General features: G+C 60.8%; 88 protein-coding genes and 2 tRNA genes (1 of these 90 cut by a window edge). 35 read left to right on the forward strand and 55 right to left on the reverse strand.

All coding sequences use genetic code 11. The features are described 5' to 3' along the window. The 4 genes from AC09SL_RS20150 to AC09SL_RS20165 all read right to left on the reverse strand — a co-directional run. Positions 1–543: the 5' portion of a hypothetical protein gene (locus AC09SL_RS20150; protein ID WP_058542241.1), read on the reverse strand. It extends 216 nt beyond the left edge of the window; only the first 543 of its 759 coding nucleotides appear in the window; the start codon lies at positions 541–543; its stop codon lies off the left edge, out of view. After that, entirely contained in the window at positions 536–808 is a 273-nt protein-coding gene (locus AC09SL_RS20155; RefSeq protein WP_058542240.1) for a DUF1145 domain-containing protein, read from the reverse strand. The genes AC09SL_RS20150 and AC09SL_RS20155 overlap by 8 nt, the downstream gene beginning before the upstream one ends. A gap of 144 nt (positions 809–952) precedes the next feature. Then, entirely contained in the window at positions 953–1678 is a 726-nt protein-coding gene (locus AC09SL_RS20160) for a PA1041 family peptidoglycan-binding anchor lipoprotein (protein WP_058542239.1), read from the reverse strand. A gap of 90 nt (positions 1679–1768) precedes the next feature. Then, a complete protein-coding gene (locus AC09SL_RS20165) occupies positions 1769–2464 on the reverse strand; it encodes a PA1041 family peptidoglycan-binding anchor lipoprotein (protein WP_058542238.1) in 696 nt (231 codons plus the stop codon). Positions 2465–2655: 191 nt separating this feature from the next. Between AC09SL_RS20165 and AC09SL_RS20170 the strand changes: the two genes are divergently transcribed. The 4 genes from AC09SL_RS20170 (at position 2656) to AC09SL_RS20185 (ending at position 4409) form a co-directional block, all read left to right on the forward strand. Then, positions 2656–3153, forward strand: a complete 498-nt coding sequence (locus tag AC09SL_RS20170) for a DUF6231 family protein (RefSeq protein ID WP_058542237.1) — start codon at positions 2656–2658, stop codon at positions 3151–3153. Between the two features lie 2 nt (positions 3154–3155). After that, positions 3156–3644, forward strand: coding sequence for a YchJ family protein (locus tag AC09SL_RS20175; RefSeq protein WP_058542244.1), 489 nt, complete (start codon positions 3156–3158; stop codon positions 3642–3644). 70 nt (positions 3645–3714) lie between these two features. Then, the gene (locus AC09SL_RS20180; RefSeq protein ID WP_058542236.1) at positions 3715–4200 is read left to right on the forward strand and encodes an LEA/WHy family protein; all 486 of its coding nucleotides are present in this window, start codon (positions 3715–3717) and stop codon (positions 4198–4200) included. Positions 4201–4205: 5 nt separating this feature from the next. Then, complete coding sequence (locus AC09SL_RS20185; protein WP_034154967.1) at positions 4206–4409, forward strand: SEC-C metal-binding domain-containing protein; 204 nt, start codon at positions 4206–4208, stop codon at positions 4407–4409. A 275-nt stretch (positions 4410–4684) separates the two neighbouring features. Here the strand turns inward: AC09SL_RS20185 and AC09SL_RS20190 are convergent, their stop codons facing one another. Continuing rightward, on the reverse strand, positions 4685–5242 hold the full coding sequence (locus AC09SL_RS20190) for a cysteine hydrolase family protein (RefSeq protein WP_058542243.1): 558 nt from the start codon (positions 5240–5242) through the stop codon (positions 4685–4687). A 205-nt stretch (positions 5243–5447) separates the two neighbouring features. On the opposite strand from AC09SL_RS20190, the gene AC09SL_RS20195 reads away from it, so the two are divergent. The 10 genes from AC09SL_RS20195 to pdeM all read left to right on the forward strand — a co-directional run bounded on the left by AC09SL_RS20195 (position 5448) and on the right by pdeM (position 18939). Then, the gene (locus AC09SL_RS20195) at positions 5448–7898 is read left to right on the forward strand and encodes a penicillin acylase family protein (RefSeq protein ID WP_064107046.1); all 2451 of its coding nucleotides are present in this window, start codon (positions 5448–5450) and stop codon (positions 7896–7898) included. A 345-nt stretch (positions 7899–8243) separates the two neighbouring features. Continuing rightward, positions 8244–9275, forward strand: a complete 1032-nt coding sequence (locus tag AC09SL_RS20200; protein ID WP_058546179.1) for a ligase-associated DNA damage response exonuclease — start codon at positions 8244–8246, stop codon at positions 9273–9275. Further along, positions 9272–10960, forward strand: coding sequence for an ATP-dependent DNA ligase (locus AC09SL_RS20205; protein ID WP_058546178.1), 1689 nt, complete (start codon positions 9272–9274; stop codon positions 10958–10960). The genes AC09SL_RS20200 and AC09SL_RS20205 overlap by 4 nt, the downstream gene beginning before the upstream one ends. Positions 10961–11324: 364 nt before the next feature. Beyond that, positions 11325–12107 (forward strand): transporter substrate-binding domain-containing protein, encoded by a 783-nt coding sequence (locus tag AC09SL_RS20210; protein ID WP_058546716.1) that lies wholly within the window; start codon positions 11325–11327, stop codon positions 12105–12107. Between the two features lie 57 nt (positions 12108–12164). Then, on the forward strand, positions 12165–12893 hold the full coding sequence (locus tag AC09SL_RS20215) for an ABC transporter permease (protein ID WP_058546717.1): 729 nt from the start codon (positions 12165–12167) through the stop codon (positions 12891–12893). After that, a complete protein-coding gene (locus tag AC09SL_RS20220; protein ID WP_058546715.1) occupies positions 12890–13600 on the forward strand; it encodes an ABC transporter permease in 711 nt (236 codons plus the stop codon). The genes AC09SL_RS20215 and AC09SL_RS20220 overlap by 4 nt, the downstream gene beginning before the upstream one ends. A 27-nt stretch (positions 13601–13627) precedes the next feature. Then, the gene (locus AC09SL_RS20225) at positions 13628–14746 is read left to right on the forward strand and encodes a succinylglutamate desuccinylase/aspartoacylase family protein (RefSeq protein ID WP_058546714.1); all 1119 of its coding nucleotides are present in this window, start codon (positions 13628–13630) and stop codon (positions 14744–14746) included. A gap of 13 nt (positions 14747–14759) precedes the next feature. Continuing rightward, positions 14760–15524 (forward strand): ABC transporter ATP-binding protein, encoded by a 765-nt coding sequence (locus AC09SL_RS20230; RefSeq protein ID WP_058546713.1) that lies wholly within the window; start codon positions 14760–14762, stop codon positions 15522–15524. A gap of 272 nt (positions 15525–15796) precedes the next feature. Then, a complete protein-coding gene (locus AC09SL_RS20235) occupies positions 15797–18283 on the forward strand; it encodes a ligase-associated DNA damage response DEXH box helicase (protein WP_058546712.1) in 2487 nt (828 codons plus the stop codon). Continuing rightward, positions 18283–18939, forward strand: coding sequence for a ligase-associated DNA damage response endonuclease PdeM (gene pdeM, locus AC09SL_RS20240; protein WP_058546711.1), 657 nt, complete (start codon positions 18283–18285; stop codon positions 18937–18939). Before AC09SL_RS20235 ends, pdeM begins: the two co-directional genes overlap by 1 nt. Positions 18940–18975: 36 nt before the next feature. Here pdeM and AC09SL_RS20245 read toward each other — a convergent pair whose 3' ends face one another. Both AC09SL_RS20245 and dcd read right to left on the reverse strand, forming a co-directional pair. Further along, positions 18976–19182 carry a hypothetical protein gene (locus tag AC09SL_RS20245; protein ID WP_003184748.1) on the reverse strand — a complete coding sequence of 69 codons (207 nt, stop codon included), beginning with the start codon at positions 19180–19182 and terminating at the stop codon, positions 18976–18978. A 98-nt stretch (positions 19183–19280) separates the two neighbouring features. Then, on the reverse strand, positions 19281–19847 hold the full coding sequence (gene dcd / locus AC09SL_RS20250; RefSeq protein ID WP_003184751.1) for a dCTP deaminase: 567 nt from the start codon (positions 19845–19847) through the stop codon (positions 19281–19283). A gap of 354 nt (positions 19848–20201) precedes the next feature. Between dcd and AC09SL_RS20255 the strand changes: the two genes are divergently transcribed. Then, positions 20202–20411: a cold-shock protein gene (locus AC09SL_RS20255; RefSeq protein ID WP_002554837.1), complete on the forward strand. Its 210-nt coding sequence runs from the start codon at positions 20202–20204 to the stop codon at positions 20409–20411. Positions 20412–20543: 132 nt separating this feature from the next. Further along, positions 20544–21992: a toxin-antitoxin system YwqK family antitoxin gene (locus tag AC09SL_RS20260; protein WP_058546710.1), complete on the forward strand. Its 1449-nt coding sequence runs from the start codon at positions 20544–20546 to the stop codon at positions 21990–21992. A 185-nt stretch (positions 21993–22177) separates the two neighbouring features. Here the strand turns inward: AC09SL_RS20260 and AC09SL_RS20265 are convergent, their stop codons facing one another. Then, on the reverse strand, positions 22178–23185 hold the full coding sequence (locus AC09SL_RS20265; RefSeq protein WP_058546709.1) for a DUF481 domain-containing protein: 1008 nt from the start codon (positions 23183–23185) through the stop codon (positions 22178–22180). A 167-nt stretch (positions 23186–23352) separates the two neighbouring features. On the opposite strand from AC09SL_RS20265, the gene AC09SL_RS20270 reads away from it, so the two are divergent. The 4 genes from AC09SL_RS20270 (at position 23353) to AC09SL_RS20285 (ending at position 28126) form a co-directional block, all read left to right on the forward strand. Continuing rightward, positions 23353–23706 carry an MGMT family protein gene (locus AC09SL_RS20270; protein WP_058546708.1) on the forward strand — a complete coding sequence of 118 codons (354 nt, stop codon included), beginning with the start codon at positions 23353–23355 and terminating at the stop codon, positions 23704–23706. A gap of 44 nt (positions 23707–23750) precedes the next feature. Beyond that, complete coding sequence (locus AC09SL_RS20275) at positions 23751–25310, forward strand: AmpG family muropeptide MFS transporter (RefSeq protein ID WP_058546707.1); 1560 nt, start codon at positions 23751–23753, stop codon at positions 25308–25310. A 129-nt stretch (positions 25311–25439) separates the two neighbouring features. Beyond that, positions 25440–27155, forward strand: coding sequence for a proline--tRNA ligase (locus tag AC09SL_RS20280; RefSeq protein WP_058546706.1), 1716 nt, complete (start codon positions 25440–25442; stop codon positions 27153–27155). 17 nt (positions 27156–27172) lie between these two features. Further along, positions 27173–28126, forward strand: a complete 954-nt coding sequence (locus AC09SL_RS20285) for a hypothetical protein (protein WP_058546705.1) — start codon at positions 27173–27175, stop codon at positions 28124–28126. A 189-nt stretch (positions 28127–28315) separates the two neighbouring features. On the opposite strand, the gene dinB is transcribed toward AC09SL_RS20285, so the two are convergent. Continuing rightward, entirely contained in the window at positions 28316–29377 is a 1062-nt protein-coding gene (gene dinB / locus AC09SL_RS20290) for a DNA polymerase IV (RefSeq protein WP_058546704.1), read from the reverse strand. Between the two features lie 286 nt (positions 29378–29663). On the opposite strand from dinB, the gene AC09SL_RS20295 reads away from it, so the two are divergent. From AC09SL_RS20295 to AC09SL_RS20310, 4 genes are all read left to right on the forward strand, one after another. Further along, positions 29664–29740 (forward strand) — tRNA-Met (locus AC09SL_RS20295). 231 nt (positions 29741–29971) lie between these two features. Continuing rightward, positions 29972–30048: transfer RNA gene (locus AC09SL_RS20300), tRNA-Met, on the forward strand. 152 nt (positions 30049–30200) lie between these two features. Continuing rightward, positions 30201–32843 carry a bifunctional lysylphosphatidylglycerol flippase/synthetase MprF gene (mprF, locus tag AC09SL_RS20305; protein ID WP_058546703.1) on the forward strand — a complete coding sequence of 881 codons (2643 nt, stop codon included), beginning with the start codon at positions 30201–30203 and terminating at the stop codon, positions 32841–32843. After that, positions 32843–34132, forward strand: coding sequence for a virulence factor family protein (locus AC09SL_RS20310; RefSeq protein WP_058546702.1), 1290 nt, complete (start codon positions 32843–32845; stop codon positions 34130–34132). Before mprF ends, AC09SL_RS20310 begins: the two co-directional genes overlap by 1 nt. 62 nt (positions 34133–34194) lie before the next feature. Here AC09SL_RS20310 and AC09SL_RS20315 read toward each other — a convergent pair whose 3' ends face one another. Beyond that, entirely contained in the window at positions 34195–36036 is a 1842-nt protein-coding gene (locus AC09SL_RS20315; RefSeq protein ID WP_413468851.1) for a potassium transporter Kup, read from the reverse strand. Between the two features lie 332 nt (positions 36037–36368). Here AC09SL_RS20315 and rimO point away from each other — a divergent pair, with 332 nt between their 5' ends. From rimO to tsaA, 5 genes are all read left to right on the forward strand, one after another. Next, on the forward strand, positions 36369–37709 hold the full coding sequence (gene rimO, locus AC09SL_RS20320) for a 30S ribosomal protein S12 methylthiotransferase RimO (protein ID WP_014336847.1): 1341 nt from the start codon (positions 36369–36371) through the stop codon (positions 37707–37709). Between the two features lie 228 nt (positions 37710–37937). Further along, positions 37938–38411, forward strand: a complete 474-nt coding sequence (locus AC09SL_RS20325) for a GNAT family N-acetyltransferase (protein WP_058546700.1) — start codon at positions 37938–37940, stop codon at positions 38409–38411. An 83-nt stretch (positions 38412–38494) separates the two neighbouring features. Further along, positions 38495–39205, forward strand: coding sequence for an rRNA pseudouridine synthase (locus AC09SL_RS20330; protein WP_024617635.1), 711 nt, complete (start codon positions 38495–38497; stop codon positions 39203–39205). Between the two features lie 57 nt (positions 39206–39262). Beyond that, complete coding sequence (locus AC09SL_RS20335) at positions 39263–39724, forward strand: YehS family protein (protein ID WP_058546699.1); 462 nt, start codon at positions 39263–39265, stop codon at positions 39722–39724. Between the two features lie 33 nt (positions 39725–39757). Continuing rightward, positions 39758–40456: a tRNA (N6-threonylcarbamoyladenosine(37)-N6)-methyltransferase TrmO gene (gene tsaA / locus AC09SL_RS20340; protein WP_058546698.1), complete on the forward strand. Its 699-nt coding sequence runs from the start codon at positions 39758–39760 to the stop codon at positions 40454–40456. Positions 40457–40555: 99 nt separating this feature from the next. Here the strand turns inward: tsaA and fpr are convergent, their stop codons facing one another. Further along, positions 40556–41335, reverse strand: a complete 780-nt coding sequence (gene fpr, locus AC09SL_RS20345; RefSeq protein WP_003198368.1) for a ferredoxin-NADP reductase — start codon at positions 41333–41335, stop codon at positions 40556–40558. A gap of 121 nt (positions 41336–41456) precedes the next feature. Here fpr and AC09SL_RS20350 point away from each other — a divergent pair, with 121 nt between their 5' ends. Beyond that, entirely contained in the window at positions 41457–42383 is a 927-nt protein-coding gene (locus tag AC09SL_RS20350; RefSeq protein WP_058546697.1) for a LysR family transcriptional regulator, read from the forward strand. A 4-nt stretch (positions 42384–42387) separates the two neighbouring features. Here the strand turns inward: AC09SL_RS20350 and AC09SL_RS20355 are convergent, their stop codons facing one another. The 3 genes from AC09SL_RS20355 to AC09SL_RS20365 all read right to left on the reverse strand — a co-directional run bounded on the left by AC09SL_RS20355 (position 42388) and on the right by AC09SL_RS20365 (position 44436). Further along, complete coding sequence (locus tag AC09SL_RS20355) at positions 42388–42750, reverse strand: diacylglycerol kinase (protein WP_058546696.1); 363 nt, start codon at positions 42748–42750, stop codon at positions 42388–42390. 72 nt (positions 42751–42822) lie between these two features. Continuing rightward, positions 42823–43476 carry a response regulator transcription factor ErdR gene (gene erdR / locus AC09SL_RS20360; RefSeq protein ID WP_058546695.1) on the reverse strand — a complete coding sequence of 218 codons (654 nt, stop codon included), beginning with the start codon at positions 43474–43476 and terminating at the stop codon, positions 42823–42825. Positions 43477–43689: 213 nt separating this feature from the next. Continuing rightward, positions 43690–44436 carry a tRNA-uridine aminocarboxypropyltransferase gene (locus tag AC09SL_RS20365; RefSeq protein WP_058546694.1) on the reverse strand — a complete coding sequence of 249 codons (747 nt, stop codon included), beginning with the start codon at positions 44434–44436 and terminating at the stop codon, positions 43690–43692. Positions 44437–44620: 184 nt separating this feature from the next. Here AC09SL_RS20365 and AC09SL_RS20370 point away from each other — a divergent pair, with 184 nt between their 5' ends. Then, the gene (locus AC09SL_RS20370) at positions 44621–45043 is read left to right on the forward strand and encodes a quorum-sensing-regulated virulence factor family protein (protein WP_058546693.1); all 423 of its coding nucleotides are present in this window, start codon (positions 44621–44623) and stop codon (positions 45041–45043) included. Here AC09SL_RS20370 and AC09SL_RS20375 read toward each other — a convergent pair whose 3' ends face one another. Continuing rightward, positions 45044–45238: a hypothetical protein gene (locus tag AC09SL_RS20375; RefSeq protein WP_058546692.1), complete on the reverse strand. Its 195-nt coding sequence runs from the start codon at positions 45236–45238 to the stop codon at positions 45044–45046. Positions 45239–45704: 466 nt separating this feature from the next. On the opposite strand from AC09SL_RS20375, the gene AC09SL_RS20380 reads away from it, so the two are divergent. After that, a complete protein-coding gene (locus AC09SL_RS20380; protein ID WP_058546691.1) occupies positions 45705–46823 on the forward strand; it encodes an LOG family protein in 1119 nt (372 codons plus the stop codon). A 46-nt stretch (positions 46824–46869) separates the two neighbouring features. Here the strand turns inward: AC09SL_RS20380 and recX are convergent, their stop codons facing one another. The 40 genes from recX to AC09SL_RS20580 form a co-directional block, all read right to left on the reverse strand. Continuing rightward, complete coding sequence (gene recX, locus AC09SL_RS20385; protein WP_058546690.1) at positions 46870–47337, reverse strand: recombination regulator RecX; 468 nt, start codon at positions 47335–47337, stop codon at positions 46870–46872. Between the two features lie 8 nt (positions 47338–47345). Then, positions 47346–48398 carry a recombinase RecA gene (gene recA, locus AC09SL_RS20390; protein WP_003198351.1) on the reverse strand — a complete coding sequence of 351 codons (1053 nt, stop codon included), beginning with the start codon at positions 48396–48398 and terminating at the stop codon, positions 47346–47348. Between the two features lie 83 nt (positions 48399–48481). Then, positions 48482–48982 (reverse strand): CinA family protein, encoded by a 501-nt coding sequence (locus AC09SL_RS20395; protein ID WP_064107047.1) that lies wholly within the window; start codon positions 48980–48982, stop codon positions 48482–48484. 70 nt (positions 48983–49052) lie between these two features. Continuing rightward, on the reverse strand, positions 49053–49589 hold the full coding sequence (locus tag AC09SL_RS20400; RefSeq protein ID WP_058543743.1) for a lysis system i-spanin subunit Rz: 537 nt from the start codon (positions 49587–49589) through the stop codon (positions 49053–49055). Continuing rightward, complete coding sequence (locus AC09SL_RS20405) at positions 49571–50134, reverse strand: glycoside hydrolase family 19 protein (protein WP_058543742.1); 564 nt, start codon at positions 50132–50134, stop codon at positions 49571–49573. Before AC09SL_RS20405 ends, AC09SL_RS20400 begins: the two co-directional genes overlap by 19 nt. A 24-nt stretch (positions 50135–50158) precedes the next feature. Further along, positions 50159–50590: a phage tail assembly chaperone gene (locus AC09SL_RS20410; RefSeq protein WP_058543741.1), complete on the reverse strand. Its 432-nt coding sequence runs from the start codon at positions 50588–50590 to the stop codon at positions 50159–50161. Between the two features lie 13 nt (positions 50591–50603). After that, positions 50604–51515: a gp53-like domain-containing protein gene (locus AC09SL_RS20415; protein WP_058543740.1), complete on the reverse strand. Its 912-nt coding sequence runs from the start codon at positions 51513–51515 to the stop codon at positions 50604–50606. Positions 51516–51626: 111 nt separating this feature from the next. Next, on the reverse strand, positions 51627–52187 hold the full coding sequence (locus AC09SL_RS20420; protein ID WP_058543739.1) for a tail fiber assembly protein: 561 nt from the start codon (positions 52185–52187) through the stop codon (positions 51627–51629). Between the two features lie 7 nt (positions 52188–52194). After that, on the reverse strand, positions 52195–53295 hold the full coding sequence (locus tag AC09SL_RS20425; RefSeq protein WP_058543738.1) for a phage tail protein: 1101 nt from the start codon (positions 53293–53295) through the stop codon (positions 52195–52197). Positions 53296–53322: 27 nt separating this feature from the next. Beyond that, positions 53323–53832 carry a hypothetical protein gene (locus AC09SL_RS20430; RefSeq protein WP_058543737.1) on the reverse strand — a complete coding sequence of 170 codons (510 nt, stop codon included), beginning with the start codon at positions 53830–53832 and terminating at the stop codon, positions 53323–53325. Then, positions 53829–54983 carry a hypothetical protein gene (locus AC09SL_RS20435; RefSeq protein WP_058543736.1) on the reverse strand — a complete coding sequence of 385 codons (1155 nt, stop codon included), beginning with the start codon at positions 54981–54983 and terminating at the stop codon, positions 53829–53831. Before AC09SL_RS20435 ends, AC09SL_RS20430 begins: the two co-directional genes overlap by 4 nt. A gap of 11 nt (positions 54984–54994) precedes the next feature. After that, entirely contained in the window at positions 54995–55594 is a 600-nt protein-coding gene (locus tag AC09SL_RS20440) for a YmfQ family protein (RefSeq protein WP_024617650.1), read from the reverse strand. Then, on the reverse strand, positions 55582–56622 hold the full coding sequence (locus AC09SL_RS20445) for a baseplate J/gp47 family protein (RefSeq protein WP_058543735.1): 1041 nt from the start codon (positions 56620–56622) through the stop codon (positions 55582–55584). Before AC09SL_RS20445 ends, AC09SL_RS20440 begins: the two co-directional genes overlap by 13 nt. Next, complete coding sequence (locus AC09SL_RS20450; protein WP_058543734.1) at positions 56612–57010, reverse strand: phage GP46 family protein; 399 nt, start codon at positions 57008–57010, stop codon at positions 56612–56614. The genes AC09SL_RS20445 and AC09SL_RS20450 overlap by 11 nt, the downstream gene beginning before the upstream one ends. After that, complete coding sequence (locus AC09SL_RS20455; protein ID WP_058543733.1) at positions 57010–57519, reverse strand: phage baseplate assembly protein V; 510 nt, start codon at positions 57517–57519, stop codon at positions 57010–57012. The genes AC09SL_RS20450 and AC09SL_RS20455 overlap by 1 nt, the downstream gene beginning before the upstream one ends. Before the next feature lie 130 nt (positions 57520–57649). After that, positions 57650–58690 (reverse strand): phage baseplate assembly protein, encoded by a 1041-nt coding sequence (locus AC09SL_RS20460; protein ID WP_058543732.1) that lies wholly within the window; start codon positions 58688–58690, stop codon positions 57650–57652. A 3-nt stretch (positions 58691–58693) separates the two neighbouring features. After that, entirely contained in the window at positions 58694–59932 is a 1239-nt protein-coding gene (locus AC09SL_RS20465) for a DNA circularization protein (protein ID WP_058543731.1), read from the reverse strand. Further along, entirely contained in the window at positions 59919–61493 is a 1575-nt protein-coding gene (locus tag AC09SL_RS20470; protein WP_058543730.1) for a phage tail tape measure protein, read from the reverse strand. The genes AC09SL_RS20465 and AC09SL_RS20470 overlap by 14 nt, the downstream gene beginning before the upstream one ends. A 130-nt stretch (positions 61494–61623) precedes the next feature. Continuing rightward, complete coding sequence (locus tag AC09SL_RS20475; RefSeq protein WP_003198316.1) at positions 61624–61920, reverse strand: phage tail assembly protein; 297 nt, start codon at positions 61918–61920, stop codon at positions 61624–61626. Beyond that, a complete protein-coding gene (locus tag AC09SL_RS20480; RefSeq protein ID WP_003198314.1) occupies positions 61917–62264 on the reverse strand; it encodes a phage tail tube protein in 348 nt (115 codons plus the stop codon). Before AC09SL_RS20480 ends, AC09SL_RS20475 begins: the two co-directional genes overlap by 4 nt. Positions 62265–62330: 66 nt before the next feature. Further along, on the reverse strand, positions 62331–63827 hold the full coding sequence (locus AC09SL_RS20485) for a phage tail sheath subtilisin-like domain-containing protein (RefSeq protein WP_058542801.1): 1497 nt from the start codon (positions 63825–63827) through the stop codon (positions 62331–62333). Continuing rightward, positions 63827–64009: a DUF2635 domain-containing protein gene (locus AC09SL_RS20490; RefSeq protein WP_003198311.1), complete on the reverse strand. Its 183-nt coding sequence runs from the start codon at positions 64007–64009 to the stop codon at positions 63827–63829. The genes AC09SL_RS20485 and AC09SL_RS20490 overlap by 1 nt, the downstream gene beginning before the upstream one ends. Next, positions 64006–64590, reverse strand: a complete 585-nt coding sequence (locus AC09SL_RS20495) for a phage tail terminator protein (RefSeq protein ID WP_058542800.1) — start codon at positions 64588–64590, stop codon at positions 64006–64008. Before AC09SL_RS20495 ends, AC09SL_RS20490 begins: the two co-directional genes overlap by 4 nt. A gap of 137 nt (positions 64591–64727) precedes the next feature. Continuing rightward, positions 64728–65744, reverse strand: coding sequence for a contractile injection system protein, VgrG/Pvc8 family (locus AC09SL_RS20500; protein ID WP_058542799.1), 1017 nt, complete (start codon positions 65742–65744; stop codon positions 64728–64730). Positions 65745–65753: 9 nt separating this feature from the next. Then, positions 65754–65966 carry a tail protein X gene (locus AC09SL_RS20505; protein ID WP_058542798.1) on the reverse strand — a complete coding sequence of 71 codons (213 nt, stop codon included), beginning with the start codon at positions 65964–65966 and terminating at the stop codon, positions 65754–65756. After that, positions 65959–66342 carry a phage tail protein gene (locus AC09SL_RS20510; RefSeq protein ID WP_027912183.1) on the reverse strand — a complete coding sequence of 128 codons (384 nt, stop codon included), beginning with the start codon at positions 66340–66342 and terminating at the stop codon, positions 65959–65961. Before AC09SL_RS20510 ends, AC09SL_RS20505 begins: the two co-directional genes overlap by 8 nt. Further along, entirely contained in the window at positions 66342–68510 is a 2169-nt protein-coding gene (locus tag AC09SL_RS20515) for a phage tail tape measure protein (RefSeq protein WP_058542797.1), read from the reverse strand. Before AC09SL_RS20515 ends, AC09SL_RS20510 begins: the two co-directional genes overlap by 1 nt. A gap of 128 nt (positions 68511–68638) precedes the next feature. Beyond that, positions 68639–69205: a phage tail assembly protein gene (locus AC09SL_RS20520; protein ID WP_058542796.1), complete on the reverse strand. Its 567-nt coding sequence runs from the start codon at positions 69203–69205 to the stop codon at positions 68639–68641. 139 nt (positions 69206–69344) lie between these two features. Then, positions 69345–69851: a phage major tail tube protein gene (locus tag AC09SL_RS20525; RefSeq protein WP_058542795.1), complete on the reverse strand. Its 507-nt coding sequence runs from the start codon at positions 69849–69851 to the stop codon at positions 69345–69347. Further along, positions 69851–71017: a phage tail sheath protein gene (locus AC09SL_RS20530; RefSeq protein WP_058542794.1), complete on the reverse strand. Its 1167-nt coding sequence runs from the start codon at positions 71015–71017 to the stop codon at positions 69851–69853. Before AC09SL_RS20530 ends, AC09SL_RS20525 begins: the two co-directional genes overlap by 1 nt. A 2-nt stretch (positions 71018–71019) precedes the next feature. Beyond that, positions 71020–71229, reverse strand: coding sequence for a hypothetical protein (locus AC09SL_RS20535; RefSeq protein ID WP_058542793.1), 210 nt, complete (start codon positions 71227–71229; stop codon positions 71020–71022). A 101-nt stretch (positions 71230–71330) separates the two neighbouring features. Next, positions 71331–71729, reverse strand: a complete 399-nt coding sequence (locus AC09SL_RS20540) for a tail fiber assembly protein (RefSeq protein WP_064107049.1) — start codon at positions 71727–71729, stop codon at positions 71331–71333. A gap of 9 nt (positions 71730–71738) precedes the next feature. Beyond that, positions 71739–73889: a phage tail protein gene (locus tag AC09SL_RS20545; RefSeq protein ID WP_231139258.1), complete on the reverse strand. Its 2151-nt coding sequence runs from the start codon at positions 73887–73889 to the stop codon at positions 71739–71741. Then, positions 73890–74525, reverse strand: coding sequence for a phage tail protein I (locus AC09SL_RS20550; RefSeq protein WP_058542515.1), 636 nt, complete (start codon positions 74523–74525; stop codon positions 73890–73892). Beyond that, positions 74522–75517 carry a baseplate J/gp47 family protein gene (locus AC09SL_RS20555; RefSeq protein WP_058542516.1) on the reverse strand — a complete coding sequence of 332 codons (996 nt, stop codon included), beginning with the start codon at positions 75515–75517 and terminating at the stop codon, positions 74522–74524. Before AC09SL_RS20555 ends, AC09SL_RS20550 begins: the two co-directional genes overlap by 4 nt. Next, positions 75514–75846 (reverse strand): hypothetical protein, encoded by a 333-nt coding sequence (locus tag AC09SL_RS20560; RefSeq protein ID WP_058542517.1) that lies wholly within the window; start codon positions 75844–75846, stop codon positions 75514–75516. The genes AC09SL_RS20555 and AC09SL_RS20560 overlap by 4 nt, the downstream gene beginning before the upstream one ends. Positions 75847–75857: 11 nt before the next feature. Then, complete coding sequence (locus AC09SL_RS20565; protein ID WP_058542518.1) at positions 75858–76469, reverse strand: phage baseplate assembly protein V; 612 nt, start codon at positions 76467–76469, stop codon at positions 75858–75860. A 3-nt stretch (positions 76470–76472) separates the two neighbouring features. Then, on the reverse strand, positions 76473–76985 hold the full coding sequence (locus AC09SL_RS20570) for a hypothetical protein (RefSeq protein ID WP_058542519.1): 513 nt from the start codon (positions 76983–76985) through the stop codon (positions 76473–76475). Between the two features lie 36 nt (positions 76986–77021). Then, positions 77022–77372, reverse strand: coding sequence for a phage holin family protein (locus AC09SL_RS20575; RefSeq protein ID WP_058542520.1), 351 nt, complete (start codon positions 77370–77372; stop codon positions 77022–77024). 554 nt (positions 77373–77926) lie between these two features. Further along, a complete protein-coding gene (locus AC09SL_RS20580) occupies positions 77927–78661 on the reverse strand; it encodes a LexA family transcriptional regulator (protein WP_058542523.1) in 735 nt (244 codons plus the stop codon). 548 nt (positions 78662–79209) lie between these two features. Here AC09SL_RS20580 and AC09SL_RS20585 point away from each other — a divergent pair. From AC09SL_RS20585 to fdxA, 3 genes are all read left to right on the forward strand, one after another. Next, positions 79210–79563 carry a DUF6124 family protein gene (locus AC09SL_RS20585; RefSeq protein WP_058542521.1) on the forward strand — a complete coding sequence of 118 codons (354 nt, stop codon included), beginning with the start codon at positions 79210–79212 and terminating at the stop codon, positions 79561–79563. A 593-nt stretch (positions 79564–80156) separates the two neighbouring features. Beyond that, complete coding sequence (gene mutS, locus AC09SL_RS20590; protein WP_165826047.1) at positions 80157–82724, forward strand: DNA mismatch repair protein MutS; 2568 nt, start codon at positions 80157–80159, stop codon at positions 82722–82724. A 142-nt stretch (positions 82725–82866) separates the two neighbouring features. Beyond that, the gene (gene fdxA / locus AC09SL_RS20595; RefSeq protein WP_003198291.1) at positions 82867–83190 is read left to right on the forward strand and encodes a ferredoxin FdxA; all 324 of its coding nucleotides are present in this window, start codon (positions 82867–82869) and stop codon (positions 83188–83190) included. The last annotated feature ends 624 nt before the right edge of the window (positions 83191–83814 follow it).

Genomic DNA, 83814 nt, shown 5'->3' on the forward strand with positions numbered 1-83814 from the left:
AAGGCGTACCCGCGCACCGGCCGCACCCGGCTGGCCATCACTGCCATTGCTGCCGTCGGCCCCGCGACCGGCCGAACCCCAGGTGCAACCCGGCGCCCGGCCATTGGCACCGTCAAGACCGACGTAACCTGGGGCACCCGTGCCGCCACGGGCGTCCACCGACAACAACGGTGCGTTCAAGACCTTGAACTGCAGGTTGAGATCGCGCCCCGGCCGCGCCACCCTGGCGTAAGTACCCCGCGCGCCGCGTGAAGTGATCTGGCTGCCCTCGGCCAGCTCGGCCTGGGCCACTTTCATTTCCAATACCTGCTGCGCCGGCACGATGGCGATCCGCGCCTCACGTCCCAGGTGCAATTGGTCGATGGTCAGTTCAGTGACATTGGACGGCACCAGCAGTGTGCCGTAGTCGGCCACGTCCAGCCGTTCCAGGGTCAGGGTGCTGGTGGTGTTGGGCAGGCGCATCAACGAATGGCTTTCGACCTGGACCACCTGGGCCGAGGCCCATGGACATACGAGTGCGGCGAGCAGACACAATTTACGCATGGGAAGCCTCTGGCGCGGTCGGGAGGGTTTGCAAGTGGAAGATACCGAACAGCAGCACTCTGAGGCGATCGCGACCAGGCGCGGGGCGGCCACGGAAACTGGCCCTGAACAGCAGCAGTTCCAGCAGATGGAGCGCCAGCAAAAAAACGCCGGCGAAATTGACCAGTAGATGCAGCGGATGGACGAACGGTACGACCAGATTGACCAGCACCACCAGCCAGAACAGCAGGGTCAGCAAGCGCCCCAGCCCCCAAAACACCTTCATACGGCCCCCTGATCGAGCATTATTCTTTGCGCGCACAGTAACGGCTTGCGCGCAGGATAAGCCAGAGGGCCAGGCAAATTTAATCTAACCGAGCCCCGGCCCCCGGATCGCCCTCCCGACGACCCGGTAGCCCTGGCCCGGGCCTCAACGCTGGATATGCAGCTCAACCCGACGGTTCTGCGCCCGCCCTTCGTCGGTCTCGTTGTCGGCCACCGGTTCGCTTTCGCCCTTGCCTTCGCTGGTGAGTTTGTCGGGGGCCAGCCCCTGGGTCAGCAAATACTCCACGACGCTGCTGGCCCGACGTTCGGACAGTCCCTGGTTATAGGCGTCACTGCCGACACTGTCGGTGTGGCCCACTACCCGGATGCTGGCGACATTGGCATGGCTGAGCTTGCCCATCAGCCCGTCGAGCTGGCTTCGAGCTTCGGCGGTGAGGTCGGATTTGTCGAAATCGAACAGTACCTTGCCGGCGTCGTTGAGGGTGATGACCTCGCTCGCCGGTGCTTCAGGCTCCACGGGTGGGGCGCTGGCCGGGTATTGCGGCACCGGGCAGCCGTGATGCTCGACAGGGGTATTGGCCGGCGTATCGGGACAACGGTCGCGGCGGTCGAACACACCGTCGTCGTCTTCATCGCCATCCTGGGCGTAACAGATCAAACCACCGCCCAGTAGCCCCAGCGCGGCGCCACCGGCGGCCCAGCCACTGCTTTCAATGGCCCCCAACCCGCCGCCGACCAGACCGCCGATCAGGCTACAGATTGGCCAGGTGCGTTGATTGAGAGGTGCGCTACCGTCGCTGTGAGTGGCGCAACCGGACAACAGACTGCTGGCCAGCAGTACCGGTAAGGCAACCCTGATTAGAACGTTCATGGTGAAGGCTCCTGTGTCACCGGCCCATACCGGTCACACAGGAGTAAAGACCCGCATCCGCAACTCTACAAGCCGCGGATGGCAAGGGTTTCAGCGGTTGATCTTGATTTCCGTGCGACGGTTCATCGCGCGGCCGTCGGCGGTCTTGTTATCAGCCACCGGCTGGCTCTCTCCGGCGCCGGACACCGAGACAAAACTGGCACGCGGAACGCCGTTTTCGACCAGGTATTGCACCACCGAATTGGCCCGTTTCTCCGACAACCGCTGGTTATAGGCATCGCTGCCAACACTGTCGGTATGGCCGGTGACCCGCAGTTGTGCGGTGGATGTTTCCTGTTTCAGCCGGGTGGCGATCGTGCTCAGCACATCCTTGTCGCCCGGGGTCAGCGTGGCTTTGTTGAACTCAAAGTGCACATCGCGGATCACGATGGTTTCTTCCTGGACCACCACGGCCTCTTCAACCATTGGCGCTGGGACAGGCGGCGGGCAGCCATCAGCATCGACCTGCACGCCCTTCGGTGTGCCCGGGCACTTGTCGCGGCTGTCCGGCACGCCATCGCCGTCTTCATCGCCGTCGCCGTGCACCCAGCAATAAGCCGCCGCCATGGTGCCGACGAACAGCGCTCCGCCGCCGGCCCAGGAAGTACTTTCAGTGGCGCCCAAGCCTGCACCGATCACACCGCCGACGGCGGCACAGGTCGGCCAGTCGGTTTTCTGCAAACCTGCGCAACCAGTCAACACACTGGTTAGCAGAACCAGGGGTAACGCTGTCCGAACTATGCTCATCGGGTTTCTCCTAGGGGGATCGGCCTAGCGCCGATTCAGGTGAGTAAAGACCCGTCTTCGAATCTGCGCCAGCCTGAGCAATCGCGGGTTTTCGCCCCGTGTTTGCGACGTTTGCGCACATTCAGGGACAAACCGCTCTAGGCCATGCTGTCCAGGCAGGCTATCGTGATGGTTCTGACTGAGGAACTTCGATGACCGTTGCCATTTCTTCGCGCACACCCCAGCAAGCCCTGGCCGCCGTGCTTGATCGCTATACCCCGCAAAAACTGCTATTGATCGGTGCCAGCGGCTTTCCCGCGCTCGAAGCATTCCAGCAGGCCCATCCCGACACCGAAGTGGTCCATGCCGGCCCCGGCGCGCTGCCGGCGGACGTGGCGGCGCGGCGTTTTGACCTGGCCCTGGCACTCGATTGCCTGGAGCATTTGCCCAAGCGCGAGGGTCTGAACCTGTTGGGTGGCATCCGCAATCTCAATGCCAGCCGCATCGCCGTGCTGGCAGACCTCAACGCCTGCGGCTGGCAAGAGACGGACTTTTTTTCCCTGGCCCTGCAAGCCAGCGAGCGATTCCAGCGCGAAGATCAGGTGCTGACCCTGTTCACCTACGATCTGCTTGAATACAAACAAGTCCCCGACTGGCTCAACTCGCGCTTTTGGGCCAACCCGGAAAATTTTGGAAAATATTGGTGGTAACCGTGAACACAAGCTCGCACACACCCATTTGCCCCTGTGGCAGTGGCAACTCACTGGACGCCTGCTGCGGCCACTACCACGATGGTCATCCGGCGCCCTGCGCCGAAGCCTTGATGCGCTCGCGCTACAGCGCCTATGTGCTGGGCCTGGTGGATTATCTGGTCGCCACCACCCTGCCCGCCCAGCAGCCAGGCCTCGATCGCCAGTCGATCAGCGAGTGGAGCGCCAACAGCATCTGGTTGGGGCTGGAAGTGGAAAGCAGCGAAGTGCTCGGTGGTCAACCGGAGCACGCCTTTGTCACGTTCACGGCACGCTGGCACGACGGCCAGGGCGAGCATAGCCACCGTGAACAGTCCTCGTTCGTGCAGAACGACGGGCGCTGGTATTTCATCGACCCGACCGTCCCGGTCAAGGCGGGCCGCAACGACAGCTGTCCGTGCGGCAGCGGGCATAAATTCAAGAAGTGCTGTGCCGGCTACTTCAGTCACTGATTTTCGTAAACGTCCGACGCTCTTCCATCGACCCAGAGGGCTAGACTGGGGGTAAACCAGAGGCTCGGACATGACCCCTACATCACTTTTGCTACGCATCACCTGCCTGCTGCTGTTCGTCGGGCTCGGCGGTTGCGCGTCCTGGCGAAGTGACGATGCGCCTGAACCGCAGGTGCATCTGGTCAAGGTCGAGGTGGTGCGGGCCCGGCTACTGGAACAGAAGTTCATGCTGCACTTTCGCGTCGATAACCCCGGCGACAGCGACCTGACCGTTCGCGGCCTGACCTACCGCATCCATCTGGGCGACCTGTTGCTGACCGAAGGTGAGCATGAACACTGGTTCACCGTTCGCCCCCGGCACAGCGCCTACTTCAAGGTGCCGATCCGCACCAACCTGTGGCCGCAGGTGCGGCACGTGGTGAAGTTGCTGGAGAAACCCCGGGAACAGATCCCCTATCGTCTGGAAGGTGAGCTGGAAACCGGATTATTCATCGCTCACTACGTGCACCTGGAACGCAATGGCGTGATAATCGCCGCCGATTTTATTGCGGAGTAACCCCGATGACCCAACAACCCCACGTCCACGGCCCTGATTGCAACCACGATCACGACCATCATCACGAGCATGACCACGGCCACGTCCACGGCCCGAACTGCGGCCACGCACACCAGGAACCCGTGCGCAACGCCCTGAAGGATGTCGGCCGCAACGACCCTTGCCCGTGCGGCAATGGCAAGAAATTCAAGAAGTGCCACGGGGCTTGAGGGTCCGGGCGAAGATTATCTTCGCCTGTTGAGTCGTCATCGTCGGATCGCCGCACGGAGCAAGCTCGCTCCCACAGTGATGCCATTGACCAATCGATGGTGTGAGACCTGGAAGCTTTTTGTGGCGAGGGGATGACGGTGCTCGGTTGCGCTGTAGGAGCTGTCGAGTGCAACGAGGCTGCGATCTTGTCCCCAGACAATTGAGTCGCAAGCGAAAGATCAAGATCAAGATCAAGAGATCGCAGCCTTCGGCAGCTCCTACAGCTGCTTATGTATCAGCCCGCCTCCAGAATCTGCTTCACAGCGACCACCGTCGCATACTCGCCATGCAAGTTGCCCAGGGACATGGCATGTACGTCGGCCGCCGAACGGGCGTTACCGAAGTAATCGCTCTTGTCGAAGGTGAAGCAGGCATCCTCGACCACCCACGTGTCGAATCCCAGGTTGCCGGCCGTACGGGCCGTAGACTCTACCGAGTTGTGCGTCGCCACGCCGACGATCACCAGTTGCCCGATGCCCGCCCTGCGCAGGTATTCCTCCAGGTGCGTGCCACTGAACGCATCCGGCACCTGTTTTTGCACCAGCCATTCCCCCGCCAGCGGCTCGAACCGTGGCTGGACCTCCACACCCGACTGCCCTGGCCAGAACACTGAGTCCGGCGAGCGGGACAAGTGATGGACGTGAATCACCGGTCGCGCCGTGTGTCGCCATAACGCCAGTAGCTCCAGCATGCACAGCTCTGCCTCAGGGTTGTTACGAGGGCCGAGCCTGGGGTGAAGGATGCCTTTTTGTTGATCGATGAGGATCAGCGCTGCCTGGTTCTGTAGCTCCATGCCGGTTTTCTCTTCTCGGTCATTGAATTTTCCACACTTGAGCATCACCTCTTCCTACAGGCAAGCCTTCGAGCAAAAGCGATGACCCCGGCCCCGGGTTTCATCGCCAAACCAACAAATAACCCTCGCCCCCGCTTGCGCGGCCCCCTCCTGCTCACTAACGTAGCGCCTTTATTGGTGCCCCCCCTCCCGCAGGAGCTTTGCCATGGCCTCGCCAGCCTCTATTTCCCTTATCCCCCGACTCGGCGTTGCCGCCGCAGTGGCCAGTGTGCTCGGTTTGAGCGGATGCCAGACCTGGAATGCCCAGGACACCGTGCCACCGACTTCCGGCGTGCAACCGCTCAAGGGGCTGGCGCAGAACGTCTCGGTCCGGCGCAATGCCACGGGCATGCCGCTGATCGAAAGCAACAGCTTCCATGACGCCCTGTTCACCCTCGGCTACGTCCACGCCAGCGATCGCATCACCCAGATGGTCACCCTGCGCCTGCTGGCCCAGGGGCGGCTGGCAGAGATGTCTGGTGCCGAACGTCTGGACATCGACCGCTACATGCGCGCCGTCAACCTGAGGAAAAACGCCGACGAGCTGTACAAGGCGTCTTCGCCACGGCTCAAGCGCTTCTTCGAAGTCTATGCCCGCGGCGTCAACGCCTACCTGTTCCGCTACCGCGACAAGTTGCCGTCGGACCTGGCCGCCACCGGCTACAAACCCGAATACTGGAAACCGGAAGACTCGGCGCTGATGTTCTGCCTGCTGAATTTCAGCCAGTCGGCCAACCTGCCGGAAGAAATCGCCAGCCTGGTACTGGCCCAGACCGTCACCAACGACAAGCTCGCCTGGCTGAGCCCCTCCTACCCGGACGAACCTCTGCCCGTGGCCGAGGCCGACAAACTCCAGGGCTTGCGGCTCAACGGCCAGATTCCGGGCTTGAACGAGATCGGCAAGGCCACCCGCCAGTTGGCCGAGCTGAACCTTTTGAGCGCTGCGTCTTCGAGCAACTGGGCCATCGCGCCGCAACGCAGCCGCAGCGGCAAAAGCCTGCTGGCCAGCGACAGCCATGGGCCGCTGGGCATGCCGGGGCTGTGGAGCCCCGTACAGATCCGCGCACCCAAGTACCAGGCGGCCGGGGTTTCCGTGGCGGGGATCCCGATGATCCTGGCCGGGTTCAACGGCAAAGTGGCCTGGAGCATGACCAGCGTAATGGGGGACAACCAGGACCTGTTCCTGGAAAAAATCCGACGCCAGGGCAACGGCCTGTCCTACGAGGTCAACGGCAGATGGCAGCCAGCGATCGTGCGCAACGAAACCTATTTCATCAAAGGCCAGCGGCCGATTCGTGAAGCGGTGTTCGAGACCCGTCACGGCCCGTTGCTCAACAGCGCCCAGGGCCCGGCCATGGCCAACGGCTTTGGGCTGGCCTTGCAGACGCCGAGCTTGAGCGACGACAAGACCCTGGATGCCTTCTTCGACCTGTCTCGGGCGCAGAACGTCGAGAAAGCCTCTGACGCCAGCCGGGAAATCCGCGCCATTGCCGTGAACCTGGTATTTGCCGATGCCAGCCATATCGGCTGGCAAGTCACCGGTCGCTATCCAAACCGCCGTGAAGGCGAAGGCTTGTTGCCGTCGCCGGGCTGGGACGGTCGCTACGATTGGGACGGTTACGCCGACCCCATGCTGCACCCCTACGATCAGGACCCAGCCCAGGGCTGGCTCGGCACATCCAACCAACGGGTCATTCCCCACGGCTACGGCATGCAGCTGTCCAATTCCTGGGCTTCGCCAGAGCGTGGCGAACGCATGGCCGAACTGGCCGGCGCGGGCAAGCACGACACCCGCAGCCTGATCGCCATGCAGTACGACCAGGGCACGACGTTCGCGGCCAAGCTCAAGAAAGTTTTCGAAGCCCCGGGCATGGCCCAGCCGCTCAAACAGGCGATCGAAGGCCTGCCGGTGGCTGACCGGGCCAAGGCTCGCGAAGCCTACACCCGCCTGATGGCATTCGATGGTCGGCTCAGCCCGACCTCCACCGACGCCGCGATCTATGAGCTGTTCCTGCAGGAAAGCATGAAGCAGATTTTCCTCGACGAGCTAGGCCCGGACAGCAGCCCGGCGTGGAAGGCGCTGGTCGCCAATGGCCAATTGTCCTACTCGGCCCAGGCCGATCATCTGTTGGGGCGTGAAGACAGCCCGTTCTGGGACGATGTGCGCACGCCCCAGAAAGAAGACAAGGCCGTCATCCTCGCCCGCAGCCTGGCCGCCGCCATCAGCGTCGGCGACAGCCAGTTGGGCGGTGACCACAAGGCTTGGCAGTGGGGTCAGTTGCATCGCTACGCGTGGAAGAACAGCAACGGCCAGATCGTACGCGGCCCGCTGCCGGCCGGGGGCGACACCACCACGCTCAACACCGCAGCATTCGCTGGCGGGCTGGATTTCAACACCACCCTGGCGCCCGCCATGCGCTTTATCGTCGACTTCGGCCAGCCTGAACCGTTGATGATCCAGGACGGTGCCGGACAGTCCGGCAACCCGGTCAGCCCGAACTATGCCAATGGCATCGATCCGTGGATCAAGGGGCAGTACCAGAGCCTGCCGTTGCAACCGCCGAATTTCGATCGGGCGTATGGCAAGAGGCGGTTGACGCTGGTGCCTGGCAAATAACTGCAAGCTGCTCATTGCCCTGTAGGAGCTGCCGAAGGCTGCGATCTTTTGATCTTTTGATCTTTTGATCTTTTGATCTTTTGATCTTTTGATCTTTTGATCTTTCGCTTGAGATTCAAGCGTCAGGGGAAAGATCGCAGCCTCGTTGCACTCGTCAGCTCCTACGGCTCCTACGGCTCCTACAGTTCCTACAGCGCCTACAGGCCAGCGGGGCGGGGCGACGTTTTGCTAGATTCCTTGCCACATCTGTCCATCCCGTCACCCGATCCTGCCCCCCGAAAATCCGATAGAACTTCTCCCCTCACCCTCGCCTCTACCTGACAAGCCCATCGCTCCGGTGACTGCATGGATCTTGTCATTGCCCGCCCCGAAGGCTTGTACTGCCCGCCCGGGGATTTCTACATCGACCCGTGGCGTGCAGTAGAACGTTCGGTCATCACCCACGCCCACGGCGACCATGCCCGCAGCGGCAACCAACACTACCTGGCAGCGGCCCCCGGCGAAGGCATTCTGCGTTCACGCCTGGGCCAGGACATCAACCTGCAAACCCTGCCCTACGGCGAACGCCTGTCGCACCATGGCGTAACCTTGAGCTTTCACCCCGCCGGCCATGTGCTGGGCTCGGCCCAGGTGCGGCTGGAATACCAGGGTGAGGTCTGGGTGGCGTCGGGGGATTACAAAGTCGAGCCTGACGGCACCTGCACCCCGTTCGAGCCGGTGAAATGCCATACCTTCATCACCGAATCGACCTTCGGCCTGCCCATCTACCGCTGGCAGCCCCAGGCGCAGGTCTTCGACGAGATCAACCAGTGGTGGCGCGCAAACATCGCCGCCGGCCGAGCCAGCGTGTTGTTCTGCTATTCCTTCGGCAAGGCCCAGCGGATTCTTCACGGCATCGATGAAAGCCTCGGCCCGATCCTGGCCCACGGTGCGGTGGAGCCGCTGAACCGGGTCTATCGTGAGGCCGGCGTTCACCTGCCGCCGACAATTTATGCCAGCGACATCAACAAGAACGACCCGATCATGGGCCAGGCGCTGGTGATCGCCCCGCCCTCTGCCGGGGGCAGCAGTTGGATGCGTCGCTTCGGCGACTACAGCGACGCCTTCGCCAGCGGCTGGATGCGCCTGCGCGGTACGCGGCGGCGGCGCGGCGTGGACCGGGGCTTTGTGCTGTCCGACCACGCCGATTGGCCAGGCCTGCTCTGGGCCATCGAACAGACCGGCGCCGAGCGGGTGATGGTCACCCACGGTTCGGTAAGCGTGCTGGTGCGCCACCTCTGCGAGCAAGGCCTCGATGCCCAAGGGTTCAGCACCGAATACGGCGACAACGAAGAAGACCTCGCCACGGCCACCGACAGCGGTGAGGAGGCGCCATGAAAGCCTTCGCCGAGCTGTACGCCGAACTGGACGCCACCACCTCCAGCAATGCCAAGCTTGCCGCCATGCAGGCTTATTTCACCAAGGCCCCGCCCCAGGACGCGGCATGGGCCGTGTATTTCCTGTCCGGCGGGCGTCCACGGCAACTGGTGCCGGTAAAAATCCTGCGGGAGTTGGCCGTGCAGGTGTCCGGGCTGTCTGCGTGGCTGTTCGAAGAGAGCTACCAGGCCGTGGGCGATTTGGCCGAAACCATCTCGTTGGTGCTGCCGGAGTCGCCCCACCGCTCCGACGAGGGCCTGGCGCTGTGGATCGAGGAAAAATTGCTGCCATTGCGTGGCGAATCGCCCGAGGTGCTGGCGCTGCGATTACCAACGCTGTGGGCACAACTGGACCGGCCGAGCCTGATGCTGTGCATCAAGCTCATCACCGGCAGCTTTCGCGTCGGCGTGTCCAAACTGCTGGTAACCCGGGCCCTGGCCGGCATGGCCAACCTGGACAGCAAGCGGGTGGCCCAGCGCCTGGTGGGCTACACCGACCTGTCCCATCGTCCGACGGCTGCCAGTTACCTCAAGCTGATCGCGGCCGAAACCGACGATGAACATGCCCAGCGCGGCGGCCAGCCTTATCCGTTTTTCCTGGCCCATGCCTTGTCTGCCCCGGTGGAGCAATTCGACGCCCTGCTGGGGCCGGCCAGCGACTGGCAGGTGGAATGGAAATGGGACGGCATCCGTTCCCAGGTGATCAAGCGCGATGGCCATTTATGGGTCTGGTCCCGAGGCGAAGAACTGGTCACTGAGCGCTTCCCCGAACTGCACGCCCTGGCGCAGGTATTGCCTGACGGTACCGTGATCGATGGCGAAATCGTAGTGTGGAAAACCGCCCGGCCGGTGACCGATGATGCCTTCGACCCGGACACGCCGCTGCAACCAGCGGTGCAACCCTTCGCGCTGTTGCAGCAGCGCATCGGTCGCAAGACCCTGGGCAAGAAAATCCTCGATGATGCCCCGGTGGTGGTGATGGCCTATGACCTGTTGGAATGGCAAGGCGAGGACTGGCGCAGCCGCCCTCAGGCCGAACGCCGCGAACGGCTGGAGGCGCTGATAGCCCGAGTTCACAGCCCGGTGCTGTTGCCGTCGCCGACAATTACCGGTCAGGACTGGTTCGACCTCGCCCGGCAACGCGAAGACTCTCGTCGCCTCGGTGTCGAAGGCATGATGCTCAAGGCCCGCAATGCGCTGTACGGCGTCGGTCGCACCAAGGACATGGGCGTGTGGTGGAAATGGAAGATCGACCCCTTCAGCGTCGACGCGGTGCTGATCTATGCCCAGCGCGGCCACGGCCGGCGCGCCAGCCTGTACAGCGACTACACCTTCGCTGTGTGGGACAACCCGCCGGACAGTCGCGAGCGCACACTGGTGCCGTTTGCCAAGGCTTATTCAGGGTTGACCGATGCTGAGATGCGCCAGGTCGACAGCATCGTGCGCAAGACCACCGTGGAGAAGTTCGGCCCGGTGAGCAGCGTCACGCCCACCCTGGTGTTCGAACTGGGGTTCGAAGGCATCGCCCTGTCCAATCGCCACAAGAGCGGGATCGCCGTACGCTTTCCACGGATGTTGCGCTGGCGCCAGGACAAGCACGTCGACGAGGCCGACACACTGGCGACGCTGCAGGATCTGCTGAAATAACTTGCTCCCGCCGGGCGCGTTGCAGGAGCAGTGTAGGAGCTGTGTAGGAGCTGTCGAGTGCAACGAGGCTGCGATCTTGTCCCAGACAATTGAATCTTGAGCAAAAGATCAAGATCAAAGGATCGCAACCTTCGGCAGCTCCTACAGAGCCCAACAGGAGTTCGCTCCATCCTGGTGCAACTTTTGATGTACGCTCATCCCCGCGCACCATCGCATTCCGTTACCTGCCGCCGAAGCTTTTAAAACACTTGTTCGGCACTCTGGTTCGGAAATTGCTACCTTTATGCCGTCAGACCGTTCTCACCTTCACCGGTAACAATACTTACGCGCCATACGCGCTCATATTGGTTTTAGGGATTGAATAATGAAAAAAGCACTGCTGACCCTTTCTGCACTGGCGTTGTGCATGGCTGCTGGCGTCGCCACGGCCAAGGAATACAAGGAACTGCGTTTTGGTGTCGACCCGTCCTACGCCCCGTTTGAATCCAAGGCCGCCGATGGCAGCCTGGTCGGTTTCGACATCGACCTGGGCAATGCGATCTGCGCGGAACTGAAAGTTAAATGCAGGTGGGTCGAAAGCGATTTCGACGGCATGATCCCGGGCCTCAAGGCTAATAAGTTCGACGGCGTGATCTCCTCCATGACCGTGACCCCGGCCCGCGAAAAAGCCATCGACTTCTCCAGCGAGCTGTTCTCCGGCCCAACGGCCTATGTCTTCAAGAAGGGCTCGGGCCTGAGCGAAGACGTTGCTTCGCTCAAAGGCAAGACCGTCGGCTACGAGCAAGGCACCATCCAGGAAGCCTACGCCAAGGCCGTGCTGGACAAGGCCGGCGTCAAGACCCAGGCCTACCAGAACCAGGACCAGGTTTATGCCGACCTGACCTCCGGCCGCCTCGATGCCGCGATCCAGGACATGCTCCAGGCAGAGCTGGGCTTCCTGAAGTCGCCAAAAGGCGAAGGCTACGAAGTCAGCAAACCGGTGGACAGCGAACTGCTGCCATCCAAGACTGCGATCGGTATCAAGAAAGGTAACAAAGAGCTGAAGGCACTTTTGGATAAAGGTATCAAAGCGTTACACGACGACGGCAAGTACGCCGAAATCCAGAAAAAACACTTTGGCGATCTGAATCTGTACAGCGGCAAATAATGCGCGGCGCCCATCCGGTCTCGGATGGGCGCTTTTTTTCTGCCAAAGGCCTCTTTCATGTTCGAACAACTCCTACAAAATCTGGGGCTCTCCGCCTTCAGCCTGCAGGGCTTTGGCCCGCTGCTGATGCAAGGCACCTGGATGACCATCAAGCTGTCGGCCCTGTCCCTGTTGTTGAGCGTCTTGCTCGGCCTGTTGGGCGCCAGCGCCAAGCTGTCCAGCGTCAAGCTGCTACGAATCCCTGCCCAGCTCTACACCACGCTGATCCGCGGCGTGCCCGACCTGGTGCTGATGCTGCTGATCTTCTACAGCCTGCAAACCTGGCTGACCTCGTTTACCGACTTCATGGAATGGGAATACATCGAGATCAACCCATTCGGCGCCGGGGTGATCACCCTGGGCTTCATCTATGGCGCGTACTTCACCGAAACCTTTCGCGGCGCGATCCTCGCGGTTCCCCGGGGCCAGGTCGAAGCCGCCACGGCCTATGGCCTCAAGCGTGGCCAGCGCTTCCGCTTCGTGGTGTTTCCACAAATGATGCGCTTTGCCCTGCCGGGTATCGGCAACAACTGGATGGTGATGCTCAAGGCCACCGCGCTGGTGTCGATCATCGGCCTGGCCGACCTGGTCAAGGCAGCCCAGGATGCGGGCAAGAGCACCTACCAGCTGTTTTACTTCCTGGTGCTGGCGGCATTGATCTATCTGCTGATCACCAGCGCCTCCAATATCATCCTGCGCTGGCTTGAACGCCGGTACGCCGCCGGAGCACGGGAGGCGGTGCGATGATCGAACTTCTGCAAGAATACTGGCGACCGTTCCTCTACAGCGATGGCGTCAACGTCACGGGCCTGGCCATGACCCTGTGGCTGCTCAGCGCCTCGCTGCTGATCGGCTTTGTGGTATCCATTCCGCTGTCCATCGCCCGGGTGTCGCCCAAGGTCTACGTCCGCTGGCCGGTGCAGTTCTACACCTACCTGTTCCGTGGCACGCCGCTCTATATCCAGTTGCTGATCTGCTACACCGGCATCTACAGCATCGAGGCGGTGCGCGCCCAACCCATACTCGACAGTTTCTTTCGCGACGCGATGAACTGCACGATCCTGGCCTTCGCCTTGAACACCTGCGCCTACACCACGGAAATTTTCGCCGGGGCGATTCGCAGCATGAACCATGGCGAAGTCGAAGCGGCCAAGGCCTACGGCTTGACCGGTTGGAAGCTGTACACCTACGTGATCATGCCCTCGGCGCTGCGACGCTCGCTGCCGTATTACAGCAACGAAGTCATCTTGATGCTGCACTCGACGACCGTGGCGTTCACCGCTACCGTTCCAGACGTGCTGAAAGTCGCCCGGGACGCCAACTCGGCGACGTTCCTGACGTTCCAGTCGTTCGGGATCGCCGCACTGATCTACCTGACCGTCACCTTTGCACTGGTGGGCCTCTTCCGCCTCGCCGAACGCCGCTGGCTGGCCTTTCTCGGGCCGACCCACTAGGGCTTTTGTTCCAGGACACACACGCAAATGCGCCACCAGATCCATGACCTGCGGTCCCCGGTACCGGGGACCGCACGCAAGATTCACAGCTTCCACTTCGGCCCGGAAAAAGCCGTTGGCAAAATCTATATCCAGTCGTCCCTGCACGCCGATGAACTGCCCGGCATGCTGGTCGCCTGGCACCTCAAGCAGCGCCTGGCCGAACTCGAAGCGTCGGGCCGCCTGCGGCACGAGATCGTACTGGTGCCCGTCGCCAATCCTATCGGCCTCGAACAAGTGCTGATGGACGTGCCCCTGGGTCGCTACGAAACCGAGAGCGGGCAGAACTTCAACCGCCGCTTCCTCGACCTGAGCGAAGAGATCGGCAACGAAATCCAGGACCTGCTCACCGACGATCCGCAGCACAACCTGATGCTGATCCGCACCAGCCTGCGCGACGCCCTTGCCCGGCAGACCCCAGGCACGCAATTGCAATCCCTGCGCCTGGCCCTGCAACGGCTGGCCTGCGACGCCGACATGGTGCTGGACCTGCATTGCGACTTCGAAGCCGTCGCCCACCTCTACACCACACCCGAAGCCTGGCCGCAGGTCGAGCCGCTGGCACGCTACATCGGTGCCGGAGCCAGCCTGCTGGCGACCGATTCGGGCGGCCAGTCGTTCGACGAATGCTTCACCCTGCTCTGGTGGCAACTCAAGGAACGCTTCGGCGACCGCTTCGAGATTCCCCTGGGCAGCTTTTCGGTCACCGTGGAATTGCGTGGCCAGGGTGACGTCAACCACGGGCTGGCCAGCCTCGACTGCCAAGCCTTGATCAACTACCTGATCCGCTTCGGCGCCATCGACGGCGAACCGATGCCAATGCCCAAGCTGCCCTACCCGGCCACGCCACTGGCCGCTGTCGAGCCGGTGACCACGCCCGTGGGTGGGCTGCTGGTCTTCAGCGCCCTGCCCGGCGAATACCTGGAGGCGGGGCAACTGATCGCAGAAGTCATCGACCCGGTCAACGACACCGTCACCCCTGTTCATTGCCGTAACGCCGGGCTGCTATACGCCCGTTCGCTGCGCCGCATGGCCACGGCCGGCATGGTGATCGCCCATGTCGCCGGCACCGAAGCCTATCGCAGCGGCTACCTACTTTCGCCTTGAGGATGCAAGCTCCATGTACAAACTGACCATCAAAGGCCTGCACAAAAGCTATGGCGAACATAAAGTACTCAGGGGCGTTTCGCTCAAGGCCAAGACCGGCGACGTCATCAGCCTCATCGGCGCCAGCGGCTCAGGCAAAAGTACCTTTTTGCGCTGCATCAACTTCCTGGAACAACCCAACGACGGCGCCATGAGCCTGGACGGCCAGCCGATCCAGATGATCAAGGACCACCACGGCATGCACGTGGCCGATGCCGACGAACTGCAACGCATCCGCACGCGCCTGGCCATGGTGTTCCAGCATTTCAACCTGTGGAGCCACATGACCGTGCTGGAAAACATCACCATGGCGCCGCGCCGGGTGCTGGGGGTCAGCAAGCAGGAAGCCGACGACCGCGCCCGTCGCTATCTCGACAAGGTCGGCCTGCCGGCACGGGTCGCCGAGCAATACCCGGCGTTTCTCTCCGGCGGCCAGCAACAACGCGTGGCCATTGCCCGCGCCCTGGCGATGGAGCCGGAGGTGATGCTGTTCGACGAACCCACCTCGGCCCTGGACCCGGAGCTGGTGGGCGAAGTGCTGAAGGTGATACAGGGGCTGGCCGAGGAAGGCCGGACCATGATCATGGTGACCCACGAAATGAGCTTCGCTCGCAAAGTCTCGAACCAGGTATTGTTCCTGCACCAGGGCTTGGTGGAAGAAGAAGGCAGGCCGGAAGACGTGCTGGGCAATCCTACGAGTGAACGGCTCAAGCAGTTTCTCAGCGGCAACCTGAAATAAGCCCCGGCATACCTGACAGCCTGCTTTTTGTAGCGAGGGAACAAGTTCGCGCAGGGGTACGTTGTAGGAGCTGTCGAGTGCAACGAGGCTGCGATCTTTCCCCAGACACTTGAATCTCAAGCGAAAGATCAAGATCAAGATCAAGAGATCGCAGCCTTCGGCAGCTCCTACGACCCGCGAGAGCATGCGCCCTCGCCGCGATGTTGTTCATTAAACCTTTCATCTCTCGCCGTGGTCACTGAAAGAAGACGTTCAGGGCGCACGCGACAGGCATGGCGACATCCAACAATTTCGCGAAACAGTGGTTCGATGCCCGCGGCTGGAAGCCGTTCGCCTTTCAGAAGCAAGTATGGGCCGCGGTCAAGCGAGGGGAGTCCGGGCTGTTGCATGCCAGTACCGGTGCCGGCAAGACCTACGCCGTCTGGTTTGCCGCCCTCAACCGTTTCGCCCGGCCAGCACCGGCGCCGGATAAACCGCGCAAACGCAAGCCGTCGGCCGAACCGCTGACCGTCCTGTGGATCACGCCGATGCGCGCACTGGCTGCAGACACCGGCAAAGCCATCGAAGCGCCCCTGACAGACCTGCACCTGCCGTGGAGCGTCGGCCTGCGCACCGGCGATACCAGCGCCAGCGAACGCGCGCGCCAGGGCCGACGCCTCCCTACTGCGCTGATCACCACCCCCGAAAGCCTGACCCTGATCCTCGCCCGGGCCGATGCGCACACCGCCGTCTCGAGCCTGCGCATGGTCGTGGTGGATGAATGGCACGAGTTGCTCGGCAATAAACGTGGCGTGCAATTGCAACTGGCCCTGGCGCGCTTGCGGCACTGGCATCCCGACCTCATCGTCTGGGGCGTGTCCGCGACCCTGGGCAACCAGGCCCACGCCGAGCAGGTATTGATCCCGCAAGGCGACGGGATCAGCGTGCAGGGGGCCGATGGCAAGGCACTGCGGGTCGACACGCTATTACCCCCGGCCCTTGAACGTTTCCCATGGGCCGGACACATCGGCCTGAAGATGTTGCCCCAGGTCGTTGCCGAAATCGACGCCAGCAGCAGTTGCCTGGTGTTCACCAATACCCGGGCACAATCGGAAATCTGGTATCAGGTGCTTCTTGAGGCAAGGCCCGATTGGGCCGGGCTGATCGCCCTGCACCATAGCTCGCTCTCGCGTGACACCCGGGATTGGGTGGAACAGGCATTGAAGAACGGCCAGCTCAAAGCGGTGGTCTGCACCTCCAGCCTGGACCTGGGGGTGGATTTCCTGCCGGTGGAACGGGTGCTGCAGATCGGCTCGGCCAAGGGCGTAGCGCGGCTGATGCAACGCGCCGGGCGCTCCGGCCACGCACCGGGCCGGGCCTCGCGGGTGACGCTGGTGCCGACCCATAGCCTGGAGTTGGTCGAGGCTGCCGCCGCGCAGGACGCCGTGGCCCAACGGCGCATCGAACCGCGCGAATCGCCCCACAAGCCGTTGGATGTCCTGGTGCAGCACCTGGTGAGTATGGCCCTGGGCGGCGGCTTCGTTCCCGAAGAACTGTTCGAGGAAGTGCGCGGTGCCTGGGCCTACCGCGACCTCAACCCGGCCGAATGGGCCTGGGCCCTGGCTTTTGTGCGCCATGGCGGCCTGTCATTGACCGCCTACCCCGATTACCGACGCGTCGAACCGGACGAACACGGGGTCTGGCGAGTGCCTGACGCACGCCTGGCCCGGCGTCACCGCATGAGCATCGGCACCATCGTCAGCGATGCCAGCCTGCAATTGAAGTTCTGGAGCAAGGGCGGCGGCGGCAAGACCCTGGGCAGCGTAGAGGAAGGCTTCATCGCCCGCCTGCGTCCCGGTGACGGTTTCCTGTTCGCCGGGCGGTTGCTGGAATTGGTCCGGGTCGAAGACATGACCGCCTACGTGCGACGCAGCCAGGCCAAGAAGGCCGCTGTGCCGCGCTGGAACGGCGGACGCATGCCGCTCTCCAGCGAACTGGCCGCCGCCGTCGTGGCCCGTTTGAGCGAAGCCGCCGCAGGCCACTTCGAGGGCCCGGAGATGCACGCTGTCCACCCCCTGCTGTCTACCCAACAACGCTGGTCCGGTTTGCCCACGCAAAACACATTGCTGGCCGAAGCCCTCAAGTCCCGGGAAGGTTGGCACCTATTCCTCTACCCGTTTGCCGGACGCCAGGTTCATCTGGGCCTGGCCAGCCTGCTGGCTTGGCGTGTCAGCCGGCAACAGCCGCTGACGTTTTCCATTGCGGTCAACGACTACGGCCTGGAACTGCTCAGTGCCACGGCAGTGGACTGGTCGCAATACCTGACCCCGGGCCTGCTGAGCGTCGATCACCTGCTGACCGACGTGCTCGCGAGCCTGAACGCCGGGGAATTGGCCCTCAGGCGCTTTCGCGAAATCGCCCGGATCGCCGGGCTGGTCTTCGCCGGCTATCCCGGTGCGCCGAAAAGCACCCGGCAAGTACAGGCGTCCAGCGGGTTGTTCTTCCAGGTGTTCAAGCAATACGACGCCGACAATCTCTTGCTGGCCCAGGCCGGGGAGGAAGTCTTGCGTGAAGAATTGGATATCCGTCGACTGGAGCAGACCTTGCAACGTCTCAATACCCTGAAACTGGACCTGCACATGATCAAGCGCCCCACCCCGCTCGGGTTTCCGCTGCTGGTGGAGCGGTTCCGGGAAAGCATGAGCTCGGAAAAGCTCGCCGACCGCATCCGACGGATGGTCAGCGAACTGGAAAAAACTGCCGATCGCGGTGACGCCTGATGCCAGCGCCTTATCCCGTCAGCCTGGCCGGCGAAGAACTCTGGTTGCTCCCGGAAAAAGCCTTGTACTGGCCCGCCCAGGAAACCCTGATGGTGGCCGATGTTCATTTCGGCAAGGCCGCCGCCTATCGCAGCCTCGGGCAACCGGTGCCCCACGGCACCACCGCCAGCAACATCGCCGTACTGGATGCATTATTGGAAAGCCTGCCGTGCCGACAGTTGATTTTTCTCGGGGATTTTCTCCACGGCCCCGGTTCTCATGCGCCCGGCACCTTGCGGGCACTTTCCGATTGGCGTGAGCGACATTCGCTCCTGGCCATGACGCTGATTCGTGGCAACCACGACAAACGCGCCGGTGACCCACCGCCAGCGCTGAACATTCGCGTCGTACCGGAGCCGTTGCTTCTGGGCCCTTTCGCCGTGCAACACGAGCCTGCCCCACATCCCAGCCGCCATGTGTTGGCCGGTCACGTGCACCCGGTCTATCACCTGAGCGGCAAGGGCCGGCAACACCTGCGCCTGGCTTGCTTCCGGCTGGGCAGTGACATCAGCCTGCTACCGGCCTTCGGTGCGTTCACGGGCGGCTACCGGGTCGGGCAGGACAACGATTGCAAAATTTTTGTCATCGGCGATAACGAAGTATGGCCCGTCAGTTGAAGCACGCTGTGCTATCGCAGGCGGGCCATCGTCTCGTCAGGCAACAGGCGCAGGAGGCGGCTCGTCCGGCAGGGTGGGTTCGCCGGGTTCGGTGGGTTGTTCGTTGGGGGTATCGGGATCGGGCTGGCCAGGGATGCCGCCCGCCGCTTCGACAGGATGGGCCAGCAATGACCAGGCCATGACGCCGATCTGATTGGGCTCAAGCCTTGCCAGTTCGGCACTGATTCGCGGATCGATCTTCATAGAGCACTCCTGGGCGAAGCCCGTTGCGCTGACACAAAAACGGGCAGTACACGCAATAGAGTGTCTGCCCGCCCAGGAATTCCAACTGTTCGTCAGAATCAGGTGCGCGGTAGCGTTACACCGCGCTGGCCCTGGTACTTGCCGCCACGATCCTTGTAGGAGACTTCGCACTCTTCATCGGATTCCAGGAACAGCATCTGCGCCACACCCTCGTTGGCGTAGATTTTCGCCGGCAGGGTCGTGGTGTTGGAGAATTCCAGGGTCACGTGGCCTTCCCACTCGGGTTCCAGCGGCGTGACGTTGACGATGATGCCGCAACGGGCGTAGGTGCTCTTGCCCAGGCAGATGGTCAGTACATTGCGCGGAATGCGGAAGTACTCGACAGTGCGGGCCAGGGCGAAGGAGTTCGGCGGGATGATGCAAACGTCGCTCTTGACGTCGACGAAGCTCTTCTCGTCGAAGTTCTTCGGGTCGACGGTGGCCGAATTGATATTGGTGAACACCTTGAATTCGTCGGCGCAGCGCACGTCGTAGCCGTAGCTGGAGACACCGAAGGAGATCAGCCGGTCGGCGCCTTCGCCACGCATCTGGCGTTCGACGAAGGGCTCGATCATGCCGTGCTCTTGCGCCATGCGGCGAATCCACTTGTCCGATTTGATGCTCATGGCGGTTTCCTGAAATAGCGAGGTGGAAAAAATACGTCCGGCATCTTACCGGGGCGCGGGGCCGGGTTCAAAGCGCGGTACGCAAATCTCGCCGATCCGCCTTGATTTCCGGGTCCTGCCGGCCATCGCCCGCGCCGTCAGTCACCAAATAAGAGAAACCTTCGCAAAGACCATTGGCACATTCTGGAAAAAGGGTTAAGGTGGCGCCACTGTGTTGCTTGTGTCACTGAGAATCTCTACACGATATGTTGAATTTCGATCCAACCATCTACAAGAATTTTTCCTGCTCTTTGCACTCAGTCTCGGCCAGGGTTCTTCCTGAGTCGCAGTTATCTTTGTTCAAGGAGTTACACCATGTCTAATCGCCAAACCGGTACCGTTAAGTGGTTCAACGATGAAAAAGGCTTCGGCTTCATCACCCCACAATCCGGTGACGACCTGTTCGTTCACTTCAAAGCTATCCAATCCGACGGCTTCAAAAGCCTGAAAGAAGGCCAACAGGTTTCTTTCATCGCTACCCGCGGTCAGAAAGGCATGCAAGCTGAAGAAGTTCAAGTTATCTAACTTGTCCTTGCTTTAGTAAAAAGCCCCGCCCTCAAAAGCGGGGCTTTTTTTGTGTCCGTGTGTTTTACCAGCCCTCAGCCCCGCTTCCGCTCTATATGATTCGCACCCTGAAAATCACATGGAAGAAGCAGGATGCAGTTCATTTCCTGGAAGGCGCTCCACGCAGCACTACTCGTTTTTGCCCCTCCCCTCAATGCAGAATCACGACCTGATCACCCTTCGGTCATAACAGCGATGAATCCTCGCGCCACGTACCTGGCGAAAGGTCCAGAGGTTAACGGCCACTCCGCAATACAGTTAAGAGCCGCAGCACGCCTGACCCTCTCTACACCTCACTCCTGCGGGAGCAACGAGGTTTACCTCACCCCTGAATCCATAGGGGTGCCAGATGAATCGTTTCGGCGAGCACTTGGCGAAGTTCAGGATCTGATAGACCAGAAAATCCCTCTTCTCTTGACACTTTCAAACTGCGAACGCAAACGCGCTTTTCTTGAAAAAGTCCGCCCCTGTACCCCCGAAGAATGCGGCGAGTTGACCGCTACGCTGGTCGACGGAAAACTTTTTCTGGACGAGGACTATAAACCAACGGGAAAAAGTCTCGCGGCTTATTACCTGGAAATGCCTATGCCTTACGACAGCAAACGCCAGGCATGGCGGGCGAAAGTTTTTTACGTCAACTCCCGAGCTCTGCGCTACGACTACTTCGTAAATGCGGAAGATTTCGCTTCAAGCCGCCCCGTATTCGAAGCCAAAGCCTATTATCCAAACGGGCAGCTACACCATCTCTACCAAAATGATGGGGATGGCCTACGCCAGGGAGAGTCGCTGACCTACTCCCAAGATGGCGTGATCATCCAGCGACAAAATCACCTGAACAATGAGCTGGACGGTTGGCAAACCACCTATCACGACAACGGCAACATCGCTGAATCCTTCAAGTGGCATCAAGGCACGCTGGAGGACGGTGAGTATCTTGAATATGACGAAAACCAAAGGGTGATTGGCCGAACCAGCTATAAGGCTGGCGTGTGGGACGGGCCTGCCCTGGCTTACTACCCGAACGGTAAGCTAAGAAGCCGCACATTCTTCGTTCGTGGCAAAGCTCAAGGCTTCAGCCCCATCTATTTTGAAAATGGCGCGCTCCAGCTATCTCGGAACTTGCTCAACGGTAAGCCTGATGGCTGGGTGGTCGAATACTTTCCCAATGGCAAGACCAAAAGAAAGGAGTCCCATCAGCGCGGGACTCAGCGCAGCTACGCTCTCTGGAACGAGCAGGGTACCCAAACAATCGAATGGCAGTGGGACGAATATAAGCGCGAGCAGGGAGATTTCAAGCAATGGCATGAAAATGGCCAACTCAAGGAGCACAAAATTTACAAAGATGGGCAGCTTCAGAGTCACGTCAAAAACTGGGCGAAAAACGGTCAGCTGCGCTCATCCATTCACTATCGGGATAACAAACGCCACGGCACCAGCCAATACTGGACTGACGATGGAAAGCTAGTGGAAGACTGCAAATACACCGATGGTGTACGCGAGCAGGAATGTCAACGCGGACAAAGACCCAGCCCGACTAACTGAACCGCCCATCATCATTGCTTACCAAAAAGCTCTGTAACCGAATCAGCCGACAGGGCATTTTTGATAACGAGTCCCAGTTTTACCCGCGCACAAAAAACTGTGGGAGTCTTGCTGTCCCTGGAAAGGATGGCTAAATAAACCATCCAAGACAGTTGCCCCCACATTGGTTTTTTGGTTAGCCGGGATTACCAGGTCACGCCAAACCCAGCCGTGTAGCGCGTCTTGCTCAAGTCGCTGTCTTCGGTGCCCTCGATGACATCCTTCTCGGCCTTGAGGTTGAGCGAGGCCCAGTCGGTGACCTTGTAGCGCAGCCCCATTTCGGCGTCATAGGCGTACTCCGCCACGCCGGACAGCGGCTTGCCCACTTCGCCGTTGGTGAAGAACTCGACGCGCTTGCCAATCAGGTAGCGGTTGTAGTCCCACTTCATGGCGACGGAGTAGAAGTTGTCCTTGCCGCCGTCGCGGTATTCATAATCGGTGCGGTTCAACAGCGAACCCAGCGAGAACGCGCCCAGCTCATCATCCCAGAACTGATAACCCGGACCGGTACCGACCACACGCTGGCGCGCCAGATCTTCGACTTTGTCACGCTTGTAATTCAGGCGGCCTTGCCAGAACCATTTGTCCGTCAAGAACCGGTCGAGGGAATATTCCAGGCGCCAGTTATCGGTGGAAACCACGTCATCCTGGAATTCACGGTTGTATTCGCCTTCGGCAGTGTGCCGCCATCTGCCATGACGTGCCGAGGTCTTGAAGTCGACGTCGTAATCGTCGGTGTCTTTTTCCGCACGCTGGTAATCCAGCGCGGCATCGATGTTGCCCTTCCACACCAAGTCCTCGACCACCGGCTTGGGCTTGAGGATCTGCTGGATACTGGCCAGCTCAACGGTCTTGGGCGCATCACCGTTGGCCAAGGTGACCTTGCCATCCTCGGCCGCCTGCAGCGCCTTGGCTTTCTCACCGGTATAGGCGTCCTGCTTGACCAAGAGCTGCTGGTCACTCTCCAGGGTCTTGACCTGCTTCCAGTCGATGGGAATCGCACCGGCGTAGTCGGTCTGGATCAGTAACTTGCCGCCATCGAAAACGGTAATCTTGCCACTGAGTTTGTCCCCATTCTTCAACCAGACTGTGTCGGCAAGCAAGGGCATGGAGGCACTGGCAACAGCCAGGCAAAGCAGGGTTCTAGACAACATAAGCGTATAAAGAGCTCAAGTTCGCGGTGAAAAGGCGGCATTATCCCCCGGGACGACACCTCAGCAAGGACTGACCAACGTATTTGTAATGAGTTCATTTCTCAACCAGCTTTACAGGACTTAACCTACAAACGGCCATACACCCTCTTTATTTCGGACGCCTGAACGTGACTGATGCATCCCTGAATACCGAGAATGCCGCCCAAATCCGCCGTACCACCCTTTACCTGACCCTGGCACAGGTGCCAGCGGGCAAGGTGGTCACCTATGGCCAACTCGCTGAAATGGCCGGCCTGGGCCGTGCCGCACGCTGGGTCGGGCGGACCCTCAGCCAGTTGCCGAACGACACGAAACTGCCCTGGCATCGGGTATTGGGTGCCGGCGGTCGGATCAGCCTGCCGGCGGGCAGCGCCTCAGGGGATGAACAGCGCGCACGCCTACGCATGGAAGGGATCAGTGTCCTGAACAATCGTGTTGATATTCAGCGCCATGGCTGGCGCCCGGTAGAGCACAGCGGTTAGAGTGCGCGCTTTGTTTTCGCAATTTTTGAGGCAGACTCCAGCCCATGCCCCGTAAAACCTGGCGCGCCGCCCTCGCCGCCTATGCCAGTCCCTCGACGCTCGTGCTGTTGCTGCTTGGCTTCGCCGCCGGCTTGCCGTACATGCTGGTGTTCTCCACGCTTTCGGTCTGGTTGCGCGAAGCCGGTGTGGCCCGCGAAACCATCGGCTACGCGAGCCTGATCGGCCTGGCGTATGCCTTCAAATGGGTCTGGTCGCCGCTGCTCGACCAATGGCGCCTGCCACTGCTGGGTAAGCTCGGGCGTCGACGTTCATGGCTGGTGCTCTCCCAGGGCCTGGTGATCCTCGGCCTGATCGGCATGGGTTTCTGCGACCCACAGAAACACCTGTCATGGTTGATCGCCATCGCCGTCATCGTAGCCTTCGCCTCTGCGACGCAGGACATCGCCGTCGACGCCTATCGCCTGGAAATCGCCGACGACACCCGCCAGGCCGCCCTCGCCGCCAGCTACATGTCCGGCTACCGCATCGCCGCACTGCTGGCTACCGCTGGCGCCCTGTTCTTCGCCGAAGGGTTTGGCTCCACCGGCTTCAGCTACAAACACTCGGCCTGGGCCGGCACTTACCTGCTGTTCGGCGTATTGATGGTCCCGGCGCTACTCACCTCACTGTTCATGCGCGAACCACCGGTGCCGCTGCGCACCCAATTGCAGGCCGGGCGCTACTCGTTCGCCCATCAACTGGCGTCAGTGTTCGTACTGATCGTGCTGCTGGTGTCTGTCCCGGCGATGTTCACCCAGCTCTACAACACCGACTTCGCCAGCGTGTTGTTCGAGGGCGTCAGCCTGCTCGACCTGCTGCTCGAAGACCGCGCGTTCCTGCGGGCCATCCTCTATATCATCCTGACCGCCCTGTGCCTCTCGGCCGTGGGTCGCCGCGGGTTGGCGCCGGTGCTGACGCCGGTCAACGATTTCATCCTGCGTTACCGCTGGCAGGCCCTCCTGCTGCTCGGGCTGATCGCGACCTATCGGATGTCCGACACGGTCATGGGGGTCATGGCCAACGTGTTCTACATCGACCAGGGCTTCACCAAGGACCAGATCGCCAGCGTCAGCAAGATTTTCGGGTTGATCATGACCCTCGTCGGGGCCGGCATGGGCGGCCTGCTGATCGTACGTTTCGGCATCCTGCCCATCCTGTTCATCGGCGGTGTCGCCTCGGCCGGCACCAATATCCTCTTCCTGATGCTCGCCGACATGGGCGCCAATCTGCAGATGTTGATTGTCACCATTTCCCTGGACAACTTCAGCTCCGGCCTGGCCACTTCGGCCTTCGTCGCCTATCTATCGAGCCTGACCAACCTGAAGTTCTCCGCCACCCAATACGCCCTGCTCAGCTCGATCATGCTGTTGCTGCCGCGCCTGATCGGTGGCTATTCGGGCGTGATGGTGGAGAAATTCGGCTATCACGACTTTTTCCTGATCACCGCGCTGCTGGGCGTTCCAACCCTGCTGCTGATCGCCTTGCACTGGTTCCAGGAGAACCGTCGCCAGGGCTCGATGCCCACTGAGGAACCGACGGCCACCCGGCCCGCGGAAGAATCGTAGGAAACTTCAGAAAACGCCGGGGAAACCGGCGTTCGCACCGGGCGACCGGCCACGCGCCTGTACGCCAGGGCATCTCGCCCGTACAATGCTCCGTCACTTCTCGTCATCAGCAACCGACAACGGCCAACCATGCGCACCAGTCAATATTTGCTCGCCACACAGAAAGAAACGCCTTCCGACGCCGTCGTGATCAGCCATCAGTTGATGCTGCGTGCCGGCATGATCCGCAAACTCGCCTCGGGCCTGTACACCTGGCTGCCGATGGGCCTGCGGGTCATGCGCAAGGTGGAAGCCATCGTTCGCGAAGAGATGGACGCTGCCGGTTCCCTGGAAGTGTTGATGCCGAGCACCCAACCGGCCGAGCTGTGGCAGGAATCGGGGCGCTGGGAAGAATACGGCCCTGAGCTGCTGCGCATCAAAGACCGTCACGGTCGCGACTTCTGTGCGGGCCCGACTCACGAAGAAGTGATCACCGACCTCATGCGCAACGAGTTGAGCAGCTACAAGCAGCTGCCGATCAACCTGTATCAGATCCAGACCAAATTCCGTGACGAAATCCGTCCACGCTTCGGCCTGATGCGCGGTCGCGAATTCATCATGAAGGACGCCTACTCGTTCCACACCGACCTGGCCTCGCTGCAAGTCACCTACGACCGCATGCACCAGGCGTATTGCAACGTGTTCACCCGCCTGGGCCTGAAATTCCGTCCGGTTGAAGCCGACAACGGCTCTATCGGCGGCGCCGGCTCCCACGAATTCCACGTCCTGGCCGAGTCCGGCGAAGACGACATCGTCTTCAGCAATGGCTCCGACTACGCCGCCAACATCGAGAAAGCCGAAGCCGTGCCACGGGAAACCTCCCGCGCCGCGCCGACTGAAGAGTTGCGCCTGGTGGACACGCCAAACGCCAAGACCATTGCCCAGTTGGTGGAAGGCTACAACCTGCCGATCGAGCGCACCATCAAGACCCTGATCGTGCATGCAGAAGAAGCCGGCAAGCTGATCGCCCTGATCGTCCGTGGCGACCACGAACTCAATGAAATCAAGGCCGCCAACCAGCCAGGCGTCGCCAGCCCGCTGGTCATGGCTACCGAAGCCGAACTGCGCGACGCCATCGGCGCCGGTGCCGGCTCCCTCGGCCCGTTGAACCTGCCACTGCCGATCATTATCGACCGCTCGGTGGAGTTGATGAGCGATTTCGCCATCGGCGCCAACCTCGACGACAAGCACTATTTCGGCGTGAACTGGGAACGCGACCTGCCGGTTCCAACCGTCGCGGACCTGCGCAACGTCGTGGCCGGCGATCCGAGCCCGGACGGCAAGGGCACCCTGGAAATCAAGCGGGGCATCGAAGTCGGGCACATTTTCCAGCTGGGCAACAAGTACAGCAAGGCGATGAAGTGCGAAGTGCTGGGTGAGAACGGCAAGCCGGTTACCCTGGAAATGGGTTGCTACGGCATCGGCGTTTCCCGCGTGGTGGCTGCCGCCATCGAGCAGAATAACGACGAGAAGGGGATCATCTGGAGCGACACACTGGCGCCTTTCCAGATCGCCCTGGTGCCGCTGCGCTATGAAACCGACCTGGTGCGCGAAGCCACCGACAAGCTCTACGCCGAATTGACGGCCGCCGGCTTCGAAGTGCTGCTGGACGACCGCGACAAGAAAACCAGCCCCGGCATCAAGTTCGCGGACATGGAACTGATCGGCATCCCGCATCGGATCGTCGTCAGTGACCGTGGCCTGGCCGAAGGCAACCTGGAATACAAGAGCCGCACCGAGGCCGAGCCGCAAGCGCTGCCGGTCGCCGACGTGCTGTCGTTCCTCCAGGCCCGTATCCGCCGCTGACACCAGATAGAGACGTCATGTTCAAGCGAAACACCTTAGGCCTCGGTGGCGCCGCCCTGTGCGGCGCCCTGCTGGTCAGCGGCTGTGCCAACCAAATGTCGCAGCGCAGCGAGCACGAAGAGCGGGTCGAGCGAAAATTGCTCGACCACAGCCTGCAGATCGACGTAGGCGAACCCAAGGTGCTCGACCTGCCGCAGCGTCGGGTGCGGATCAATGAGCAGAAGACCTTCGAAGTCACTGAGTTCGAGGTCACTCGCCATTACGATCGCTACACGCCATACCAACCCTGGCGGGAGATTTACGAGATCCCCTTGGGCGCGGTGGCCGTGGTGGCCGGTGTCGGCGCGAACGTGGTCAATGTGTTCGCCCTCGGCAACCTGCCGGACACCGTGACCCGTGACTGGATCAGCTACGGTTTCGCCGGGCTCAACCCGTTCATGAACGTCCCTTCCCATGGCCGTGCCCAGCAGAACCTGGCGGGCATTGACGAAGTCCAGCGCGACAAGCGCACGGAACACTCGAGCCTGCCCTGGAGCGAACGCCCGGTGGAAGTCAAGGCCGCCCGGCAGACCTTCGAGCTGAGCACCGACCGTAACGGCGTGCTGCGCTTGAACCTGCTGGAAAGCCCGTTCGCCGAGCAGGACCTGAGCCAATTCGGCAAATTGCAGATCAGCGTGACGGATGCCCTGGACGAAGTGCACACCGACTCATCCCTGAGCATCAGCAGCACCTTGCGCAGCAAGCTGCTGGAAGCCCACGCGTTGATTTACGACGACTTGGAAGACGACGAGGTGAGCCAGTGGGTGCATCGAGTCAAGCGCCTGTCGGAGCTGGGACTAGAAGAAGAGGCCAGCGAACTGGAACAGAGCCTGATCGAACTGACGCGCAATGATCCGGAGTTGCAGAGCGAGTTCATGAAAGCGCTGACCAAGGATGGCGGACGCTTGGTGGCGGATCCTGGCGCGAACTGAAACGCCCCCTGTGGCGAGAGAAATTGCGTGAGGGCAAGACCTATGGGAGCAAGACCTGTAGGAGCAAGGCCTGTGGGAGCAAGGCTTGCCCGCGATGGCGGCCTCAAGGATGTCATCGCGAGCAAGCTTTGCTCCCACAAGATTTCCTTGCCACAAGGACCGCGCCAAGCAGGGCACTCATTGTCAGTCTCACCGCTCAAACAACTCCAACTGCTCGAACCCACCGCGCAAATCCTCCAGCCGCACCCCTATCCCTAATAACCGCACCGGCTTGCCGCCCCGATTGAACGCCTGGGTCAACAGCAACTGGTAGCTGCCCAAGTCCCGCCCTGCCCCGGCCTGCTCCAGCGTGGTCTGGGTGAAATCATGGAACTTCACTTTGACGAACGGCTTGCCCGGTCGATAACTGCTGTCGATCCGTGCCATGCGCCCGTTGAGGGTTTCCATCAGTTCCGGCAGTTTGTCGAGGCAGCTCACCAGGTCGGGCAGGTCGACATCGTAGGTGTTCTCCACACTGATGGACTGCCGTCGGCTGTCGTTGTGCACCAGCCGCTCATCAATCCCACGGGCCAGGCTCCAGAGCCGCTCACCAAAACTGCCGAATTCGCGCACCAGTGCCAACTTGTCCCATTGACGCAACTGCAGGCAATCGACGATGCCGAGCCGGCTCAGCTTATCGGCGGTGACCTTTCCAACACCGTGGAGCTTGCTGACCGGCAGGGCCGAGACAAAATCATCGACCTGGTCGGGGGTGATGACGAACAGCCCGTTGGGCTTTTTCCAGTCACTGGCGATCTTGGCCAGGAACTTGTTCGGCGCGACGCCGGCGGACACGGTGATGTGCAACTGGTTGGAAACCCGTCGGCGAATGTCCTGGGCGATGCGGGTGGCGCTGCCACCGAAATGGGCGCTGGCGGAGACATCCAGGTAGGCCTCGTCCAGGGACAGCGGCTCGATCAGGTCCGTGTAATCGCTGAAAATCGTATGAATTTCCTTCGACGCTTCCCGGTAGGCATCCATCCGTGGTTTGACGATGGTGAGGTCCGGGCAAAGCTTCAAGGCGTGGCCGGAGGACATGGCCGAGCGCACCCCGTAGGCACGCGCTTCGTAGTTACAGGTGGCAATCACGCCCCGCCGATCCGCCGAGCCTCCCACCGCCAAGGGCTTGCCGGCTAGCCGCGGGTCATCGCGCATCTCGATGGCGGCATAGAAACAGTCACAGTCGACGTGGATGATCTTACGTTGCGTCATAAATAAAGAAGCAGAGTGTGCGACGAATCGGGCCACCAGTATCGCACCGGCACCTGTATATAGCACCAGTAGTTTGAAAGATCCTTCGTTGAGGCCCGAAAGAGCCTACACAAATTTACTTCTTCAATCGCAACACCCCCTCCAATAGAGCTTCAGCCCTTGCCAGGCCTGCGTCACAGCGCTGTCACAATGCCTTTCCCCAAGGCTAAGCACTTGAAGCGGAACAGATTTTTATGAAGCCAGGGTTGACAACAGCGCGATCCTCTGTAGAATGCCGCCACACAGACGCGGGATGGAGCAGTCTGGTAGCTCGTCGGGCTCATAACCCGAAGGTCGTCGGTTCAAATCCGGCTCCCGCAACCAAACATCAAAAAAGGCTACTCGAAAGAGTGGCCTTTTTTGTGCGTGCCGTTTTTTGACCGTCTGATCAGAGCGTCACCGCCTGCGACACCCTACAGGCAACCACTTGTAGGACAATTTCCTTTAAATTCCGAGCGTTTAGGAAGGCAAGGGGCGGATCGACCGTTTATTTGAGCCCATTGCCTTTTAACGGTTGACACTCAGGCATTCGCCTGTAGAATGCCGCCACACAGACGCGGGATGGAGCAGTCTGGTAGCTCGTCGGGCTCATAACCCGAAGGTCGTCGGTTCAAATCCGGCTCCCGCAACCAAATATCAAGAAAGGCTACTCGAAAGAGTGGCCTTTTTTGTGTCTGGTGAAAAAAGGTCTCATTACAAATATTTTGTAATTATTTTTTACCGCGGGGATTGGTAACTTGGCTGCATACCCCCATCCTGTCGCGCATAGCTCAAGAGGTGATTGATGCGCGCCCACTCGTCTGACCCGCAAGACTCCGTTACTGCGACACAACCGATCAAGGCCCAGCGACTGCGTTGGCTGGATCGGATCAGCCAGTACCGCCAGCCTATTGGCCTTGCTGTCACGCTGCTGCTGTTTGCGATTGCATTGATTGCCTGCCGCCACCTGCTGAGCGAACTCGATCTGTACGCCCTGCACGACTCGATTCTGGAGGTGCCCCAGCCAGCCCTGCTTGGCGCGATCGCTGCCACGGTAGCCGGCTTCATCATTCTTTTGGGCTACGAATGGTCCGCCAGCCGTTATGCCGGAGTGACGCTGGCGCCACAAACCATGGTCCTGGGCGGGTTCACCGCGTTCGCCATCGGCAATGCCATTGGCCTGTCACTGCTGTCGGGCGGCTCGGTTCGCTACCGCCTGTATGCACGTCATGGCCTGGGGGCACCGGATGTCGCCCGCATGACGTTGTTCGCCAGCCTGTCCCTGGGCTGCGCATTGCCGCCGTTGGCGGCCCTGGCGACGCTCAGCGACCTGCCCGCCGCATCCGCCGCGCTGCACCTGCCTGCGACTTTGCTAGGGGCAATTTCCGTGGTGGTGCTGCTGCTCGCCAGCGTGTTGGCCATCGGTATTTACCGCCGACGCTTGCCGGAACAGCCTCATCGGGACAGCCTCCTGGTAAAAGTCGGGCGCCGCACGCTGCGCCTGCCAGGCCGACGCCTGACGCTCCTGCAACTGGTGATCACCGCGCTGGATGTCGCCGCCGCCGCGACCGTGTTGTATCTATTGCTGCCTGAGGCACCGCCATTCGGTGCTTTCCTGCTGGTGTACCTGCTGGCGCTGGCCGCTGGGGTGCTCAGCCATGTACCGGGCGGCGTCGGGGTATTCGAGGCGATCCTGCTGGCCGCGTTTGCCGACAAGCTCGGCGCCGCACCGCTGGCCGCCGCACTGTTGCTGTATCGCTTGATCTACGTCCTGCTGCCGATGCTGATGGCCTGCGTACTGCTGCTGATCAATGAGGCACAACGACTGTTCCAGACGCGCCAGACCCTGCGGGCGGCATCGGGTTTCGCCGCGCCGATCCTGGCGGTGCTGGTGTTCCTCTCGGGTGTGGTGCTGTTGTTTTCCGGCGTGACACCGGAAATCGACACCCGCCTGGAGCACATCGGCTTCCTGATCCCTCATCGGCTGGTCGACGCTTCGCACTTGGGCGCCAGCCTGGTGGGCGTGCTGTGCCTGTTGCTCGCCCAAGGCTTGCGCCGTCGCCTGTCAGCCGCCTGGATGCTGACCACGGTTCTGCTCCTGGTGGGCGCCCTGCTCTCGCTGCTCAAGGGTTTCGACTGGGAAGAAGCCACGCTGCTGACCCTGACGGCCGCCCTGCTGGCGATATTCCGACGCTCCTTTTATCGTCCAAGCCGCCTGACGGAACTGCCCTTTTCCCCGTTGTTCCTGATCGCCAGCCTCTGCGTGCTCGGTGCGTCGACCTGGCTGCTGCTATTTGCCTACCAGGACGTGCCCTACAGCCATCAACTGTGGTGGCAGTTCACCCTCGATGCCGACGCTCCTCGCGGCCTGCGCTCCCTGCTGGGGGCCGCGGTGCTGCTGATGGTGGTGTCCCTGACCTGGTTGCTGCGCACCGCACGGCCGGTGATCCATCTGCCGACGGCCGAAGAACTGGAGCGAGCCAAGACGATCCTCATGACCTCGTCGCAACCCGACGGTGGCCTGGCCTTGACCGGTGACAAGGCATTGCTGTTTCACCCCAACGACGAGGCGTTCCTGATGTACGCCCGCCGCGGCCGCAGCCTGGTGGCGTTGTACGACCCGATCGGGCCGCCCCTGCAGCGGGCTGAAATGATCTGGCAGTTCCGCGACCTGTGTGACACCCACCATGCCCGCCCCGTGTTCTATCAGGTACGTGCCGAGAACCTGCCGTACTACATGGACATCGGCCTGACAGCCATCAAGCTGGGCGAGGAAGCACGGGTCGACCTCAAGCGTTTCGATCTCGAAGCCAAGGGCAAAGAGATGAAGGACTTGCGCTACACCTGGAACCGCGGCACCCGTGACGGCCTGTCGCTGGAGATCCACGAACCGGGCCAGGCACCGATGGATGAGCTCAAGGTCATTTCCGACGCCTGGCTGACCGGCAAGAGCGTGCGTGAGAAAGGTTTCTCCCTGGGCCGTTTCAGCGATGACTACCTCAAGCATTTCCGCATCGCGGTGATTCGTTTCGAGGGCCGGCCGGTGGCGTTCGCCAACCTGCTGGAAACCCACAGCCACGAACTGGCCAGCCTCGACCTGATGCGCGCCCACCCCGAGGCCCCGAAACTGACCATGGAATTCATGATGGTCGGCCTCATCCAGCATTATAAAAACCATGACTACGCCCGCTTCAGCCTCGGCATGGTCCCGCTGTCGGGCCTGCAACCGCGTCGCGGCGCACCCTTGACCCAACGCCTGGGCTCGATGGTGTTTCGCCGTGGCGAGCAGCTCTACAATTTCCAGGGGCTGCGCCGCTTCAAAGATAAATTCCAGCCTGACTGGGAACCTCGTTACATGGCCGTGCCCGCCGGACTCGATCCGCTGGTGGCACTGGCTGATACCGCCGCCCTGATAGCAGGCGGCCTGACTGGATTGGTGAAACGCTGATGATGCAACGCTCCTGGCGATACGTAGTGGCCGCCCTGCTGGTGCTGGCGGTGATTCTCGGTGGCGGTTATTGGTACTGGAACCGCCCGGCCCCACAACCCACCCTGGAACAGCTCGCGCCCGCCGATGGCGTAGCGATGACCCGGGTCATCCCCGGCACCAAGCCGCGCGCCCAGGTGCTGGTGGCGGTCAATGAAGAGCAGAAGCTCAGCGACACACAGCTGACGACCCTCAGCGGCAGCGGCTCGGCGCAGATCGTCCAAGTGATCCTGCCCAAGGACTGCATGTTGCAAGGTCGCGCCCTGCAGGCTGGCCTGCGCCAGCTCCAGGGGCCTGCCACACTGGTCAGCGGCATCGGTCCGGGCGCCGTGCTGGCCTGGCGCTGGCTGGCTGAGCAGAAGGATGACAAGGCCAAGGCCGTTTCGGTGGACCTGGCCCTGGAAAAACCGGGCTGCACGCACTTGCTGCCCAAAAGCGCAGCCCATGGCCACTGGCTGGTGGCCTGGAACGATAACCCCGACGACACCAGTGCCGGTTTCGTACGCGATCAGCCGAATGCCGAAACCAGCATCAGCGACTACGACATCAACCTGCCGCAGGTACTGAACAACGAGCTGCGCAAGATCCTGGTGGGCACCGACAAGGCCAAGGGCGGACTGAGCATCCCGGTGGTGGAAGTCCCAGCCAGCCAGGCGCGGGATACCGTGACCCTGTTTCTCTCCGGGGACGGCGGCTGGCGTGACCTGGACCGCGACGTGGCCGATGAAATGGCCAAGATTGGCTACCCCGTGGTCGGCATCGACACCCTGCGCTACTACTGGCAGCACAAGAGCCCGGAGCAAAGCGCGGCGGATCTGAGTGAACTGATGCAGCACTACCGCCAGATCTGGGGCACCAAGCGCTTCATCCTGACCGGCTACTCCTTCGGTGCCGACGTGTTGCCAGCCATCTACAATCGCCTGCCGGCCACCGAACAGCAGCGGGTCGATGCGATCATACTGCTGGCTTTTGCCCGCACCGGCAGCTTCGAGATCGAAGTCGAAGGCTGGCTCGGCAACGCCGGCACCGAAGCCGCCACCGGCCCGGAAATGGCCAAGCTGCCAGCCGACAAGGTGGTGTGCATCTACGGCGCTGAAGAAGCCGATGAAAGCGGCTGCACCGACAAAACCGTCGTGGGCGAAGTCATCAAGCTGCCTGGCGGCCACCACTTCGACGAAAATTACCCGGCCCTGGCCAAGCGCTTGATCGATGAGATCAACAAGCGGCAGAACAAGACAGTCGAGCAGTGATCTGAAACACGCATGACACCCAGCCCCTGCTGCGTTACGGCTGCAGGGGCTTTTTTGTGGGCTTACATCTCGACCTGCGTCCCCAGTTCAATCACCCGGTTCAACGGCAGATTGAAGAAGCGCAGATTGCCATTGGCGTTCTTCAACATGAAGGCGAACAACGCCTCGCGCCAGCGAGCCATGCCCTCGAGCTTGGAAGCAATGACGGTCTCGCGGCTGAGGAAGTAGGTGGTGCGCATCGGACTGAAGTCCAGGTCATCGAGATGACAGAGCTTGAGCGCCTGCGGGACGTCCGGCTCGTCGGTGAAGCCGAAGTGCAGGATCACCCGAAAGAACCCTTCGCCGTAGGCATCGACCTCGAAGCGCCGCTGCGGCGGTACACGGGGGATGTCTTCGTAGACCACCGTCAGCAGCACCACTTGTTCATGCAACACCTGGTTGTGCAGCAGGTTGTGCAACAGCGCATGGGGCACGGCGTCCGGGCGTGCCGAGAGGAACACCGCAGTTCCCCGCACCCGGTGGGGCGGTTGTACGCGGATGCTGCTGATGAAAATCGGCAGCGGTAATCCGCTTTCATCAATGCGCCCGACGAGCAACTCCTTGCCGCGCTTCCACGTCGTCATGAGGATAAACAGTACGATCCCCGCCAGCACCGGAAATGCCCCCCCCTGAACGATCTTCGGAACGTTAGCCGCAAAGTACAGGCCGTCTACCACGAGGAAACCGAGCAGCAATGGTACGGTGAACAGCGGCGGCCACTTCCACAGCAGCAGAGCCACCGCCGAAACCAGAATACTGGTGATCAACATGGTCCCCGTCACGGCTACGCCGTAGGCCGATGCCAGCGCTCCCGACGACTCGAAGCCCAGCACCAGCAGAATCACGCCCACCATCAGTGCCCAGTTCACAGCACCAATGTATATCTGCCCTTGCTCGGCGCTGGAGGTATGCTGGATATGCATGCGCGGGATATAACCGAGCTGGATAGCCTGGCGAGTCAGCGAGAATGCACCGGAAATCACCGCTTGCGAGGCAATGACAGTGGCCAGCGTCGAGAGCACCACCAATGGCACCAGGGCCCATCCCGGAGCCAACAGATAGAACGGGTTGCGTGCAGCTTCCGGGTTCTCCAGCAGCAAGGCCCCCTGACCGAAGTAATTGAGCACCAATCCCGGCAATACCAGGAGAAACCAGGCACGGGCAATTGGTTTACGACCGAAATGCCCCATGTCGGCGTACAAGGCCTCGGCACCGGTCAGCGCCAGCACCACAGCACCAAGGATTGCCAGGCCAACGCCTGGATGAACCATGAAAAATCGCACCCCCCATGCTGGGTTCAACGCCTCAAGCACTTGCGGTTGCTGAACGATGCCATGAATACCCAGCCCACCGAGGACCACAAACCACAGCACCATGACCGGGCCGAACAATTTACCGATCCGATCGGTGCCGTGTTTCTGGATCAAAAACAGTGCAATCAGGATCACCAGCGCCATAGGCACTACCCAGTGCTCCAGGCCGTTGAAGGCCACCTCCAGACCTTCCACGGCAGATAACACGGAAATCGCCGGGGTGATCATGCTATCGCCGTAAAACAGGGAGGCACCGATCAGCCCGAGCGTCACCAACACCGTGCGTAACTTGGGATAAGGCGCCGATGCGCGACGGGCCAATGCCGTCAACGACATAATGCCCCCCTCACCCTGGTTATCCGCTCGCAGAATGAACAGCACGTATTTGATCGAAACGACCCAGACCAGCGACCAGAAAATCAATGCCAGGATACCCAGTACGCCGTCATGGCTAACCTGCACGCCATATTGACCGGAGAAGACCTCCTTGATGGTGTAAAGCGGACTGGTACCGATATCGCCATAAACCACCCCTGCCGCCGCCACTAGCATGCTCACCGGTTTGGCAGTTGAATGCCCAGTTGTTGCCGTTTGGCTGTTTGCATGCGCCATTCAATACCCCTACTGCCTGATCCACCGTTCTAATAAGAAGCACAAGGCTTATCCCAGCCGGCACTCCTGTAACTGCCGCTACAACCAATCGCTTAACGGTAAAGATTCACCGGGTAGCAAAGGCGCGAAGCATAGCGCAGCACTCGTCGCATTTCCCGGTATAAAGCTGGTCAAGCAGCCCGGCCACAGATAGAATTGCGCACTTTTTGATCAGAGGCGCGCCAGGCGCCCTGTCTCGGCAAGAGACGATCCCCCTTACACCGAGGTTAGACATGTCCACCACTACCGCGCCAGCCAATCCGAAGGTTGGCTTCGTATCCCTGGGTTGCCCGAAGGCTCTGGTCGACTCCGAGCGCATCCTGACCCAGCTGCGCATGGAAGGCTATGATGTTGTGTCTACGTATCAGGACGCCGACGTGGTCGTGGTCAACACCTGCGGCTTCATCGACTCGGCCAAGGCTGAATCCCTGGAAGTGATCGGCGAAGCCATCAAGGAAAACGGCAAGGTCATCGTCACCGGCTGCATGGGCGTGGAAGAAGGCAACATCCGCAACGTGCACCCAAGCGTCTTGTCCGTGACCGGTCCACAGCAATACGAGCAAGTGGTCAACGCCGTGCACGAAGTGGTACCACCGCGCCAGGACCACAACCCGCTGATCGACCTGGTGCCGCCACAAGGGATCAAGCTGACCCCGCGCCACTACGCTTACCTGAAGATTTCCGAAGGCTGCAACCACAGCTGCAGCTTCTGCATCATCCCGTCGATGCGCGGCAAGCTGGTGAGCCGCCCGGTGGGCGATGTGCTCGACGAGGCCCAGCGCCTGGTCAAGGCCGGCGTCAAGGAACTGCTGGTGATCTCCCAGGACACCAGCGCCTACGGCGTCGACGTGAAATACCGCACCGGTTTCTGGAATGGCGCCCCGGTGAAAACCCGCATGACCGAACTGTGCGAAGCCCTCAGCACTCTCGGCGTCTGGGTCCGCCTGCACTACGTCTACCCGTATCCGCACGTCGACGAACTGATCCCACTGATGGCGGCCGGCAAGATCCTGCCGTACCTGGACATCCCGTTCCAGCACGCCAGCCCGAAAGTCCTCAAGGCCATGAAGCGCCCGGCGTTCGAAGACAAGACCCTGGCCCGCATCAAGAACTGGCGCGAAATCTGCCCGGACCTGATCATCCGTTCGACCTTCATCGTCGGCTTCCCCGGTGAAACCGAAGAAGACTTCCAGTACCTCTTGGACTGGCTGACCGAAGCCCAGCTCGACCGCGTCGGCTGCTTCCAGTATTCCCCTGTCGAAGGCGCACCGGCCAACGACCTGGACCTGGACGTGGTGCCGGACGACGTCAAGCAGGACCGTTGGGAGCGCTTCATGGCGCACCAGCAGGCCATCAGCTCGGCGCGCCTGCAAATGCGCATCGGCCGTGAAATCGAAGTGCTGGTAGATGAAGTGGACGAACAAGGCGCCGTGGGCCGCTGCTTCTTCGACGCCCCGGAAATCGACGGCAACGTCTTCATCGACAATGGCAGCAACCTCAAGCCGGGCGACAAGGTCTGGTGCAAGGTGACCGATGCCGATGAGTACGATTTGTGGGCTGAGCAGATCGGCTGATTTGTGAACTGAGCAGATCGGCTGGCCTGTGGGAGCAAAGCTTGCTCGCGATAGCCCAGTGTCAGCCACTGCAAATGTTGACTGATGCTCCGCCATCGCGAGCAAGCTGTGCTCCCACAGGCTCTTGCGAAACTCGGTAAAAAATTGAAAAGCCCCGCTCTTGCCACAAGATACGGGGCTTTTTTGCAGCTATCGTATGGAGATATCCAGCGCAAGGAACAGGCGGGCATGCGTCAGCATTCGGTCATCCACACACCCAAACCGAGCGATTACCAGGAACTGACCCAGGTGTGGGAGGCTTCGGTACGCGCCACCCACGACTTCCTGCCGGACAGCTACATCGAGCTGCTGAAAAACCTGGTGCTCACCCGTTACCTGGATGCGGTGATGCTCATTTGCACCCGGGACGCGCGCCAGCGGATCACCGGTTTCGCCGGCGTCGCGGCGGGCAAGATCGAGATGCTCTTCATTGCCCCGCAACACCGAGGCCAGGGCTTGGGCAAGCAACTGCTGCGCTACGCCATGGAACACCTGAATGCCGATCAACTGGACGTCAACGAGCAGAACCCGCAAGCCCTGGGCTTTTATCTCAAGCAAGGTTTCGAGGTGGTCGGGCGCTCGGCAAAAGATGGCATGAACCAGCCCTACCCACTGCTGCACATGCGCTACAAGCAACCCGACCTGAAGGCTGGGCGCGGCTAAAAACGGCATGAGGCAAATGGACCCGCGATTAACCGGCGCCAGGCAGGTACAATGCCCACCCTCTTTTTGTTACGGCCCCCGTCATGACTGACCCGATTCGTCTCTCCAAACGCCTCATCGAACTCGTCGGCTGTTCCCGTCGGGAGGCTGAGTTGTTCATCGAGGGCGGCTGGGTCACCGTGGATGGCGAAGTGATCGATGAGCCGCAGTTCAAGGTCACCACCCAGAAGGTCGAACTCGACCCCGAGGCCAAGGCCACCGCGCCGGAACCGGTGACCCTCCTGCTGAATGCGCCTGCTGGCATGGATGTAGACACCGCCATGGCTTCCCTTGGACCGCAAACCCTGAGTGAAGAACATCGCTTCGGCAAGCGGCCGCTCAAGGGTCATTTCCTGCGCCTGACCGCCAGCGCCGACCTGCAGGCCAACGCCAGCGGGCTGCTGGTGTTCACCCAGGACTGGAAGATCTTGCGCAAGCTCACCGCCGACGCCGCCAAGATCGAGCAGGAATACGTGGTGGAAGTCGAAGGCGAGATGGTCGCCCATGGCCTCAATCGCCTGAACCATGGCTTGACCTACAAGGGCAAGGAGCTGCCGGCGGTCAAGGCCAGCTGGCAGAACGAGAACCGCCTGCGCTTTGCCATGAAGAACCCGCAGCCCGGCGTGATCGCTCTGTTTTGCCAGGCGGTTGGGCTCAAGGTCGTCGCCATTCGCCGCATTCGCATCGGCGGCGTGTCCATCGGCAAGGTGCCGCTGGGCCAGTGGCGCTACCTGTCTGCCAAAGAGAAATTCTAACTTTCCGGCGCCGCACCGAACCGGGGCGCCCACTGCCGATTGATCAGGACTGCACACATGATTCACAACGACGTACTGCGCAGCGTGCGCTACATGCTCGACATCAGCGACAAGAAAGTCATCGAGATCATCAAGCTGGGCGGCCTGGACGTCTCCCTGGCGGACCTGGCGGGCTACCTCAAGAAAGACGAGGAAGAAGGCTTCGTGTTCTGCCCTGACGAGGTCATGGCGCATTTTCTCGATGGCCTGGTGATCTTCAAGCGTGGCAAGGACGAAAGCCGTCCACCACAGCCGATCGACGTGCCGGTGACCAACAACATCATCCTCAAGAAACTGCGAGTGGCCTTCGAGCTGAAGGAAGACGACATGCACGCGATCCTCAAGGCCGCCGAGTTCCCGGTGTCCAAGCCGGAACTGAGCGCGCTGTTCCGCAAGTTCGGCCACACCAACTACCGTCCGTGTGGCGACCAGCTGCTGCGCAACTTCCTCAAGGGCCTGACCCTGCGCGTGCGCGGCTGACACCCCCATGGTCGCCCTGATCGTTCCCAACCCATGACTTACAGCGTCTCCCCCATCGGCTTCGTCCGCTCCTGCTTCAAGGAGAAGTTCGCCATCCCCCGCCAGCCGCAACTGGCCCCGGCCGCGCGTGGTGTGCTGGAGCTGGTGGCGCCGTTCGATCAGGGCGAGGCGGTGCAGGGGCTGGAGCAGGTCAGCCATGTCTGGCTGTTGTTCCTGTTTCATCAGTCCCTGGAAGACAAGCCACGGTTGAAGGTCCGTCCGCCGCGCCTGGGCGGTAACAAGTCCATGGGTGTATTCGCCACCCGCGCCACCCACCGCCCCAACGGCATCGGCCAGTCGGTGGTGAAGCTGGATCGGGTCGAAGCCGGGCGCCTGTGGATCTCGGGTATCGACTTGCTGGACGGCACGCCAGTGCTCGACATCAAGCCCTACGTGCCCTACGCCGACATCATCGACTCGGCCTCCAACAGCATCGCCAGCGCAGCGCCTGAATTGATTCCGGTGCAATGGGCGGACACTGCCCTGCTTCAAGCCCGCGAACATGCCACGCGCCTGGGAGAGCCCTTGGTGGCGCTCATTGAACAGTGCCTGGCCCAAGACCCACGCCCGGCGTACCAGGTTCCTACCGCCGAACGGGAATATGGCGCGCAGTTCTGGGACCTGGACGTTCGCTGGCATTATCCGCAGGCGGGGTTGATTCGGGTACTGGAAGTGATTCCAGCGAAACCGTAACCACCAGAACGAAAAAGCCCGCGCTGCCTTCATCAGGCGACGCGGGCTTTTTTGTGGGCAACTGTTAGATCGAGTCGCTGCCACCGTATAAACCGAGGGTTACTTCTCTACAAACGCCCGCTCGATCAGGTAATCACCCGGCTCGCGCATGCGCGGCGAAACGGTCAGGCCAAAGCTGTTGAGCACTTCGCTGGTCTCGTCGAGCATGCTCGGGCTGCCGCACAACATGGCACGGTCGTCCTGCGGGTTGATCGGTGGCAGGCCGATGTCGCGGAACAGCTTGCCGCTGCGCATCAGGTCGGTCAGGCGGCCTTCGTTCTCGAACGGCTCGCGCGTCACGGTCGGGTAGTAGATCAGCTTTTCACGCAGCGCTTCGCCGAAGAACTCGTTCTGCGGCAAATGTTCGGTGATGAACTCGCGGTAAGCGACTTCATTGACGTAACGCACGCCGTGGCACAGGATCACTTTTTCGAAACGCTCATAGGTTTCCGGATCCTGGATGACGCTCATGAACGGCGCCAGACCAGTACCGGTGCTGAGCAGGTACAAATGCTTGCCAGGCTTGAGATCGTCCAGCACGAGGGTGCCGGTGGGTTTCTTGCTGATGATGATCTCGTCGCCTTCCTTCAGGTGCTGCAACTGGGAGGTCAGTGGACCATCAGGCACCTTGATGCTGAAGAATTCGAGATGCTCTTCCCAGTTCGGGCTGGCAATCGAGTAAGCGCGCATAAGCGGGCGGCCATTGGGCTGTTGCAGGCCGATCATCACGAACTGACCGTTCTCGAAGCGCAGGCCCGGATCGCGGGTGCACTTGAAGCTGAACAGAGTGTCGTTCCAGTGATGAACACTGAGGACACGCTCGTGGTTCATGTTGCTCATGTACGGGGACTCCTGGGAATAATGCCTGCGCCGATAATCTGCGCAATTGCATCGCATTCTAATGGCGGCGACAATATCTGTTAAATGGATTATTAAGATAAGGGTTATCGGTTATATAGATATGCGATTTACTCTCCGTCAACTTCAAGTCTTCGTCGCCGTCGCCCAGCAGGAAAGCGTGTCTCGCGCTGCGGGCCAACTCAATTTGTCGCAGTCGGCGGCCAGCACCTCCATCACCGAACTGGAGCGGCAATCGAGCTGCCAATTGTTCGACCGTGCCGGCAAGCGCCTGAGCCTCAACGCCCTGGGCAAACAACTGCTGCCCCAGGCAGTGGCGCTGCTGGACCAGGCCAAGGAAATCGAAGACCTGCTCAACGGCAAGTCCGGTTTTGGCTCACTGGCGGTCGGTGCCACGCTGACCATCGGCAATTACCTGGCGACCTTGCTGATCGGCGGATTCATGCAACGCCATCCAGAAAGCCAGGTGAAGCTGCATGTGCAGAACACTGCCAATATCGTGCACCAGGTTGCTCACTATGAAATTGATCTGGGTCTAATCGAAGGCGACTGCAGCCATCCGGACATCGAGGTACAGAGCTGGGTCGAGGACGAACTGGTGGTGTTCTGCGCACCTCAACACCCGCTGGCCAAGCGCGGCCTGGCGACCATGGAGGAACTGACCCATGAAGCGTGGATTCTACGGGAACAGGGTTCCGGCACACGCTTGACCTTCGACCAGGCCATGCGTCACCACCGTAGCGCGCTGAATATCCGCCTGGAACTGGAACACACCGAAGCGATCAAGCGCGCCGTGGAGTCCGGCCTGGGCATTGGCTGCATATCACGCCTGGCCCTGCGCGACGCCTTCCGCCGCGGCAGTCTCGTCGCAGTGGAAACCCCAGACATGGACCTGGCGCGGCAGTTCTATTTCATCTGGCATAAACAGAAGTACCAGACCTCGGCCATGCGCGAATTCCTCGAGCTGTGCCGGGCTTTCACCGCCGGGGCCCAGCGCAGCGACGAAATCGTGTTGCCGACCATTGCCTGAGCCGTTACAGCAGCACCACGCCCCACACCAACGCGATCATCGTCAGGGCAACGAACTGGGCAGCGCTGCCCATGTCCTTGGCGTTTTTTGACAACGGGTGCAGCTCCAGGGAGATGCGGTCGATGGCCGCCTCCACCGCCGAGTTGAGCAATTCCACGATCAATGCCAACAGGCACACGGCAATCAGCAGCGCCTGCTCGACACGACTGACGTTCAGGAAGAATGACAATGGAATCAACACGACGTTGAGCAGCACCAACTGACGGAAAGCCGCTTCGCCGACAAAAGCCGTACGCAGCCCGTCCAAGGAATAGCCAGAGGCGTTGAGGATGCGTTTCAGGCCGGTCTGGCCTTTAAAAGGTGACATAGTGTGGGCAACTGATCGAAAAGGAGTGGAGAAGCTAATTCATACCCGGTCAAAAAAGCGTGAACTGGAACACTATGACTGCGGCGAAATTGACTCAAGTTGTTGCAGCAGCAAGGCCGCCTGGGTCCGGGTGCGCACGTTCAGTTTACGAAAGATCGCCGTGACGTGGGCCTTGATGGTGGCTTCCGAAACGTTCAGTTCGTAGGCAATCTGCTTGTTCAACAAGCCTTCGCAGACCATGGTCAACACCCGGAACTGCTGCGGCGTGAGACTGGCCAGCCCCTCGCTGGCGGCCTTGGCTTCCTCAGACACGCTCACCGCTTCGAACGCCTGGGGCGGCCAGCAGACATCGCCGTCCAGGACCGCCTTCACGGCCTTCTGAATCATCTCAAGGGAACTGGACTTGGGTATGAATCCGCTGGCGCCGAACTCCCGGGCCTTGACCATCACCGAGGCTTCTTCCTGGGCCGAGACCATGACCACGGGGATCTGCGGGTATTGGCCCCGCAACAGCACCAGCCCTGAAAAACCATAGGCGCCGGGCATGTTCAGGTCCAGCAACACCAGGTCCCAATCGGCCTTCGCCGTCAACTGGACCTCCAGTTCCGCGATACTGGCCACCTCCGTCAACCGGACAGCCGGGCCAAGGCCCAGGGTCACAGCCTGATGCAACGCGCTGCGAAAGAGCGGGTGATCATCGGCAATCAGGATTTCGTATGTGGCCATTTTTCAAATGATCCTGTTTTTAATGGCAGGCCCGATGCATTCGCGCCTCGCCAAGACAACTCAAGACACCGCCATGCAGCGGCATCTACAGGGGCACATGCAACGCCAAACACGGCGTTTCAAAGTTTGGCGGCGCCCTGGTCGGCGCCAAGCATGCCCAGCGAAGCCGGGGTGGTCAAGCAGCACGGCCGCCACAGTGTCCAGTATGGGCCACTATTGGGCCAATACTGCTTGCGTCGTACGGATAAAGGCTTGCAACTCGGCGTGGGCCGGGGTAGATACGTTCACTTCCTGTTGGCCCTTGGCGCCCAGGTAATGCTGGCTGAACACATCGAAATAGGCGTCCAGGGCCGAAGCGGCATCGCTGTCCCCCGCCAGTTCCAGGCACAATGCCGCCACTTCGGCGGTGCACAGGTGCTCGCTGCGGGTCGAACGGCGCAGGCGGTAACGCGACAGTCTGTCGGGCAGCAGGCTCAGGATCGGCAGTCGGTCGAAATACGGACTCTTACGAAAAATCTTCCGCGCCTCGGTCCAGGTCGCATCCAGCAGAATGAACAGCGGGCGCTTGGAATGATCGAAGTCAACCGTGTGGGTAACGCGCGATGGCTCGACGTATTCGCCCGGAAATACCAGGTATGGTTGCCATTGCGGATCGTTCAGCAGCGCCAGCAGCTGCTCGTCGACGTCGGTGCGCGACCAGATGAACGCGTGATTGTCGCGCACCACATCGGCAATCAGCCAACCGGTGTTGCTCGGTTTGAACACTTCCTTGCTGGTCATGATCAGGCAGACCCCGGATCGGGTCTCGACACTCGGACGCCAGGCGCATAGACAATGGCTCTCGATCACTCGGCAGGCGCTGCAACGGGGCGCGCGCCAGCCACGGGCCTGAATCGGCCTGATCCCTTCATCGATGCGCTGGTCGCGCAGACGGGCTACGGCGTTAGGGGCGTGAATCATCGTGGGCAACGCCGGCAGACAGGAAAACTCGACACGAACGACACTCGGCAGGGCAATAAAGGCCGGCAGTCTACCAGAGCGCACGCGCCTGTACCGTCCACCCCGGCTCCCCTATAATTCCCGGCCACTGAACGCACAGTCATGTGATCGGTCGAACCACCAGTCACTGAACCAGGAGAGTTTCATGCTGCGCCTTATCGTCCCTACCGTTGCCGTTCTGCTGGCGACGTCCTTCAGCGCTCAGGCTGCTTCGCTGAAAGAACTCGAACTGAACAAGATGCTGCAGAACGTCGCCAAGGAAAGTAGCGTCGGTACGCCGCGGGCGATCAACGAAGACATTCTCGACCAGGGCTATACTGTCGAAGGCACCGAGCTGATCAACCATCTCAGCGTGCAAAGCAGCCACGCCCAGAAAATGCGCGCAGACCCCAAGGCCGTGTATTTCCAGTTGGGCTCTACAGTGTGTACCAATCCGGGTTTGCGCAAGTTGATGGCCAAGGGCGCAACAATGCGCTACGAGTTCACCGAGATTAAGACCAACCGTCCGGTCGCGACCGAGCGCTTCCAGGAATCGGATTGCCCGAAACCCGCCAAGACGAAGAAGTAATCAACCTGTGCTTGCGCGCCGCTGCTCATCGTCGGCGCGCAACTCCGCCACCAGTGCCTGCAAGTAACGCGAGCGCCACGCTCGCCCTCCCAGCCGACGACAGCATTCTTCCTCAAGACTCACCCGATTGGCCTGTGCCGATTCCAACAACATCAAGTACAACTGCCTGTCGAGTTCCAGAGTGACCCTGGTCATTTCTCCTGCCTCCATGCCCGATCCGCTTCAATCCATCACGTGGCACCCAACCTTGGGCGTCAAATTACATAGGCACGCTTATTATCAGTAAATCAGAGCGGCACGCACCCGGCCGGCAATCTGACGAGCGGCGCGATCGTTCAGCGCATGCATCAGCGGTTGCCAACGGTCACTTTTGCGCGCCATGATCAGAGCAGCAAAAATCGGCATGACGGTCTAGATTCAGAAGTATCCATAGTATTTTCATCGGGCAGAAAGAGGCTGCCCGGCTAACACCTTGGCGTGCGACTGTTTTTTTATCAAAGGGAAAAGCAGAACCGCTGGATGGCTTGGTCGCCTTGCTGCAGACCGCGTCAAGCCAGGTCACCCTCCAGGCCGATGCCTGGGCTGACAACGACACACGGAGTGTCGTGGCCCCGATGAATCTCTCATCCGGGCCGGGGTTCTGTTAAGAAGGAGAAGCTGAATGCCTTACAAACCGAATGACCTGCTCAGTCGTCATTTTGAGAACCACGGCCACGACCTCACCCGCAAGGTTGACGAGCAACTCAACCTGGTATCCCCCAACAGCCCCAACCTCCCCATTTACCGAGACATGATCCTGACCGTGCTGCGCATGGCCCAGGAGGATCACAACCGCTGGAATGCCAAGATCACGCTGCAAGCCCTGAGGGAACTGGAACACGCCTTCCGTACACTCGAACAGTTCAAGGGCCGGCGCAAGGTCACCGTCTTCGGCTCGGCCCGAACGCCCATCGAACATCCGTTGTATGGCCTGGCCCGAGAACTGGGGGCTGCATTGGCCCGTTCAGACATGATGGTCATCACAGGCGCCGGCGGTGGCATCATGGCCGCAGCCCATGAAGGTGCAGGGCGCGAACACAGCCTGGGATTCAATATCACCCTGCCTTTCGAGCAGCATGCAAACCCGACCGTTGAAGGCACGCCGAACCTGCTGCCGTTCCACTTTTTCTTCACCCGTAAATTGTTTTTCGTCAAAGAGGCCGATGCACTGGTGCTCTGCCCCGGCGGTTTCGGCACGCTTGATGAAGCGCTGGAAGTCCTGACACTGGTGCAGACAGGCAAGAGCCCGCTGGTGCCGGTGGTCCTGCTGGATGTCCCGGGAGGCAAGTTCTGGCAAGGTGCCCTGGACTTCATCCGCGAGCAATTGGAGGAAAACCGCTACATCCTGCCCACCGACATGAAGCTGATGCGCCTGGTGTACAACGCCGACGAGGCCGTGGAAGAGATCAACCAGTTCTACCGCAACTTCCACTCCAGCCGCTGGCTCAAGCATCAGTTCGTGATCCGCATGAATCACAAGCTAAACGAACAGGCGCTGCAGCAGATGCAGGGAGAATTCGCCGATTTGTGCCTGAACGACTGTTTTCATCAACATGACTACAGCGGTGAAGAGCAAGACGAAGCCCAGTTCAGCCATCTGACGCGACTGGCGTTTACCTTTAACGCCCGGGATCACGGTCGCTTGAGGGAACTGGTGGATTACATCAACCTGCCGGAAAACTGGGCCCAGCCCGCCCAAAAACCCCATTCCCTCACCTGGGAACCCATCAAGGTAACCTGAGCCCATAAAAAAACGGCCCGCTATCGAAATAGCAGGCCGTTTTTGTTTAGTCATCCGTACCGCGACCGCTGAACAAGCGGTTGATCATTTCCATGGAGTAGCCTCGATACGCCAGGAAACGCCCTTGTTTGGCTCGTTCCCGTGCATCGATGGGCAAATGTCCTGAAAACTTTCGGCGCCAGGTGTCCGTCAGTTGCTCCTGCCAATCGATACCACTTTCGCGCAAGGCAAGTTCGATATCCGGGCGTTGCAAACCACGCTGGCCCAGTTCCTCACGAATTCGCAAAGGACCATAACCGGAGCGAGCGCGATAAGAGACAAAGCTTTCCAGATAACGGGACTCCGACAGCAGACCCTCTTCGGTCAAACGGTCGAGGGCCGTGTCGATCAACTCATCGGGAGCACCGCGCTGACGCAATTTACGCGTCAGCTCGACGCGACCGTGCTCGCGCCTGGCGAGCAGGTCCATCGCGGTTCGCCGCACCGCGACGAGAGTATCGAGTACGACGGTCATCGGATCGATCAGATGTCAGCGTCAGCCAGGTCGTCAGCGGTCTCGCGATTAGCCACGGACTTGACATCTGCAACCGGGCTCAACAGCTTGTCACGCAGTTGCTTCTCAAGGGCGGCGGCGACTTCCGGGTTGTCAGCCAGGAACTTGGCCGAGTTGGCCTTGCCCTGACCGATCTTGGTGCCGTTGTAGGCATACCAGGCACCCGACTTCTCGACGAAACCGTGCAATACACCCAGGTCGATCATCTCGCCGTTGAGGTAGATGCCCTTGCCGTAAAGAATCTGGAACTCGGCCTGACGGAACGGCGAAGCCACCTTGTTCTTCACGACCTTGACGCGGGTTTCGCTGCCGACAACCTCATCACCTTCTTTCACCGCACCGGTACGACGGATGTCCAGGCGGACCGAGGCGTAGAACTTCAGCGCGTTACCACCGGTGGTGGTTTCCGGGCTGCCGAACATCACGCCGATCTTCATGCGGATCTGGTTGATGAAAATCACCAGGCAGTTGGCGTTCTTGATGTTACCGGTGATCTTGCGCAGGGCCTGGGACATCAGGCGAGCCTGGAGGCCCACGTGCATGTCGCCCATTTCACCTTCGATTTCAGCCTTTGGTACCAGTGCCGCCACGGAGTCGACGATGATCACGTCAACCGCGTTGGAACGCACCAGCATGTCGGTGATTTCCAGGGCCTGCTCACCGGTATCCGGCTGGGAAACCAGCAGGTCGTCGACGTTGACCCCCAGTTTGCCGGCGTATTCCGGGTCCAGGGCGTGTTCAGCGTCGACGAAGGCACAGGTCGCGCCGGCTTTTTGGGCCTGGGCGATCACGGACAGGGTCAGCGTGGTTTTACCGGAAGATTCAGGACCGTAGATTTCAACGATTCGGCCTTTTGGCAGACCGCCGATGCCAAGCGCAATGTCCAGGCCCAGGGAGCCGGTGGAGATGGAAGGAATAGCCTGACGGTCCTGATCGCCCATACGCATTACGGCACCCTTGCCGAATTGACGTTCGATCTGACCCAAGGCCGCAGCCAAGGCTTTCTTCTTGTTGTCGTCCATTAAAGTCCTCACGTAATCAATAAGGCCTGACGGCCAACACCTGTATAAGTAGCCAGTATTATTCCACAGCGATTGAGGATCGCCTACCCCTGATTTGAGATTTCTACAGCGGCATGTTGCAACAGCCCCTCTAGCGCGGCCTTCACCGTTTGTCGGCGGACCTCGTCGCGGTTGCCCGCAAAGAATCGCTGCTCGCTGATCACCGCCTCGCCAACGCCCCAGGCCAGCCATACCGTGCCCACCGGCTTGCTCGGCGAGCCCCCGTCCGGCCCGGCCACGCCGCTGACCGCCACGGCGAAACGCGCCAGGCTTTTTTGCTGCGCGCCTCGAACCATGGCTTCGACCACCTCGCGGCTGACCGCCCCCACCTTCTCGAACAACTCGGTCGGGACATCCAACTGCTGGGTCTTCTGGCGATTGGAATAGGTGACAAAACCGGCTTCGAACCAGGCCGAACTCCCGGGAATCCGGGTAATCGCCTCGGCAATCCCGCCGCCAGTGCAGGACTCGGCCGTGGTGACGTGGGCATTGAGCAACTGCAGGCGCTGGCCCAGTTCAGCGGCCAGTTCGGTAATGTCGTCCATGATGCTCTCCTGATTCGACGCAATGAGGCCTACCGTACACGAGCAATGGAAGCTTGCAAGGCTTGGCGGATTACTGATCCAGCGCTCTGATATAGGCCTGACAGGCCTGCAAGGCAATCAATCCGCGATCACCGGCGTCGGTGATGGCGATAATTCGTTGAGCATGCGCCGGGTCAAGTCGGGTTCTCGCGCTTCCATGATCCACGCCGCCGGCGCGGGTGGCGGCAGGCATTGCACAACCGGCGGCAACATCGTCGGCGTCGAGGAGGACTGACAGCCGGACATCGGCAGTAGCAAGGCGATCGCGCAGGCGATCCTGGTCACGTTGGGCATCGCTCAAGGCTCGGTAATGGGTTTGTTCGCTGGTGGAGAGTTGTTGTTCCAGGGCCAGGCGCTTGTCTTGCTCGGCCTTTTGCTGCGTCGCGGCCGCTTGGGTCATTTGATTAAGCGTCTCGGCCTGGGACTGTGCGAGTCGGGCCAACTGCTGTCCGTAACGCCAGTCCTGGAACCGCCACGCGAGCATCGCCGAGCCGCCGGCCAGCAGCGCGAGCAACACAACAACGCCCAGGGCGCGAGACGAAAAAGGCATCAGGCCGAAGGTTGGCATAACACCGCCCTCGCCCGAGCCCAGAGCTGCAGGCGCTCCTCCAAGCCGTTCAAACCGCCGTTGATACGGCGGGTAATGCTGTTGAACTGATCGCGGTCGGCCAGTTCGTTCAAGCCGTTCTGCTCCCAGAACCACGCAGCGGACTCGGCGGCCCATTGCGGTTGCTCAAGAAGCTCAGGCAAGGCCAGCAGGCGTTCGTCGCCGAACAGCCCCTGACTGCAACGACGGTAATTGTCACGACCGGTAATCTGGATCAGCCCTCGGCCGCGATACTTCTGGCCGTCACCGTCGGCCTGGGGCGAGTTGCCCAGGCGAACGGCCAGGGTTCCGGTATCGTATTTGCTCAGGTATTGCTCGCTGCCTAGCTCGCGCACATAACGCAGTTGGCCCGACTCATGACCGACCTGGGCCAGGAACGCGGCCATGCGTTTGGGCGTGTCGATAAGGTGCCGAGACATTGCGCTGTTGAGAGGAAAAATGAAAACGCCCGCTTGGGCGCGGGCGTTGGGCATGATGTTGATGAGTTGCTGCTGCGTAAGGTCCATGTTCAGGTCATCGCAAGTGCATGATCAAAGATGTCCGGCCAGCCAGGACGGCGCAACCGGACGATATTCAGTGGCTGGAAAGTGCTCATCCTGCGGCCAATCCCTCAGAGCCCGGCGATAAGCCTGAAGCTGTGTGTACTGTGTTTGGTCCAGCGTCGTACCGCCGCCGTCGTCCATTTCGTCGCGATCCCTTGCTATGAGGCAGTCGGTTGCTGTGAGCGACGCATCACGCCAATTCTTTTCACTGGCCATTCGTACCGTGAGTTCATTAACTGACTGCTCCAGGAGCACCGGACGACCTTTGGCGTCCGACTCGATACGTTTGTTCAGGAAGGGGGCGGCAAATAAGGTTCGATATTCTTCATCGGTGATCTTGATCGCGTCTTCAGGAAGATTGCCCGAGTGATCGATAGAGTTGTAGAACCCGCCTGTGGATTGAGCGTAATAAATCAACATATTTACCTCCCCTTCAATAACCTATCGCTCGCCATAGTCTAGTCCAATTTGAATAGGCACCATTGTAATCCCGCCCATAAAGTCTGAACTGGCTCAGCGAGCCTGTGGAGACTCCAAAAGACGCACAGGTGGGGCCTCCATCGGTCACTACGATGTTTCTAACAGCGTTAGGGAAGGACATAGGAAACGTTACGATAACGCCGTTGGCATCCGCACCGCTGGAAGAAACACCCCACTGCTCAATAACATATCCCGTCGGACTCGTTGTATCAGGCGTCCGCTTCCAGCCATTGGGCTGCAATGACGAAGTGGACATAGCCGTATATTTCAACGCCACCGTACCGCCAATAAGACGCCATTGATTATTGAGCTTAATGAACTCCGCCGTTTCGCCCAGACCGATAGTGATTGTTCCCTGCGCACCATTCGAAGCGCACAGCACATCAACAGCGGATGCCGTCGAAACGGTAACGATGCCCGATCCCGCGTTGACAATTGTTACTGTGGCGGCATGTATGATTTCGGCTGTAGCCGGCAGCCTCGCGGCAACCGGTGTATTACTGGCGAAACTGACAACTCCGCCAACATCCGATAGGGTCAATGTCGCCCCGGTGCTGTAAACATCGAATCCGCCATACTGCATCCCGCTGCGGAGTACGTATTCAGTCGTTGCAACGGCCCTGCTGTTATCGAATAGCGGCGCGGTAAGAAACAATCCGCTGCCACGCAAGGCTGTGAGCAATTGGTTATAGAGGGCTTCAGACGGCGCTATCCCCGCCGCTTGAATGACGTTGAGTAATTCCTGCGTCACACCATTGCCCCAACTGGCGGGAATCAAGGAACCCGACGTACCCGCCAAGGGATCCTCATCCACGAACCTGCCGTTCGACAGACCTGCACTGGGCACACTTTTTGGATAGTCCATTTTTTCGCTCCTGACTGACCAGCGATCAAAATGAAGGCGATATAAAGCCTCACCGTTAATGCGCAGTGGCACGATAAATTAAGGAAGTTTTGATGTTCTGCCGTGGGTTGCTTAAGCGGCCGGCTCAGGCATGACAGGCCAGTTGATGTCGGTAGGAAAACCCACCTGATGCTGGATGCGATTCAATTCAACGCTATAGAGCTTCCACTCCATCAGGGCCAGTTGCTCCTGATCGCTGGCGTTGCCGATGTCTTCGGCGTATTGCAGGGGAGCAATTTTTTGAACGGCCTCACGCAGCAATTTATCGCGCTTAGCCAAGGCCTCGCGCCTGAGATCTGCCTGCTGTAGAGCCTCGTCAAATACCCAACTGTTCTCTTGCCAGACATGATAATTACCAGGCCAAGGTTCAACTGTATAGGTATCCGGCAACTCGCCGAACTCGGTCCATGCCAGATGAGCGCCGTCGTCCTTGCGATACACCGAACCACGCCAGTCGACCATTTCTCGCGGAACGCCGCCCACCATGACCCACGAATGATGTTCTTGGGCGGGGGGTAGCTCGAAGGAAAGCTGGATGCCGTTACTGGGGATTTGAATGCCCATCCCGGGCGTTACGAAAAGGTCTACCGGACCAGATAAGACACCGGCGTCATCAAACAGATAAATAAACATAGTCACCTCAGATCAGCTTGATTCGGGCAGGGTAGGCGATATTCCTGGGACGGGTTTCAGTACTGAAACTCCCGATACTGCCTACACTATCGCCACTGGAATAAAACAGCGGATTGGGATAAGTCGTACCGACTATCCCTGTTGCAGGCGCAGCATTGACGTCACGGGTGACGTCCCAAGAACCGTCAGCAATAGCAGGACCAGGGCGGTTAGCACTACCCGAGCTGGTGGGCAAATAATGGTTGTGGCTTTCAAGGGCATACATCTGTCTGCTGCCCGCCGAACGGTCAACATCTACCCCTCGTGCCTCATCCAACACGCGCAAGAATTCGCCGCGAATATCGGGAATCCGAAAAGTTGTCGCCCCATCACCGCTTGTCCACGCGCCTTCATTCCCCGGCCGACTGGCTTCGCTCACTAACGCACCGGACAATTGCGCGTGATCCCACAACCACGGCCAATCGCTACGCACTAATAGGGCTCCGTTAAGCACTGCATACCCACCCGGAATAACTTGGCGCGTGCTCTCGAAAGAGACCCGCCCCAGCACCGTCGCATCAAACCGGCCCACCGGCCACCAAACTCCGGCTTCATCACTGCGCAAATGCCACCAATCGCCACTACCCATTAACACCAGAAATGGATAACCATTGGCTGCCAGATGAGTATGAAACCGAACCCTATCATTACCGTCAGCCCGCACCGTCAGACGGTTACCACTGTTATCCACACGTCGCACAATCACATCGCGAACACCGAGCGTCGCATTGGCCGCGGGTAGAGTCACAGTGCTTGCACCCGCACTTGCATCGATCAACACCAGACCCAACTCATCGGAGGTCAACGCCTTGGATGCCGTGAGCCGCGTGATGACTGAGCGCATCGGACTACTACGTCCGAGGATGGTTTGCAGCGCCTTGATCAACTGACCGCTATCCGCTTCGGACGGCGTCATGCCGGCCGAGGAGATCACACCCAGGATTTCCTGAGTGACACTGTTTCCCCATACCGCCGGGATCAACGACCCAGGCGTACCCGCCAGCGGGTTTTCATCCACAAACCGACCGTTCACCAGCCCGACGCTGGGAACACTTTTTGGATAATCCATGTTTTATTTCTCTCTGTGAGGCGGGACTCAAGCGTGAAGAGGTAGCGCCCGGAGGGCTGCGAGCACGTCATCAGCGGTTTGAGTCGCAAGATCCGCCTTGCCTTTGGCGATGTGCGCACGAATCTGTGTCTTGGCCTTGAGGCGCAGTTCGCGAAGCGCCAGCAGGTTTGCTTCAAACTCGGCGGCCTTGGCGAGAATCTGATCCGCCGCCTGCCTGGCTGTGCGCCCTTTGACAACCCACGCCGAAACGGCCAGTGGAACGGCTTTTTTCGGGTAGCCCTGATCCTTGAAGGCCTGCGCCTCCAGGGCGGCTTGTTGGTATTCCAGGGCACGTAGTGGGTCACCGGCCAACGTACGACGGACGCTGTCGGCAGCGGCATCGACCTTGGTGCACAAGCGTTCGGCTTCCTGGCGCAACAGCTCAGCAGCATTCTCTTCTGTGAGTACCCATGTACCGTCCTCCCAGGTATGGGCGGAAGAAGGTGAAGGCGGGCGAAGTCCATCTTCGTACTGGTGCAGTTCTTGAATGACTTTCATCGGATCAGCTCCCAGGACAGGTGAACATTGATCGCATTGGTAAAGTTGACGGCGATACCCACGCTGTAGTCAGTCAGAGCCTGGTGCCCCTTGATACCCATGCTCAGCAACAGTTCATCACTCTCAGCATTGGTCGACCCCAATGTGTGCTCCGCCTGAAAGCACTGCCAAAGCGAGCGAGATTGAGAATGATCAAAACTGGCTGTGACGGTAGAAACCGTAACGTCGTTGACAACGTTATTAGAGAACAGCACACACATGTATGGGCTGCTCCAGCCCCCCGCTTGGCTGGTGATACTTTGTAAGGCGGGCGACAGGTAGCTGTAGTTGCCCCCAACCCACCCGGTCTGAACAAACGCCAGCGAAGTCACGGCACTCGGAGAGGGTGTTGGATTGCCCGCCACAAGCCGCGCCGCACGCGCATGCGGATCCAGCGGTAGATAAACCACCCCCGTGCCATTCACAGTTTGGGTCCAGGTCAATTGAGCACGGTTGTAGATCGTTCGAATCGTCGGCAAGGAGCCCGGCGCCCCGGTCATCACCCAGGCCAGGCACATGTCCAGGGGTGTGGACGCAAAGCCGCCGCCGGACGCTCCGTTGACAGTCCCCTTCAAGGATTCCGGCGAGAGGTCATACAGGCTTCCACGCTGCATATAGAACGTCAGCGCGCCGCCTATGACCTGCGCTCTAAGAAAATAGCTGGCGCTGGGCAACAAATCGGCGCTGCTCCAGGCCGTCGTCACGTAAGTACGCGATCGCCCCAACCGCCCACTCACTACCTCCTGTCCAATGCTGATGTACACACCCGCCGGAATCGAGACGCGACCGCCGCTGGTTGATAGTGGCGTTGAAGTGACTGCCAAACGGGCGTCTGCCGTTGCAATCGTTGGCAGCGGCAAAGCGGCGATCGGAAGCGCGAGATCCTGGTTCCAGCCCTTGGCGCTGACAGACTGAATGGCCTCGAGCAGTTGATCGTTTTGAGTTTCATCTGGCGTCAGATTCCCCGCCTTGATGACGTTCACAATCTCTTGCGTGACTCCATTTCCCCAAGCTGCCGGAATCAACGACCCCGGCGTCCCGGTCAGTGGATTTTCATCCACGAACTTCCCATTCACCAAGCCGGCGCTGGGCACACTCTTCGGATAATCCATCCGTTTACTCCCTAGTCATAATTGATGTGAACCTTGGTATGCGCCGGCGCACTGCGATGAATCAGGCACTCCAGAGCCGACCCCGGATTGACGCCAAACCGCTCCCCCCAATAGCTCGCACCGAAACGCCGCCCCAGCAGCAACCGGCCGCCGGTGTTGAGGGTCCACATGAATTGCGCCTGCCAGGTGCCAAAGTGAGCCTCACCGAACCGTGCGCGGCCCATGCGCGGCGCCTTGAGTTCGGTGATGGTGGCGTTGGGATAGCCCTGGCTCTTGGCGATTTCCACGTAATAGGCAATGGCCTGACTGCCTACTGCCAACAACCGTCGACGCACCGCCAAGCGACGATCGTCATACAACGGCGTAGCCCCCAAACACGGATCAGGCAGGTTCATCACCCGCTCCCAATCCGGCACCAGCTCACTCACGCCCGCCGGGTCCATCTCGTTGAGCAAGTCGGCGGCACGGGCGTCGAGGCGGGCCAGTTCCTGGGCGATGCCTTGCAGCACTTCGTCCAGTTCCGGCACGCGCTCCGGGTCCCACGCCGGACCGCTGGGCAGCAGGCTGCGCAGTTGGGCCTGGTACTGTTCAGCGGTTCTTATGCCTGCCATACGCAGCCTCCGAACGTCAGCAACTGATTGCTGGCCGCCACCACATCGGCGCTCGGCGCAGTGAGCTTGTGGTCGGTTTCGCCGGTGGCGCTGCTGATGGCTTCGGCGATGTGGGTCAGCAGCAGGGTTTCGCCGAGGCCGGCTTCGCGGTTGTGCAGGTCGCGCAGTTGCGCCTCGATGGCCGCACGCACGGCGCTGGTATCCGGGGTGATGCGCAGCCGGTAGGTCACCGGCACCTGCGTCGGCGCCAGTACGTGCAGCTCGGCGGTCACCGGACGCAAGGGCTCGATGTAGGTCCGCACCTCTTCCAATTGCTCGGCGTTGGGGATCGGTTGAGGATCGTCGTCCCGCATCACGAAAAGGCCGACAGTGCCCGGTCCCAGGTAGCTGCCACGACACCACGCGCGGGTAATGCCAGGGCACTCCAGGGCCCAGGTTTCATAGTCCTGGGCCGAGCCACCGTGGGGGATGATGCGGTAGGAGCGGATCACCCGCGCTCGCAGGGATTCGAGGCTTTCCCGAGCAACGCCGCCAGTCAGCCCCGGCGCCAGCACCGTGAAGCTGCTGCCAATGCCGAGGATCGGTTGGACTGGCGTCAACACCAGGCCGGCGTCGGCGTTGCCCAGGCTGCCGGCGTCCAACGCGGCGATGGCGGCGGTGTTCAGGCCATTGCTGGTGGTGCGGGCGGTGGTCACTTTGAATGTGCGGCCATCGGTGGATTGCAACAGCGTGTCGACATCCAGTACCGCGCCAGCGGTGGCAGTGAAACTGACACTGCCGCTGGCCACTTGAGCCGCTTTGCGCGCCTGGTTCAGGCGCAGGGCAGCGATGCGTTCCAGGGTGGATTCATCGGCCTTGTCCGGCAGGATCTGCTCGGCGATCCAGTCCAGGTAGCCATACAGGCCATAGGCAGCGCCACCGAGGGTGCGGGCCAGCACTTGGGCATCGGACTGGCGCAGCGAATCGCTGGCCAGGTCGCTTTGGGCGCGCTTGATCAGCACCGGCAGCGAAGGGGTTTCAAACGGCATAGGTCACCTGCCAACTGTTATCGGGGTTGATGTCCAGGCGCTCGCCGTCGGCCAGGGTCAGGACCGTGCGCAGGTTCAGGCGCTGGGCGTCGAGGCGTTCGCTGATGATGTCGATGGCCTTGCAATGGCCGTCGTCGATCAGCCATTGCAAGGCTTCGCGGGCATAGAATTCGGCGTCGAGTTGGGTTTGGCGGGTCAGCTTGACTCGTCGCAACAGCCACAGCCGCGAGCCGATGCGGTCGTCGGCCACGGTCGGAAAGGTGTCGCCCCACCAGCCGAAACGCTCCTCGTCATCGAGCGCATCGTCGGCGGCGGCGCGGCGCCAGGTGAACAGGCTGATCAACACCGAGCGGGTCAGCGCGGCGTGCAGGTTCTGGCTGATGAACATCACTGGCCTCCCGCTGGTGCACCGGTCTGGCCGTTACCGGCCTGTACACCGACATGCACGTGTTTGATCTGGCTGATGCCACTGGCGATCTGGTCGCCCTGGGAAACGATCTTGCCGGTGTGGTTGATGACCGGGCTGTCAATGTTTACCGCGCTGCTGGCGCGGATGTTCAGGGTCGCGGTCTGGATGTCGATGACACGACCACGCTTGAAGTGGAGCTTGTCGCCTTCGTCGGTGTAGAGCGCCACTTCGCCAGGGGCCAGGGCCTGGAGGCGGAAGCGGCGATCGGCGACCACCAGGACCACGGCATGGGAACGGTCACCCCCCAGGAACGTGGCAATGCCCTCGGCACCGGCCAACGGGTTGCTGGTGAAACCATAGGGTTCGAAGTGCTCCATGTCGTCGTTCACTTCGCCAGCGGTGAGGCGCATTTGCAGCGACTGCAGCTTGGTGGCCGAATTGGCGAGCACGACAGTGCCGCGCGCCAGGAGGCGGGTCAGTAGGCTCATTGAAGTTTCCTTGAGAATCGTGGACTTGAACGCGGTGTTCGGATCTACATCTCTATTGGCTGGGCTGTCGTCATCGCGAGCAAGCTCGCTCCCACAGGGGGTCGGTGGTGAGCAGGCATCGGCGCCGGGCTCAGGTTTTGGGCGGCACCGGGTTCGCGTCAAAGGTATGCGGCGGGGCGACTTGCAGGGTGGTGACGGAGCCTTGTGCCGACAGCGAGTACGTGACTTTGGAAATCAGCATGTCACCGTCGAACCCCAGCACCGGATCGATCACCCGTACCAAGGTGTTGTGCCGCCACAAGTCGCCATTGGCCTGGCGCCAGCCCTGCACGCGGTAAGTGGTGGTCAGGGCCTTGCCGGTGCGGATGGCGCTTTCCCAATCGGCCCGTTGCTGGGCCAGTTCGAAGGTCAACTGCGCGCTCTCGCTGATCACCGTCACCCGCTTGCGCTTGAAGCTCAAGTCGGCGGCGGAGCCAGAGACTTCGCTCACCGCCGCCCCGCTCTGCTGATCACTGCCCTTGTGCTGGCCGATGACCCGGTATTCAGAGAACACCTGGCTGTAGTCCATCGGTGCATTGCCCGACAAGATGTTCTTGCCCAACTCCAACGCGTCACTGGCCCGTCCGCCACTGCCGGGTTTGGCCAGTAGCACGCGGCCTTGCGCGTCATCGGTGGAAAACACCCGGAACAACGTCAGCAAACGGTCGATGGATTGAAAGACCGTTTCCCCCGGCACGATGCTGTGTTCGCTCAACCGCGCGGTTTCAGGAATCTCACTGATGACCGCCACGCCGTATTGCGAGGCCAGGGCCTGGACGATGCTCAACACCGTTTGCCCGCGCCATTGAGTCGGACGGTTGATCGCCGCGCAGTCCACCAGATCCTGGGTCTTGGAACCGCCTTCAATGCTCAGGCTGATCTGCCGACCGTCATAGCTGACCGGCGCCTTGAACACATAACCGCTGAGGACCAGGTCGGCACCAATGCGCACTTGGCATTCATCGCCCGGGCGGATCGGCACTGCTTGGGTCTGCCCCGGCCATTGCCAGGTAATGTCGAGTTTGAAGGTGCGAAACTGGCGCTCCAGGTCCGCACTGATTTCCACACTTTTCCAGCCGCCGTAATCCAACCCGCCGACGGTAAGCGAGACAGCGTTGTCGAGCTCGTTCATGGCTTACTCCCCCGAGACTTTCAGGTCATTGGGCGGCAGGAAACCAGGATGGGCTACGCCGTTACGCTGGGTCACTTCAGTCACCCGGGTGGCATCGGCAAATTGCTGATACGCCACCACCAGCGCCGGCAGGCTTTGCTTGAACGACAGGTTGATCAGCCTGACACCCGACGACGCCACTGCCGTCAGGTGCGCGGCCATTTGCTGGCGCAGGTTATTCATCGCCTGGTAGTGCTCCGGATCAGCCTTGAGGGAAGCCTGCCAGATCGCATCGTTAAGCGCGTCGCGCAGGGCCAACACATCGTCGGCCACCGGTACGTCCCGGCGCTGGACCGGTTGCACGGCCTGTTGCGCCACCGACGGCGTAGCGTCCAACTTGACCACAGGCGCTGCCACCGGCATCGCCGCAATCCATTGCGCGGCCTGCACCAGCAGTGTGTCCTGCACCAGATCGGCCACGGCCTGGGCAGCGGCCGTGGTGTCCTTGCCGGTGGTGAGTTTGGGCGCGTCGGCCTTGCGAATGGCTTCCACCTGTTGCGACACGCTGGCAATCACGCCGCGATAGCCGTCACGGGCAAAGTCCTTCAGCTCGCGGATGTCGCCCAGCAATCCCTTGAACTCGGCCACCACGTCCTTGGGCAACGCTTTCACCGCCTTGACCAGGTCGCTGAGTTGCCGATAGGTCTCGATCAACGGCTTGAGCTCCTGCTCGATCACCGCGTAGATATCCTTGAGGCTGTTGCGCAGGTCCGCGATGCCGATCCGTGCAGCTTTGATCACGGCCATGGCGTCTTCGAAGCGCCGCACCGTCGAACCGAGGAAGCTGTCGGCCGAGACCAGCAGCAGTTTCTGGCTGTTGATCGTGGCCGAGGGAAATTGCAGCGGCTGGTCGGGGTAGAACTTCAGGGCGAACGTCACCAGCCCGCCGTCCTGGCGGGTCTGGGTCATGTCGCATTCGCCGACCTTGACCTGCATGCGTCCCAGCCATGGATGCACCAGCTCGCCGCTGCCCTGTTCCAAAGCCTTGAGCAGCTTGTCACGCTGCTCCAGGCAGTCAGGGCCGACGATGAACGCGGTCAGCTCATGAATCTTCGCCTGCTGGCCAAGCCCTTCGAAAAACGGCTGGTCGCGTTGGGGATATTCATGCAACTGGCCCTTGTGGCCGACCGGGGTTTTCGCCTGATCGACCCAGAACCCGACGCCACGAAACGACGCCGGCAACAAACGATCACGCCAGCTCATTGGAACCTCCTGTGGAAAGTGAGCGATAGCCAATGCGCGAACTCACCGCCAGGGCCGGTTGATTGGTCTGTGGCGGATCGGCGCGCAACCCGGCCGGCGCGTTTTCGAAGCGCACGGTCAGGCCGCCTTCGAGTTGCGTGCGGTTGTTGGCGGCGCTTTGTTGCACCAAGGCACTGGAGGTTTGCGGCAACGCACCCGGTGCCAGCGCGGTTTTGGCTGGCACGTTGGCGGACGCCGGCGCCAGGCTCGAAGACAGCCCCGGAGGCTGTTCGCTGGCCCCACCAAAAAACGCCGGCGCCAGCTCACCCTTGCCTTCGGCGTTGGTCTGTCGCTGCGCCTCGGTCAGGCCTTCGACCTTGCCGGTGAACGTGGTGATGAGTTCACCGAAGCCGCCATTGAAAAACGCCTTGATCGGTGCAATCACGCCCTGCAGCTTGTCCCACCACTGGCTGAACCACTCGCCCACCGGCCCCCACTGTTGGGTGAGGCCCTCGATGGGTGACCAGTCGAACAGGCCGCTCAATACCGCCAGCATGATCGACACCTGGTTGCGCACGCCCTCCCAGATCCCGGCGAAGACTTCTCCGATCGTGCCCCAGTTGGCCATGATCAGTCCCAAGGGCGTCCAATCGAACAGGCCTTTCAGGGCATCCATCACCGGCACGGTCAAGGCCTTGAGCAGATCCCAGATCGCCGCGAATAACCCGGTCAGGGGCGTCCAATTGGCAACGATCAAACCCAGGGGTGACCAGGCGAACAGCGTCTGCATGAAACCGATGACCGGCGTTGCCGCCGCCACGATTACATTCCAGAGCGCGCCAAAAAAGCTGCTGATCGGGCCCCAGTTGCTGATCACCAGCCCCATCGGGGTGAAGGCGAACATCGTCTTGAAGAACTCGACCATCGGCAAGACGATCGGCGCAAGCCGCTGCCAGAGTCCGGCGAAGAACGCCGAAATCGGCGTCCAGTAGGCAATGATCATCCCTGCCGCCAAGGCGATGCCCATGGCAATCAAGCCGATTGGATTCATCTTCAAGGCCAGGTTGACCACTTCCATTGCCTGGCTCGCGCCACTGACCGCCGTCTGGATCGCGTTGAACGCCACGACGCTATTCGCCAGGCCCTGTACCAGTTGCGGGTTGTCCTGCAGCACCTGGGCCACGCCGCTGACCATGGGCTGCAAACTGACCGCCACCGCATTGACCGCAGGCCCCAAGGCCGAGCCGAACTGCACCGACACGTTGCTGATGGAAGTCTTCAATCCATCCAGGTTCTGTGCCGCTACACGAGGCGCTTCAGGCGCCTGGACGGCGCTGGCCGCCGAGCTCGCTGCGCCCGCTTCGTCCTTGAAAGCCAGCGCCGACTTGAGCCCGTCCATAAATGGTTGGGCCAGGCCGCCGCTGGGCAGCAGACCGGAAATATCCAGGCTGCCCAGGCCCGTGGCGTCGAGGTTCTGCTTGAAACTCACGACCTTCGCACGAAGCCCGGCGAGCTTGGGTGACAGCTCATCGATGCCGGTCAGCAGCACCGCTTTTTTCTCTACCGTTTGTGTGTCTGCCATCACTGCACCTGCTGCATCGCATTGATCCGTTGCGCGTGCTCCAGGGATTCGCGGAGCACATCCAGTGGCCTGGCCATCATCTGTTCGGGATCAACCTTCCAGAACCAGGCCAGGTCATAGGCGGCGGCGATCAGGTCGCCGATGGTTGCGACGCCGCACTCATGAAAAAACTCGCGACAGCCCAGCTCAGCGCGTTGAGATCAGCCAGGTCCAACTGGTTGACCGACGACGGCGGGATGCCGGCGCACACCGCGATGTATTTGGCCGCGACGTCCATGTCCAGGCTCACCTCCTCACTCTTGTCGATCTTGTACGGCAGCGCCTTGATCGCCCGGACTTCCTGCACCGTCGGACGGCGCAGGGTCAGTTCGCTCACAGGCTCGCCGTGGGCCTCGATGGCCACGCGCAGCGTCACGACATCGCTCATTGCCAGGTCCCCTTGATGCCTTCGAATTTCAGCTCGATGGTGGCGTCGTCGCCTTTGGAAACCGGCTCTTCCACCAGGTAGGCGCCGGCCAGCACGTAGACCTTGCCGTTGTTGAATTCGCAGGTGACGGTCATGTCGGTGCCGGCAACCAGTTGCTTGAGCGGGAAGTCCGCGGTGTGCAGCGCCGTCACCTTGAAGGACGGGGCAATGTCGGTTTCCTTGTAGAAACCCGGTACGACGGTTTCGCGTTTGGTGAACATCAGTGGCGCTTCGCAGCCACCGTTGATGGTCAGTTGAGCGCCGTCCACTTTGACGTAGCAGGTGCCCGCAATCAGTTGACCCATGGTGTTTCTCCCTTCAATAAAAAGCCCACGCGAGGTGGGCTGAATTCATGCGATTGAACGCGACCTTCAGGCGGCGGCGTCGTATTGCAGGCGGAACTGGTTGAGCAGCGCGAACACCCGCAGGCCATTGATGTAATCCGGCGGGAACAGCACATTGACCCGGCTCGGGTCCTGACTGTCACGCTCGACAACCAGGTGCTCGGCGAACAGCTCGGCGTTTTCCACGTGGCCTTCCAGTTCAAGCTTGGCGTACTGGGCGATCAACTCACCGCGAATCGTGCTCGGGGTCACGATGGGCTGGCCGGCGCCGAAACGGGTGCCGTCGGCGGCCAGTTTGTGGCGACCGTACTTGCTGGTGATCACGCTTTGCAGGCGACGGACGATGAACGCCGACTGGTGCATGGTTTCGCTGTCCAGGTAGGAATTGTCCGCCTGGCCGAAGGCATTCTTCTGATAGGTGGTGATGGAACGCTGGATGCGTACATAGCCACCTTCGTAATAAGCGGTCGCGATGCCGTAGTTGAGCAGCGACTGGCGCTCGGTCAGGGTGAAACGTTCGCTGGCCGGTGCCGGGTCCAGGCCTGGCAAGCTGCCGCTCTGGGTCGGACGGCTGGCGTCGGCGGAGATGAACACCGCCGTGCGCGCAGCCAACGCAGCGGCCTGGACCCAGAACGGTTGCGGTACGCCCAGCTCCAGGGCCTGGATGGTCATGTGCTGGTCGTTGCGCGCCTGACCGGCGGCGACCAGGGTGCCGAGGGTGCCGCGCTTGGCGCTATAGACGTGGCCGAACAACTGCTTGGCCCAGGACCAGCGACCAGTGCTGTCGTCCATGACCGCTTGCCAGGTGTTGAGGCTCGCCACATCGGACCAGGGCAAGGCGATGAACTCGAACGGCTCGTCGCCCAGGGCCGCGACCGCAGCGGTCTGGTCCGGCACACCGGCGCCGCCGGTCATCGTGGTGATGGCGGTGGTCAGCCCCGCCGGGGTGTTTTCGCCATTGCTCTTGCCCAGGCGATTGAATTGCAGGCTGATGTCGTTGCCGCTGTCACCGGTCCATTTGGCGCTGAGGGTCACCACACCTTCGGCGGCCGCAGCGGTCACCGGCAGGTCGGCGGCTGCGTTGATTTTCAAGGCCAGCGCAGTGGCGGCCTGCGCCGCCGTGGCACCGTTGACGATGGCGGCCTGGACGCGCACACCGCCGACGTACAGGTTGAGCACACCGCTTTCAGTCGCGGCGCCGGTGAGGGTCAGCACGCCCTGGGCGATGGCGCCTTCGACGTTGTGCAGCGGCAGGCACCAGATTTCACCGAGTGGGTCGGTCTTGCGCCAGGTCTCGTACATCGAGGCGAGCATCGAGCCCTGCCCGCCGATGTTCTTGGCCAGCGCGACGCTGGACACCAGCACCAGTTTGCCGACCTCGGCCGGGGCGACGTTGTCGTTGACCTGGGCGACGATCAACCGGCGCATGGCCGATGACGCGCTATTGGCGGCCGAGTTGTCCATTTCGGCGTAAAACAGCGGTACACGAATGTCCGCGGGAATGTTGCTGAATCCAATCGCCATTATTTGGCTCCCTGTGGTTTTGCCGCTTTCACGGCTTTGGTAGTGATATCGCCATCGGCCAGACGTCGACGCCACCAGGCGTTGTCCGGCACTTCACGGCCTTCGAGGGGCAACAGATCGCCCGCTTCCGGGTCCGGTACGGCACGGCCCGGGGCCGGCAGCACGGTGATGCGTTTGCTCATGGGGTTACGTCTCCAGAGAAAGTCAGTTCCACGCGCCCGTCGGGGCCGGGACGTTTCAGGTTGGGGTCCGCCGGGTCGATGGCATCGACCCGCACGGTGGCCCCGGTAAAGGACGACAAGCCGTCCAGTTCACGCTCGTGCCAGCTTTCGGCAGGCTGGCTCGCCAGATTGCGGCCCAGCTGGAACTCGGCGAAAAAGCGCAGCCGGTACAACACGCGGCTGCTGTTGATGGAAACCAGTTCGCTGCCGTCGTATTCAATGCCGGTGTACTCGGCGCCCGGTTTGAACCCCACCAGCGCGCGCCACAGTTCGGCCCGCAGGTCGTGCAACAGATCCAGCGCTTTTGTCGCGTCAGTGGCGTCGAGCACCAGCACGGCATCGAAGCGATCACGCACCGCTTGCAGCGTGACGTTCTGAGCCGCGTTCTTGCTGGCAATGTCGGCGGTTGGCAGGACATAGGCACAGGGTGTTTGCAGCGAGGTCTCGGCTTGCAGCGTGGCAAGGTCAAAGCCTGCGGCCACGCGCTGGGCGAGCGTCGGGCATTGCTCACGCAACTGCGTGAGGATCGGTGTGATCTTCATGGAGGGACTCCAGTATCTGAAGGTGCGAGTCAACCCTGTGGGAGCGGGCTTGCTCGCGAAAGCGGTAGGTCAGGCAACTCTGATGTTGGATGTGCTGGCGTCTTCGCGAGCAAGCTCGCTCCCACAGGGGATTGGGGTCAGGCCTTGGCATCCAGGCAGGTTGCATGAATCAAGCAGCGATAGCTTTTTTCCCGATCACCACTGGCGGTGACCTTGTCGATCGACCAGCGACCGCGCATGAAATCCGGCCAGGTCGGGTCCAGCAGTACGATGCCCTCGGCGGAGAGTCCCGGGTTGCCGGGGCATTCGATGCTCACCTTGAGGGCTTCGCGCATCATCCGGCGCACCTCGCCTTCACCGGCGGCGCGGGCATCGTCTGCGCTCTGGAAACGTTGGCGCAGGGTCTTGAACGGCGCGAGGCCGCTCTCCTCGACCTGCAGTTTGCCGGCCGCCGCATCCCACCAACGGGTCTTGCAGCCCTGATATTTCGCCCGGGCGGTTTCATCCAGCTTGGCCGAGGTAAAAGCGTGGTCGCCCGGGCGGTTGGTGGTGGTCACCGAGAGTTTCATCTCGGGCAAGACCTTGCCCGACAACGACTTCGCCTGACCGCGCAGAGCCAGCACATACAACTCGTTGATCGGCTTGGCGACAGCGTCATAACGGTGGGCCAGACGCGTGAGGAAACCCATGTCGGTTTCGTTGGTCTGGTCGACATGCTCGATTTTGATCAGCGACAGGTCCGGCGCCACCCGCGGGGAAAACCCGTGCCTGGAAGTCAATTGCCGAAACAGCGCCCCCAAGGTTGTCGGGCCATGGCTGACGGATCGGCGTTGCTTGAAGCCGGTCTGGTCCGCGGCACTGAAGGGTGCGGCCATGGCCACCAGCACGAGTTGCAGGGGAAACAGGAACGGCGTGCGCCGGGTGATGACGAACTCGCCTTTATCCACCAGCCCCGACTCCAGATAACCGACCCGCAGGCCAATCTTGCCGCCGAGGCTGGGCAACCCTTCGAGCCCGTCCAGGCTAATGGTGAGCGTCAGCTGATCGGACTCGATACCCGCCGCGTCGACATGCTCCCACTTGAGCAGGCGTTCGTTGAGCAGTGCAGCGTTCGCACCATAAATTTCCACCGCAGGCGTGAAACCCAATGACATGTTGCCTCCTTAATCCCAGGCCGAAACCGGTGGGGTTGCCACGGGCTTGAGGTCCACTTCCGGCAAGACCACCCATACGCCTGCAGGCAATACCGGGCCCCATTCAGCCAAGCCCGGATTGAGCAGCCAGAGCGCCTCCTCGACGATATCGTCACAACGCTCAAGCTCGCGGTACAGCAACAGATTCACCGAATCACCGGCGATACTTCGAACCCTACGCATTGGCGAACTCCGTCAATTCAACCACCCAGCCGACCACCATCGCCGTACCGTCATCAATGATCTCGGTCTGGGTTTCCGTCACCTTGGTGATCTGCCACAGGCCCCAGTTGCGGCCGATGCCATCGACCAACGGCACAGGCACGCGCTGCGCCTGCAAGGCGCGCAACTCATCGAGGCGATCCATGGCGGTCGCGTACATCGACTTGCCGGTGATCGTCAGCCCTTGCAGGCCTTGGCCGACCTGGCTGGACTTGGGTTTGCTGGTGAGGATGTCGATGCTCTTCCAGCCACCGTCCGAGGTGCGTACCAGGCTGTGGTACGCAAAGTTTCTCGACAGACCGAAAATGAAACTGCCGAGTGCCATTTGCTGACGCATCACGTACCTCCGTCGGTCAGCGCCGCGTCACTGCGCATGGCGAGTGAGTTGGGCATGGTCGTTAAGCCGAATTGGCCCGAGAGCTGCTGCACGACCAGGTTGGCCAACTGACTCGCGCTGGCCTGGTCCTGGCCGTTGATGTAGATGTTGGCGGTCATGGTGTTCTGTGTGGTTGCCTGGGTGCTGGCCAGGTCTTTGCTGACCTGGTCTGGAGCGGCGAGTCTGTCGGCGGGGGCAACGAGCTTCTCACCCAGAGACGCGCCGGCATCGCTCCCCAGCCAGCCGCCCAGCAGTCCGCCAATCAGACCACCAATGGCAGTGCCGAGCACCGGAACAACACTCCCCAAAGCGGCACCGGCCGCAGACCCCGCAGCAGCGCCTGCCCAGCCGCCACCTGCGGCGCCCAGGCCTGCGCCCATCATTCGTTTGTCGCCGGTCAGCACACCCTCGGCCACATCAGCGACGGCGCCGACTATTTTTAGCGGGCCGGGCGCCCTGCGAGTCATCGAGCGTAATGAGGCGGTTGGCGCGAGTGAAAAACGCCCTGCGCCTCCCCGTAAGTCTTGTGTTCTGACGCGTATTTTCGGCATGGATTCGGGACGCTGGTTGGCATTGCTTGTATCCAGCTTGCCCACACGAGGATTTCTGAAATCATCGGAGATCACCTCACCCAATCGGCCGGGAAGGTGCGGAGCGACCCTACCCAACACCCGCTTGGCCACCTGATTGGACATCTCATCCCCTACAGCCTTGAGCAGCGCGCCCACCAGCGGTTTGATCGCTGCGCCAATCAACACGATGGCCGCGGTGGCTTTAGGTGAGGACTCAGCCAACTCACTCATGCCATCGGCCAGCGATCCCAGCCACTGGAACGAGGTATCTGCCGAAGGCATCAGGGCGTTGCCAGTGGCCACCGACAAACGCTCGTTGCGGGCATTGAGGATGTTCAGCTGGCCCTGCCGGGTGTTCGACAGCGCCAACGCGTCCTGGCGCACCGAACCGTTGTTGCCCAATTGCGATGTGGCGTATTGGCCTGGGTCTTTCACCTGCCAGAACGCGGCGTTCACATCGTCGAGTTTCTGCGACATGCGCAGCACCGCAGCATCCCCAGAGCCAAACAGCGAAGAGGCAAGGGTCGAACGTTTTTCGGCCGGTTGCGCGTTCAAGGCCGCCAGCACCGACATCACTGTCCCCGGCGCGGCATCCTTGTCACGCAGCCCACTCGCCACTTCCTTGGGATCAAGCCCCAGTTGCTTCCAGGCCGCTTGCTCGGTCGCGGAGGCCTGATCGCCCTTGCCTAAAGCGGTCGTGAATTGATCGAGCGCCACACCCGCTTCAGCTTGTTGCGCGCCGGTATTGAGAAGTGCCGCCGTCAGTGCCGCAGCTTGGGCAGGCTGCAGGCCCGCCGAGGTCGCAGCCGCACCGTCACGCTGCAACACCGTGCCGATCTCACTCGCTTTCGCACCATTGGGCAGCTTGCCCAACTGGTTGGTTGCATCCGCCAAGTCAAAGGCTTGAGCGCCGCTGAGCTTCATGGAGATGCGCCAGTCGGCGAGCATCTCCGCAACCTCCATGGCCGGCCTCCTGGACGCCGTCGCGATGACGGCAGCATCCGAGGCGAAACGCGACAGTTCCTGCGGTCGGTCCGAGGCATCGGGCAAATCGTTACCGATGCCTTTTCTGGCCGCCAGGCTTTGCATCCCCACAACTTCAACCGCCGTGGTGCCCCCGGCCGCCACCAGCTTAGCGGTGGCGACGTGCCGGGTTGACTCAGTCGTCTGTTCGATCTGGCGAGGGGTAAATCCGGTGACCTGCTTCAGATCGGCCATGGCCGAATCCATCGCTATCGCGGGCTTGAGCAGCGCCGGTGGTTCGATACCGCCACTCGGCTTGCCCTTTGACTCACTGGCCGACTCACCCTTGGCGCCAGCCCCCATCGTTTGGGAGAACAATCGCTGCGCCGAAAGCTTCACCGTCAGCGACTCGATCGCTGTGGTCAGCAGGCCGAGCTTGAGCCCGAGTTTTTCCAGCGCCAGATCGAGGCTCGACAGCTGATCCCTGGCGAACGTGCCTTGTGCTGACACGCCACTGGTGAGGCTGGTATTACCGAACGCCAACCCAGGCACATCGAAGGCTGCGTATTTGAGCGAATATCTATCGTCCGCCATCCCGCTCTACTCCTGTTTCACGCCAAGGCGAGTGATCGCGATGTCGTATCGGCGCAAGGCCTTGCCGGCGTCCCACTCCAGGATTTCCGCCTCACTTACCGAGTAAATGAGCGGCACCACATCGAGGATCACTTCGATGTCGCGCTCCGAAAGAAGTCCGCCGGTTTGTTTAAAAAATCGTCGATGCGTACCTGCAGTTGTGTCCAGTCGGGCACGGTCAGCCGATCGAGATCGGGAATCATCAGGCCGGTGCAATGGGCGGTGATGAACTCGGCGCGTTCCTTGGCCGTCTTCAGTTTTTTCATCGCCTTGGTCGCACGCAGCACCGGCATTTCCAGGGTCAGCGCAGTCAGGCTACGGCCCGCGACGTCGAGCGGTTGCAGCAGTTGCACTTGGTCGGGATCGGCCTGTGGCTCCTCCAGAAAATACGACGCCGGGCGCGTGGACATTTCGTGCACGTACTGGGCAATGCTGACGTAGTCCGGGCGCTTGAGCTGATCCAGCTCCTTGACCGACAGGCCGGTGGCCAGTTTGGCCAGCTCGAAGAACTGGTCGTCTTCGTCATCACCGGCGCGGGCCAGGGCTTCTTTCTGCGCGGCGTAGAAGAGGGGTTTGAGTGGGAGCTGTTCGATCTGCGAATCGTCGTCACCAATGATCGGCGACAGCAATACGTGAACGGGAGGTGTCCAGGGCATGAAGTGAATTCCTTGATGAACAGGGAGAACGAGCACCCTGTGGGAGCGGGCTTGCTCGCGAAAGCGGTGGGTCAGTCAAATTCATGTTGAAGCTGATGGCCTCTTCGCGAGCAAGCCCGCTCCCACAGGGACTGCACCTTTAAGGCAACAACACCGCACGGCGGGCATCACCGAGAATGTCGACGCCGTTGAGCACGAATTTCTGGGTGCGCACGTCGATGTCGATCACCGGGACGCCGTTTTCCAGGCGGTTGTAGGTGCGGCAGGACAGGTCGAGGATGGTCTTGGGCTTCTCGTTCATTTTCAGGGCGGTTTCCTCAAGGGATTTCAACTTGCCGCCCACCGTGTGGTAGGTGAACCAGGTGTTGCCGTCCTGGTCCTGGCCGGCTTCACGCACGTTCAGCAGAATGTCGTCGCCCACGCTCACGCCCAGCGCCAGCATGACTTCCGGGCCGAGACCTTGCAGCGTCAGCTTGGCCGTCAGCACTTTGCCGCCCTTGGCCATTTCCTCGCCAATGAAACGGCCGCCGCGCATCTCTTCCATTTCGAATTCGATTTTCGGCGGGGTGAAATCTTCCACGGTCGCCGACAACGGCAAGCCTTGCAGGGTGGCCGCGATGGCCTGTCTTACGCGGTTGGTAAACATTAGAGAACGTCCTCCAGGAACTGCTCGATGATTTCATCGCGGGCATTGAGTTGATAAATCATGTGTTCGTTCGGCGCGTAGCGGCCGTAGTCGATGACCACGTACCAGGTGCCGTTCTTGTACTTCTCGACGCTGTTCAATTCCGGGTGCAGGTACACGCTGCCGCCAGGAATGGTTTCGTCGGCGACCAGGGTTTGCAGCCAGTCGTTGATGCGCTTGACCTCCTGGTCCATGAACGACTTGGTCAGGTTCTTGGCCATGGCCTTCTGGCCGGCCTTCACCAGCTTGCGGCTGATGGCATCTTCCAGGCCGACATAGCTGATGAACTTGCCGGTGATGGAACGGTTGCCCAGCAGCGAGAAGCCGCCGAGGATGGTCCGGGCGTAGTAGCTGACGCCGTAGCGGTTGAGCAGATCGCCTTCGGTGGAGGTGTCGAGGATGTTGTATTCGACGGTGCGCGAGACGTCTTCGGCGTAGGTCACCTGGTTGCCCGGGCTCTCCCATTGCTTGACCTTGGCGAGGGCGGCGATGGCCAGGCTCGACGGGGCCAGGAAGACGTTTTTCTTCGCGGCCTTGGAGTACACCGCCGGCATGTTGTGCACCACCAGGCAACGGTCGAAACCCAGGTCCGCGCCGCCCAGTTCCTGGCTGTAGGTCACTTGATCGGCGACCGAGGCGTCCTTGCCATCGAGCACCACACGGGCCTTGATGCGTTTGCCGAACGAAGCGAACTCGCTGGCCACCGCCTTGGTGCCGGTGAAGCCCGGCGCGCCGATGATGGTCAGGTCTTCGGCAACCCCACTCAACGCGGCCAGGCCCAGCTTACGGCCGGTCTGCGCTTCGATACCGCCGATCACATTATTCTGCGTGTCGGCCAGCGTCGCGCCCTCTTCGACGATGACCACGTACACCGGCACCTTGACCACTTTGAGTATCTGGTAGACGGCGTGGAACAACGTCCCCGCCTCGGCTCCACTCGGGTCCAACTGGGCCTGGGTGGTGAAGCTGTTGATGCGGAACGGGGTGTTTTTCGGAATCAGCGCGTTGGCATTCGGCGCGGTGCCGACCAGCCCGATGACGTTGTCCCCCAGGCCACCCATGGCCTCGGGAGATTCAGTGGCATTGACGGTAATGCCGTTGTGCTCGAAGTTCAAAACCTCAGCCATGGTTATTCAGCCTTTTTGGTGGTGGCCTTTTTGGCCGGGGTGGATGCAGAAGCCGGTTCGACGACTTCGGTTTTTTTCAGTGCCAGGCGACCGGCGCTGCGCAAGGCGCTGGCCTCGACGTCGAGCAGATCGAGTTCCTGGCCGACGCTCGACCAGTGACCACCCCCGGTGGGGAATGGGAGGAGCACGGTGTAGGTTTGGCGTGGTGCCATTTGTGTTTCTCCAGATATGAAAAAGCCCCGTGTGTGCGGGGCCGTTGTCAGGTTTTTGTGATGTGTTGCGGGAAAGAAAACGCCCCGTCGGTGCGGGGCGTTTATTGAAGTTGCAAATCAATCCAGGTCGGCGGTATTGGACGCTGCCCTATGTCAGGGAATAACTCGGACTGAGGCCAGTCGCGCAACTTTTGAAGATAATCAAGCAACTCTACAAATTGCTCATTGTTGAGCGTCGTGGTCCGCCCCAAATCCTGCTCGTCGCGGTGCCGATCACGCAGCCACTGACGAACTGTCAGCTCTCCGTCGCGCCACAGCCGCTCAGTTGCTTTACGCTCCTCCAGCACCTCGATCTTCTCGGCGAATACGTCATTCTCGAACAGCCAGCCAGGCTGAACCTGCGCAGCACACGATTGCCACTCAAGATCGGGGTGATAACGCCCCTCCGGATCAACGTCCGTCGTTTCGAGAACGACGCCCTCTTGTACTAATGCCCACATGACCCATCCTCAATAAGTAATAAACACGCAGCCGTCTGCGCCAGGTTGCGATCTGGTCTTTGAGCGCCCACCCCCTCCCATGCCTGGTCGAGTCAGAATCGATGTATCCAGAGCTGCAAAAGCACTCTCGCCGCCACCACCTGGACCACCCCAGTTCCCTGTACCCACTGAGTTGCGCACGGGCGGAAAGCCCAGACCGAGCGAGGCGTTAAAATCACCACCAGCCCCCGCACCACCTTGAGCACCGCCATTCATAACGCCACCACGCCCACCGGTCGCCGAACAGAAGGAGCCAAAGGACGAGGTACCGCCGGCAATCCCAAGATCACCCTCAGCCGTAACGGCTGCGCCGCCTGCACCAACTGTTACGGAGATAACACTGCCCGGCACCACGGTACAGAGACGGTTGCTAATACCTCCACCACCGCCCCCGCCGGCACCGATAGTGGTTGATCCATCACCACCAAACGCTCCGCTCCCCCCGCCACCAACGACTTCGACATAGGCCTTCGTCACACCTGCTGGTACGGTCCACTGATAAACACCTGCAGTTCTGTAAAGCATCTTTCCACGGAAGGGCAAATTATCGTTGGTCAACAAATAGGACCAAAACAAATCACCGCTCGGTAAGTTGTATTGACCGACCCAAAAGCGCCGCTGATTGCCTTGAGCTGCATTCTCAAAAGCAAAATAGTAAGTGCAGTCACTTCGCGGCGTGACAGCCAATACGCCTAGAACGTTACCGCTACTGTCCGTCGGCGCGTCTGGTGTAGCCAGATTTGGAACAAGCGCGCCATACGCCAGGTACAACCCACCTGGAGTAATCGCCTTAAAAGTTTCCAGTATAGGAGCCCCTACTCCGCCAAGCCCAAGTTGTCCAAAACTGATCTTTCCAGCCATCAGCTCCTTGAAGCTCGCAGACAAAACGTCACGAATTGACCCGTCCTGGGCGTACCAAGTGATGCCAGCACCCGTTGAAAGAGTGATGGTGTCCATCGTCTTGAGCACAAGCTGACCCGGCGTCATGCCTGCTACATAATCGGTGCCTTGCAAAACGATGGTCGCAGTACCTATTGATACGTTGGTGAGCGTAATAGTGCCGCCATTGAACCCTGTGCTTGCCTTCGGCAACGTGATATTCACCGGATTCGCCGAATTGATGATGAACGACTTACCAAACGCATCCGCAGTCAGAACGGTACTCGCGTCCAGCCCACCAACGCTCGAATGGTTGCCGAGCGCACGCTGCACAAACGCAGTCGTCGCGAGTTGCTGATTGTTGGTGCTGACCGGTGCAGTCGGAGCCGTCGGGACGCCCAGCAACGCGGGCGAACTGAGCGGCGCAAACCCTTGCGTGATGTTCTGAAACGCCAACCCCGTAGTGCCCAGCACAATCGCGCCATCGGTAATCAACTGCCAGATCGTGTTGGCAAGCGTCGTGCCCTCCTCCACCGAAACAATCAATCCCGAAGTCACTTCGGCACTCGCATCGGCATCCTTTGCCCGAACCCAAGCGCCGTTCGCGGCCACGTAAATACCGTTGTCTTTCGCCAAGGTCTGGGACTTGACCAGGACCCGATTCCCGGCGATCACCGCAACACCATCGATCGCCTGCGCGCCACTCAAGACAATGTTGGCTGTCGTCGCCACTCGGACCGACTGCTTCCTGTCGAGCTTGGCAAGCTCATCAGCGACGTAACTTGCAACCCAAGCCCGCGTCGCCTTGACCACCGTATCGTCAATCAGCAGCGTCACCAACTCAGCATTGCTAGTCTCGAAAATCGACCGGATGTAGAACTCTTTGCCCGAGCCGGACGTCGCCAACACCGGCTTGAACGACTCCGGGTATTTGACAATCGCGTACAGAATCCCGGTATCGGTCCAGATCCCAGCCTCACGCACATACCAGCCGCCCACATCGGACGGGATGGTGACCTCGGCCAGCAGCCAGCTCGGGTTGTTTTCATCCTGGAACAGCGCATTGAGCGGCCCGCGCCAGACTTCACGCCTGAGTGCCGTCGCGGTTGCGGCCGGGTTGTATTGCGTGCCGCCGCCGTCACCGACGGAAATCTGCGACAGCTTGATCGGTGTGCCCGCCGCTTTGCAGGCAGTTTCGTAGGCGATCCCCGCATCGGTGAGCAGGGTGTAGTAGTCGGCCATTTAGGACCCCTGTGGATAAATAGTGGAGGTTTCGACGGTGTAGAGCCCGGCGGCCATGAAGGCCTGGCCCGAGGCTTCCAGCCCTTCGATGACAATCGGATAAACCGTGGTCAGCTCGCCGCACAACGTGGCGGCGCCGATGACGTGACGGCCGAATGCACTCAAGCCGACAGACACCCTCAAGGTGTCGCGCTCGCTTTTGGCATCGGCCAGGCGGCGGTCGAGACGGGCGTCGATTTCTTCGCTGTAGGGCTGCTCGGTAAATGCCCTGACCGAAAAACTGTAGGGCGGGCCAAGCGGTGTTTGCTCATACCAGGCGCGCACTTCAGGCATCAGTTGCAAACCTTTGGCGGCATTTTCCAGCGCCTTTCGCGTCCCGGCCTGCCGGGTGGTGGGCCAGGCGAGTTCAACGGTCAGGCGCTTTTCAGCTTCGGGCGCCGCGGAGCTCCACTCGTTGACCCCACGATCCGCCGCGAGATACGGCAGGAACGCCAAGGGCGTGGTCGCAGGGTTCATCAGCTCGGGAAACGGCGGATCGATGCGTTCGAGCAGCCGAGCGAACCCCAGATCCAGTGCCCTTTCCAACGGTGAACTGTTGGCCGGCAGCAAGCTCGGGCGAGGTGTGTCGTCACTCATAACGTATCCACCTCGACCTCGATGCCCGTGCAGTACGGGGCTTGGAAAGCCGTTGTCACAATCGGTGCAAGCGGTTCGAGAATCTGCAGCTGAACCGCGCCGGCGCTGTGCAGCGTGTAGTCGATCCAGCTCGGATCCACCCGCCCTTCCAGGCGATGACACGCCTCGGCGTATGCCTGTAACTGCTGCTCGGCGGCAACCTGGGTCAGCCCTGAATCCGGGCCGGCATTGATCTTCGCCACGACGCGGATTTTGTAGGGTTTGATCTGCGCGGCCTGCACGATGACCAAGTCCGTTTCCGGTCGTACATCAGGCCGGGCGAAATGTTGGCGAACACCGTCGAGCAGTGCCTCGGTCGGCGTGCCGTCGCCGTCACGGGACAGCACCGTGACCGTGACTTCGCCCGGCGCGGTGCGGCGTCCGTTGCCGTCCTTGACCTGCGCCGCATGACCGTCGGGGTCGAAGGTGTAGGTGACGGTCACCACGCCCGCCGAGGCGTTTTCCACCTTCACCGCTGGCCGTTCGCCAAGGGTGAAGATCTCCCGCCGATACTGCATACGCGAGCCTGCCGCCGGGGCATGGGGCGCCAGGTAGTAGCGTAACCGGGCATCGTCATCGCTCTCGTAGACCGGAGGAATGGGCGGGAAGGCCGCCGGGTCGCCCGGATCGAGCAACTGGCGTTCAAGGCCCATGTCCGCGAGGCGAGCGTCGAGATTGGTGCCCGTGGCCCACCACGCCAACATCTGCTTGATGCGGGCGTTGTATTTGCGTTCGTGGGTTTGCAACCGGACACAGAACGCCTCGAGGGCCAGGGTCAGCAGTTCGCTTTCGTTTTCGAGGCTGTCCACCAGCTTCGCCGCGCTGGCGGAAGAGCGTGCGCCGACATACTCGACCACGAAGGTCTTGAACTCTGCGAGCAAGTCCTCGAACGCTTCGACGGTGACGATGGCCGGTTCGGCCAGTTGGTTCTGGCCGGGTATCAGCATGCTCATGTCACCACCTCGAAAGTCTGTTTGCGGTTTTTCCAGGTGCCGGCGAAACGCAACAACAATCCGGCCCCCTGTCGGCTGGCGACAATGACCTCTGGCTCGAAATCATCGATGCCGTTGTCCGGGTTGTAGAACGCTTGGGCCGCGTGGCTCTGGGCAAGGATCAGCAGGTCGTCACCGAGGTTCTGCCCCAGCAGCTGCGTGAGTGCGCAGCCATACAACGGACGCTTCTGGCGAGTGCCCAACGGCGTGGTCAATGCACGGGTGGCGCGCTGCACAAACTGCAGCCAGTCGTCGACCGTGGCGCCGGTATTTCGATCGATTCCAATCATGAGGAAATCTCTTATGCGGTACTGATGACGCGTCCCTGGTGATCCACCACCGGGCCGCTCAGGTGCACGCCGGAGGCGTCGAGACGAATGCCGACGGCGCCGACTTGCAATTCGATGGTCTCGGGCGTCATCGCCAGCCGCGACGGGCCAATGTTCAACTGCAGGGCATCACGAGAACCGCTGAACGCCGCCGGGCCGTTTTGCCAGTGCAGGACATGGCTGGCGTGGTCGTAGCTGTTTTCCGTACCGTCCTGATAGAGGCGTCGCGTCAGCGAGGCCTGGGTCGAGACGGGCGGGAACTGACCGCCGTTGAGACCAAACAACGCCACCGCCTGCCCGCCGCCTTCGCCGCCGCCATGGTTCAGCAACAGGCATTGCTCGCCCACGGACGGAATCCGCGACTCGCTCTGGGCGCCGGCGCTCGGGTTGAAAAAACGGATCGCTGGGGTCAGCAGTCCGCCATGGCTGACCTTGCAGGTGTTGCGGGCCGCATCGACTTCCTGGCAAACGCCGATGCGGCAGAAACTCTCCGCCCGCCGATGCAAGTCTTCCAGCTCGGTTTCCATCTGCGCCAGACGCTCGATGATCGGCCCCAGATGCATGCGTAACAGCGCATCAAACATGGCTTAGCCCTCGAGTGCGGTGTATTGGTCCGGGTCGTCGATGTTCGACACTTCCCAGGTACGGGCAAATTTCGGGATGCCCAGTGGGTCCTCCAGCAGCGTCGGGCCGAGGTACAGGGCTTGGTTGAAGGAAAGGGTCCAGGCGGTGTATTGCCGTGCCGGGTTGATGAACGTGGACGGCAGGCCATCGAGCTCCGTGGGCAGGTCGCATTGATCGCCCGACAGCCCCCAACGGTTATCCATGACCAGGTGTTTCAGCTCAGCGGCCAAGTCGCAGGCCTCCCACCCCGGCACGGCCATGACCACTTGCAGGGAAACCGTCAGGAGATGAGCGATGCGCCCGTCGTTGGCGCGGTGGCCGGGCGCATCACGCTCAAGAGCAATCAGCACCCAGGGTTGGTCGTCGGTGCCATCGAACTCCTGGGGGCTGCCGACTTTCAGGGCGGGATAAGTAGCGCGCAATGTCTGGGCAATGGCCGAGAACAACTGCGACGGTTTTTCGATGAGGGCTGGCATTGATCGCCTCCTTTTGTATGAATCAGCGCTGCCGACTCAGTGCTGGTCGGGAGGAAGGTCCCGCGGTGGCACGTCGCAGACGCCGATCCGCTTGGCGACCCAGCGCTCGTAAAGACCGATCGCAACATCGGCACCGGCCATGGCGGTCAGACAACCCAAGGCGCAGGCGCTCCAGATCGACATGCCGAGGGCGTACAACAGCATGGTTGCCGATACGCCGCAGACCACGCAGGCACCGGAGCGCAGAACCACGCGGCGCAGCAACGGCCAGCCACGGGCGCCCTCCTTGTCGGCGCGCCACATCTCGCCGGACACCCCGCCCACCAGGGCGAGCACGATGACCAGCCAGATCGGCATGTCCAGCAACGCTTGTTGCTCGTTTGTCATGTCACGCCTCCTGGGGTGATTGATGAATGGGTAGGACCGGGATCTTTTCCGGATAAGAAGATGGGATGGCGCCAAGTCATTGGCTAAATACCTTTGGCGACCTCTCCCTTGACAGCGGTTTGAAGTACCTCACGGCACAGGCATTCCAAAAAGCCCGGTCGCCCAGGCTTTTCAGTAATGCGCTTGATCTTTCGGCGCGACTGGCGCGGTACGGATCCATTCAAATTGTTCCTCCGGCCGCGGTCCCTGCCCGCCGGATAACTGCTTCTGGTGCTTTACGCTGCACACCCGGGTCAGTTGCCAACCCTCTGAACCGTTAAGGCCGGTTCATCGCTGCCTGTTGGTGGAACTAAAGAGCTTCGTTGCCAGCCGCTTTGTCGAGCGGCTTGGACACAGAATATGCATGGATGCATATACAGTCAATGCGTAAATGCATTTATTTATGCATGAAGAATGCGCAAATGCATGAAGCCCTTGGGAACACGGGGGTTGCGGGTTTTCAGGAGGCGAAAAAAAACCCGCACGACGGCGGGTTTTATCTGACAGCGCAGGGGTTAACGGGCGTACATGCCCCACCAGAAGACGTGACCGAGGATGACGATTTGCTCGTCCTGCATTTCCTGGAAGGTGTAGTCCTCGTCCGGATGTTCATCGCGGTTGAAGCTGCGCAGACGGATGCCGGTGGGCAGGCGATAAAGCTGCTTCACCCGCAGTTGGCCGTTGTGGTTGATGGCGTAGAGGTCGCCGTCGACGATGTCGCCGATCCCACACTTGCCTGCGTTCACCCCAACCGTGGCCCCGTCGCGCAGCACCGGCAACATGCTATTGCCGCGCACCGTCACGCACTTGGCCTGGTCGAACTGCACGCCGTTGTGGCGCAGGCTGCGCTTGCCGAAGCGCAGGCTTGAGCGCTCGCTTTCCTCGATGACGAATCTTCCTGATCCAGCAGCCAATTCAACCTCGCGCAGAAAAGGGACCGACACTTCGTCTTCTTCGACGGGTGTTTCGTCGTCCCACAGGCTTATGTCCTTGAGTTCGGAATGCGGCTCGTCACGGCGAGTATTGCCAGCGGGCACAACGTCCGCGCGCCCGCGCAACTGATCGGTGCTCACGGCAAAATATTCGGCGATCTTCGAAATGTGTTTATCCGAAGGGTCGACGATCTTGCCGCTGAGGATCCGCGAGAGGGTGGACTGAGGCACGCCGGTACGCCGGTGAAGCTCCGTGGGGGAGATCCCGTGCTGATCGAGCAATGCTCTTAATACGGTAGAAACGTTGCGTTTTTGCATAACGCGCATAGTGCTTGTTCTTTTCGCAGAAGACAAATGCTGTTTTGCATAAATATGCAATGTGTAGGAGCTGTCGAGTGCAACGAGGCTGCGATCTTTCCCCAGACACTTGAATCTCAAGCGAAAGATCAAAAGATCGCAGGCTTCGCCAGCTCCTACAAAAGCCAAACTCTCCCACCCGGGATTTGCCCTACACGCCCCCAAGAAAAGACTCCAAACCTGTCCTTCAAATGTGTGACGCAAGGCTACGTTTCCTTGCGCCTCTGCCTACAACTACGCCAGAATCCGCCGGCTTGTGCGCCTTGGGGCCCATCGGTACTTTTGATCCTGTCACTGCCCATCAGTGATCGGGTTTAGTCGCTCGGTATTCCAAGGTGCTCATTGCTCCATTCAGTCAGGTACTTCTATTCCTGCACTTGATGGTAGCTGTGCGCAGGGCGCCCTCGGGCGCGCCGGTTCCTTGGATCCCCGGTCGACTAACCTGCGTACAGCTGCCGCCCCTCGTTTAGTCGCGAGTGAGTGGTGGCTCAACTTCAAGGATCCATAGAATGCCGAAGAACACTCCAAATCCCCCAGACGATCACGTCTCCCGCAGCCAATCGGCCAACGCCAAGAAACTCGACGACGCGGCCACCCGCGCCCTGGACTATTACCTCAGGCCGAAAAACGACAAGGAAACCTCTGACAAACCCGACACCCTTTTCATCATCGCCCCCAACATCGACGCCGAATGCCTGCTCGCCAACCTCAGCGAAACCCTGGCCTCGGCCAACGCCATGGTCAGCGACCTGGCATTCGACCTGAAGGGCTCGCGACGGAATATCGCGCTGGGGGTCCAGCAGATGATCGAGCTGAGCCAGTTGCTGGCGAATCGGGCGTTGGATGTGGTCGAGGTGAGGTAGGCATCCATGATGCAAGCCGAGACCTAAGAGAAACCCGAGTAATCACTGTGGGAGCGAGCTTGCTCGCGATAGCGGTAGTTCAGATACAACTAAGTTGTCTTGGCTACCGTCATCGCGAGCAAGCTCGCTCCCACATTGGATCGGGGTACAGCCTGAGAGATAGGTCGGCTGTCAGGCCGCCTCGCGAGCAAGCTTTGCTCCCACAGATATGATGGGTGTACGACCGGGAGAACCAGGTCGGCTATTAGGCCGCCTCGATTTTGTTTTTGATCTGGGGCGCCCCGTTAACCACGATGCCTTCGTTCAGGCATGCCGAGCCTAGGCGAGGCACCGAGTGGTGGGGCAAAAGCGTTTTGCTTACTTTTGACTGGGCCGGCTTCCGGGCTCTTCAAAAGTGAGCCGCCGTCAGGGCGGAACCCTAAGCAGCCGTTACCGAAAAAACGGATAAGCCCCCAATCCCAAAAACCACTCGCGCCTGGGTCCCCCCCGACCACCCATGTTAACCTTGCGCCCATCGCGGAAAAGCCGGGCCAATGCCCCTCCTTTTGCCCTACACCTTTCAACGAGCTCGCCTGACACCCATGAATACCGCCGTGAACGACCTCTCCAGCCACACGCCGATGATGCAGCAATACTGGCGCCTGAAGAACCAGCACCCCGATCAGCTGATGTTCTACCGCATGGGCGACTTCTACGAGATCTTCTACGAGGACGCGAAGAAGGCCGCCAAGCTGTTGGACATCACCCTGACGGCACGTGGGCAATCGGCGGGCATGGCCATTCCGATGTGTGGGATTCCTTACCACGCGGCAGAAGGTTACCTGGCCAAGCTGGTCAAACTCGGCGAGTCCGTGGTGATCTGCGAGCAAGTCGGCGACCCGGCCACCAGCAAAGGGCCGGTGGAACGCCAAGTCGTACGGATCATCACCCCGGGCACGGTCAGTGACGAAGCCTTGCTGGATGAACGCCGGGACAACCTGATCGCCGCCGTGCTGGGCGATGAACGCCTGTTCGGCCTGGCGGTGCTGGACATCACCAGCGGTAACTTCTCGGTGCTGGAAATCAAGGGCTGGGAAAACCTGCTGGCAGAACTGGAGCGAGTCAATCCGGTGGAGCTGTTGATCCCGGATGACTGGCCCAAAGACCTGCCGGCAGAAAAACGCCGTGGCGTGCGGCGCCGAGCGCCGTGGGATTTTGAGCGTGATTCGGCGCTGAAAAGTCTCTGCCAGCAGTTTTCCACCCAAGACCTCAAGGGCTTCGGTTGCGAGAACCTGACCCTGGCCATCGGCGCTGCCGGGTGCCTGCTGGCCTACGCCAAGGAAACCCAGCGCACCGCCCTGCCCCACTTGCGCAGCCTGCGGCACGAACGCCTGGATGACACCGTGGTGCTGGACGGCGCAAGCCGTCGCAACCTGGAGCTGGACACCAACCTCGCCGGCGGGCGCGACAATACCCTGCAATCGGTGGTCGATCGCTGCCAGACCGCCATGGGCAGCCGCCTGCTGACCCGCTGGTTGAACCGTCCGCTGCGAGACCTGACCGTGCTGCTGGCGCGCCAGTCCTCCATTACCTGCCTGCTGGATCGTTATCGCTTCGAGCAGTTGCAACCGCAGCTCAAGGAAATCGGCGACATCGAGCGAATCCTCGCCCGTATCGGCTTGCGCAACGCCCGTCCCCGCGACCTGGCGCGCCTGCGCGATGCCCTCGGCGCCTTGCCCGAACTGCAAGTGGCGATGACCGACCTCGAAGCGCCGCACCTGCAGCAACTGGCGCGCACCACCAGCACCTACCCTGAGCTGGCCGCGCTGCTGGAAAAAGCCATTATCGATAACCCGCCGGCGGTGATCCGTGACGGTGGCGTGCTGAAGACCGGCTACGATGCCGAACTCGACGAGCTGCAATCGCTGAGCGAGAACGCCGGCCAGTTCCTGATCGACCTCGAAGCCCGGGAAAAAGCCCGTACGGGGTTGGCCAACCTCAAAGTCGGCTACAACCGCATCCACGGTTATTTCATCGAATTGCCAAGCAAGCAGGCCGAACAGGCCCCGGCCGACTACATTCGCCGCCAGACCCTCAAGGGCGCCGAGCGTTTCATCACCCCGGAACTCAAGGCGTTCGAAGACAAGGCGCTGTCGGCCAAGAGCCGCGCCCTCGCCCGGGAAAAGATGCTCTATGAAGCGTTGCTCGAAGACCTGATCAGCCAATTGCCGCCGTTACAGGACACTGCCGGCGCCTTGGCGGAACTGGACGTGCTGAGCAACCTGGCCGAACGCGCACTGAACCTGGACCTCAACTGCCCGCGCTTCGTCAGCGAGCCGTGCATGCGCATCAGCCAGGGTCGTCACCCAGTGGTCGAGCAAGTACTGACCACGCCGTTCGTGGCCAACGACCTGAGCCTGGACGACAACACCCGCATGCTGGTGATCACCGGTCCGAACATGGGTGGTAAATCCACCTACATGCGCCAAACCGCGTTGATCGTGCTGCTGGCCCACATTGGCAGTTTCGTTCCGGCGGCCAGTTGCGAATTGTCCCTGGTGGACCGGATCTTCACCCGCATCGGCTCCAGCGACGACCTGGCCGGTGGACGTTCGACGTTCATGGTGGAAATGAGCGAAACCGCGAACATCCTGCACAACGCCACCGAACGCAGCCTGGTGCTGATGGACGAAGTCGGACGCGGTACCAGCACCTTCGACGGTTTGTCCCTGGCCTGGGCAGCGGCCGAGCGCCTCGCGCACCTGCGGGCCTACACGCTGTTCGCCACCCATTACTTCGAACTCACCGTGTTGCCGGAAAGCCAACCGCTGGTGGCCAACGTTCACCTCAATGCCACCGAGCACAATGAACGCATCGTGTTCCTGCACCACGTGCTGCCCGGCCCGGCCAGCCAGAGCTACGGCTTGGCAGTCGCACAACTGGCCGGCGTGCCAAGTGAGGTCATTACCCGTGCTCGCGAGCACCTGAGCCGCCTGGAAACCACCAGCCTGCCTCATGAAACACCGCGCCCGACCAAAGGCAAACCGGCCGCACCTCAGCAAAGCGACCTGTTCGCCAGCCTGCCGCATCCGGTACTCGATGAACTGGCCAAGCTCGATCTGGACGACCTGACACCACGTCGGGCACTGGATTTACTCTATACATTGAAGACACGGATCTAACACACAGGCTTTCAAGCTGTTAGAATCGCGCGCGGTTTGGGATGCTGCGAACTATTAGCCTGGTTCGCAGACTATCGCTCCCGAACCTGGCGACCCCACCGTGAAGGGGCTTCGCTGCCGCCGCCTGAGGAGAGAATTAGAAATGACCTTCGTCGTCACCGACAACTGCATCAAGTGCAAGTACACCGACTGCGTAGAAGTGTGTCCGGTGGACTGCTTTTACGAAGGGCCGAATTTCCTGGTCATTCACCCGGACGAGTGCATCGACTGCGCCCTGTGTGAACCGGAATGCCCGGCGAATGCCATTTTCTCGGAAGACGAAGTGCCGGCCGGCATGGAGAACTTCATCGAGCTGAACGCCGAACTGGCGGACATCTGGCCGAACATTACCGAGAAGAAAGATGCGCTGCCGGACGCTGAAGAGTGGGATGGCAAGGAAGGCAAGCTCAAGGATCTGGAACGCTGATCGTTGCTGCTTCCGTGAAAAAGGCCCCTTGCGGGCCTTTTTGCTTTTTCGGACCAAGAAATCGCAGGCAAAAAAAAGGGGCGGTTTGACCCGCCCACATTTTTTCCCTAATCCCTTTAATCCTTTTCATCATCCTGATGAATCGCGTCCTGCGATATCCTTCCTTCCCATCGTCCGTGACAGGTGTGTCTGTCCGTCGACACAGGACTGATATTAGTATTTTCCCAGGCGAGTGCAACGCGACTGATACAGGTGGCTTGCTCTGTCACACTACGTTCATCAACAAATTTTCGTTATAAATCAGCGCAATACAAAAATATCACGGCGTTTATAGCGGTCTATCCCGCCGATTAGGAACTGATCGCTTACGTAACACTAGGCAAAGGCTTACAAGCTGAAACTACAAATAGGGCGGAACTGGGGAAACGCCCCTTCGGAAAGCTGTGAACCAGTCGTGATGTTCTATCGTTTTACGGGTGGGGGGGTCAGGGGTAGTGTGTATATCCGTTTTTTGCGTAACGGCGGATTATGGTTCCGCTCTTACAGCGGGTCACTTTTGGAAGAGCGCCAAAAGTAACCAAAAGCGCTCTGCCCCACCACTCGGCACCTCGCCTAGGCTCGGTG

The organism is Pseudomonas sp. PF05, assembly GCF_056521845.1.

Excerpts from the sequence above, each read along its gene's own strand:
- AC09SL_RS20505 (WP_058542798.1), bottom strand. The coding sequence starts at position 65,966 with ATGCGTAGGGTTCGAAGTATCGCCGGTGATTCGGTGAATCTGTTGCTG.
- AC09SL_RS20370 (WP_058546693.1), top strand. The coding sequence starts at position 44,621 with ATGCTGCGCCTTATCGTCCCTACCGTTGCCGTTCTGCTGGCGACGTCC.
- AC09SL_RS20460 (WP_058543732.1), bottom strand. The coding sequence starts at position 58,690 with ATGAACGAGCTCGACAACGCTGTCTCGCTTACCGTCGGCGGGTTGGAT.
- AC09SL_RS20470 (WP_058543730.1), bottom strand. The coding sequence starts at position 61,493 with ATGGCAGACACACAAACGGTAGAGAAAAAAGCGGTGCTGCTGACCGGC.
- AC09SL_RS20435 (WP_058543736.1), bottom strand. The coding sequence starts at position 54,983 with ATGGATTATCCGAAGAGTGTGCCCAGCGCCGGCTTGGTGAATGGGAAG.
- AC09SL_RS20405 (WP_058543742.1), bottom strand. The coding sequence starts at position 50,134 with ATGGACCTTACGCAGCAGCAACTCATCAACATCATGCCCAACGCCCGC.
- AC09SL_RS20315 (WP_413468851.1), bottom strand. The coding sequence starts at position 36,036 with ATGCTAGTGGCGGCGGCAGGGGTGGTTTATGGCGATATCGGTACCAGT.
- mprF (WP_058546703.1), top strand. The coding sequence starts at position 30,201 with ATGCGCGCCCACTCGTCTGACCCGCAAGACTCCGTTACTGCGACACAA.
- AC09SL_RS20265 (WP_058546709.1), bottom strand. The coding sequence starts at position 23,185 with ATGTTGTCTAGAACCCTGCTTTGCCTGGCTGTTGCCAGTGCCTCCATG.
- AC09SL_RS20450 (WP_058543734.1), bottom strand. The coding sequence starts at position 57,010 with ATGTTCATCAGCCAGAACCTGCACGCCGCGCTGACCCGCTCGGTGTTG.
- AC09SL_RS20475 (WP_003198316.1), bottom strand. The coding sequence starts at position 61,920 with ATGAGCGATGTCGTGACGCTGCGCGTGGCCATCGAGGCCCACGGCGAG.
- AC09SL_RS20425 (WP_058543738.1), bottom strand. The coding sequence starts at position 53,295 with ATGGATTATCCAAAAAGTGTTCCCAGCGTCGGGCTGGTGAACGGTCGG.
- AC09SL_RS20330 (WP_024617635.1), top strand. The coding sequence starts at position 38,495 with ATGACTGACCCGATTCGTCTCTCCAAACGCCTCATCGAACTCGTCGGC.
- dcd (WP_003184751.1), bottom strand. The coding sequence starts at position 19,847 with ATGAGCATCAAATCGGACAAGTGGATTCGCCGCATGGCGCAAGAGCAC.
- AC09SL_RS20525 (WP_058542795.1), bottom strand. The coding sequence starts at position 69,851 with ATGTTTACCAACCGCGTAAGACAGGCCATCGCGGCCACCCTGCAAGGC.
- AC09SL_RS20490 (WP_003198311.1), bottom strand. The coding sequence starts at position 64,009 with ATGAGCAAACGCATCACCGTGCTGCCGGCCCCGGGCCGTGCCGTACCG.
- erdR (WP_058546695.1), bottom strand. The coding sequence starts at position 43,476 with ATGGCCACATACGAAATCCTGATTGCCGATGATCACCCGCTCTTTCGC.
- AC09SL_RS20420 (WP_058543739.1), bottom strand. The coding sequence starts at position 52,187 with ATGTTTATTTATCTGTTTGATGACGCCGGTGTCTTATCTGGTCCGGTA.
- AC09SL_RS20220 (WP_058546715.1), top strand. The coding sequence starts at position 12,890 with ATGATCGAACTTCTGCAAGAATACTGGCGACCGTTCCTCTACAGCGAT.
- dinB (WP_058546704.1), bottom strand. The coding sequence starts at position 29,377 with ATGACGCAACGTAAGATCATCCACGTCGACTGTGACTGTTTCTATGCC.
- AC09SL_RS20555 (WP_058542516.1), bottom strand. The coding sequence starts at position 75,517 with ATGAGCATGCTGATACCCGGCCAGAACCAACTGGCCGAACCGGCCATC.
- AC09SL_RS20325 (WP_058546700.1), top strand. The coding sequence starts at position 37,938 with ATGCGTCAGCATTCGGTCATCCACACACCCAAACCGAGCGATTACCAG.
- AC09SL_RS20285 (WP_058546705.1), top strand. The coding sequence starts at position 27,173 with ATGTTCAAGCGAAACACCTTAGGCCTCGGTGGCGCCGCCCTGTGCGGC.
- AC09SL_RS20520 (WP_058542796.1), bottom strand. The coding sequence starts at position 69,205 with ATGCCCTGGACACCTCCCGTTCACGTATTGCTGTCGCCGATCATTGGT.
- AC09SL_RS20215 (WP_058546717.1), top strand. The coding sequence starts at position 12,165 with ATGTTCGAACAACTCCTACAAAATCTGGGGCTCTCCGCCTTCAGCCTG.
- AC09SL_RS20275 (WP_058546707.1), top strand. The coding sequence starts at position 23,751 with ATGCCCCGTAAAACCTGGCGCGCCGCCCTCGCCGCCTATGCCAGTCCC.
- AC09SL_RS20535 (WP_058542793.1), bottom strand. The coding sequence starts at position 71,229 with ATGGCACCACGCCAAACCTACACCGTGCTCCTCCCATTCCCCACCGGG.
- AC09SL_RS20545 (WP_231139258.1), bottom strand. The coding sequence starts at position 73,889 with ATGGCCGACTACTACACCCTGCTCACCGATGCGGGGATCGCCTACGAA.
- AC09SL_RS20190 (WP_058542243.1), bottom strand. The coding sequence starts at position 5,242 with ATGGAGCTACAGAACCAGGCAGCGCTGATCCTCATCGATCAACAAAAA.
- AC09SL_RS20400 (WP_058543743.1), bottom strand. The coding sequence starts at position 49,589 with ATGCCAACCTTCGGCCTGATGCCTTTTTCGTCTCGCGCCCTGGGCGTT.
- AC09SL_RS20225 (WP_058546714.1), top strand. The coding sequence starts at position 13,628 with ATGCGCCACCAGATCCATGACCTGCGGTCCCCGGTACCGGGGACCGCA.
- recX (WP_058546690.1), bottom strand. The coding sequence starts at position 47,337 with ATGACCGTCGTACTCGATACTCTCGTCGCGGTGCGGCGAACCGCGATG.
- AC09SL_RS20560 (WP_058542517.1), bottom strand. The coding sequence starts at position 75,846 with ATGATTGGAATCGATCGAAATACCGGCGCCACGGTCGACGACTGGCTG.
- AC09SL_RS20185 (WP_034154967.1), top strand. The coding sequence starts at position 4,206 with ATGACCCAACAACCCCACGTCCACGGCCCTGATTGCAACCACGATCAC.
- pdeM (WP_058546711.1), top strand. The coding sequence starts at position 18,283 with ATGCCAGCGCCTTATCCCGTCAGCCTGGCCGGCGAAGAACTCTGGTTG.
- AC09SL_RS20540 (WP_064107049.1), bottom strand. The coding sequence starts at position 71,729 with ATGTGGGCATTAGTACAAGAGGGCGTCGTTCTCGAAACGACGGACGTT.
- AC09SL_RS20575 (WP_058542520.1), bottom strand. The coding sequence starts at position 77,372 with ATGACAAACGAGCAACAAGCGTTGCTGGACATGCCGATCTGGCTGGTC.
- AC09SL_RS20510 (WP_027912183.1), bottom strand. The coding sequence starts at position 66,342 with ATGCGTCAGCAAATGGCACTCGGCAGTTTCATTTTCGGTCTGTCGAGA.
- AC09SL_RS20355 (WP_058546696.1), bottom strand. The coding sequence starts at position 42,750 with ATGTCACCTTTTAAAGGCCAGACCGGCCTGAAACGCATCCTCAACGCC.
- AC09SL_RS20200 (WP_058546179.1), top strand. The coding sequence starts at position 8,244 with ATGGATCTTGTCATTGCCCGCCCCGAAGGCTTGTACTGCCCGCCCGGG.
- recA (WP_003198351.1), bottom strand. The coding sequence starts at position 48,398 with ATGGACGACAACAAGAAGAAAGCCTTGGCTGCGGCCTTGGGTCAGATC.
- AC09SL_RS20455 (WP_058543733.1), bottom strand. The coding sequence starts at position 57,519 with ATGAGCCTACTGACCCGCCTCCTGGCGCGCGGCACTGTCGTGCTCGCC.
- AC09SL_RS20515 (WP_058542797.1), bottom strand. The coding sequence starts at position 68,510 with ATGGCGGACGATAGATATTCGCTCAAATACGCAGCCTTCGATGTGCCT.
- AC09SL_RS20570 (WP_058542519.1), bottom strand. The coding sequence starts at position 76,985 with ATGCCAGCCCTCATCGAAAAACCGTCGCAGTTGTTCTCGGCCATTGCC.
- AC09SL_RS20160 (WP_058542239.1), bottom strand. The coding sequence starts at position 1,678 with ATGAACGTTCTAATCAGGGTTGCCTTACCGGTACTGCTGGCCAGCAGT.
- AC09SL_RS20430 (WP_058543737.1), bottom strand. The coding sequence starts at position 53,832 with ATGAAAGTCATTCAAGAACTGCACCAGTACGAAGATGGACTTCGCCCG.
- AC09SL_RS20180 (WP_058542236.1), top strand. The coding sequence starts at position 3,715 with ATGACCCCTACATCACTTTTGCTACGCATCACCTGCCTGCTGCTGTTC.
- AC09SL_RS20255 (WP_002554837.1), top strand. The coding sequence starts at position 20,202 with ATGTCTAATCGCCAAACCGGTACCGTTAAGTGGTTCAACGATGAAAAA.
- AC09SL_RS20495 (WP_058542800.1), bottom strand. The coding sequence starts at position 64,590 with ATGAAGATCACACCGATCCTCACGCAGTTGCGTGAGCAATGCCCGACG.
- AC09SL_RS20485 (WP_058542801.1), bottom strand. The coding sequence starts at position 63,827 with ATGGCGATTGGATTCAGCAACATTCCCGCGGACATTCGTGTACCGCTG.
- AC09SL_RS20375 (WP_058546692.1), bottom strand. The coding sequence starts at position 45,238 with ATGACCAGGGTCACTCTGGAACTCGACAGGCAGTTGTACTTGATGTTG.
- fpr (WP_003198368.1), bottom strand. The coding sequence starts at position 41,335 with ATGAGCAACATGAACCACGAGCGTGTCCTCAGTGTTCATCACTGGAAC.
- AC09SL_RS20310 (WP_058546702.1), top strand. The coding sequence starts at position 32,843 with ATGATGCAACGCTCCTGGCGATACGTAGTGGCCGCCCTGCTGGTGCTG.
- AC09SL_RS20465 (WP_058543731.1), bottom strand. The coding sequence starts at position 59,932 with ATGAGCTGGCGTGATCGTTTGTTGCCGGCGTCGTTTCGTGGCGTCGGG.
- AC09SL_RS20565 (WP_058542518.1), bottom strand. The coding sequence starts at position 76,469 with ATGTTTGATGCGCTGTTACGCATGCATCTGGGGCCGATCATCGAGCGT.
- rimO (WP_014336847.1), top strand. The coding sequence starts at position 36,369 with ATGTCCACCACTACCGCGCCAGCCAATCCGAAGGTTGGCTTCGTATCC.
- fdxA (WP_003198291.1), top strand. The coding sequence starts at position 82,867 with ATGACCTTCGTCGTCACCGACAACTGCATCAAGTGCAAGTACACCGAC.
- AC09SL_RS20480 (WP_003198314.1), bottom strand. The coding sequence starts at position 62,264 with ATGGGTCAACTGATTGCGGGCACCTGCTACGTCAAAGTGGACGGCGCT.
- AC09SL_RS20155 (WP_058542240.1), bottom strand. The coding sequence starts at position 808 with ATGAAGGTGTTTTGGGGGCTGGGGCGCTTGCTGACCCTGCTGTTCTGG.
- AC09SL_RS20165 (WP_058542238.1), bottom strand. The coding sequence starts at position 2,464 with ATGAGCATAGTTCGGACAGCGTTACCCCTGGTTCTGCTAACCAGTGTG.
- AC09SL_RS20585 (WP_058542521.1), top strand. The coding sequence starts at position 79,210 with ATGCCGAAGAACACTCCAAATCCCCCAGACGATCACGTCTCCCGCAGC.
- AC09SL_RS20235 (WP_058546712.1), top strand. The coding sequence starts at position 15,797 with ATGGCGACATCCAACAATTTCGCGAAACAGTGGTTCGATGCCCGCGGC.
- tsaA (WP_058546698.1), top strand. The coding sequence starts at position 39,758 with ATGACTTACAGCGTCTCCCCCATCGGCTTCGTCCGCTCCTGCTTCAAG.
- AC09SL_RS20335 (WP_058546699.1), top strand. The coding sequence starts at position 39,263 with ATGATTCACAACGACGTACTGCGCAGCGTGCGCTACATGCTCGACATC.
- AC09SL_RS20205 (WP_058546178.1), top strand. The coding sequence starts at position 9,272 with ATGAAAGCCTTCGCCGAGCTGTACGCCGAACTGGACGCCACCACCTCC.
- AC09SL_RS20230 (WP_058546713.1), top strand. The coding sequence starts at position 14,760 with ATGTACAAACTGACCATCAAAGGCCTGCACAAAAGCTATGGCGAACAT.
- AC09SL_RS20440 (WP_024617650.1), bottom strand. The coding sequence starts at position 55,594 with ATGGCAGGCATAAGAACCGCTGAACAGTACCAGGCCCAACTGCGCAGC.
- AC09SL_RS20445 (WP_058543735.1), bottom strand. The coding sequence starts at position 56,622 with ATGCCGTTTGAAACCCCTTCGCTGCCGGTGCTGATCAAGCGCGCCCAA.
- AC09SL_RS20580 (WP_058542523.1), bottom strand. The coding sequence starts at position 78,661 with ATGCAAAAACGCAACGTTTCTACCGTATTAAGAGCATTGCTCGATCAG.
- AC09SL_RS20210 (WP_058546716.1), top strand. The coding sequence starts at position 11,325 with ATGAAAAAAGCACTGCTGACCCTTTCTGCACTGGCGTTGTGCATGGCT.
- AC09SL_RS20380 (WP_058546691.1), top strand. The coding sequence starts at position 45,705 with ATGCCTTACAAACCGAATGACCTGCTCAGTCGTCATTTTGAGAACCAC.
- AC09SL_RS20170 (WP_058542237.1), top strand. The coding sequence starts at position 2,656 with ATGACCGTTGCCATTTCTTCGCGCACACCCCAGCAAGCCCTGGCCGCC.
- AC09SL_RS20260 (WP_058546710.1), top strand. The coding sequence starts at position 20,544 with ATGCAGTTCATTTCCTGGAAGGCGCTCCACGCAGCACTACTCGTTTTT.
- AC09SL_RS20500 (WP_058542799.1), bottom strand. The coding sequence starts at position 65,744 with ATGTCATTGGGTTTCACGCCTGCGGTGGAAATTTATGGTGCGAACGCT.
- AC09SL_RS20245 (WP_003184748.1), bottom strand. The coding sequence starts at position 19,182 with ATGAAGATCGATCCGCGAATCAGTGCCGAACTGGCAAGGCTTGAGCCC.
- AC09SL_RS20350 (WP_058546697.1), top strand. The coding sequence starts at position 41,457 with ATGCGATTTACTCTCCGTCAACTTCAAGTCTTCGTCGCCGTCGCCCAG.
- AC09SL_RS20550 (WP_058542515.1), bottom strand. The coding sequence starts at position 74,525 with ATGAGTGACGACACACCTCGCCCGAGCTTGCTGCCGGCCAACAGTTCA.
- AC09SL_RS20395 (WP_064107047.1), bottom strand. The coding sequence starts at position 48,982 with ATGGACGACATTACCGAACTGGCCGCTGAACTGGGCCAGCGCCTGCAG.
- AC09SL_RS20195 (WP_064107046.1), top strand. The coding sequence starts at position 5,448 with ATGGCCTCGCCAGCCTCTATTTCCCTTATCCCCCGACTCGGCGTTGCC.
- AC09SL_RS20415 (WP_058543740.1), bottom strand. The coding sequence starts at position 51,515 with ATGGACTATCCAAAAAGTGTGCCCAGTGCAGGTCTGTCGAACGGCAGG.
- AC09SL_RS20365 (WP_058546694.1), bottom strand. The coding sequence starts at position 44,436 with ATGATTCACGCCCCTAACGCCGTAGCCCGTCTGCGCGACCAGCGCATC.
- AC09SL_RS20280 (WP_058546706.1), top strand. The coding sequence starts at position 25,440 with ATGCGCACCAGTCAATATTTGCTCGCCACACAGAAAGAAACGCCTTCC.
- AC09SL_RS20530 (WP_058542794.1), bottom strand. The coding sequence starts at position 71,017 with ATGGCTGAGGTTTTGAACTTCGAGCACAACGGCATTACCGTCAATGCC.
- AC09SL_RS20410 (WP_058543741.1), bottom strand. The coding sequence starts at position 50,590 with ATGTTGATTTATTACGCTCAATCCACAGGCGGGTTCTACAACTCTATC.